Source organism: Thermocrispum municipale DSM 44069 (assembly GCF_000427825.1).
GTDB classification, from domain to species: Bacteria; Actinomycetota; Actinomycetes; order Mycobacteriales; family Pseudonocardiaceae; genus Thermocrispum; species Thermocrispum municipale.
In genome coordinates this window covers 1-114534 of sequence record NZ_ATYT01000012.1, presented here as the reverse complement: position 1 = coordinate 114534, position 114534 = coordinate 1, and the positions used below count along the sequence as shown (strand labels likewise).

Here is a 114534-nt window from a genome sequence, read left to right as displayed (position 1 = left end):
TACGCGGCGTACGCGAACATCATCAAGCAGTACATCCAGGTCGCCATTCGCATCGCGGCCGGCCGGGGATTCGGCGCATCGGACAAACCACTTTCCCCGGAAGAGGGTTTGCCGATGCTGGCCGAGCTGGACGCGGAGCGCAATTCCCGCTGGGAAGCCGTGCTCCTTTTGGGCGACCCGGACACGATTGCCGCCGCCCGTCGGTGGCACGAATGCGTCTGGAAGCTGGAGTGGTTCGCCAACGGCAGCCTGAACAGCCGCGCGATGTGGGACGAGATGTGGCAGCAGGCCGCCCGCGACCGGGCGCGGTTCTACGAATGCGCGCGGCGCAGCCTGGGCATCGGCGGCGGTGACGCCATGCCGGAATCGGGCTGGCAGCGCAAGTCGGTGGTGTGGCAGCAGCTTCGCGAGCGCGACCGCGCCGCACTGGCCGACGAGAAGGCGGAAGAGGGCGAAGGCCCGGCCGTCCCGGAGCCGCAGTCCCGGCCGTCGCCGGAGCCGTCACGGCCGACCAAGTAGGCACAGGAGATGTTCGGGCTCGACCACGACGCGAGCCCGAATCTCGTCCTGAACTTGCCGCGGCGGCCGCACGGCGCCGCGCCTCGATCCCTCGCCGAACCGCCCGTGCACCTCACTCGGCACACCTCCGCGACCACCGGCCGCCGACCACCTGACCGTTTGTAACGGTTTGTCGGATTCCGGCGATCTCGGTGTGGATCGAGGAGGACGCCGTGACCAGTCCGTATCAGCACCCCTACCCGTATCCGCCGCAGCAGATCGTCCACGCCAAGGCACCGAGCGGTACGCCGGGGATCGTGGCGCTGTGTCTCGGGGTGCCGTCGCTGCTGGCAGCCCTGTTCATCCCCATCCTGTTCTGGTGGGTGCCGCTCCTCCCGTCGGCCGTCGCCGTCATCATCGGGGTCATCGGTCGCGGTCGGCAGTACGTCAACCGCACGATGTCGCTGTGGGGTGCGATCTGCGGGACCGTCGCGCTGCTCTGCTGCTTCTACGGCGCCTATGCGCTCGATCAGGCGGTCGACGAGTTCAACCGCGAGATGGAGCAGATCGAGCGGGAACTGGCGACGTATTGATCGTCAGCACAGCGGCTCGTCACTGACACCTTCCGGCAACCAGGCACGCTCCGACGGGGTGAACTCGCGGCCCCCGAGGACACCGCACAACGTGCTGCGCCACTTGGCGGGATCCATCGGAACAGGGTCCACCGTCGAGCCGTGTTTCACCGCCAGCATGTGTCCGTCGCCGGAGACGTCCACCACTTGGTTCGGTTCGGTGCCCACAATGGGCAGCGCATCCTGTGCGGATTCAACTGGTCGTCGCAACACCTCGAACTCGGAGGTATCAGATGGGTCGTGAGAGGAAGCAGTTGCCGCCGGCTCCGGCGGGAGCTCGGCGGCAGTGGGCGGCGGACCGTGCGCTTCGGCCGCCGATGCGTTCCCCCGGGCGACCGGAGCCGTCGCGGGCGGTGCAGCGTGAGTTCTGGCGCCTGATCGCTACGGGGATCACGACGGTCGAGGCCTCGCAGGCCGTGGGCGTGTCGTCGCCCGTCGGGATCCGCTGGTTCCGCCACGCTGGCGGGATGCCGCCACTGAGTCTGGACGAGCCCTCGGGCCGATACCTGTCGTTCCTCGAGCGGGAGGAGATCGCCCTGCTCCGCGCCCAGGACATCGGGGTTCGGGAGATCGCCCGCAGGCTCGGACGCGACCCGGGGACGATCTCGCGGGAGTTGCGCCGCAACGCCGCGACCAGGAGCGGGAAGCAGGAGTACCGGGCGCTGGTGGCGCAGTGGAAGGCGCAGCAGGCGGCCAAGCGCCCGAAGACCGCCAAGCTCGTGGACAACGACCGATTGCGCCAGTACGTGCAGGAGCGGCTCGCCGGCCACGTCCGCGGCCCCGACGGCACGATCGTCGCCGGACCGCAGACACCGGCGTGGAAGGGTTTGAACAAGCCGCACCGGGCCGACCGGCGCTGGTCACTGGCATGGAGTCCGGAGCAGATCTCTGCCCGGCTGAAGATCGACTTCCCTGATGATGAGTCCATGCGCATCAGCCACGAGGCGATCTACCAGTCGCTGTTTATCGAGGGCCGGGGCGCATTGAAGCGGGAGCTGGTCGCATGCCTACGCACCGGGCGGGCGCTGCGCGAGCCTCGGCAGCGGTCGCGGAACAAACCGCNAGGGCATGTCACCGCTGACGTCGTGCTCAGCCAGCGGCCCGCCGAGGCCGCTGACCGCGCTGTTCCCGGGCACTGGGAGGGCGACCTGATCATCGGTACCGGCCGGTCGGCGATCGGCACCCTCATCGAGCGCTCCAGCCGCTCCACGCTGTTGGTGCACCTGCCCCGGCTGGAAGGCTGGGGCGAACAGCCTGCGGTGAAGAACGGCCCGGCCCTGGGCGGTTACGGCGCTGTCGCGATGAACGCCGCGTTGACCGCCTCGCTCACGACACTGCCCGAGCAGTTGCGCAAGACCCTCACCTGGGACCGCGGCAAGGAACTCTCCGGACATGCGCAACTCACGGTCGACACCGGGACGAGGGTGTTCTTCGCTGACCCACACTCACCCTGGCAGCGACCCTCGAACGAGAACACCAACGGGCTGCTGCGGCAGTACTTCCCCAAGGGCACCGACCTGTCCCGCTGGTCGCCCGAGGACCTCGAGGCCGTCGCTGTGGCGGTCAACAACCGGCCCCGCAAAGTCCTCGGGTGGAAGACACCAGCCGAGGTGTTCGCCGAGCAGCTACAGTCGCTCCAATAGCCCGGTGTTGCATGGACCGGTTGAACCCGCCCAGGTGCCCGTGAGCACAGGGCGGGCAGTGTGTCCGGAGTGCGGGGCCACATTGCCGGACTCGGGCGACTGCTGGACGCGCGTCCATCAACTACTTGAGATCGAGACGCGCGTGCTCCCCGGCCTGGACTCCGAACACGGCATGCGCGCGCACTTCTTCGCGATCGCGTCCTATCAGCTTCAGCACCCGTTTCGCGTCGGGGCGGACACTCTGCCGGTCCTCCGCGACTCGGTCCGCCGTGCGCTGGGACCGTCCGCTCCCCCGATCGCGCACATTCGTCACGAGATGGGCCGTCACATGACGTCGGGAGCCAAGGCAGGACGCATGGCTGCGCCGGGCGACCGGAGCCATGTCGACCCCGCGTGGCCACGCGAGTGGACCGTGACCGCCGAGGACGTTCTCGCAGGCTCGGAACAGGACTATCCGCAAGCCGTTCGTAGCTGGGCGGCCTCCACTGTGGACGACCTCGACCGGGCGCTCGGCTGAGCCGCGCGTTCGTGGACGGTTTGCGGAGGTATCGGCCGACTCGGTCCGAACACAAGAAAACCCCCAGGCCTCTGACCTGGGGTTTTGCTCCCCCGGTTGGACTCGAACCAACAACCTGCCGGTTAACAGCCGGCTGCTCTGCCAATTGAGCTACGAGGGAAAGTGTCCCGTCACCTCCGCGGCGCGGCACCACCAAACTGTATCCCACCCCCTTTGCGGACTGATCGCCGGGGTGCCTTGAAAACCCGCATGAGTGGCGCCGCGCCGAAGCGGGAATCCGAACCACACCGGATCACAAGGAGGAGCCCATGATGCGCTTACTTCTCGGCGCGGCCATTGGATACGTGCTGGGCGCGCGAGCTGGCCGCAGCCGCTACGAGCAGCTGATGCGCAACTATCGCAAGCTGGCCGACCATCCCGCCGTGCAGAGCGCAGCCGGTGTCGCCCGGGCGAAGGTCACGGAGAAGATGCCGTTCGGCGGCAACTCCGCGAAGTCGAAGCCGGCTTCAGCCGCCACGGCCGCCCCCGCGGAGAAACGTCCCAGCGGGACACAGGGCTAACCGACCCGGGCGACGAAGAAGACCCGGCGAAACGGAAACCACGTGGTGCCGTCTTCCCGCATCGGGTAGGCGTCCCGCAGCCGCGCGCCGAGCTGCTCGCGGAACTCCGCCCACCGTTGCTCGTTCAACGCGGCACGGATCGGGCGGAGGGTCGTGCCCTCGAGCCATTCGAGCACGGCGTCCCGCCCTGTGAGTCGCTGCAGATAGGTCGTCTCCCAGGCATCGACCGTGCAGCCGGCGTCCTCGAGCAGCTCGGCGTAGCCCACCGGGTCGAGCACATCCCTGACCTGGTCGATACCGCCCAACCCCCACTGCGGATCGCCGATGAACTCCCCGATCAGTTGGTGCGACGGCGACTTCTGGTGGCCGGGAACCTGCACGGCCAGCCACCCACCGGACGGCATCGCCTCGGCCCACCGCGGCAGCAACTTCTCGTGCCCAGGTACCCACTGCAGTACGGCGTTGCACACCACCACGTCGGCATCGGCGGGCGGCAGCCACTCCCGAACGTCCTGCACCCGGGCATCGACGCCGAGCTTCCGCGCCGCGGCGACCATGTCCGGTGAACTGTCCAGCGCTTCGACCTCGGCGTCCGGCCATCGTTCGCGCAGCCGCGCGGTGAGGTGACCTGGCCCGCAGCCGACGTCGACGACGCGCCGAGGATTCTCCGCGTCGACCCGGTTCAGCAACTCCGCGAACGGGCGCGCACGCTCATCCGCATAACGCAGGTACTGGCTGGGATCCCACATCAGCGACTCAACTTGTCCGCGGCTTCCCGCGCGATGTCGGCGACCAATTCCACATCAGTGCCCTTGTCCGGCCGGGCTTGCAACACCGGCCCTCCCGGTGTCTTGCGCTGCACGAACCATGCTCCGCCACCGTCCGGCAGCTCCTTGCGGTATCGCGACGTGATCGAGCCGTCGATCCGCTTGCGCACCACTACGGGCAACTTGCCGGGTCGCTCCAGCTCGAACGTGCGCGGCGGCAGGTCCGCGATCACCACCGCTTTGCCCGCTGCCTGGACCTGCTGTGCCCACACCACGGTGAGCTTGCCCTCGCCCCACGTCGCCTTCGTGAAGAAGTGCCACGCGATGCGCACGTCGCCGTCCTCTTCCGGCAACCACAGGCCACGGTTGGTCGCCACGACGCCGTTCGCCTGGGCCAGCACGTGCTCGTCCGGGTCGAGCGAGCCGGTGAAGCCTTCCGGAAGGTCGTCACCGAGCAGTCGGCGCAGCCACTTCATCAGTCCAGGCCTCCGACCGCGCGTTCCAGCAGCGCCTTGCGGTACTGCTCCAAGGCCACCAGGTCCCCGAACAACGCGTGGTACTCCTCCTGCTGGTCAACCGGCGACAAGCGCTGCAACTTCGACTTCACGTCCGCGATCTGCCGCCCGACCAGGGCTTGCTGCACCGCGGCGAGCACGGTGGCCACGTAGTGGGCGTCGACTTCGCCGTTCTTGGTCCGGAGCGGCTCGACAGCCAGCTCCGACAGCACCATCCGGGCGGTGTCGTCGGTGCAGTTCTTACCGGCCGCCTCCAGCAGCTCCGGCCCTTCCAAACCCGACGCCGCTCCCCCGGCAGCCAGCACGGCTTTGTGGATCGCGACGTACACCGGGTGCGTGAACGCGTCCTCCGGCAGCGCGTCGTAGGCCGGGCCGGCCAACGCCGGCTCCTGCAACGCGGCCTTGAGCGCCTCCCGCTCGGACTGGAGCTTCGGATCACGAGGATCGGGACGCGGCAAGCCACCCTGCGCGTTGCGCTGCGAACCGTTTCGCGACGCGCGACGCCGGACGACCACCTCGGCTCCGGCGGTCTCGCGCACCCGACGGACCACCATCGCCTCGTCCTGCCAGCCGACCCAGAACGCCAGCTTCACCGCGTAGCCGTCGCGCTTGGCCTCGTCCTTGATGCGAGCCACCAGCGGCACGGTCTTCTGCAGCGCGGCGACCTGGCCGTCCACCGAGTCCAGGTCGTAGTCGCGCAGCATCGACTTGATCGCGAACTCGAACAGCGGGATCCGCCTGGCCACCAGATCCCGCACGGCCGCATCCCCCTTGGCCAAGCGCAGCTCGCACGGATCCATGCCGTCCGGCGCGACGGCGATGTAGGTCTGGCCGGCGAACGTCTGGTCACCTTCGAACGCCTTCAACGCGGCCTTCTGACCCGCTTCGTCACCGTCGAAGGTGAAGATCACCTCGCCGCGGAACGCGTCGTCGTCCATCATCAGCCGGCGCAGCACGGTCATGTGATCCGCCCCGAACGCCGTGCCCGACGTGGCCACTGCCGTCGGCACGCCCGCCGCGTGCATGGCCATCACGTCGGTGTAGCCCTCGACGACCACGACCTGATGGCGCTTGGCGATCTCCCGCTTGGCCAGGTCGAGCCCGAACAACACCTGGGACTTGCGGTAGATCGGGCTCTCGCTGGTGTTGAGGTACTTCGCCTCGATCTTGTCGTCGGCGAACAGCCTGCGCGCCCCGAACCCGACCACGTCCCCGGCCAGGTCCCGGATCGGCCACAACAGCCTGCGATGAAACCGGTCCAGCGGCTTGCCGCGCGAGCCTTCCTTGGCCAGCTGCGCCTTGTACAGCTCCTGCACCTCGAAGCCCAGCGACAACAAGTGCCGCGTCAGCTGATCCCATCCGCTCGGGGCGTATCCGCAGCCGAACCGCTTGATGTCGGCGGCGTCGAAACCCCGCTCGGTGAGGAAGTCGCGCGCCAGCCGGGCTTCCGGGCTGTTCAGCTGCTCGGCGTAGAACTGCTGCGCCGCCCGGTGCGCCTCGATCAGTCGAGCCCGCGTGCCGCGGTCGCGCTGCACGCTCGGGCCGCCGCCGGTGTAGGTCAGCGTGTAACCGACCCGGTCCGCCAGCCGCTGCACCGCCTCGACGAAGCCGAGGTGCTCGATCTGCATGACGAACTTGATGACGTCGCCACCCTCGCCGCAGCCGAAGCAGTGGAAGGTACCGTGCGACGGCCGCACGTTGAACGACGGAGTCTTCTCGTCGTGGAACGGGCACAGCCCCTTGAGGGCGCCGCCGCCCGCGCGGCGGAGTGCGACGTAGTCGGACACGACCTCGTCGATCCGGTTGCGGTCGCGGACTTCCGCGATGTCGCTCTCCCGGATCAGGCGTGGCACGCCATTAGTCTAGGACCTCGACCCCGACCGTGAGCGGCTACCGTGCACGATGGAGCCGACACCCGCAGTTCCCGAGAAGGAGACCACCACATGCGCATCAGCGTCGACAACGATCAGTGCGCCGGTATCGGGCAGTGCCACGAGGTGGACCCGGACCTGTTCCCCCTCGACGACGACGGTTACAGCGCGGTGGGCACCGACCGTGAGGTCCCCGACGACAAGCAGGAGAAGGCGCGCATCGGCGTCGACAGTTGCCCGATGGCCGCGCTGTTCATCCAGGAGTAGCGAGTACCCGGCGGCATGACCTCCCTCGACGCCCTGGCGGAACAGTTCACCGCGCTACGCGGGCGGTTGCTGGCACTCGCCTATCGGCTGACCGGCACCCGAACGGACGCCGAGGACGCGGTGCAGGAGGCGTGGCTGCGGCTGCAGGCGCTGGAGCCTGCCGAACGCGACGGCATCCGCGAGCTCGCCGCATGGTCGACGACCGTGGTCAGCCGGATCTGCCTGGACCGGCTGCGTTCGGCCACCGCTCGCCGCGAGTCCTACGTGGGGCCATGGCTGCCGGAACCGATCGCGACGCCGCTGGACGGACCGCGCCAGGACGATCCTCTCCAGCTCGCCGTGCAGGGCGAGGACGTCCGGCTGGCGGCGATGGTCGTGCTGGACCGGCTCACGCCGGAGCAACGCGTGGCGTTCGTGCTGCACGACGCGTTCGGCGTGCCGTTCGCCGAGATCGCCGGTGTGCTGGGCTGCAGCGAGGCGACCGCGCGGCAGCACGCCAGCCGAGGGCGACGCCTCCTCGAGCAGGCGGATCCGCCACCGCCTGCCGAGCTGGCCGAGCAGCGTCAGGTGATCGAGCAGTTCATGGCCGCCCTGTTCGCAGGCGACGTGGACAAGATGACCGCGCTGCTGCACCCGGACGCGATGCTCGTCGGCGACTCCAACGGCAAGGCACGTACCGCGCTGCGGGTCATGCAGGGCGCGGACAAGATCATCCGGTTCTACCGGGGGCTGCTGCGCCTGTACGCACCGGAAGCCTTCACGACCGCGCAACCCATCCTGGTCAACGGCGATCTCGGCGTCTTCCTGCCACCGCACCCGGGCAGGGACGAGTACCGCCCGTTGGATCCGCGGCTGACGGTTGCGGTCGTGCGCGACGGCAAGATCGGCGCGATCTACGACCTGTGCAACCCGGACAAGCTGCGCTCCACTGGTGTGCTCTGAATCACGCTCCCCGCTGTCACACGCGCACTCGCCATCTCGTCAGGGCGGTGACAGCGCAGTGCTTCAGCGAAGGGAGTGCGGCATGCCGCGCATCGAACCCGTGGACATGGAGAATTCGGGCCTGACGAACAAGATGATGGTCCGGTTCGCCAAGAAGAGGTACGGCGACGCGCTCGACCCGATCGCCGTCACCGCCCACCACAAGGGCCTGCTCCGCGCCACCGTGGTGCACGAACTCATGGTGGAACGCGCCAGCTCCGTCCTTCCCGACGCCGTGCGAGAGCTGGCGGTGTACCGGACCGCGGTGCGGCTCGGTTGCTCCTGGTGCGTCGACTTCGGCACCATGCTGCAGATCCACCACGGCCTGGACATCGACCGGCTCAAGCACATCGACGACTACCCGACGTCCGATCTGTTCAGCCGGCAGGAGAAGCTGGCGCTGGCCTACGCCGACGCCATGACGGCGACGCCGGTGGAAGTGACCGACGCCCAAGTGGCCGAACTCGTCGAGGAGTTCGGCCACGAGGGCGTGGTGGAGCTGACCTACCACATCGCGCTGGAGAACATGCGGGCTCGCACCAACAGCGCGCTGGGCATCCCCGCGCAGGGTTTCGCGGAGAATTGCCAGCTGCCCGCGCAGAACTGAGTCACGCGACCCGCAGCTCGACGTCGATGTTGCCCCGGGTGGCCTTGGAGTACGGGCACACCTGGTGCGCGGCCTCCACCAACCCGCGGGCGACATCGGCGTCGACGCCGGGGAGGTCGACGGTCAGGGCGACGGCCAGGCCGAAGCTCTCGCCGTCCGGGCCGATACCCACCTCGGCGGTCACCGAGGACCCCTCGATCTGCACCTTCTGCTTGCGCGCGACCAGCTGCAGGGCGCTGTGGAAGCACGCCGAGTACCCGGCCGCGAACAGCTGCTCCGGGTTGGTGCCCGCTCCCCCGTCACCGCCCAGCTCCTTCGGGATGCTGAGGTCGACCTTCAGCCTGTCGTCGGACGAGCTGACTTCGCCGCCTCGACCGGAGCCGGTCGCCGTGGCCTGTGCGGTGTACACCGTTTCCATTGACTGATCTCCTCCATCGGTGGCTTCGCCACGAAGTCGAGGCGAAGAGGTGGCTGCTCGCCCGGTTCGAGCGCGCAGTGTCCCGGCCGGCTGACTCGGGTCAGCCGGAAGCGGTTCGGTTGTGTCGGAAAGGCGCCGAGGTCAGTCCTTCGTCGCCTTGGTGTGACTGTCGGCCAGGGACGCGGCCAGGTCGGTCAGCATGCTCCGAAGCGAGATGATGTCGTCGACCTGCATCTGGGTGGCGCAGCCGATCTTGTGCGGTATGTCCGTGGCGCGCTCCCGCAGCGCACGCCCTTCGGGCGTCAACGCGATCTCCACGGACCGTTCATCGGTTACCCGACGGGCGCTGGTGACCAAACCCGCCGCCTTGAGCCGCTTGATCAGCGGCGAGAGGGTGCCGGAATCCAGCTCCAGCGCGGCCCCCAGCTCCTTGAGCGTGACCGAGCCGCGCTCCCACAGCACCAGCATCACCAGGTACTGCGGATACGTCAGCCCCAGCTCCTCCAGCATCGGACGGTAGACCTGCTGGATCATCCGCGACGCGCGGTAGAGCGCGAAGCAGAGCTGGTTCTCCAGGTGCAGATCGCTGTCACTCACGTCGCCTATGGTTGCACACAATTAAGTTGTGCGCAATTAAATTGCCCACAATGGTGGCAGCAGGTGTCAGGTTCGCGAGTGACTGTGCAGATCAGCGTGGGTCGACGATCCGCGCGGCGAAGTACACCGCGCCGGAGCTGGTGTGCCGCACCAGCAGCAGGAAGGGCCGATCGAAGCTCACCGCGACCGGCTCCTCCACGACGATCGACGTCATCCGGATCATCATGGCGGTCGCGGCGGCGCCTTCCAGACCCTTCTCGTCGACGCGCAGCACCGATTCGTGCAGCGCATCCGACACCTTCAGCCGCGGGTCGGTCGACAGTCCCCCGAGGTCGGCCTCCGGGGTGAACAGCCGGCGCACCCCGAGCTCGGCCAGCACGTCCGTCAGCCGCACGTTGGACGCGATCTTCAGGCGCGGGAAGGACAGTGCGACGCGCCGTGGCCGGACTTGGTTCAACACCGCGGCGAGTGCTGCCGCATCCGTGTGCTCCTCGGCTTCGGCAAGCTCGCCGTCCGGCAGCAGGCCGACGGCTTGCACGCCTCCGACCGCGGGCAACGCCACCGCGGTCCATCCCGCGGCTTGTGCGTAGCCGAGCCGCTCGGTCTGCCGCATCATCGGCACCCGGACTTGTCCCGAAGGTGTGGCGAAGGGTTCCTCGGTCGTCTCGTGCTCGGCGAACGGTTGGCGCCAGCCGACCTTGAGGTAGAGCGCGTTGACCAGGCTGGCCACGGTGGAGGAATCCACCGCGCCCTCCGGCACGAGATCGGTGATCAGGTCCCTGGTGGCCTCCGCGACGTCGGCGTTGATCGCTTGGCGGGCCGCCTCGGGATCGGTCACGAACGGCGCGGTCGCGACCTTGGCCCCCGGCCACCCGGACAGTTCGACGGTGAACGAGTCGTTCAGCGGCAGCTGGTCCCAGGCCCACAGCGTGTTGGAGACCTCGAGAACCGGCTCGTCACTCCCCCGCTCGGCAGACAGGACGGCGGCTTCGCGTAGCAACTCCACCTGCTTGCCGATGTCGGACGACTCCGGGTCCAGCAGGTGCTGCAGTTCCGCGGCCGTGGAGCCACGCGCAGCCTGATAGACCATGCCGAGCGCACTCTCCACCGAGTACGGCGAGAAGCACACGGTGCCGCCGTCGGCGCCGATGATGCGATGCAAATCCAGCGTGAACTGCAGGTGCCTGCGCTCGGCGGGTGCGTCAGCCATGGCGCCCAGTGTGCCAGGCGTGCCACGCCACGGCCTGCGCATCGGTCAACGTCGCCACCTGGTCGATCACCACCCGCAGGCGGGCCGCATCATCCCGGGCGGCCCGCCACGCGGGGACGAACAGGGCGTCGAGGGAATCCGGTGCGCGCTCGGCGACCACGGCGGTCAGTTCCATGAGCAGTTCCCGTTGACCTTCTTGTACCGCCAGCCGGCGGCGATCGCTCATCACATAGCGCAGCGCGAGGGACTTGAGCAGCGCCACTTCCGCCGCGACCTGGTCGGGCACCTCGAGGGTGGCGGCGTAGCGGCAGAGAGGATGGGCGCCGTGGGCTCGTCGTGTCGGCGCGACGACCGCCGTGGCGAAGCGGCCGACGAGTTCCGACGTCATCCGTTTCAACGCCACCAGGGCGCCCGGCGAGAAGTCGCAGCCCGACCGGGCCAGCTCGGCGACCGCGGGCAACTCGAGGAGGCCGGCAGCCGCGGCTTCCAGCGTGGCGACGTCCAAATGGGAGAAGTGCTTGGCCGCCAACTCGGCGATGGCCGCTCGTTCCCCAGGGCTTGTCAGCACCCGCAGCGAGATACGCCCGGCGAGGACGCCGTCCTCCACGTCGTGCACCGAGTAGGCCACGTCGTCCGCCCAGTCCATGATCTGCGCTTCCAGACAGCGAACGCCGTCGGGCGCCCCCTCGCGAATCCATTGGAAGACGTCGATGTCGTCCGGGTAGACGCCGAACTTGCGCTCGCCCGACTTGCGCGGCCACGGGTATTTGGTGGTCGCGTCGAGGCTGGCTCTGGTGAGGTTGAGCCCGACCGGGATGTCGTCCTCGAGGTGTTTCGGCTCGAGTCGGCTGAGGATGCGCAACGTCTGTGCGTTGCTCTCGTAGCCGCCGATGCCGGCCGCGACCTCGTTCAGGGCCGCCTCGCCGTTGTGTCCGAAGGGCGGGTGGCCGATGTCGTGCGCCAAGCCGGCCAGGTCCACCAGGTCGGGGTCGCAGCCCAAGTCGCCGGCGATGCCGCGGCCGATCTGGGCGACCTCGAGCGAATGGGTCAGCCGGGTGCGGGGCACGCCGGAGACTTCCGCGCCCTCCCCCGGGCCGACGACCTGTGTCTTGCCGGCCAGTCGGCGTAGCGCGGCGCTGTGCAGCACGCGGGCCCGGTCGCGGGCGAAGGGTTCCCGGGTGTCGTGGGCTCCCTCGACGGACGCGCGCTTAGGCGGCTCGGGGTACCGGCGGGCCCGATCGTGCTCGGTGTACATGGGACAAGATTAGGAGCGCACGGAGTGATCGGTCCAAACGCGCCGCGCCGTGGCGGGGCTTCCCGTCGGCGACACGAGTCGGCGTCGGCGATCCCGTCGGTACGAGGTGGGCAATCCGCCGGGCCTGCGCCGCGGGCGGCGCTGCGCCCGCTATCCGCCTGAGCCCCGCGCCTGTCGGCTTGGTCCCGTCGAGCGCTAGTCCAGGCTTCCGCTGCTGACGACTTCAGTCGGTGAGGTCACGAACCGGTAGAACAACAGCGCACGTGTTTCCCGCCAGATGTAGCGCATTTCGGTCTTCCGGGTCTGCACGATCGGCCCGCTGCGGGTGGGCGAGGTCCACGCGTCGATACCGAGATCGCGCACCATCGTGCGGGCTCGCAGCGAATGCCACGGGTCGCTGACGATCACCGCGGACTTGATGCCCTGCTTGCGCGCCGCAGCAGCGAACGACTGCACACTGCCCAGCGTGTCCGCGCCTTCGCCGAGCGCCGATACCGCTCGCTGGGGCACCCCTTCGTCCACCAGCCAACTGGCGCCCGCCTCGGCTTCGGTGGTCGCGTCCCCGACCTGACCTCCGCCGAGCGTGATGATGCGATCAGCCACGCCCTCGTCGTACAGCTCTTTGGCGTGCTCCAGCCGCGCGGCGAAGATCGGCGACGGACGACCGTTGTACTGCGCCGCCCCCAGGACCACGATGGCATCGGCCGGGGTTCGATCGTCGATGCGGGCGACTTGCCACACTCGGAACGCAGTTCCGGCCAGCACCAGCAGGCCGACGAGGACCGCGCCGACGACGCCCCGGATCACCCAGCGTCGCGCCCCCACCACGGGCTAGCAGCCGACGAGGCGCGCGGCCAGGTAGGACTCGAGCTGGTCGATGGCGATCCGCTCCTGCGCCAGGGTGTCGCGGTCCCGCACCGTGACCGCCTGGTCCTCCAGGGTGTCGAAGTCCACCGTCACACAGAACGGCGTGCCGATCTCGTCCTGGCGGCGGTACCGCTTGCCGATCGACGCAGCGTCGTCGAACTGGACGTTCCAGTGCTTACGCAGCGCCGCGGCCAGATCGCGAGCCTTCGGCGTCAGGTCGGCGTTACGGGACAGCGGCAGTACCGCGACCTTGACCGGCGCGAGCCGACGGTCGAGCTTGAGCACCACACGCTTGTCCACGCCGCCCTTGGCGTTGGGGGCCTCGTCCTCGGTGTAGGCGTCCAGCAGGAACGCCACCATCGAGCGGTTCACACCCGCTGCCGGCTCGACCACGAACGGCCGGTAACGCTCACCGGAGGACTGGTCGAAGAACGACAGGTCCACGCCGGAGTGGTTGGAGTGCGTGGTCAGGTCGAAGTCCGTGCGGTTGGCGATGCCCTCGAGCTCGCCCCACTCCTGGCCGCTGGAGAACTGGAAGCGGTACTCGATGTCGACGGTGCGCTTGGAGTAGTGCGACAGCTTCTCCTTCGGGTGCTCGTACAACCGCAGGTTGTCCTTGCTGATCCCGAGGTCGGTGTACCAGCGCATCCGCTCGTCGATCCAGTACTGGTGCCACTTCTCGTCCTCGCCCGGCTCGACGAAGTACTCCATCTCCATCTGCTCGAACTCGCGCGTACGGAAGATGAAGTTGCCTGGCGTGATCTCGTTGCGGAACGACTTGCCGATCTGGCCGATGCCGAACGGCGGCTTCGTCCTGGCCGTGGTCAGCACGTTGGAGAAGTTGATGAAGATGCCCTGGGCGGTTTCCGGCCGCAGGTAGTGCAGGCCCTCTTCACTTTCGACCGGGCCGAGCGTGGTGCGCAGCAGGCCGTTGAACTCGCGCGGCTCGGTGTACTGACCCCGAGTGCCGCAGTTCGGGCACGGGACGTCGGAAACGTCGTTGTCGGCGATCTCCTTGCCGGTGCGCTCGGCGTACTCCTCCGCCAGCTGGTCGGCCCGCCACCGCCGGTGGCAGGACAGGCACTCGATGAGCGGGTCGACGAACGCCTGCACGTGGCCGGACGCCTCCCACACCTGACGCGGCAGGATGACGGAGGAATCCAGGCCGACGACGTCGTCGCGGCCCTGCACCATGGCCTTCCACCACTGGCGCTTGATGTTCTCCTTCAGCTCCACGCCCAGCGGTCCGTAGTCCCACGCCGACCGGGTACCGCCGTAGATCTCCCCGCAGGGGAAGACGAAGCCGCGGCGCTTACACAGGCTGACGATGGTCTCGAGGCGATCGGTGGCCACTGAATCTCCGCATGAAGTCGAACTGGTGGTGGAGTACAGCCCAGGGTAGCCATTCCACGTTCGGATGAAGACAGCCGGGCCTGGTCACGACGCTACGCGATCGCGGAAGAAGACAGAGCTTCGAGCGGCACTGAGGGACCCACCCGTGCGACGGGTGGCCCCGGTTATTGGCGACACGAGCTCCCCTGAGGGACCCACCGGTGCGACCGGGACTGCGAGTAATCGGCGACGCGACTGATCGACCCTGACGCACCAATCGGTGCGACCGAACGCCGCAAGTAGTCGGCGATGCGACACGACCTCCCCCGAGGGACCCACCGGTGCGACCGGACGCCGCGAGCAACCGGCACCCGGTCGGTCAGCTTCAGCCCGGCCGTCGTTGCGCGCGTGCCGGGACGTCCGAGTCACTGGTGCGGTCCGCCGGATCCGGCGCAGCAGCCGCGTCAGCTTCCCGCAGGCCTCGGACGGCCCTATGAGCCGATGCGGCCTGCTGGATCCGACACCGCGTGGAGGTACCGCCCGCATCGATCCGACACCCGCAGTAATCGCCTCGGCGTTTCACCTCTCGACCTCGCGACGGGCGCCCAGCAGCCAGGGTCGACGTGGTTGCACGCCGTCTACCATGGGGTCATGCAAACACTCACCCACGCGGCCGACCGCTCGGCGCCCGCGGAGTCGCTGCCTGCGGACAGCCTGGCCGCGGCTGGTGAGTTGCTGCGCGCGCTCGCCGCGCCCGTGCGGATTGCTATCGTCATGCAACTTCGGGCGGGCGAACGGTGCGTGCACGAACTCGTCGACGCGCTCGGTGTCGCTCAACCGTTGATCAGCCAGCACCTCCGCGTCCTCAAGGCGGCGCGGGTGATGAAAGGCGAGCGGCGCGGGCGCGAGGTGCTCTACCGGCTGGCCGATGACCACCTCGCCCACATCGTCGTGGACGCCGTGGCGCACGTGCAGGAGGAGGGCCGATGACCAAAGCGACCCCGGTTCCCGGGCGGCGCTCGACACGACAGCGTGCTGCCGTGGTGGAGCTGCTGGACGACATCGACGACTTCCGCTCCGCGCAGGAGCTGTACGACGAGCTGCGCAGGCGCGGCGATGCCATCGGCCTGACCACCGTGTACCGGACCCTGCAGTCGCTGTCCGACGCCGGATTGGTGGACACCATGCGCACCGAGTCCGGCGAGGTCATCTACCGACGGTGCTCCGACCACCATCACCACCACTTGGTCTGCCGGGAGTGCGGTTACACCGTCGAGGTCGAAGGTCCGGCCGTGGAGCGCTGGGCGGAGTCGATCGCCGCGAGCAACGGCTTCGTGAACCTTCGGCACACCGTGGAGATCGTCGGCACGTGCGCCGACTGCAACGCCGCCCGTTCCTGACCCTTCAGTACTCATAGGGATCCTCCGGCTCCGGTACGCGACGGAGGAGGTCAACGGCAATCTCCGGCGCGCGGGCCCGCGTCGCGTCACGAGGCGGCCGGTACCGACCGACCACTTGGATCCACTCGTCGTCCCGCAACGTGCGCAACATCGGCGCGTCCCCCACGAGCCGAACGGGCACGGGGTAGCCGTCTGCCGCGCAGCAGCCGATCACCACCCGCGCTACATACGTTCGCTCGCCCTGCCGCACGACGAACCCGGTCAGCCGTACTTGCCGACCGACCAGCGTTCTGCCCTTGTCCCACGTCGCGCGCGCGTGGAACTGCGAGATCGGCATCGGAGTGACCTCGCCCGCAGGCAACGGCGGATAGGCCTCGATCTCCGCCGGATCAACCTGACGGGTGCCGGCGTCCAAGGATCTGGCGACCGAGTCGGCCCCCAAGGCGGGAGGAGCGACGATGAGCCCGGCAAGCGCGGGAACGAGCAGCAGCCATGCGCTTCGCCCTGTCCCGTGAGAATGACCGCCGTCCGTCCCGACAGAAGCGCCCCGCATGTCGCGCCAGATCGCCACCCCCGCCAGCATCACCACGATCAGCCCGGCGCCGATGAGCCACCAGCGATGCTGTGGCTTGACGTAGCGGAGGTAGTCGCCGGTCCAGACGAGCTTCAGCAGACAGCCGCCGAGCAGCAGCAACAGCACATTGGCCGTCTCCCGCCTCATCGACCGCCTCCGAGAAACACAGCCCACGCGGCGACCGCACAGGCGATCGCCACCACGAACGTCAGTGGTGCGAACCGCAAGGCGAAAGGCCGACCGAAGGTGCCCGCTTGCAGGCTGAGCAGCTTGACGTCAACAGCCGGACCGACCACCAGGAAGACCAGCTTCGGCAGCAGCGGCAAGCCCGGCAGCGAAGCAACGACGAAAGCATCGGCCTCGCTGCACAAGGCCAGCACCACCGCAAGTACCGCCATCACGACGACGCCGACCACCAGCTCGTCACCGAGGGAGGAAAACCACTGGGGTGGGATCAGCACATTCATCGTCGCCGCGACGGCCGCGCCCAGCACGAGGAAGCCGCCGGCTTCGATCAGATCCGCTCGCGCCGTCTCGGTGAACACGCGCCAGCGCTCACCGGAAGCCACGTCAGAGGCGCGCCGCCGAGCGCGCTCGACGATCCACTCCACCTTGCCGAACCGGACCCACAGCAGTCCCGTCACCACCGCTGTGCCCAGCGATGCGACGAATCGTGCCAGCACCATCAGTGGCTCGCCGGGAAAAGCCACTGCTGTGGCCGCCAGCACCACCGGATTCACCGCCGGGGCGGCGAGAAGGAACGTCAACGCCGCCGCGGGCGCCACACCGCGCGACATCAACTGCCGTGCCACTGGCACCGCCGCACACTCGCACGTCGGTAACGCGACGCCGGCAACTCCCGCCACCCCGACCGACGCGGCACGGTTGCGCGGCATCAACCGCTCGAGTACGCGCGCGGGAACGAACGCTGCGATCGCCCCGGACAGCAGAACCCCGACGACAAGGAACGGCAGCGCCTGCACACAGATCGCAACGAACACCGTCACGCCGGTACGCAGCTGCGGTGCGCTTTTGAACCATTCGGACAGCGTCGGGCTCAACAGCAACGCAGCCAGCAGCACGACACAGAGAACGTCGGTCGAGGTGATCCGCCTGCCGGGCCGCCAAGACTGCCCGACATGATGCCGCCGCGCAGACCCTTTCGAGGCGCTCGGCGAAGTCTCCGGCTCGGCTACCGGCGTGCCGTCCCCCGACGCGGCCGAGCCGCCACCGCCGGAAGCAGCCGGCGGACTGTGCGTGTGATCAACGTTCACGCTCGAGATCGTGCCAGCGAAGCATGACGAAATCGACAATCAATGTCACCAATGGTGCCAATCGTCCCCCGTCGGGCGTTGAACGGGCACCACTGGCGCCACTCGTGCGCCAACGGCTTGCCGGCACCGGCCTACTCCGCTACCGATGGCGGGGTTCGAGATCCGGGCAGCGCGAGCGAGCTGACGAGCTGCCGCTGCGGCGTCGATAGCGCGAGCTGACAAGCGCGCGGCGGCGTCGGTAGCGCGAGCTGACTAGCACCGCTGCGGGGTCGGTAGCGCGAGCTGACGCGCGGTCGCCGCCAAGGCACCCAGCGCGAGCTGACGCGCGGCCGCTGCGGCGTCGATAGCACGAGCTGACACGCGGCCCCCGGCCGCCGCGGCGGCGCCCAGCGGGCTCGGCAACTGCGGTGAAGGCGTGGCAGCAGCCTGCTCAGCGCTCTTCCAACATCGCCAGCAGATCGGTCCGCAACCGCGATGCGGTCGACACCACCAGCATCAGCAGCGTCCCCAGTGGCGTCGGATCCATTCCCTCGGCCGGGAAGGCGTACCGCAACGTGACGTCCAGACCGGTTTCGGTGTGCACCACACCCAGCGTGCCGAACAATCCTTGCCCGGCCCGTTCAGCCGCGGCCACGGCCAGCGCCGGATCATCCGGCAGGTCCCACGCCACCACGCAGGTCAGGCTCAACACCGTCAAGCCTTCGGCCAACCGCACCGCCTGCACCGCACACGGCACATCGGAATGCCGGAAGGTCAGCGCGCCGTCGTCGTCGACGTTGACCTCGAGGTAGCGCTCGAGCGCCGTCTTGGCATTGGTCAGCAGCTCCGCGGTGTCAACGGCCTCGGTGCTCATGGTTCTCCGGTCTGTCGGGCTGGTTGCGCAACGGCATCCCGCGCTGCCCCGAACCGCCGATCACGCCGGGCATACTCCAGGCACGCCTGCCACAAGTGGGTGCGGTCGAAATCAGGGAACAGGGTGTCTTGGAACACCATCTCGGCATAGACGGACTGCCACGGCAGGAAGTTCGACGTGCGTTGCTCGCCGGACGGGCGGAGGAACAAATCCACGTCTGGCATCTCCGGCTGGTAGAGGTACTTCGCCACGGTCCGCTCGTTCACCTTCGCCGGGTCGATCTTCCCGGCGGCGGCCAGTTCCGCGATGCGGCGGGCCGCATCACCGATCTCCGCACGTCCACCGTAGTTGACGCACATGGTCATGTTCATGGTGGTGTTGAAGCGGGTCTTCTCCTCGGCGATGCGCAGCTCCTTGATGACGCTGCGCCACAGCCGCGGGGTACGGCCCGCCCACCGGATACGTACCCCGATCGAGCCGAGGTAATCGACCTGGCGGCGAATCGTGTCCCGGTTGAACCCCATCAGGAAACGCACCTCGTCCGGGCTGCGTTTCCAGTTCTCGGTGGAGAACGCGTACACCGACAGCCACTTGATGCCCAGTTCCACCGCGCCGCTGGCCACGTCGATCATCACGGCCTCGCCGCGCTTGTGCCCTTCGATGCGGGGCAGTCCCCGCTGATTGGCCCAGCGGCCGTTGCCGTCCATCACGAGCGCGACATGCCGGGGAATCAGCTCCGGCGGGATCTTCGGCGGCCGGGCGCCGGACGGATGCGGATCCGGCGCGCGAGTCGCGCGAATGGGCTCCACCCGTGGCTTACGCCGCACGTTGTCAGCCTCCCGCTTTGCGTTCTACCAGCGGGAGCGAGCGTAGCTGACGCTCGAGGTGCCATTGCAGGTGTGCGGCGACCAGGCCACTTGCGTCACGTCGGGTGGATGGCTGCGTCCGCTCGGCGACCTCCCACTCGCCGTGCAGCAGAGCATCGAGCAAGGTGATCACCTCGGGCGACGGCGACACCGCGCCGGCAGGCTTGCATCGCGGGCAGACCACGCCGCCTGCCGGAACGCTGAAGGCCCGATGCGGCCCGGGGTCGCCACACCGCGCGCACTCGGTGATCGCCGGCGCCCACCCGGCGAACGCCATCGCGCGCAGCAGAAAGGCGTCGAGTACCAGCGACGGATCTCGCTGTCCGTCCGACAGTGCCCGCAACGCGCCGGCCACCAGCAGGTACAGCCGCATGGCCGGTTCGCCTTCCTCCGCGGCCAACCGGTCGGCTGTCTCCGCGACCGCGGACGCCGCCGTGTAGCGCGCATAGTCCGACACGATGCCCGGCGCGAACGCGTCCACCGTCTGCACCTGCGTGATGATGTCGAGTGAGCGCCCCGGGTAGAACTGCACGTCGACGTGGCAGAACGGCTCCAACCGCGCGCCGAACCGCGACGTCGTGCGGCGCACTCCGCGGGCGACCGCCCGGACCTTGCCGTGCTTGCGGGTCAGCAGCGTGATGATCCGGTCGGCCTCCCCCAGCTTGTGCACGCGCAGCACCACGCCGGTGTCACGGTAGAGGTTGGCCACCCCGCCATCATCCCACCGCGGGCCGACAACGGTGCCGGCCGACGCGCGGCCGGTGATCCGTCAGAAACCGAGCCTGCGCAGCTGCTTCGGGTCGCGCTGCCAGTCCTTGGCCACTTTCACGTGCAGGTCGAGGTAGATCTTGCTGCCCAGCAGGCGTTCGATCTGCTTGCGCGCGTTCGCACCGACGTCCCGCAGGCGCTGACCGCCGCGCCCGAGAATGATCCCCTTCTGGCTCGGCCGCTCGACGTAGAGCTCCGCGTAGACGTCGATCAAGTCGTCCCGGCCTTCGCGCGGATGCATCTCCTCGACCACCACCGCGATCGAGTGCGGCAGCTCGTCCCGCACGCCCTCCAAGGCCGCTTCCCGGATCAGCTCGGCGACCAACGTCTGCTCCGGCTCGTCGGTCAGGTCGCCGTCCGGGTACAGCTGCGGACCCTCCGGCAACCGCGCGACCAACAGGTCGGCCAGCAGATCGACCTGGAAACCCTCGGTGGCCGACACCGGGATCTGCTCGGCGAAATCCATCAGATCCGACATCGCCACCAGCTGCTTGGCGACCTGATCCCGCTTCACCAGGTCCGTCTTGGTCACGATCCCGATCACCGGCGTGCGGCGGGCGACCTTGCGCAGCTCACCGGCGATGAAGCGGTCGCCGGGGCCGATCTTCTCGTTCGCCGGGACACAGAACCCGACGACGTCCACCTCCGACCAGGTCTCCCGCACCACGTCGTTGAGCCGCTGCCCGAGCAGCGTGCGCGGCCGGTGCAGCCCCGGCGTGTCCACCACCACCAGTTGGGCGTCCGGGCGGTGCACGATGCCGCGAATGGCGTGCCGGGTGGTCTGCGGCTTGGTGGAGGTGATCGCCACCTTCTCGCCGACCAAAGCGTTGGTCAGCGTCGACTTACCGGCGTTCGGCCTGCCGACGAAGCAGGCGAACCCGGACCGGTGTGGCTCGCTCACGGCAGCCTTTCCACCACGGTGCCCGCAGGATCGACCACGTAGATCGGCGCGTCCGCGCTCAGATCACGCACCGCCGAGGACGACGCCGTCTCGACCCCGGGGAACTCGCCGACGATCACCGCGGCCTCGATGCCTTCGGCACCACTGGACACCGCGGAGATGACCGCGGCCTGCATCGCGGTGACCGACAGCGACGGCAACTCCACCGTCGCAGCGGCATACGTGCGACCGTCGGTGTCCCGCACCGCCGCGCCCTCCTTCGCGTCGATGCGCGCTCGCGCCGCGCGGGCTAGCGTCGCCAGCTTCGCGTCCTCCGGGTCCAGGTCGTCGATGGTGGTCATGCACGCTCCGTTTCCGCCTGGGCTGGTGCGGCCGTGGACTCGCGCGCCGCGGGCCGGACCACGACGGTGCTGATCCGCATCCTGCCGCGGTGGTCCTTGCCGCCCTCGGCGTGCAGCCGCAGCCCGGCGACCTCCGCTTCCGCGCCGGGCAACGGAACCCTACCCAGCCGCTCCGCGAGCAGCCCGACCACGGTGTCGACATCGTGATCGGCGAGGTCGATGCCGTACAGCTCACCGAGGTCGTCCACACCCAGTCTGGCCGACACCCGCACGGCGCCGTCCGGCAGGTGCTCCACCGGCGGACGCTCGTCGGTGTCGGACTCGTCGGTGATCTCGCCGACGATCTCCTCCACGATGTCCTCGAGCGTGACCAGGCCTGCGGTGCCGCCGTACTCGTCGACCGCGATGGCCACGTGGTTGCGGGACACCTGCATTTCCCGCAGCAGCGCATCCAGCTGCTTGGAGTCGGGGATGAACACCGCCGGGTTCATCACGTCGGCCACCGGGCGCGCGTTGCCTCCGTCGGACATGCTGGCCCGCACCAGGTCCTTGATGTTGACCACGCCGACCACGTCGTCGATGTTCTCCCCGATCACCGGGATGCGGCTGTAGCCGGTGCGCAGCGACAACGCCAGCGCCTGACGCACCGTCTTGGTCCGTTCGATCCACACGATCTCGGTGCGCGGGACCATCACCTCGCGGGCCTGGGTGTCGCCCAGTTCGAACACCGAGTGGATCATCGCGCGTTCGGCGTCCTCGACCACGCCCCGCTCCTGCGCGAGATCGACGACCTCGCGGACCTCGATCTCGCTGGTGAACGGCCCTTCCCGGAACCCGCCACCGGGGATGATCAAGTTGCCCAGTCGGATCAGCAACCTGCTCAGCGGACCGAGCAGGAGGCCGAGCAGCCGCACGACTCCGGCCAACGCGGCGCCGACCCGGTACGGGTGCTGGCGACCGATCGTGCGCGGTCCGACGCCGACCAGCACGTAGCTGATCAGCAGCATGACCGCGGCGGCGACCACGACGGCCAGCCACTCCGAGGAGATCCACCGCAGCATCACCACGGTGACCAGCACGGTTGCGGTCAGCTCGCAGCCGAGCCGCAGCAACAGCAGCAGGTTGATGTGCCGGATGCGGTCCTCGACCACGGCGGCCAGCTGCCGCGCACCACCGCGCCCGGCTCGGACCATGCCGGCGACCCTGGCCTTGGACACCACGCTGATGGCCGAATCGGCCGCGGCGAACACTCCGGCGAGCAGGATCAGCGCGCCTGCTACGACGAGCATCGCCGCTGACGAAGCCATCAGCGCTCCTGATCGCCCGATTCGTCGTCCAGCCCGACGACGCCGAGAAGCCGTTCGTCGGCGTCCCGCTGCACGCTGCGCCGCCGGGCGTCGGCGACCGCACGCCGGTAGTCGGCCAGAATTTTGTTCTGCAGGCCGAACATCTCGCGTTCCTCGTCCGGCTCCGCGTGGTCGTAGCCCAGCAGGTGCAGCACGCCGTGCACGGTGAGCAGGTGCAGCTCGTCAGCCAGCGAGTGCCCGGCCTTACGAGCCTGCTCCTTGGCGAACGCCGGGCACAGCACGACGTCACCCAACAGCGCGGGCGCACCCGGCCCGGACGACTCCGGCGCGTCCGGGCGACGGGTGTCCAGCTCGTCCATCGGGAAGGCCATCACGTCGGTCGGACCCGGCAGGTCCATCCACCGCACGTGCAGGTCCTCCATCACTTCGAGGGTCACCAGCTGCACGGACAGCTCGGCCAGCGGGCTGACGTGCATGCGGTCCAGCGTGTAGCGGGCGACGGAGACGATCGACTCCTCGTCCACCGCCATCCCTGACTCGTTGGCCAGTTCGATGCTCATCGGGGTCTCGTCCGCGACTCTTACTTGCGCCTACGCGGCTGCGACTGTTGCGACCGCTGATCCCGGCCGACCTGCCACTTCTCGTAAGCGTCCACGATCCGGCCGACCAGCTGGTGACGCACCACGTCGTCGCTGGTCAACGTGGAGAAGTGCACGTCGTCGACGTCTTCCAGGATCTCCCGTACCACCCGCAGGCCGGACTCCTGACCACCCGGCAGGTCGACCTGCGTCACGTCGCCGGTGACCACGATCTTCGAGCCGAAGCCCAGCCGGGTCAGGAACATCTTCATCTGCTCCGGCGTGGTGTTCTGCGCCTCGTCCAGGATGATGAACGCGTCGTTGAGCGTGCGGCCGCGCATGTAGGCCAGCGGAGCGATCTCGATCGTGCCCGCCTGGATCAGACCGGGGATCGACTCCGGGTCCACCATGTCGTGCAGCGCGTCGTACAGCGGCCGCAGGTACGGGTCGATCTTCTCGTAGAGCGTGCCGGGCAGGAACCCGAGCCGCTCCCCCGCTTCCACCGCAGGCCTGGTCAGGATGATGCGGTTGACGTCCTTGGCCTGCAGCGCCTGCACCGCCTTGGCCATCGCCAGGTACGTCTTGCCGGTACCCGCCGGGCCGATGCCGAAGACGACGGTGTGCGCGTCGATCGCGTCGACGTAGCGCTTCTGGTTCAGCGTCTTCGGGCGGATCGTCCTGCCCCGCCGGGACAGGATGTTCATGCTCAGCACTTCGGCCGGCGATTCGTCGGCGGAAGCGCCGTTGGCCAGCATGCCCACCGTGCGGCGAACGACGTCCGGCCCGAGCTGCTGCCCCTTACCGGCCAGCGCCAGCAGCTCGCTGAACACCCGCTCGGCGAACGCCACGTCCGCCGCGCTGCCGGTGAGCGTCACCTCGTTGCCACGGACATGCACGTCCGCGGCCAGGTGCTCCTCCATGGCGATGAGGTTCTCGTCGGCGGAACCAAGCAGGTTGAGCGCGATCGCTGCGGGAATGGGGAACCGGGACTGCGCTGGGGACGATGGGGCGGGAACGCCTTGTGCGGTTTCGGCCACGTGGCCTCTGGCCTGCCTTCTTCTGCTGCTCGACGAATTGGACTGGTGGCACCGATGCTAACGAATTCTTCGTGCGCCGCGCAGCTCAGTTACCGGTCGGGCGGCCGAACAGCCCCAGCTGCTCGCCCCCCAGGACGTGCGCATGCACGTGGAACACGGTCTGGCCGGCGTCGTCTCCGGTGTTGAACACAACTCGGTAACCGGAGTCGGCGATGCCCTCCAGCTCGGCCACCTTGCGGGCGGTGGACAGCACGTCGGCCAGCAGCTGCGGCTCCTCGGCCAGCTCGGCGACGTTGCGGAAGCGCTTCTTCGGCACCACCAGCACATGCACCTTGGCCTGCGGGTTGATGTCGCGGAACGCCAGCGTGGTGTCGGTTTCGTGCACGATGTCCGCCGGGATCTCCCTGGCGATGATTCGCTCGAAAAGCGTCTCGCTCATGGTGATCAGACTACGAGCCGCTCGATCAGTCCTCACCGGCGACCGCGCGCAACTCGACCGGTTGCGGCCGCACCAACGCCTCCACCGCTGCTCTGGTCTGCTCGTCGGCCGGCACGTGGCTGATCAGGCGTTGATCGGACAGGTCGGTGACGGCCAGCTCGACCTGCTCCAGCCGGAGCGGACCTACCCGCGGGTGCAGCCACCTGGTGATACCCGGGCGATGCGGCATGGCCGGCGCGGCCAGCCGGTCGACGACGTCGGGGCCGCCGCGCCGGCGCAAGTCGACCAGGAAATGGCGCGTGGCAGCGTCCGGCCGCATCGACTCGACCTTCAACCGCTCCGCCCACTCGTCGGCCACGCACGCCCAGTCGCCGAACGCCTCGCGCGCCCGCGGATGGGTGAACACGAAGCGGGGCAGGTTCGCGTGACCGGGGTCGAACAGGCCGAGGGGCTCGGCGAGCGCGCGGAATCCGCTGGTGGCCGACAACACGTCGCCGAGGCGGTTCACCACGAGCGCGGGCATCGGCTCCAGCTGGTCCAGCACCGCTTGCACACCGGGAGTCACTACGTGGGTGAGTGAGGCACCCAAGCAGCGGTTGTCGTAGGCGGCGCTCGCCACCTTCTGCAGGTGCCGTCGCTCTTCCTGGGTCATCCGCAACGCGTCCGCCAGCGCGTTGAGCACCTGGGCCGACGGTCGCTTGTCCCGGCCCTGCTCGATGCGGGTCAGGTACTCCACGCTGATCCCGGCCAGCATCGCCACCTCCGCGCGCCGTAATCCCGGCGTGCGGCGCCGCGAGCCCACCGGGAGCCCGACCTCGCTCGGCGACACGGCCTCCCGCCGCGCCCGCAGGAATGCTCCGAGATCGCTGTCCGCCATGTCGCCAGCGTACGGCCGATTCCGCTGCTCCGGTCGGCTCAAGGTGGCCCTCTCATGGCCAGTCTCGGCACGGACTCCCTCGGCCCGCCACCGGCCACCAGCCTCGAGAGCGAGTCGAACCTGGGAGGAGACCACATGAGTTCAGCAACGGTTGCCGTCGTCGGCGGTGGGTACGGCGGCATCATCGCCGCCAAGGCGCTCGAGGAGTTCGCCGACGTGGTGCTGATCGAACCGCGCGACACGTTCGTGCACCACAACGCGACCCCGCGCGCCCTGATCGACCCGCAGTGGGCCGAGCAACTGTTCCTGCCCTACTCCGGCATCCTGCGGCACGGCCGCGTCGTGCGGGCGCGAGCGGAGAAGGTGGAGGAACAGAGCATCTCGCTCGACACCGGCGAGCAGATCACCGCGGATTTCATCGTGCTGGCGACCGGCGCGTCGTATCCGTACCCGGCGAAGTTCGACATCACCGACCGCGAGACCGCGTTGGCCCGGCTGGCCGAGACGCACTCGGAGCTGCGTGCGGCCCCGTCGGTGCTCGTCCTCGGCGCCGGCACCGTCGGCCTGGAGGTGGTCGGGGAGATCGTCTCCGCCTGGCCGGACAAGGCCGTCACCGTGGTCGAACCCGGTGACGACGTCGTCGGCGGCCGCTACCCCGCGCCGTTCCGCGCGGAGATCCGCAGACAGTTGCGTGACCTCGGGGTCGACCTGCGCCTAGGCACGCGACTGGTGGAGACTCCGCCCACCACACCCGGCACGCTCGCGCCGTTCTCGGTGCGAACCAGCGCAGGTGACACCATTGCGGCGGACATCTGGTTCCGCTGCTTCGGGGTTGCGCCGCACTCCGACTATCTCGCCGGTGACTTGGCCGACGCCCGGGACGACCGAGGGCGCCTGCGGGTGACCGAACACCTGCGGTTGCGCGGGCACGACACGGTGTTCGCCATCGGGGACGTGACCGACGTCGACGAGCCCAAGATGGCGGCTTACGCGACCGCGCAGGCCGACGTCGTCGTCGCCAACATCCGCGCGCTTGCGCAGGGCGACGAACTCACCGCGTATCAGCCGGCGGACGAGCACGGCGTCATCCTGCCGCTCGGACCGACAGCGGGCGCGAGCTGGGTTCCCGGAACGGGCCTGCTCGGTCCGGCGCAGACATCCGAGTACAAGGGCAAGGACATGATGCTCGGCGCGGTCGTCGACAGGCTGAGCCGTCCGGTCGGGACGGCCAGCTGAGGGAGAACGACAACACTGGAAAAGGAGAGGCCGCGGGGCGGTGGAACCTGGGGGGCGCTCCACCGCCTCCGCGGCGCCGCCGGACCGAGGGGGGAGGTGTCCGGCGGAGTCTTCCAGGTAGGAATCAACGCATCCTGCGACAACTCCTACGGCCTATATTCTAACCGGCATTAGCAGGCGTTCGCTATAGCTAACAGGCGATTTGTGGCATAACTCCCGTTGCTGAGTGAGGCCGGTCACGCCCAGCGCCGGGTGACGAGCGCGGCCGCGGCGACCGCCACCGCCCCCGCCGTCGAAGTCCGCAACACATAGGGACCAAGCCGCGCATCGACGGCACCGGCGGACAGCAAGGCCTCGTGCTCCTGCGGGGTGATGCCGCCCTCCGGGCCGACCACGAACAGCACCTCACCCTCGTCGGGCCACGGCAGGTCGGGGAAAGCACGATCGGCGTCGCCGTCCAGCACGACCGTCAAGCTCGCCGACGCCGCTCGGCGCAGCAACTCGTCAGTGGAGACCGGCTCGGTGACCTCCAGCAATCGCGGCCGCCTGGCCTGTTTGGTGGCCGCCCGCGCCGCTGCCCGCCACCGGCCGAGGGCCTTCGCCCCGCGCGGTCCGTCGTCCCAGCGCGCGACGCAACGCGCCGCTCGCCACGGGATCACGGCATCCGCGCCGACCTCGGTGGCCTGCTCCACGGCGAGCTCGCCGCGGTCGCCTTTCGCCAGCGCTTGCACCACGGTCAGCCGCAGCGATGGCTCGTCCTCGACCCATCGGCGCTGCACGTCGACGACGACGGTGGCATCGCGACCACTGCGTACCGACGTCACGCTGCCCTGCGCCACGGTGCCGGAGCCGTCGCCGAGAAGGACCTGCTCCCCCGGCTTGAGCCGCAGCACCGAGGCGCCGTGGTGGGCTTCGTCGCCGGTCAGTGTCAGTTCGTCGGCCGACTCGGGGATGTCGTCGATCAAGAACAGGGGCGGTGTGCCCATGTCACCGCTTGGACCGCAGGCGGGAGAACAGCCCACCCGACTGTTTGGAGCCGTTGGTGGTCAGCTCCGGAGTCTCCTCGCCGCGCAGCTGAGCCAGCTGCTGCAGAAGCTGACGCTGCTGCTCGTCCAGTTTCGTGGGCACCTCGACGTCGATGTGGACGTGCAGGTCGCCACGCCCGTCCGACTGCCCGGACGACCGCAACTTCGGCATGCCGAGGCCGGGCACGACCAGCTCGGTATCCGGCTGCGTGCCGGGCTCCAGCGGCAGCTCGTGCACCCCGTCGATCAGTGTCTCCAGCGGCACGGTGGCACCGAGCGCCGCCGTCGTCATCGGGATCCGCACGTGACAGTGCAGGTCACTGCCCTGCCGGAGAAAGACCTCGTGCGGGGCCTCGTCGATCTCGACGTACAGATCACCGGCCGGGCCGCCGCCGGGGCCGACCTCACCCTGGCCGGCCAGCCGGATGCGCATACCGTCGCCGACGCCGCCGGGGATCTTCGCGGTGACCGTGCGACGCGCACGCACCCGGCCGTCTCCGCCGCACTTGGTGCACGGATCGGAGATGATCTCGCCGTAGCCCTGGCACACCGGGCAAGGCCTGCTGGTCATGACCTGGCCGAGGAACGACCGCTGCACCGTCTGGATCTCGCCGCGCCCGTCGCAGGTGTCACACGTGACCGTCTTCGAGCCGGACTGGCTGCCCGAACCGCGGCACACGTCGCACAGCACCGCGGTGTCGACCGCGATCTCCTTGGTGACCCCGGTGGCGCACTCCTCGAGTGTGAGGCTGATGCGGATGAGCGCGTCCGAGCCCGGCTGCACGCGGCTGCGCGGACCCCGCCCGGTGGCCGCACCGGTGCCACCGAAGAAGGCGTCCATGATGTCGCTGAGGCCGCCGAACCCGGCGAACGGGTCGCGCGCGCCTGCCCGCGCACCGGCGCCGTTGTCCAGCGGATCGCCACCCAGGTCGACGATCTTGCGCTTCTGCGGGTCGGACAGCACCTCGTAGGCCTGCGTGACCTCGGCGAAGCGATGCTGGGCGTCCTCCGACGGGTTGACGTCCGGGTGCAGTTCACGGGCCAGCTTGCGGTAGGCCCGCTTGATCTCCTGCTCCGTCGCGTTCTTGGCGACCCCGAGGATGCCGTAGTAGTCCTTCGCCACCGTGCTCCCTAACGCGTCTACTCAGTGCCGCTGCTCAGCTCGCACCGCTGCTCTCACCGGCCGGACAGGATCTGGCCCACGTAGTTGGCCACAGCACGCACCGCGGCGATCGTGTTCGGGTAGTCCATCCTGGTCGGGCCGACTACCCCCAAGCCGCCGAACAACGTGTCGTCGGTGCCGTAGCCGATCGACACCACCGACGTGCTGCGCATCTGCTCGTCCTCATTTTCCTCGCCGATGCGCACGTTCAGCACACCGGGTCCGCGGACCGCGGCCAGCAACTTGAGGATCACCACCTGTTCCTCGAGCGCTTCCAGCACCTGGCGCAGCGAACCGGGGAAATCGGCCACGTTGCGGGTCAGGTTCGCGGTGCCGCCCAGCACCAGCCGCTCCTCCGGGTGCTCGACCAGCGACTCGATCAACACCGTGGCCACCCGGGTCATGGCTTCCCGCAGCTCCGGGCGCACCCGGTCGGGCAGGCCGGACACCGTGGACGCCGCGTCGGTCAGCTTCTGGCCGACCAGCGAGGAGTTCAGCTCGTTGCGCATGACGGCGATGTCGTCGTCGTCGATGACGTCGCCCAGCTCCACCGTGCGCTGATCGACCCGGCCGACGCTGGTGATCAGCACCAGCATCAACCGCGCGGGGGTGAGCGGAACGACCTCGACGTGACGCACCGACGAGCTGGTCAGCACGGGGTACTGGATCACCGCGACCTGCCTGGTCAGCTGCGCGAGCAGCCGCACGGACCGGCGCATCACGTCCTCGAGGTCGATCGCCCCGTCCAGGAACTGCTTGATCGCCCGCCGCTCGGCCGCGCTCAGCGGCTTGACCTCGGACAACCGGTCGACGAACACCCGGTAGCCCTTGTCCGTGGGGATCCGGCCCGCGCTGGTGTGCGGCTGGGTGATGTAGCCCTCTTCCTCCAGCGCGGCCATGTCGTTGCGCACCGTCGCGCTCGACACACCGAGATTGTGCCGGTCGACCAGGGCTTTGGATCCCACCGGCTCATGATGGGACACGTAGTCGGCGACGATTGCCCGCAACACCTCGAACCGACGATCCTCGGCGTGGCCCACGGACACCTCCTGCGGCTCGAAACCACCCAGCGACGAGACATCTTCAGTTTACGGCCAATCTGGCGCTCGAACGTTGCAAGTGCTAACGCCGGGCGCCCACCCGCGGGTCGTGCGAGCGATCGGGACTCCGACCGGGCAGACTCAGCGCGTGTCGTCAGCCGTCATCCCCATCAACGTAACGCTTGTTCTCGTTCTGGTGATCCTGGTCGCCGTCGCCGCAGTGGTGACCGCGGCCGGTGGCCTGGGCCCCGCGCACAGCCCGCTGCTGGCCGCCGTGCGCGCCGCGGTCCAGCTGGCCGTGGTGTCCGGGATCATCACGTTCCTGCTGGAGACCGGCTGGTGGGCGGTGTTCGTGGTGGTCATGGTCGCAGCGGCCGTGGTGACGGCGTCGCGCCGGGTGACCGGGACGTTCCGGGGGTACTGGCTGGCGGCTCCGATCGTGTGCGGCTTGGTGCCGGTGCTGGCGTTGGTGCTGTTCAGCGGCTTGGTTCCGCTCGAGGGCATCGCGGTCATCCCGATCGCCGGAATTCTCATCGGCAACGCGATGACCGCGACCACCCTGGCCGGGCGGCGCGCGCTGGACGAGCTCAGCTCCCGGCACGGGGAGTACGAAGCGGCACTCGCGCTCGGCTTCCTGCCGCGGGGCGCCGCGCTGGAAGTGGCCAGGGAGCCTGCGGCCGAAGCACTGATCCCGTCCCTCGACCAGACCCGGACGGTGGGCTTGGTCACGCTGCCCGGCGCCTATGTCGGCGTGCTGCTCGGCGGGGCGAGCCCGTTACAAGCCGGCGCGGCCCAGCTGCTGGTGCTGATCGGTGTGCTTGCCGTGCAAGCGATCGCGGTCCTGATCACGGTCGAGTTGATCGCTCGCGAGCTCATCACGCGTCCGTGACCGTGACCGCACGACGTCACCCCGCGAACCGCGGACTCGTGCCACACTCCTGCGAATGAAGAAGGGGGTGCTGATCGGCGCCGGGGTGCTGGCCGCCGCGGTCGTCGTCGCGGTGCTGGTCGTTCCGCGCTCCGAGCCGGTGAACGCGACCTGCGACAACGGGGTGTCGCTCTACTTCGCCCACGACGCGGGGATGCGCGCGGCCGCGAAGCGGTTGCGCGAGGACGACCGCGTGGACGACGTCCGCACCGAGACGCGCGAGCAGACCCTGCGCAGGCTGGTGCGCGCCAACCCGGACCTGGCCGACGGCATGCAGGGCGGGACGAGCGGCGAACCGGCCGTTGCCGCCGCGGTGCACGTCGCCGCCGTGGCCGAGCCGAAAGGCGAACTGGCCGGCGTGCTCGCTGAGGAGTACGGCAAGGCGCTGGCCGTCGAGCCGGTGAAGTGCCCGGGGAACAGGGACGAGTTCGATGCCGCCCTCGTGGCGCTGTCACGATCGCTGAACTGCAGAAACTCGGTGTCGCTTTCCTTCGTTACGGACGAAGCGATGTTCGCCGCCGCGCAGACCTTGCGGGACGACCGTCGGGTCGCCGAGGTGCACGAAACCACCAAGGAACAGGCGTGGCGGACCGCGCAGGAAGTGCTCGGCGAGGACGGCGTGGCGCTCGGCCCGGATGACGTGCCCGCTTCACTCGAGGTCATCGCCGAGCCATCCGTCGACCCAGGTCAGTTGGCCGACGAGCTGCAGTCGACGCTTCCGGATGTCGACGACGCGCAGCCAGGCGTCTGCGTGGCACTGCTGCACCCGGTGGCCGGGCCGTAGCTAGCCGAGCAGTCGCCGAACCACCCCGTCAGCCAGCAGACGACCACGCAAGGTCAGCACGGCTCGCCCGGCAGCCCACTCCCCCGGCTCGAGCAGGCCGTCGGACACCGCCTCCTCGCCGGCCTTGCGGCCGGTCTCGTCAAGTGCGTCGAGCGGCAGGCCGCGGGAAAGCCGCAGCTCGAGCATGACGCGCTCGACGTGCCGGTCCTGCTCGGTGAGTACCTCGCGGCCCGCGGCCGGCGAGACACCGGCGCTCAGACGCTCGGCGTAGCGGGCGGGATGCTTGACGTTCCACCAGCGGACGCCGCCGACATGGCTGTGCGCTCCCGGGCCTGCGCCCCACCAGTCGCCGTTGAGCCAGTAGCCCAGGTTGTGCCTGCACTGTGCCTCGGGGGAACTGGCCCAGTTGGACACCTCGTACCAGGTGAGCCCGAGCCCGCTCAAGTAGTCGTCGACGACTTCGTAGTCGGTCGCGAGCACGTCGTCGTCCGGCGACGGGATCTGCCCCGATCGGACTTTGCGGGCCATCGCCGTGCCGTCTTCCACGATCAGCGCGTACGCCGAGATGTGATCGACGCCGTCGGCGATCGCCTCACCCACGGCATCCAGCGACGCGCGGAGATCGTCCGGCCCTTCCCCCGGCGTTCCGTAGATCAGGTCGAGGTTGACGTGCGCGAAACCGGCCGCCAGCGCCTCCCGCGCCGCCGCGATCGGTCTGCCCGGTGTGTGCACGCGGTCGAGCACGCGCAGGACGTGGGGAACGGCCGACTGCATGCCCAGCGACACGCGCGTGAAGCCCGCCTCGAGCAGTCCGGCGAAGAACTCCGGCGACGTCGACTCGGGATTCGACTCGGTCGTGACTTCCGCACCGGGGGCCAGACCGAAGGCGTCGCGCACCGCCTGGAGCACGTCGGCCAACCCTTGGGCGCCCAGCAAGGAGGGCGTGCCGCCACCGACGAAGACCGTCTCGGCCTCCGGCGCGTCGCCCAGCACCTTCGCGGCGAGGTCGAGCTCACGTCGAAGACCCTCGAGCCACGATTGCGGAGACGCCGATGAGCCCAGCTCGCCGGGCGTGTAGGTGTTGAAGTCGCAGTAGCCGCACCGCGTCGCGCAGAACGGCACGTGCACGTACACGCCGAACGGCCGCTCACCCAGCGACTCCAGGGCGGCGGCCGGCAAGGCGCCGTCACGCGGAGCGGGTTCACCTTCGGGTAGAGCGGGCACGTCACCAGTGTCCTCGCCCGGCAGCCGCGTCCCACCGCGGGCTTGCATCGGGCGCAGATGCGAAAGATTTAGCCGAGAGTTCATCTCACGATCTGAACGGAATAGATCAGCAGGTGGGCCGGTGGCAGTCTGACCAGCATGACGTCAGCCGCGGTTCTTCTGGTCAGCAGGCGGCACGTCGACCTTCTCCGGGTGGCCAGCGCGCTGTGCCGTCCGGCCAGCTGACGCGTTCACCGTCGATCGCCCCGACTGGGCGCTGACCCCTGCGCACCTACCCGCGACCCGGAGGAAACCCTTGTCCACACCAGCCAAGACCCGCCCGCGCAAGGGGCGCGGAGAAGGGCAATGGGCGCTCGGATACCGCGAGCCGCTGAACAAGAACGAGCAAGGCAAGAAGGACGACAACCCGCTCAACGTCCGTGCGCGGATCGAGAACATCTACGCGCACGTCGGGTTCGACCGGATCGACCCGGGCGACCTGCGGGCGCGGTTCCGCTGGTACGGGCTCTACACCCAGCGCAAGCCGGGCATCGACGGCGGCCGCACGGCCACGTTGGAGCCGGAGGAACTGGACGACAAGTACTTCATGATGCGGGTGCGCGTGGACGGCGGTGCGCTCACCACCGAGCAGCTGCGCGTCATCGGCGAGGTGTCGCACACCTACGCCAGGGACACCGCCGACATCACTGACCGGCAGAACATCCAGTACCACTGGGTCCGCATCGAGGACGTGCCGACGATCTGGGAGAAGCTGGAGTCGGTGGGACTGACCACCACGGAAGCCTGTGGTGACTGTCCGCGCGTGATTCTCGGATCGCCCGTGGCCGGCATCGCCGCGGACGAGGTGATCGACCCCACGCCGGCGATCCAGGACATCCGGCAGCGCTACATCGGCGACCCGGAGTTCGCCAACCTGCCGCGCAAGTTCAAGTCGGCCATCTCCGGCCTGCCCGATGTCGCGCACGAGATCCACGACGTGGCCTTCATCGGTGTCGTGCACCCCGAGCACGGACCGGGCTTCGACCTGTGGGTCGGCGGCGGGTTGTCCACCAATCCGATGCTGGCCCAGCGGCTCGGCGTCTGGGTCCCGCGCGCCGAAGTCGGCGAGGTGTGGGCGGGTGTCACGAGCGTGTTCCGCGACTACGGCTACCGCAGGCTGCGGCACCGGGCCCGGTTGAAGTTCCTGGTCAAGGACTGGGGGCCGGAACGATTCCGCGAGGTGCTGGAGAACGAGTACCTGCACCGCAGGCTGGTCGACGGGCCCGCTCCCCCGGTACCGGACAAGCAGGTCGACCACGTGGGGGTGCACGCCCAGAAGGACGGCAAGTTCTACGTCGGCGCCTCGCCGATCGCCGGCCGGGTCTCCGGCACCACGCTGATCGGCGTCGCCAAGGCCGCCGAGCGAGCCGGGTCGCACCGCGTGCGGCTCACTCCGTTGCAGAAGCTGCTCGTGCTCGACGTCGCCGAGTCCGAGGTCGCCGGGCTGCAGCGGGAACTGACCGACCTGGGCCTGGAGACCGAGCCGACCCCGTGGCGACGCGGCGTGATGGCCTGCACCGGCATCGAATACTGCAAGCTGGCCATCGTCGAGACCAAGGCCAGGGCCAAGGACCTGGTCGCCGAGCTGGAGAAGCGGCTGGCCGACCTCACCGACGGCATCACCACCCCGTTGTCGATCCACCTCAACGGCTGTCCGAACTCGTGCGCCCGGATCCAGACCGCCGACATCGGCCTGAAGGGCCAGATCGTCACCGACGAGTCGGGCAACCAGGTCGAGGGCTTCCAGGTGCACCTGGGTGGCGGCCTCGGGCTGGACGCCGGGTTCGGCCGCAAGCTGCGCGCACACAAGGTCACCAGCGCCGAGCTGGGCGACTACATCGAGCGGGTGGTGCGCAGATTCATCGACCAACGTCACGACGGCGAGCGGTTCGCCCAGTGGGTGGCGCGCGCCGAGGAGGCCGACCTGCGATGAGCGAACGAGCAACTCCCTTCTACTGCCCGTACTGCGCCGACGAGGACCTGCGGCCGCACGTGGACGACGCCACCGGGTCCCATGCCGCGTGGCTGTGCACCGGCTGTCGGCGGGTCTTCCGGGTCAAGATGCTCGGCCTGAATTTCGCCGACACCCGCGAGGTGGTGCGGTCATGACCGCCTCGACGGCTCAGAAGTACCGCGCGCTGGCCGAGCGCGCCGAGGTGGAGCTGGCCGACGCGACCGCCATCGAGGCGCTGACCTGGGCGGTCGAGCAGTTCGGCGACCGGCTGATCGTGGCCTCGAACATGCAGGACGCGGTGCTGATCGACCTGGCGACCACGGTGAAGCCGGACATCGACGTGCTGTTCTTGGAGACCGGCTACCACTTCCCCGAGACGATCGGCACCCGCGACGCGGTGGCCACCGTCTACCCGCAGGTGCGCATCGTCAACGCCGAGGCGGAGCAGTCGGTGGCCGAGCAGGAAGCCGAGTTCGGGCAGCTGTTCGCGACCGACCCGAACCGCTGCTGCCACCTGCGCAAGGTCGTGCCGCTGCGCCGCACGCTGGCCAACTACGACGCGTGGGTCACCGGCGTCCGTCGCGTCGACGCCCCGACCAGGGCGAACACCCCCATCGTGCAGTGGGACGAGCGCAACGGCCTGGTCAAGATCAACCCGATCGCGCCGTGGTCGGACGAGGAATTCAACGACTACCTGACCACCAACGGCATCCTGCAGAACCCGCTGGTGTCCGCGGGTTATCTGTCCATCGGCTGCGCGCCGTGCACGGCGAAGGTCGCTCCCGGCGCCGACCCGCGCAGCGGCCGCTGGGCGGGCCGGAACAAGACCGAGTGCGGCTTGCACGGATAGGGAGAGCCATGACCGCAGTCATTTCCCGAGCTCAGGCAGGCGACACGGGCGCTCCGGCGGCGCGTGACCACTTGGCCGCGCTGGAGTCGGAGGCCATCCACATCATGCGCGAGGTGGCGGGCGAGTTCGACCGTCCGGTGATCCTGTTCTCCGGTGGCAAGGACTCCACGCTGCTGCTGCATCTCGCGGTCAAGGCGTTCTGGCCGGCGCCGGTGCCGTTCCCGCTGCTGCACGTCGACACCGGGCACAACTTCCCCGAGGTGCTGGAGTTCCGGGACAAGATGGTCGCCAAGCACAACTTGCGGCTGATCGTGGCCGAGGTGCAGAAGTGGATCGACGAAGGCAAGGTGCACGAGCGGCCGGACGGCACCCGTAACCCGCTGCAGACCGTCCCGCTGCTGGACACCATCGCCGAGCACCGCTTCGACGCCGTCTTCGGTGGCGGCCGCCGGGACGAGGAGCGAGCTCGCGCCAAGGAGCGCATTTTCAGCCTGCGCAACGCGTTCGGCCAGTGGGAGCCGCGCAGGCAGCGGCCCGAGCTGTGGAACCTCTACAACGGCAGGCACAAGCCCGGCGAGCACGTGCGGGTGTTCCCGCTGTCGAACTGGACCGAGGCCGATGTGTGGCACTACATCGCCAGGGAGGACATCGAGCTGCCGTCCATCTATTACGCGCACGAGCGCGAGGTGTTTCGCCGCGACGGCATGTGGCTGACCGCGGGTCCGTGGGGCGGGCCGCGGGACGGCGAGGAGGTCGTCCGCAAGATGGTGCGCTACCGCACGGTCGGCGACGGCTCGTGCACCGGCGCCGTGGAATCCCGTGCCACCACCGTCGAGGACGTCATCGCGGAGGTGTCCGCGTCCCGCCTGACCGAGCGTGGGGCGACCAGGGCCGACGACCGACTGTCCGAAGCCGCGATGGAGGACCGCAAGCGCGAGGGGTATTTCTGATCGTGACTTCTTTGCTACGGCTGGCGACCGCCGGCTCGGTCGACGACGGCAAGTCGACGCTGGTCGGACGCTTGCTCTACGACACCAAGTCGGTGCTGGCCGACCAGCTGGACGCGGTCACCCGTGCGTCGGTCGACCGAGGGTTGTCCACACCGGATTTGTCCCTGCTGGTCGACGGACTGCGCAGCGAGCGTGAGCAGGGCATCACCATCGACGTGGCGTACCGCTATTTCGCCACCCCGAAGCGAACGTTCGTGCTGGCCGACACTCCCGGCCACGTGCAGTACACCCGCAACACGGTGACCGGCGCGTCGACGGCGCAGCTGGCCATCCTGCTGGTCGACGCGCGCAATGGCGTCATCGAGCAGACCCGCCGCCACGCCGCCGTGCTGGCGTTGCTCGGCGTCCGGCGGCTGGTGCTCGCGGTGAACAAGATCGACCTGGTCGACTTCGACGAGGCGACGTTCACCACGATCGCTGACGAGTTCACCGCGCACGCCACGGCACTCGGCTATGCGCCGGACGAGGTCCAGGCGATTCCCGTCTCGGCCCTGCACGGCGACAACGTGGTCGAGCGTTCCGAGCGGACCCCGTGGTACCGCGGTCCCGCGCTGCTCGAACACCTGGAGACGGTGCCGGTGGCGGATGACCCGCACGACGAGCCGCTGCGCTTCCCGGTCCAGTACGTCATCCGTCCCCGTACGCCGGAACATCCGGACTACCGCGGCTACGCAGGCCAGGTCGCCTCGGGCACCGTGCGACCCGGTGACGAGGTGGTCGTGCAGCCCAGCGGCCTGCGCTCGCGGGTGGAACGGATCGACACCGCCGACGGCCCGCTGCCCGAGGCAGGAGCCGGACTGTCGGTGACCCTGGTGCTGGCCGACGACCTGGACATCGCGCGGGGTGACCTGATCACCGCGGTGGACGACCAGCCCCGCGTGACCGACGAGTTCTCCGCCACGCTGTGCTGGCTGGCCGAGAAGCCTTTGACCGCGGGAGCGCGGGTGCTCGTCAAACACGGGACGAAGACCGTGCAGGCGTTCGTGGAGCGGCTGGCCACCCGATTCGACGAGCAGCGGTTGGCCACGGTCGAGGCACCGGACACGCTGCGGCTCAACGACATCGGCCAGGTGGAGATCCGCACCGCCGAGCCGCTGCCGGTCGACGACTACGCCACGACGCACCGCAACGGCGCGTTCTTGGTGATCGATCCACCGTCGGGCGACACGCTCGCGGCCGGCTTGATCGGGGCGCCACTGCCGTCGCTCGAGGTCTCGGTGTGAGCCCGCCGCTGCTCCTGGTTGCGCACGGCAGCCGAGATCCACGGTCGGCCGCCACCGTGCGGCAGCTGGCCGCCGCGGTGCGCGAGCAGGCCGGTGACGTGGTCGTGGAGACGGCGTTCCTGGACCTCAGCGAGCCGTCGGTTCCGGACGCTCTCGCGAACCTCCACGCGCGAGGACACTCCACGGTCGTGGTGGTCCCGCTGTTGCTCGGTGCGGCGTTCCACGCGCGCGTGGACCTGCCTGCGTTGATCACCCAGGCCACCGAGCGGAATCCGGGGTTGGCCGTCAGCGTGACCGACGTGCTCGGCCCCGATCCGCTGTTGCAGCGACTGGCCGCGATGCGCGTCGCCGAGCTCGGCACCGGGCAGGTCGGCGTGGTCCTGGCCGGGGTCGGCTCCAGTCACGCGAAAGCTAATGCAGCCGTGGCCCGGATCGCCGACAGCTGGCGGGCACGCGGCCTGTTTCCGCAGGTCGCGCACGCTTTTGCGACCTGCGATCCGTCAGTGCAGTCGGCCGTCGCTCGGCTGCGCGCAGATGGGGCCGCCGGTGTGGTGATCGCGCCGTGGTTCCTGGCCCCCGGGCTCCTGCTCGACCGGGTCGCGAAGCAGGCCAGGCAAACCGCGGACGGCGTCGCGATCGCCGAGCCGCTCGGCGCGCACCCCTGGGTCGCACACGTCGTTCTGGCGCGCTACGCAGCATCCGTTCCGGTGACCGTCGCCGCGTGACCCATCCGCTCGCTGCCCGCCCGCCGAGCACGTCGACCAGGGCGTTCGGCTCACCTGAGCGTTCCCGATATGCCCATACCGGCCAAACGGACGAAGGGAACTGCTACTTTCGTTGCGTGTTCTCCGAGGCCGTCGTCCAGCGTCAAGCGCGCGTGTATCGGGCACTTCCGGAATACCGGCGGCGCCTGCACCTGCTCGGCAAGGAGCCGGCCGAATCCGTGGCCGAGCTGGACCTGACCAGTTACGAGTACCAGGTCTTCTCCCAGAACGGGGAGGACGGAGTGCTGGCGGAAATTTTCCGTCGGATCGGCGTCGCCGACGGCTCGTTCGTCGAGTTCGGGGTGGAGACCGGCTCGGAAGGCAACTGCGTGGCGCTGGCCGACGTGGCCGGCTGGCGGGGCGTGTTCCTCGAAGCCAACCCGGACTGCTACCACCACCTGCACCACAAGTACCGGTGGGCCGACCGCGTCACCACGATGCATGCCGCGGTGACACCGGAAAACGTGCAGGATCTGTTCGCGCAGGCCGGCGTACCCCAGCGCCCGGACGTGCTGTCGATCGACATCGACGGCAACGACTACTGGGTCTGGCAAGCCATCGAGGCCTACACGCCGCGCGTGGTGGTGATCGAGTACAACTCCGGACTCAACCCGGACGAACGGCTGGTCCAACCCCCGGACACCCCGGGCTGGGACGGCACCGACTTCTTCGGCGCATCACTGGGTGCGCTGGTCGAGCTGGCCGGACGGAAGGGGTACCGACTGGTTCACTGTGAGCTGGCAGGGGTCAATGCGTTCTTCGTCCACGCCGGCGAGGCCGGCGAGTTCCTCCCGCCGGAGGACGTCCGGCGACGCGGCCCGAACTACTACCTCGGCGCGTTCGGTCACCCACCGGGTGATCCGGGGCGCCGCTACCAGTCGGTCTAGGTCAGCGGCGGTGCGGAACGCAGAGGCCCCCACCGAGAAGTTCGCCGCGGTCACCGCGGCGGAGAAGTCCCGCATTGCCTTCATCGACATCGGCCGCACGGTGGCCGCGCTGGTGGTGTTCTACACCCACATCGCCAACCAGTTCATCGAGGCCCGGCACGGCGGCTCGGCCGTCACCGACGGCTTCACCGCACTGTTCGAGACCCCGCTCAAGCTCTCCTCGGAGGGCATCGGGCAGATCTCCATCTACTTCTTCTTCCTGGTCAGCGGCTTCGTCGTGACCCCGATCGCGCTCAAACTGGGCGCCCGGCGGTTCGGCGTGAACCGGTTCTTCCGGATCTACCCGATGAACGTGCTCGCGGTGCTGCTGGCCGCGGGCGGGATCGCGCTCGGGCTGTCCGTGCTCAGCGCGGGCCACAAGCAGGACATCACCCCTGGCACCCTGCTGGCGAACCTGACGCTGGCGAACTTCTCCCTCAAGCCGTTCTGGGCGATGGTCGGCGTGGCGTGGACGCTGGCCGTCGAGGTGCTGTTCTACCTGCTGCTGGTCGCGGTGCTGCCGCTGTTGCGCCGCTGGGTGTGGGCGGCCATCTTCGTCGAGCTGGACGTCGTACTGATCCTGGTGCTGCTGCGCACCCCGCTCGGCCCGGACTTCGGCGGCTTCGCCTCGCAGTCGGCGTACCTGCTGCTGCCCATCATGGGCCAGATCATCTGGGCGGGCTGGCACGGCAAGATCCACCGCCTGCTGGCCGGCGGCTATCTGCTGGCCGCGTGGGGCCTGTTCGTGTTGGCCGCCAACCTCAAGCTGGACACCGACTACCTGTTGCGGGCCGGACCGATCGTGTTCGCCGTGCTGGTGTTCTACGTCGGCCTGGGCACCGAGGACCGGTTGAAGCAGCGCACGTTCTGGACCGCGATGTCCGAGCGCAGCTACTCGCTGTACCTGATGCACGGGCTCATCGCGCTGCCACTGATGCACGCGATCAGCGACTCGTTGCCGGTCTGGTTGAGCGTGATCGTCGGGGTGGCGGCCACGTTCGTGGTGGTTGAGCTGGCGTACCGGCTGGTGGAGCTGCCCAGCCACAACCTCGGTCGGCGGCTGTCCAAACGCACGGAGGTGACCACGCCGACGCCGGGTGTGGGGTTCTTCGAACGCTTGCTCGGCACGTTCCGGCGCCGCAGCGAGGACGACTCGTCGGGCGACGAGGACGCAGATGATGAGCCGCGGCCGGCCCGGCGCAAGCCGGACCCCACGCACGTGGCGCCGGACGCCCGGACCGTGCGGCGCCGCAGGCCACCGGCAGAAGAGATTCGTGAGCGGCATGCGGGCCATCTGGAAGTCCCCCGCGAACGCCCCGCCACCAACGGGCGCCGGACCCGGCCCGATGGTCCGCGCGAGCGGGCTGCCCAGTGGACGAGCGAGCGGTCGGAACGGCTGAACGGCCGACCGCGGCGCGAGCCCACCGAACAGCGCAGACAACCGGCTCCACAGCGCAGGCCAAGGCCGGAGCCACCGACGACGGAGGCCCCGCCCGCACAGCCGCGCCGTACACCGGCTCGCCGCAATGGCCGGCCGCCGGTGAACGGCCGCCGACCCAGCCGTGAGCCCGAATGGCCGAGCGCCGGCGACGAGCGCAGCCAGCCCCGCCCGGCCACCAACCACAACGGCAGGCCCCGCCGCCCGCAAGGACAGGTCAACGGGGAGCGCAACGGCCGCCGCACGCCGCCGCGACCGGTCGACCGTCGTGAGTCGGGACCGCCGAGCAGGGGCAGGCACTCCAGGCACTGAACACCGTCAAGGGCGCCCAGCGGACCGCACACCCCAAGCGCGGAACACCGGCGGCGACCACCGAGCAGGGCACACACTCCCAGCAGCGAACCCGTGTGCCAGAGTGATCGTCATGGCTGAAGAACTCGTGCACTACCGGGCCGACCGAGGGGTCGCGACCGTCACGCTGGACTCCCCGCACAACCGCAACGCGCTGAGCGCCCAGTTGCGCCGCGAATTCGCCGAAGCCCTGACCACGGCCCTGGGCGACGACGCAGTTCGCGTCATCGTGCTGGACCACACCGGTCCGGTGTTCTGCTCCGGCATGGACCTCAAGGAAGCCCGCGGCGCGGGGTCGTCCGAGCAGGGCGTCAACGAGTTCCCGCAGCTGCTCAGCCGCATCATGACCAGCCCGAAGCCGGTCGTGGCCAAGCTCGCCGGCCCCGCACGCGCCGGCGGCGTCGGCCTGGTGGCCGCGGCGGACATCGCGATCGCGGTCGAGGAGGCCACGTTCGCGTTCAGTGAGGTCCGTATCGGTGTCGTGCCTGCGGTGATCTCCGTCCCCGTGCTGCCCCGCCTGCTGCCCAGGGCCGCGCACGAGCTGTTCCTCACCGGTGAGCCGTTCGACGCCAAGCGGGCCGCGGAGATCGGGTTGATCAACGCAGCCGTGCCGCGCGACGAGCTGGACGCGACCGTCGACCGCTATGTGAAGTCGCTGACTGCGGGAGGGCCTCAGGCGCTGGCGGCCACCAAGGAGCTGCTGCGTGGCGGCTCGAACGCGACCGACGAGGACGCGCTGGCCGCGGCGTTCTCCGACATGCTTGCGCTGTCCGCGCGCTTCTTCGCCTCCGAAGAAGGGCAGGAAGGCATCCGCGCGTTCGCCGAGAAGCGCAAGCCGAACTGGGTGCCGGACGCCTAGCAGTCGACCAGCTCGACGGTCAGTTGCCTGCCGTCGGCACGGTCCCCCGCCGGGCCGAGCGCGCGCTGCGCATCGGACAGCACCGAACGGATGGCCAGGTAGCCGCGGGGGTCGTTGTCACCCAGTGTCGACGAGTTCACCCAGATCAACACGTGCTCGCCGGCAGGCAACCAGGACAGATCGGTCAGGCAGTCGTACAGCGCATCCAGATTGCGACCGAACGTCTCCGGGAAATCCATCGCATCGGCGATGGCATCCAGCACTGCGAGCTTGTCCCGCAGACCGGGGCCACTGACGGTGTGGACGTATGCACCGCGGGCGGCAGCTTCGTCCGCCACGACGGCGTGCGAGCGCACTGCGGGCTCCTCGACCACGCTCACTCCCCTAACGGTTCGGGTCGACGACAACGAATGATCGGTAATGATCTGGTGTGTAGTACAGCTCATCGGACTGGCCGGTGACCAGTCGCCTCGGGCCGCGATCGGGCGAATCCGGTGTCGGCACCGTGTACTCGCGGTAGTAGCCCGGCTCGTGGTCGGGCAGCAAGCCCTCCCGGTTGCCGAACACGGTGCCGTCCTGCCGTTCCGGGAACGGCCCGCCCGCTTTGATCAGCTCCCACGTCTGCCGCGCTTGGTCCGGCAGTTCGGACAACGCCTTGACCGGCAGCCCCGATTCCGAGCCGGGGAGCTGATCGGTCGCGGACTCGCCCCACTGGTTCTGCACCAGCCAGCCGGCGCCCACCAGCAGGAGCAAGCCGACCAACGCAGCAGTGATCCTGCGGCGGTTGCGCCGCGGTGCGTCCCGCATAGCGCCCGATCCTAGGCACGCGGGGTCGGCCGCCGCCTACGCACCCGGCGCAGCCAGGCGGAAAGGTGGTCGACGCCACGATCCACCGCCCAGGCCACGGCCAGGCACACCGGGACCACGACGGCCATGACCACGAGGAACTGCAGCGGGAACCACAGCTCGACAACCCACAGTTCGACGGCGTCCCACCACTCATCGAGCTTGTCGAGCATGTGGCGAACCCTACCCCCACGGGGCTCGCACGGCCGATACGGTGTGAGACATGTTCGCCGTATACGCCACAGAACCCAATCCCGACGACCCGTTGGCCGGGCTGGCAACCGGCGAACGGCCCGAGCCCGAGGCGCCGGAGGGTTGGGTCACCGTCGACGTCAAAGCCGCCAGCTTGAACATGCACGACGTGTGGACCCTGCGCGGGGTCGGGATCAAGAAGGAACAGTTCCCGATGATCCTGGGCTGCGACGGGGCAGGCACGCTGCCGGACGGCACCGAGGTGGTGCTGCACTCGGTGATCGGTGATCCGGCGTGGCGTGGCGACGAGACGCTGGACCCCAAGCGCACGCTGCTGACCGAGAAGCACCAGGGCACGTTCGCCGAGCGCGTCATCGTGCCCGCAGCCAACGCGATCCCCAAGCCCAAGGGACTGAGCTGGGCGGAAGCGTCCGTGATGGGCACGGCGTGGCTGACCGCGTACCGGATGCTGTTCGTCAAGTCCGGGCTCCGGCCCGGCCAGTCGATGCTGGTGCAGGGCGCGTCCGGCGGGGTGGCCACCGCGCTGATCCAGCTCGGTCGCGCCGCGGGCATGCGGGTGTACGCAACCGGGCGGACCGACGCCAAGCGGGCGCTGGCCGAGAAGCTGGGCGCGCACGAGACGTTCGAGCCCGGTGCGCGGTTGCCGCAGCGGGTCGACGCGGTGTTCGAGACCGTGGGCAAGGCGACGTGGTCGCACTCGCTGAAGTCGCTCAAGCCGGGTGGCGTGGTAGTCGTCTCCGGGTCGACGAGCGGACCGGACGCGAACGCGGAGCTGCAGCGGGTGTTCTTCCTGCAGTTGCGCGTGGTCGGATCGACCATGGGCACGCGCGACGAGCTTGCCTCGCTGCTGGAGTTCGTGCAGCTCGCCGGGATCCGGCCGGCGATCGGCGCGGAGCTGCCGATGACCGAGGCGCCGGAGGCGTTCCGGAAGATGCTGGACGGCGAGACCGCGGGCAAGATCGTCCTGACGCGCTGACGCCCTCCGGAACGGGGCGACTCATGCGGGTCGCCTGCGAGGCATGCCGACCTCCCTTGGCGGCCCCATGACCTGGTCGGCGTGTCCGCGTGGCGCCACGGGGCGTCCGCAGCGGGCTCGGCTGCAGGCGCTGCACCCGACAGCGCTAGGCCGTTCGGGCTACGCCGGTCGGCCCGAGCTCTCTCCGCCGTGGCGGCGTGAGCTGCACGAATCGGACCGATGCCGGTTTGTGATCGTCGTGACGGCAGTGTTTGTGGTGAGTCCTTGACTACCCTTCCGTTATGACGACCGCACCGGAGCGGACCGGATCGCCGATCCGTACGACGTACCGCAGGTACGCGCGTGTCCGCACGCGGGTGCTGACGGTCGAGCGGCCGGAAGGAAGCCGATCCGGTGTCCGGTTCGTCATGTTTCACGGCTACTGCGACAGTGCCGACACCTGGCGGCGACTGCTGCTGCAGTTCGCCGAAGCGGGCGAGCACGCCGTCGCGGTCGACCTGCCCGGATTCGGGCAAGCCGATGCGCTGCGGCCCGGGCCGATCCTGCCGCAGCTCGACACGTTCGTCCGAGCCGTGGTGCGTGAGCAGGCCAAACTCGGTGAGGTCGTGCTGATCGGGAACTCGCTCGGCGGCACGGTCAGTCTGCGCGCGGCACAGCGAACGTCGCCCCGGTTGGCGGGCGTGGTGTCGATCGCGGCGCCGGGACTGTCCGACACCTGGCTGGTGAACACGGTGAAGCGCTATCCGCTGCCGCTTCGGCTGTACGGCTCGCTGCCGCTGCCGATCCCCAGCGTGGTTGTCCGCGGCGTGGTCGACGCGGTCGTTCCTCGCTTGCTGTACGCCACCCCGCGCAGCCGCGACGACGAGGACGCGCGACGGTTCATCCAACTGTTCCGGTCCAACCGATCCGTTCGGGAGCGTCTCGCCCAGGCCAGGCAGCTGACCAGCGAGTTCGACGAGCGGCTGTACGAGCCGGAGCGCATCACGTCACCGTTGCTGATCCTGGCGTGCGGGCGAGACAGGTTGGTCCGGGCCGACAGCGGCCGGATGCTGCACAGTCTCGTGCCGCACAGTCGTCTGGTGGTGCACGACGACTGGGGGCACTGTCCGCAACTGGACCACGCTGCAGAGGTCCATGAGCTGGTCCGGTATTTCGTCGACAGCTCTCGGCGAGCTGCCGCGCGGGAGGCTCGGCGCCGGGCCGCGACCAGGCAACGTTCCGACGCGTCACGGCCGAAGGCCACCGCGAGCTGACTTTTCGCCGTTTGCGACGGATCACTCTCGGCAACTCCGAGCTCGGGAGGGTTCGTCATCATGGCTGACAATCGCGCCGAGGAGCACATCAGCAGGAAAGCGTGGGATTGGCTGAGCAAGGCGGAGGACGTCTACAAGCGCTCCGAGTCCGGGTCGGAGCAACAGTTGCAGGCGATCCAGGCGATGTCGCTGGCCGCCATCGCCGGAATGCTGGCGCAACACCGGCTGGATCGAGAATAGGTACGGCGGGACACCCCGCTGCACGTCGCCGCGTCAGGGCTTCGCCCGGGCGCGAGCGTCGTTTCCCGCGCGCACGCGGCAGGATCACCGCGCCGACGGTGTCTGCCGCTTACTTCTTGCCCTTCGGCTCGTCGGTGGACAGCGCCGCGACGAAGGCCTCCTGAGGGACGTCGACCCGGCCGACGGTCTTCATCCGCTTCTTGCCTTCCTTCTGCTTCTCCAGCAGTTTGCGCTTACGCGAGATGTCCCCGCCGTAGCACTTCGCCAGCACGTCCTTACGCATCGCGCGGATGGTCTCGCGGGCGATGATGCGGGAACCGATCGCGGCCTGGATCGGCACCTCGAACTGCTGGCGTGGAATCAGCTCACGGAGCCTGCCGGTCATCTTCGTGCCGTACGCGTAGGCGTGGTCGCGGTGCACGATGGCGCTGAAGGCGTCCACCGGCTCGCCCTGCAGCAGGATGTCGACCTTCACCAGGTCGGCGACCTGCTCCCCTGCCTCCTCGTAGTCCAGCGAGGCGTAGCCGCGGGTACGGGACTTCAGTGAGTCGAAGAAGTCGAAGATGATCTCGGCCAGCGGGAGCTGGTAGCGCAGCTCCACGCGTTCCTCGGACAAGTAGTCCATGCCGGACAGCTGGCCGCGTTTGCTCTGGCAGAGCTCCATGATCGCGCCGACGAACTCGCTCGGCGCGATGATCGTCACCTTGCACACCGGCTCGTGCACTTCGGCGATCTTCAACCCGCTCGGCCAGTCCGACGGATTGGTGACCACGTGCTCGGTTCCGTCCTCGAGGAGGACGCGGTAGACCACGTTGGGCGCGGTGGAGATCAGGTCGAGCCCGAACTCCCGCTCGAGCCGGTCGCGGGTGATCTCCAGGTGCAACAAGCCGAGGAAGCCGCAGCGGAAACCGAACCCGAGCGCCACCGAAGTCTCCGGCTCGAAGGTCAGCGCGGCGTCGTTGAGCTGCAGCTTCTCCAACGCCTCCCGCAGCACCGGGTAGTCCGAGCCGTCGACCGGGTACAGACCCGAGTAGACCATCGGCTTCGGGTCGCGGTACCCGGCCAGCGGCTCCTTGGCCGGCCGGCGTTCGGCGGTGACGGTGTCACCGACCCTGGACTGCCGGACGTCCTTCACCCCGGTGATGAGATAGCCGACCTCGCCGACGCCCAGGCCGTCTGCCGCCTTGGGTTCCGGCGAGATGATGCCGACCTCGAGCAGCTCGTGGGTGGCGCCGGTGGACATCATGCGGATCTTTTCCCGCGGGGTGATCTTGCCGTCCACCACCCGGATGTAGGTGACGACGCCGCGGTAGGTGTCGTACACCGAGTCGAAGATCATCGCGCGCGGCGGCGCGTCGGCGTCACCGGTCGGCGCAGGGACCGTGCGTACCAGGTGATCGAGCAGCTCCTGCACACCCTCGCCGGTCTTGGCCGAGACACGCAGCACCTCGGACGGGTCGACGCCGAGGATGTGCGACAGTTCCGCGGCGTACCGGTCGGGGTCGGCGGCCGGCAGGTCGATCTTGTTCAGAACCGGGATGATTTCCAGGTCGCGGTCCATCGCCAGATACAGGTTCGCCAGCGTCTGGGCCTCGATGCCCTGCGCGGCGTCCACCAGCAGGATCGCGCCCTCACATGCGGCGAGCGCACGCGAGACCTCGTAGGTGAAGTCGACGTGCCCCGGGGTGTCGATCAGGTGCAGTACGTAGTCCTCGTCGTCGACACGCCACGGCAGCCGAACGTTCTGCGCCTTGATGGTGATGCCGCGCTCGCGCTCGATGTCCATCCGGTCGAGGTACTGCGCCCGCATGAGGCGCTCCTCGATGACACCGGTGAGCTGCAGCATCCGGTCGGCCAGGGTCGACTTGCCATGGTCGATGTGCGCGATGATGCAGAAGTTGCGTATCCGCTCCGGCGGCGTGAAGGTCTTGTCGGCGAAGGTCACTCACGTTCCTCGGTTCTGGGCGATCGCCTCTATGTTCCCATGTCGCTTCACGTGCGTCTCCCCTGCCGTGGTGCAACCGGGTGTGAAGGGCAGTCAGTTGCTCCTGACGTGGCGCAAGCGGCGGCGGCACGCACGCGGCCCCGCCGTCGAGTCTCCCGTCAGCGGACTCTCCCTGTAGGAGCCGGACAGCCTGGAAGCGCTTCGGTCCCGACTGTCTGCCCAGCGCGGATCCGCCGCAGAAAGGCTCCGGTGGTTCGGCGTCGACTCCCAGGGCGAAATCCGGGGAATCCCCGATGCCGACGCGACCGGAAGCGTGGTGTCGTCGAAGTATGGAAGATGTTTTGGACCGCGCCTTCGGACGTCCCCGCGGGGTGCTGGGCCGCATCGGCGCAGCACTCATGGCCCGCGGCAATGCGGCCGTGGAACAGCAGGTCGTGGACATTGCCGGCGTGCGCGACGACGAGACCGTTCTGGTGCTCGGGCCCGGGCCAGGAGTCGGCCTGCGGGCCGCAGGTGAACGCGCAGCAGCTGCGATCGGCGTGGATCCGTCCGAGGACATGCTGCGCATCAGCGCGCGGCGGTGCGCCGACCTGGTGCGAGCCGGCACGGTCCGGATTCGCAAAGCGACGGCCGAGCAGACCGGGCTCGAGGACGAGTCCGTGGACGTGGCGCTGACGGTGAACAACGTGCACATCTGGAGCGACCGAGCAGCGGGGTTCGCCGAGATCGCACGAGTGCTACGCCCGGGCGGGCGGATCGTGTTGTCCGTCCACCAGAAGTTCTTGCCGGTCACGCGACACCAGCTGGCCTCGGAGGTGGAAACCGCCGGATTCACCGACGTGCAGTCGTGGACGTGGGATCCACCGGGTGTCCTGGCGACGCGTGCGGTCCAACTGCGGGCGGTGAAGAAGGCGGTGAACGCCTAGCCCCGTAGGCTGCGTGCCACCCCTTGCGAGCTACGTGCCGACCGCTTGGACAGGGCTCCCGCACACCGGCGCCTGGCGTCGCCTTGCCCACGGGCGATGGCATCCGTGGCGGAGTCAGCGTGGGTCGGATCGCAGCGGGTGGTCTTCGGGAACCTCGACCAACACGATGCGGACGCCGTCGGGGTCGGCAATCCACGCCTCGTGGAGTCCCCACGGCTCCTGCTGCGGGCCACGGAGAATCGGCACCCCGGCGAGCGCAAGCTGCGCCACGGCGTCCGACAGGTTCCGAACCTGCAGCCACAGCGCGACGCCGGGCCGCTCCCCGGCGTCGGACTGCCCGGACACTTCCAGCAGGCTGTTGCCGAGGAAATACACCGTGCCGCCGGGGAACTGTCGGTAGACCGCCAGCCCCAGCGTTTCGCCGTAGAACTCGTGCGTCCGGTCGGGGTCCGACGGGCGTAGCAATATTCGGCTGCTGAGAACCTCCATGGTTAGTGGATACCTGCGAACGAGCGGCTGCGCAGCCCTTGTTAGCCTGATGTGTCGCTTCCGCGTGGCATTCCGCCAGGGAGGAAACCCGCGACCAGCCGTCATGCTCGTCGCGGGGCCACTGAAACGCGCAGCGACATCCACCGACGATCGAAGGAGCAGCTTCCGTGGCCAATATCAAGTCCCAGATCAAGCGCATCAAGACCAACGAGAAGCGCCGTCTGCGCAACCAGGCGGTCAAGTCGTCGGTGAAGACCGCGATCCGCAAGTTCCGCGAGGCGGCCGAGGCCGGTGACAAGGAGAAGGCCATCGAGCTGCAGCGTGTCGCGGCGCGCAAGCTGGACAAGGCGGCCAGCAAGGGTGTCATCCACAAGAACCAGGCCGCGAACAAGAAGTCCGCGATGGCCAAGCGCGTCAACGCGCTCTGAAACTTTCTCGACACTGGCCGGCAGCCTCAGCGCTGCCGGCCAGTTCGTGTTTCGGGGCACGTTGGCCAGCGCTGCCGGCCGGCTCGTGTTGCGCTGCCGGCCGGCTCATGTTGCAGGGTGCGGTGGCCCCCGGGTTGCTCAGTAGTCAGCGGCTGGACCGCGCGTCGGCGATCTCGAGCGCGGCCCGCTCGAGCGCGTACGCGGGATCGGCGGCCGCGCCCTTCACATCGGCGTTGAGCCGAGCCACGATCGCCATGGACTCGGCCAGGCCTTCCCGGCTCCATCCTCGGGCCTGGCTCTGAGCACGCCGGATCTTCCACGGCGGCATGCCCAACTCCCCCGCCATGGAGTAGGGGTTCCCGCGCCCGGCCGCCGAGACCCGCGCGATCGTGCGGACGGCATCGGCGATCGCGTCGGCGATGAGCACATGCGGTACGCCAATCTGGAACGCCCACCGCAGGGATTCCAGCGCGGCGGCCCGGTCGCCGGACACGACCTTCTCGGCCACGGCGAACCCGTTGACCTCGGCCTTGCCCCGGTGGTACCGCCGCACCGCCTCCTCGGTGACGGTGCCCCCGGTGTCGGCAACCAGCTGCGAGGAAGCCATGGCCAGCTCGCGCAGGTCGGAACCGACCGCATCGATCAGTGCGGTCACGGCAGCCCCATCGATCTTGCCCCCGGCGCGGCGTACCTCGGCTTTGACGAAAGCCTCCCGCTCCGCGGGCTTGGTGATCTTCGCGCATTCGGTGACATCCGCACCCGCCTTGCGCAGCGCGGCAGGCAGCGCCTTGCCCGCCTTGGTGCCACCGCTGTTGGTGTGTTGCACCACCAGGACGACGCCGTCGGAGGGCGCCTTCGCGTAATCGAGGATCGCCTTGGCGATGTCCTCGCTCACGCTCTGCGCTGCTTCCAGCACCACCACTCGGCCTTCGCTGAACAGCGTCGGGCTGATCAATTCCAGCAGGTACGGCGCGGTGGCCTCGGAGGCTTTCAGCCGCGTGAGGTCCACGGCGGGATCGGCCCGTCGGGCGGCGGCAAGGCTCGCTTGCACCGCGCGCTCCACCAGCAGCTCTTCGTCTCCGAGGATCAGGTGCACGGCGGAACGATCGGAGGCGGCAGGACTCACACCGTCGATCCTGCCACGCCGCGCCGACAGCCACGGCGCGAGCCCGCGTCAGTTGCGAGCGCACCGCCCACCGTCGAGCAGGCCGCCCCAAGGCGGACGGCACGCCTCCGGACACTCGTCAATAAGCCCGCGCCACACATCGGGCGTAAGGGCGCCTGCGACCCATGACAGCCAGTGACGCTTGTCTCCAAGATCTGAGACGAAGTGGCAAGGCGTCTCGGTCGTGCCGTAACGTGTGCGGCGGATGCCAGCGGCGTCCACACAACTGAAGACAGCTCATCAAGAGGGGCAGAGGGACCGGCCCGACGAAGCCCCGGCAACCGGCGTCAGCCAGTCATCTCGGATTCGCGAGGTAGCTGACGAACACGGTGCCAATTCCGGCCCATTCCGTGGGAGAGATGAGGAGAGGACCTCGCGATGACCGCAACTTTCGGCGCCCCGTCCACCCTGCGCTCCGGCGACTCGATCGATCTTGGCCCCGCCGTCGAGCTGATTTCCAAGGAAGAGGGGCACCGGCAGCCGCTGGCACCGGAATTCGTCTCCACCGAGGACTTCTCCCCCCTCGAGGTCGCCTACGACTTCGGCCGCATCACTCGCGAGCAGATCGAGGCAGGTCCGCGCAACATTTGGCGCTACAAGAGCCTGCTGCCCGTGCCCTCGAACGTGGAGGAGTACCCCAACACCGAGCCGGGCTGTACCAAGCTGATCCGCGCCGACCGGCTCGCCAAGGAACTCGGCGTCCGCAGGCTGTGGGTCAAGGACGACACCGGCAACCCCACCCACTCATTCAAGGACCGCGTGGTCGCGGTGGCGCTCGCCGCCGCCCGCGAATTCGGCTTCAACGTGCTGGCCTGCCCGTCGACCGGCAACCTGGCCAACGCCGTTGCCGCCGCGGCCGCCCGCGCCGGTTGGGACTCCGTGGTACTGATCCCCTCCTCCCTCGAGCGCGCCAAGATTCTCACTACCGCTGTCTACGACGGCTCGCTGATCGCCGTGGACGGCAACTACGACGACGTCAACCGCCTGGCGACCGAGCTGGCCGCCGAGCACGAGACGTGGGCGTTCGTCAACGTGAACGTGCGGCCGTACTACTCCGAGGGCTCGAAGACCCTCGCGTTCGAGGTCGCCGAGCAGCTCGGGTGGCGGATCCCGTCGCAGATCGTCGTCCCGGTCGCGTCGGGCTCGCAGCTCACCAAGGTGGACAAAGGCTTCCGCGAGCTCGGCGAAGTCGGACTCGTCGAGCAGACGCCGTACAAGGTCTTCGGTGCCCAGGCCACCGGCTGTGCACCCGTCGCCAACGCGTTCAAGAAGGGCTATGACGTGGTGCAGCCCGTCAAACCGGACACCATCGCCCGCTCGCTCGCGATCGGCAACCCGGCGGACGGTCCGTACGTGCTCGACGTGGTGAATCGGACCGGCGGCGCCGTCGAGGACGTGACGGACGAAGAGGTCGTCGAGGGTATCCGACTGCTGGCCCGCACCGAAGGCATCTTCGCGGAGACCGCAGGCGGTGTCACCGTCGCGACCGCCAAGAAGCTCATCGAGACCGGCAAGATCGACCCGGACGAGGAAACCGTCCTGCTGATCACCGGCGACGGACTGAAGACCCTGGACGCGGTGCAGGACCACATCGGCCCGAAGGCGACGGTTGAGCCGTCGGTCGACGCAGTGCGCGCCGCCCTCGCCGATTAGGTGCTTCGAGCGTCGGACCGCGGTCGTCTCGCTCATGCGGGGAGGTGGCCGAGCCCGCTCTCCATACACCGTGATGCCGTTCGGTCCACGACTTATCGCCGTGTCGCCGCTGACATCGGTGCGCACGACAAGCACCCCAGCCGCACGCAGCGACCTGACCAGCATGGGGCTGGGGTGTCCGTACCGGTTGTCTGCGCCGACACTGATCACAGCCACCCGCGGTGACACGGCGGTGAGGAATTGCGGCAGCGTGTATCGCGAGCCGTGATGCGGAACCTTCAGCACATCGGCACGTAGGTCCGCGCCGGAGGCGATCAGGTCGGCCTGCGCCGCTTGCTCGATGTCACCGGTCAGCAGCACCCTTCCTGCGGGCGTGCTCGCTCGCAACACGACAGACGAGTTGTTGATCACCGTCCCTTCGTCGGCGTTGGGGGTGACGTAGCGCGGCCCGAGGACGTCGAGCGTGAGCTGCGGCCATTGCAGCTGCTGTCCCACCTGCAGGTGCAGCAAAGGCAAGCCGCGAGCGTCGACGATGCGTGCCACTTCGCGCCACGCCCATTGCGGAGACCGACCGTCGCCCACTGCGACGCCTCCGACTGAACGTCCGTCGACCAGCGCTTGCAGACCTCCGATGTGGTCGGCGTGGAGGTGACTGAGCAGCACCAGCGGAATCTTGTCGATGCCCAGCTGCTCGAGGCAGCCGTCGATGTCGCCGAGCTCGGTGCCGGCATCGACCACGACCCCTTCGCCCGGCCGACCGGTGGCCAGAACGAGGCCGTCCCCCTGGCCGACATCGCACGCAACCATGAACCAAGCAGGTGGCGGCCAACCGGGGCTCCGCACCCGCACCGGTACGACAACCACGACGGCCGCGAGCACCAACGCGACCACGATCACCCGCCACCGCCGGTGACGCATCAGTAGGACTGCGATGCCGCACACGGCCGCGGCCAGCAAGCCGCCCCACCAACCCTCCGGCCACGCGACGACGGCCCCGGGGATGGCCGCAGCCTGGCGCGCAACGACAATCAGCCACGTCACCTCTGGGCCCGCCGCGTGAACGAAGAGCTCGGCCAACCACGGCCACAGCGGCGCGGCCACGGTTGCCAGGAAGCCGAACACCGTCGCCACCGCCACGACCGGTGCCGCCAGCACGTTTGCCGCGACGGTCATCAGCCCTATCTCGCCGGTGACGCCCGCGAGGATCGGCACCGTGACGACGAATGCTGCCAGCGGCACCACGACCCCTTCTGCGATCGGCCGCGGGACACCACGCCGCCGAAGCGCCTCTGCCCAACCGGGAGCAAGCAGAACGAGTGCGGCGGTAGCCACCACGGACAGTGCGAAGCCCACGTTGACGGCCATTGCCGGATCCAGGAGGACGAGCACGATGACCGCGACGCACAACGCGGGCACGGCTGACCTCTCCCGCCCCAGATACAGAGCCAGCAAACCGACACCCGCCATGACTCCGGCCCGCAGCACGCTCGGCTCGTACCCGACCAGCACGACGAACCCGACCAGCACCGCAGCAGCCGACAGCGCCGACGCCCGCGGTCCGAGCCGAGTCAGGCGGGCGACCATCAACACTGCTCCGCACACGATCACGAGGTTCGAACCCGAGACCGCAGTCAGGTGCGACATCCCGGCATCGCGGAACTCGGCCTCGACTCGGGGTGACATGCGCGTCGTGTCGCCGACAACCAGGCCTGGCAGCAAACCGGCTTCTTCGGGGTCGAGGACCCCAGCCGCACGACGCAATGCCTCGCGCATGAACGCAGCAGCCCGCTGCCACCACGGAGCCGCGGTGACCGCACTCGGAGGTCTGCGCACGTGCAGGACAGCCACGGTCATCTCGCCAGGGCGAGCCGCAGACAACCTCCCTTCTGCAGTGAGAACTTGACCAGGCACGAGACCAGACCATCCAGCCTCGAGCGCGATCACCAGGATCCGGCCGGTGCTCTCCACCGGGTGTCGGTCCACGACGACCCGCTGCGCTTCGGTCAGGACTTTCACGGCTGAGCCACCGCGATCGTTGGCATATCCCACGCCGCGAATCGGCCGCGCCCGCTCGGAGACAACCAGCCGCATCTGCGCTGTGTCACCGCGCTCGGCAACGGCTCGCAATGGGTCGGTACTGACGCTGTGGAGGACGTCCGACAGTGGCCAGGCGACGAGCAAGCCGCAGACCAGCAGAACACCAGCTGAGCCAACCGACCGCCGCCCCCTGAGCAACCCCGCCGCTACGACCACCGCGGCGCTGCCACCGATCAGCGCACACCACCAGCCGATCAGCAATCCGGTGAGACCGGACAGCCACACCAGCAAAGCGGCTGGGACCAGTCGCAGATCAGGGCCGGCGACCGACCGTCGACTGCCCAGAGCAGCTACCGACGGTGTCACACGACGACCCGATCCCGCAGTTGCGCCAATCTGCGCTCGCCGATGCCGTCCACCTCGCGCAACTGCTCGACCGCCGTGAACGGTCCGTTGCGCTCTCGCCAGGCGAGGATGTTGGCCGCGGTGACCTCACCGACGCCGGGCAGCTGTTCCAGCTGTTCCGCTGTTGCCGAGTTGATGTTGATCTTGCCGGCGGGATCGCCCGCCCCGGCACCGCCCGCTCCCGTGCCGGCGGGGGTACCGGCGGCACCAGGCGAGGGAACGAAGATCTGCTCGCCGTCGGTCACCTTGCGGGCAAGGTTCACCGTCCTGAGATCGGCTTTCGGTTTGACGCCACCGGCCGCGCGCAACGCGTCGTCAACGCGAGCGCCCGGTGGCAAGCGCACCAGCCCTGGCTTTCGGACCTCCCCCACGACGCTGACAACCATCGACTCGGTGCGCGGCGCCGACGAGATACTTGGCGATCCGCGCTGGGCGACGGGCAGGGGCGGCGCGCCCACCGGCTCCGGTTCCGACCGCGTCAGGACAGCGACCAGCACGAGGGCAATCACCACAACGATGACGCCGGTAGCGATCAACACACGGTGCGGTAGAGAAGCAGCCTGCCGGACGACGTCGCGCGCCCCGTCAAGGCGGTGTTTCCCGCTCCCGGGCTCCCACCACCGGACGCGCGCCCCGCACTCGGGCTCCTCCACCACCTCCACGGCCTCTGGCGACTGCGTTGTTCGCCTCCGCGCTTGGCGCGCTGATCCAACACGACGGTCGGCCGAGAAGCCGGCTTTGTCGTCGGTGGCCTCCGGCGAGGCGTCACCGGAAGCGATCCGGGACAGCCGGTGTACGGAACGATCTGGGATTCCGCGCTCGAACATGTGGTCGACGCTAGATGGGGTGCAGGCCTCCAGGTAGTTGGTTGCGGGGCGGTTGTGGACAACCGCGGGTTGTGGACAACTCCTGCCAGCGGGTGGGCAGGCATTCCGTCAGCCTGCGCGTCTTCGATCAGTCCTTCGGCGGCAGTTGCACGACGACGCCGAAGACCCCGGGACCGGTGTGCGCGCCGATCACGGCACCGAGCTCGGACACGACACAGCCGCTGGCCTGCGGAATCGCATCGGACAGTTCGTCAGCCAACAACACGGCCCGGTCCGGCGACCCCAGGTGCTGAACCGCGAGTTCGACCGGCTCCTCCCCTGCCTGCGCGGCCGCCAACTCGACCAGCCTGCTCAGGGCCTTGCTCATGGTGCGCACCTTCTCCAACGGCCTGATGCGCCCGTCTTCGATATGCAGTAACGGCTTCATCGCCAGGGCCGTCCCCAACAGCGCACTGGCTGACGAGATGCGCCCACCCCGCCGCAGGTACTCCAACGTCGACACCACGAACACCGTTCGTGAGCGAGCCGCCGCTCGCACCGCAACAGCCTCGACGTCCGCCGCAGACGCTCCAGCGGCGGCAGCCTCTGCCGCGTGCAGCACCGCGAACCCGAGCGCCATGCACGTCGTGCGCGAATCGACGACGCGAACCTTTCCCGGGCCACGCTCAGCGCAGACCTCGTCCGCGGCGGTCACTGCGGCCGACCACGTTCCGGACAGTTCACGCGACAAGTGGATCGACACCACGGCCTCGGCCCCGGCGTCCAGCACCTGCCGGTAGGCCGCGGCGAGCTCGCTGGGATTGGGCATCGACGTCGTCACCCGGCGGCGTGCGGTCAGCGCGGCGATCAGCTCCGACGGCCCGACATCGACGCCGTCACGACCGCACTCGCCGTCCACCAGCACGTTCAGCGGCACGACGGTGATGTCGTGCCGCTTGGCGAAACCCTCGGGAAGGTAAGCCGTGGAGTCGGTGACGACGGCAACGGGCACGGCGTCCAGAGTAGTCAGCCTGCGCCGCTGACATCGGACCGTGGAACTGGGGATTTGTCACACCCGGACGGGAGCAGCGGCGACAGCGTCGCGGCCATGGCCTCCCCTACCAAGCGATGCCCCTCCCAGCCCCAGTGCATGCCGTCCGGGTTGCCCCGCCCGCTGAACACGTGCTCACCCACGATGGCGGGCAGATCCACCAGCGGAACGTTCACCTGCTTCGCCCAGCGCGCAATGGCCTCGGCAGCCGGGTCTCGCACCGTGTGCACGTACCCGTACGACTCGGCCCGGTGGATCGACGGCAGGATCCCGACGATCGGCAGCTCCGGCCGCAGCGTTCGGAGCGCTCCGACCGCGGTGTCCAGGTAGCGCACGGTCAACCGCACGGGCAATGCCGCCGGGCGCCCCCGCAACAACACCGCCAGTCGAGGCTGCGCGGCCAGGTACCCCTTGCGGACCATTCGGCGCAGCCCGTCCGGGCGCAAGTAGCGCAAGCCCGTGCGCAGATATGTCGGCAGCGGGGACGGGAGCGTGTCCATGCTGCCCACGGCCAGCACGACCGCATCGACCCGCCGCAAGTCCGCCCACACCCGCGGGTCCTCGATCATCGCCCACCACGCGTCTCGGGCGGTCCAGCCCGCCCTGGCGACCAGGTCGGCCGCACCGCCGAGCTTCGCTGCTGCCACGTTCGGCCAGAGCCGTTCGTCGTCCGCCGCTCGCGGGCCGTCCGGCCCGTGGAAGCTCAGCGAGTCCCCGAACACCAGCAGCCGTGGACTCACCCGGTCATCCCCACGTTGTAACCGTGCAGACGCCACTTGTCGGCCGGGCGGTTCAGCTCGACCCAGTGACAGTTGCCGATACCACCCAGCAACGTCCAGTGGCTCAGCGGTAGCTCGAGCAGGGCCGCGGTGAGCGCAACGATCAACCCTCCGTGCGCGGCAAGCAACACCACCTCGTCCGACCCGCGCTCGAGATCCGCGACGACCTGCAGGGCACGTTCGGCGACCTCCACGCGACTCTCCCCACCGGGTGGGGCCCAGGTGGCGTCCGCGCGCCACTTGTCCCGTTCACCGGGCCAGCCGGCGTCCACCTCGGCGCCGGTGAGACCCTGCCATTCGCCGAGGTGTGTCTCGCGCAAGCGCTTGTCGATGCGCAGCGGAACTCCGATGCCCTCGGTCAGCACCATCGCCGTGTCGGTGGCGCGGCGAAGGTCGGACGACACCACCAGATCCGGTTCGAACCTGGCCAGTGCGGGCACCGCGAACCGCGCCTGATTCCATCCGACCGCCGTCAGTTCGGTGTCGAGATGGCCTTGCATGCGGCCGGACGCGTTGTAGGTCGTCTCGCCGTGGCGCCACAGCACCAACCGCCTGACCCTGCCCGGCGGCTGCGTCACGTCTGCGACCCGCCGGCGTCCTCGAGCCCGGGCACCTCCAACACCGGGCAGTCCTTCCACAAGCGCTCCAGGCCGTAGAACGAGCGCTCCTCGGTGTGCTGCACGTGGACCACCACGTCGACGTAGTCCAGCAGCACCCAGCGGCCTTCCCTGGCGCCTTCCCGCCGCGCGGGCTTGTGCCCGATCGCCAGCAGCTTCTCCTCGATGTTGTCCACGATCGCGCCGACCTGGCGCTCGTTGGGCGCCGACGCGATCACGAACACGTCGGTGATCACCAGGCGCTCGGACACATCGAGCAGCACGATGTCGGACGCCTTCTTGTCGGCGGCCGCATGCGCTGCCGCCTCCGCTACCGTGCGTGCCTCGGCCGTGGCTGCCACTTACCGCTCTCCTGTCGTCGATGTCAGCTGGTTGAGCCTACCTGGTGGGTACGACTGCATTATCCGGCGTCGCCGGGCTCGGGACCGCTCAGGCCGTCATGCCGCCTGCTGGTCGTCCAGGTAGAGGCGGTGTTTGTGGATGTAGCGGACCACTCCGTCGGGAGTGAGGTACCAGATCGGTGCGCCCTCGCGAACCCGCTCGCGACAGTTGGTGGACGAGATGGTCATCGCCGGGACGTCCACGAGGGAGACCTTGCCCTCCGGCAAGTGGTGATCGTCGAGCTGGTAGCCGGGTCTGGTGACGCCGACGAAGTGCGCCAGGTCGAACAAGTCGTCGGCGTTGCGCCAGGTGAGGATCTGCTCGAGAGCGTCCGCGCCGGTGATGAAGAACAGCTCGGCGTCCGGCATTTCCTCCCGCAGTTGTCGCAGCGTGTCGACGGTGTAGGTGCGCCCGGGCCGATCGATCTCGATCCGGCTGACCCGGAAGACCGGGTTGGACGCCGTCGCGATGACCGTCATCAAGTAGCGGTCCTCGGCCGGGCTGACGTCCAGGTGCGCCTTCTGCCACGGCTGTCCGGTCGGCACGAACACCACTTCGTCCAGCCCGAATCGCCACTGGACCTCGCTCGCGGACACCAGGTGGCCGTTGTGAATCGGGTCGAACGTGCCCCCCATGACGCCGACCCGTCGACGCTCTGCCATGAGCCGAAAGCTTACGACAGTGCCGCGAGTGGACCGTTCAGTGCGCGTTCTCGGCGGATCACGTGCGTTGCGTGGGTGGCATGGGGTAGGCCTGAAGCGTGGACATCGACACGTTGCGGACCCGAGCCGAAGATCTCCTGCGGGCCATCGCCGGGGAGAGCGCTCGACTGCGCCCTGATCAGTGGCAGGCCATCGAGGCGCTTGTGGCGGATCGCCGGCGTGCTCTGGTGGTGCAACGCACCGGCTGGGGTAAGTCGGCCGTCTACTTCATCGCGGCAGCCCTGCTGCGGGAGCAGGGCGCGGGTCCCGGCGTGATCGTCTCGCCGTTGCTCGCATTGATGCGCAACCAGATCGCGGCCGCGACCAGCGCCGGCATCACGGCGGTCACCATCAACTCGACGAACCAGCACGAGTGGGCCGAAGTCGAGGAGGCGATCGCCGACGGCCGGGTCGACGTGCTGCTGGTCAGTCCGGAGCGGCTCAACAACCCGCAGTTCCGGGACCTGGTGCTGCCGAAGCTCACCGCGTCGGCGGGCCTGCTCGTGGTGGACGAGGCGCACTGCATCTCCGACTGGGGGCACGATTTCCGCCCGGATTACCGACGCCTGCGAACCTTGATCGCCGACCTGCCAGTTGGCGTGCCGGTACTGGCGACGACCGCTACGGCCAATGACCGCGTCGTCGCCGACGTCAGCGAGCAGCTCCTGCACAACGCAGGCGAGCCGCTGGTGCTGCGCGGCCCGTTGGACCGGCCGAGCCTCCGCCTGGCGGTCGTCGACCTGACCACGGCGGAAGCGCGACTGGCGTGGCTCGGCCAACGGCTGGCCGAGCTGCCCGGATCGGGGATCATCTACACGCTCACGGTGGCCGCGGCGGAGGACACGGCCACCTACCTGCGTGAACTCGGCTACGACGTGGCCGCCTACACCGGCAAGACCGAGCCGGCCGAGCGTGAGCGAGCCGAGCAAGACCTGCTCGACAACAACGTCAAGGCGCTCGTGGCCACCTCGGCGCTGGGCATGGGGTTCGACAAGCCGGATCTTGGCTTCGTCGTTCACCTCGGCGTCCCGGCCTCACCGATCGCCTACTACCAGCAGGTGGGCCGAGCCGGGCGCGGCGTGGAGCGAGCCGAGGTCATCGCCTTGCCCGGCAGGGACGACAAGGCGATCTGGTCCTATTTCGCCTCGCTGACCTTCCCCGAACGGCAGGTGGTCGAGCAGGTTCTGGACGCGCTCGCCAGTCACGGCAAGCTCTCCACGGCGGCGCTCGAACCGCTGGTCGAGTTGTCTCGCTCGCGGCTCGAGCTGGTGCTGAAAGTCCTGGATGTCGACGGAGCGGTGCGACGGGTGCGCGGGGGGTGGGAGCCGACCGGTCGCCCGTGGAGCTACGACGCCGAACGCTACGCCAGGGTCGCAGCGGCGCGAGAGGCCGAGCAGGCGGCGATGCTGGAATATCTGGCCACGTCGGATTGCCGCATGGAATTCCTGCTCAAACAATTGGACGACCCGCACGCCGCGCCTTGTGGGCGGTGTGACAACTGCACCGGCAAGCACTGGCCCGCTGAGGTCGACGAGCAGGCCATGGCGAAGACGGCGGATCGGCTTCGCCGGCCGGGTGTCGAGGTCGGCCCGCGGCGCATGTGGCCGAGTGGACTGCGCTCGATCGGAGTCGAGCTGTCCGGGAAGATTCCGTCCGACGAACTCGCCGAGCCAGGACGAGCGTTGGGGAGGCTGACCGACATCGGCTGGGGTGGACAGCTGAGGGCGCTCGTCGGCCCTGGTGCCGAGGACGGCCCGCTGCCGCAGTCGGTGTTCGCGGCATGCATACGCGTGCTGGCCGACTGGAACTGGGCAGAGCGACCTGTCGGCGTGGTGGGCATCGACTCGAGCTCCCGACCGCAGCTCGTGCGAAGTTTCGTCGAGCGCATCACCACCACGGGCAGGTTGCCGTTACTCGGCTTCTTGACCGCGAACGGTCCGCCGGGTTCCCGCAGCAACAGCGCACAGCGTGTTGCACACCTGCAGTCGCGGCTTCAGCTTCCGCCCGATGTCGCCGAGAACATCCGGACGGCTCCTGGCCCGATCCTGCTCGTGGACGACTACACCGACACGGGGTGGACGTTGGCGATGGCGGCGCGGCAGCTGCGACGGGCGGGCGCTCGGGCCGTGCTGCCGTTCGTCCTCGCGTCGACGACGTGATCGAGCGGGCGCAAGAAGTTCCCGTCGGCGGGTACGTCTCAGCGCGCGAGTGGCACGAGATCGTCGGCGTGCACGACCTCGCGGCGCTGCTCCTCCGGCAGCTCGTGGGTCGACCGGCCGATCATGCCGGGCAGTTCCCCGGCGTCGTAGGCCACGACGCCGCGGGCGACCACGCGCTCCTGCGGGTCGACCAGGTCGACGACGTCGCCGGCCACGAAGTCACCGTCGACGCCGGTGATCCCGGCGGCCAGCAGCGAGCGCCGACGCTTCACCACGGCAGCGACCGCACCGTCGTCCAGGTGCAGGCGGCCCGCCGAGCCGGCCGCGTAGCCGAGCCAGAAGCGGCGAGCAGGGAGGCGGGATTTCTTGGCGGCGAAAGCAGTGCCGACGTCTGCGGAGCTCAGCGCCCGGGTCGCGTCCGCGGCGGCGGCGAGCAGCACCGGGATCCCGCCCGCCGTTGCCGTCTGCGCGGCTGCGATCTTGGAGATCATGCCGCCGGTACCCAGGCCGGAGCTGGACATGCCCACGTCCAGGCCTTCCAGGTCGTCGGCCGAGCGCACTTCGGTGATCGCGCGTGTGGCTCCCCGCCGCGGATCACCGTCGTAGAGCGCGTCCACGTCGGACAGCAGCACCAACGCGTCTGCGCGCACCAGGTGAGCAACCAGGGCCGCGAGCCGGTCGTTGTCGCCGAACCGGATCTCCTCGGTCGCCACCGTGTCGTTCTCGTTCACCACGGGGACGGCGCCGAGCGCAAGCAGCTTGTTCAGCGTGCGCTGGGCGTTGCGGTAGTGGGCTCGCCGGACCACGTCGTCGGCGGTCAGCAGAACTTGGCCGACGGTCAGTCCGAAGCGGCCGAACGACTCGGCGTAGGCGTGCGCCAAGGCGAGCTGCCCCACGCTCGCCGCAGCCTGCTGGGTGGCCAGGTCCCGGGGCCGGGCCGCCAGCGACAAGGGCGAGATGCCCGCGCCGATGGCGCCGGAGGACACCAGCACCACCTTCGTGCCCGCCTTGATCCTGCTCACCACCGCGTCGACCAGCGCGTCGAGCCGGGTCCGGTCCAGGCCGTCCCTGGCGGTGGTGAGTGCGGACGAACCCACCTTCACAACCAACGTCCGCGCCGAAACCACAGCGGCACGGGTTGACGTTCGTGTCACTTGCCGGCTCCACCGTCATGGACTGAGTTGTCAGCCTCGACGACCGCGTCTGCCGCGTCGTCAGCCTCTGCTGCTTCGTCCTCTGCCGGCGCGCCCTCCCGCCGGATGCGCCGCGCCTCCTTGCGCTCGGCGGCGCTGACCCGACCGGACCGCTCGAGTCTGACGTCCGTCCCGCGCCCGGAAAGCTGGTGCGCAACGCCTGCGGGTGTCGACGGTTCCCAGTCGAACGTGACCGAACCGATGGTCACCGCACTGCCGGGGACGGCGCCGGCCTTGGCCAACGCTTCTTCCACACCGAGCCGCGCAAGCCGATCGGCCAGGTACCCGATGGCCTCGTCGTTGTTGAAATCGGTCTGCCGCACCCAACGCTCGGGCCGTTCCCCACGCACGATGAACGCGTCCGGGTCATCGGGGTCGCGGGTGACGGTGAAACCCGAGTCGTCCACGGGCTTCGGGCGCAGCACGATCCGCTTGGGCTGAGGCGCCGGAGCGTTGGCGCGGTGCTCCTCGACCACCTTGGCCAGCGCGAAGCTCAGCTCGCGTAGCCCCTTCCTGGTCGCCGTGGACACCGCGAAGACGTCGAGCCCGCGCGCTTCGATGTCCGGCCGGACCAGTTCGGCGAGTTCGGCGGCGTCGGGCACGTCGATCTTGTTCAGCACCACGATCCGTGGCCGCTCGGCGAGGTCGCCGCCCAGCCGAGGCGTGTAGCGGGCCAGCTCTTCCTCGAGCGCGTCGATGTCGGAGAGCGGATCCCGGTTCGGCTCGAGGGTGGCGCAGTCGACCACGTGCACCAACACCGCGCACCGCTCGATGTGCCGCAGGAAGTCCAAACCCAGGCCCTTGCCCTGGCTCGCCCCGGGGATCAGCCCGGGCACGTCCGCCATTGTGAAGTCCGTGTCCCCCGCAGTGACCACACCGAGGTTCGGCACCAGCGTGGTGAACGGATAGTCGGCGATCTTGGGCCGTGCCGCGGACAGTGCGGCGATGAGCGACGACTTGCCTGCTGATGGGAACCCCACCAGGCCGACGTCCGCCACCGATCGCAGCTCGAGCACCAAGTTGCGGGACTCGCCTTCTTCGCCGAGCAACGCGAAGCCTGGAGCTTTCCGCGCTTTCGAGGCCAATGCCGCGTTCCCGAGGCCGCCCCGGCCGCCGCGAGCCGCGACGTACCTGGTGCCCGGGCCGACGAGGTCCGCGAGCACTTCACCGTCCTCCGACAGCACCACCGTGCCGTCCGGGACCTTCAGCTCGAGCGACTCGCCCGCGGCTCCCGCACGGTTCGAACCCTGGCCCGGCTTGCCGTTGCCGGCCCGCGCGTGCGGCCGGAAATGGAAGTCGAGCAGCGTGTGCACGCCGGGATCGACCACCAACACGACGTCGCCACCGTTGCCACCGTTGCCACCGTCCGGGCCGCCCAGCGGCTTGAACTTCTCCCGATGGATCGACGCGCAGCCGTTCCCGCCGTTACCCGCGGTGACATGGATCACCGCGCGATCGACGAATCGGGACATCGCAGACTCCAGTATGTGACATCGAAAAGGGGCGGGCTCCGGAAGCTCATCCGGTTCCCGCCCCTATTCGGGTGGCTGTGCGGTGAGCGGTCAGCTCTCCGCCGGAACGACGCTGACCGTCTTGCGGCCGCGCTTCTCGCCGAACTGCACGGAGCCGGCGGCAAGCGCGAACAGCGTGTCGTCACCACCGCGGCCGACGTTGAGACCGGGGTGGAATTTGGTCCCGCGCTGCCGGACAAGGATCTCGCCGGCGTTCACGACCTGGCCGCCGAAGCGCTTGACCCCAAGACGCTTGGCGTTGGAGTCACGACCGTTGCGGGAGCTGGATGCGCCCTTCTTGTGTGCCATGGCTGGTGAACTCCCTTACGCCTTGATGCCGGTGACCTCGACCCGGGTCAGCCGCTGACGGTGACCCTGCCGCTTGTGGTACCGAGTCTTGTTCTTGAACTTGTGGATGCGGATCTTGGGGCCTTTGATCTGCTCGACCACCTTGCCGGTGACGGAAACCTTGGCGAGCTTGTCGGCATCCGTGGTGACCTTGTCTCCGTCGACGTAGAGCACCGCGGGAAAGCTCAACTCACTGCCCGGCTCGCCCTCGAGCTTCTCAACCTCGACCACGTCACCCACGGCGACCTTGTACTGCTTGCCGCCGGTCTTGACGATCGCGTACGCCGACACGGATGCTCCTGGCTGCTCGATGGTGAATGGGGCTTGCGTGCTCAACCGCGCAGTGCGCGGCCGTCATCGCAGGCAACCCGCACTAGCTGCGGGCCGATGTATAGGTTACGTTGTCCTGCTCGACGGCCGCGCACCGGGGTCAGCTGATCTCTTCCTGTGGTGGGCCTGCCGGGCGAGACGCCGCTCGCCGAGCACGCCGTGGTGCGGGCCTGGCCACCGGGGTGACCACTTCGGACCCACCCGGCGACCCTGCCGGCGCGGTGTGCACCGGCATGACCACGGGCGGCGTCTTCGGCACCGGCGGACCCGCCGGCCGGGACACCGGGAGCTTCTTGGTCGTCTGCCGCACAGCGGAAGTCCGCAGCGTCGTCGCGCCGGTCTGGCTCGACTGTCCCTCGGTCGACTGCTGTCGGGCATCGGAGGCCGGCTGACCGCCCGAACTCGCGGCGAGCGCACCCTCGCGCTCAGCACCTGCCGCAGGTGTGGCTTGCCGACCGGCCGCCGGCTCGTCACTCGTGCGCGCAGTGGCCGCGGACTCGTCGCCTTCCGCCGACCGGTCGGGACCCGGGCTCGCAGGCCGAGCGGGTTCCTCGCGGTGCTTCCGGCCCGCCGGGGCCGCATCCTTTGTCTCGGTGGACGTTTCGGGTGCGGTCGCCGCTGCCGTGGGCGAGCTTTCCTCGGCGGTCTCGGTCGCCGGTGCGGTGTCCGCCTCGGGCGCCTTCTCAGCCGCCGCAGTCTTCGCCGCCGGTGCACTCTCTGCCGCCGCGGTCCTTTCCGGGGGTGCGGACTTCTCCGCCGCCGCGGCCTTTTCCGCGGGTGCGGACTTCTCCACCGCCGCGGCCTTCTCCGTGGGTGCGGTCTTCTCCGCAGGGGTCTTCTTCTCCGCGGACGCGGTCCCCGCCGCCGGGGCGGACTCCGCCAACCCGGCATCGGCCTGCGGGCTCGCGACCTTCTCACCGGCCGTCCTGTCGCTCAGCGCTTCCTTCACCGCGGTACCCGTGCCGCCTTCCGAGCCCGACTGCTTCGGCTTGGCCGCGGCCGACGCGATCGCGGCAACCGCGCTGGCCACGCTCTCCCGCTGCTGCGGGGTCGGCTCCGGCGCCACGGGCGCCGATTCCTGTTTGCCACGCTTGCGGCCTTGCTTGCCGCCGCCACCACCGTCGGAGCCCGACGGCGCCAACCGCGGCTCGGTGGACACGATCACACCGCGGCCCTTGCAGTGCTCACACGGCGTCGAATAGGCCTCGAGCAGCCCGGTGCCGACTCGCTTACGGGTCATCTGCACCAAGCCGAGCGAGGTGACCTCGGCGACCTGATGCCGCGTGCGGTCACGCGCCAGACATTCGGTCAGCCTGCGCAGCACCAGCTCGCGGTTGGACTCCAGCACCATGTCGATGAAGTCGATGACGATGATGCCGCCGATGTCCCGCAACCGCAGCTGCCGCACGATCTCCTCGGCGGACTCCAGGTTGTTGCGGGTGACCGTCTCCTCCAGGTTGCCGCCGGAGCCGGTGAACTTGCCGGTGTTGACGTCGATGACGGTCATCGCCTCGGTGCGGTCGATGACCAGGTAGCCACCCGACGGCAGCCACACTTTGCGGTCCAGCGCCTTGGTGATCTGCTCGTCGATGCGGTAGTCGTGGAAGACGTCGCCGGTGCCGGTGTAGCGCTCCAGGCGATCCGCCAGGTCAGGCGCCACGTTCTGCACGTACGACTCGATGGTCTCCCACGCGACCGAGCCCTGGACGACCAGCTTGCTGAAGTCTTCGGTGAACAGGTCGCGCACGACCTTCACCAGCAGGTCCGGCTCCTCGTACAGCAGCGCCGGGGCCTTCTTGCCCTTCTTGCCGCCGTTGCCGACCTTGCCCGCCTTCTCGCAGATGGTCTCCCACTGCGCCTTGAGCCGGTTGATGTCGCGGGCCAGCTCTTCCTCGCTGATCCCTTCCGACGCGGTGCGGATGATCACGCCGGCGTCGTCCGGCACGATGCGCTTGAGGATCTCCTTGAGCCTGCGCCGCTCGTTCTCCGGCAGCTTGCGGCTGATCCCCGTGGCGCCACCGCCGGGCACGTACACCAGGTACCGACCCGGCAGTGAGATCTGGGTGGTCAGCCGTGCTCCCTTGTGACCGACCGGGTCCTTGGTGACCTGCACCAGCACCTGGTCACCGGTGGACAGCGCCTGCTCGATCTTGCGCGACTTGCCTTCCAGGCCCGCCGCGTCCCAGTCGACCTCACCGGCATACAGCACCGCGTTGCGGCCCCGCCCGATGTCGACGAACGCAGCCTCCATCGACGGCAGCACGTTCTGCACCCGGCCGAGGTAGACGTTGCCCACGATGGAGCCCTGCCCGGACGAGGTGACGAAGTGCTCGACGAGCACACCGTCCTCCAGCACACCGATCTGCGTGGTGCGCTCACCTTTGCCTGCCTGCTCGCGCACCACCATGGTGCGTTCCACCGATTCGCGGCGAGCCAGGAACTCGGCTTCGGACAGGATCGGCGCGCGGCGGCGGCCTGCCTCCCGGCCGTCCCGACGGCGCTGCCGCTTGGCCTCCAGCCGCGTGGACCCGCGCACGCTGCGCACCTGGTCCTCGGCCGACTTGGACGAACTCGACTCGTCGTCCGCGCCTTCCGAAATTGCGTCGTCACCGGAGCTCCGCCGACGGCGGCGCCTGCGACGGCGCCGGGTCGAACCCTCGGACTCGTCACCGTTGGAGTCTGCGCTGCCCTCGTCCGACGACGCGTTCTCGCTGCCTGCGGACCCTTCGCCGCCGGCGGTGTCGGCGCTGCTGTCGTCGGCCTTCTTGTCGGCGCTGCTGTCGTCCTTCTTGTCGGCTTTCTTGTCAGCCTTCTTGTCGTCGTCCTTGGCGCTGCCGGAAGCGTCCTCGGCGCCCTTCTGATCGGGCTTGGCACCCTCCTGCGCCTCGGACTCGCCGGGCTCGGCCGAGCCGGACGACTGATCGGACGCCTGGTCGGACGATTCGCCCTTCCCACGGCCGCGGCCACGGCGTCCGCGCCGCCGCCTACGCCGGGTGCCCTGCTCCTCGCCGCCGCGGCTTTCGCCGTCCTGGGGCACGTCTTCCTCGGTCGACGACTCCTCGTCGGCCTCAGTGCTCGCCGGGATGGGTTCAACCTCCTCCGGCTGCACGAACACCGGCGCAGGCGGCGCGAAGACGGGCGCCGGAGCGGGTGGCTGCCCGCTGAACGGCGGGCTGGTCGGTGGCTCGGCCTGCGGCGGTTGCGGGGCCGAGAACAGCTGCTCCGGTGCCTGCGGTACGCCTGGTTTGCGCGGCTGGTCCGCCGCGGCCGGCTGCGTCCCGGATCCGGCGGATGGCCCTGGTCCCGTCGCCGGTGCGGCAGACGCCCCCGGTCGCGTTGCCGGCTCGGCCGGAGTCCCCGACCCGGTTGCCTGTGCGGTCGGGGCCTCGGCCGCCGGCGCCTTGGGTCCGCCGGCAGGCGCAGCCCCGGATGTGGCTTGAGGAGCCGACTCCGCATCCGTGGCGCCGGCCGCAGTTTCCTGGACAGCCTCATCTGCGGCGCCGCTGTCCGTCACGCCGTAGCTTTCCGCCAACCGCAACGCAACTCCGCGCGTGACGCTGGACTGCGGGCTGCGCGCGTCCAGGCCCTCCGCGGCCAGTTTGTCCAGCAGCTCCCTGCTGGTCTTGCCCAGCAGTTTCGCCAACGCATGCACGCGAATCCGCGGGGGGATCGACGACAGCGGAGCTGTTGCGGATGTGGCGGTGTTCCCGCCGGTTGATTCGGCGGGTGTTTCCGCGTTCGACATAAATCTCCTCCGCCCCCGGGCGCGTCGCGACATGCACTCCATGTCCCAACGCGGCCGCGCAGGGGCCCTTTCTGTTGTCAGCCGCCACGGCTCGCGCCCTGGCGGGAATCCTGTGTTACACCATCAACCACGTCGATAAGCCCCGGCGCGCTGCTGATGGCGGGTCGTTCTTCTCCTGCGGTCTGCCCGAGCACCCTCGCCCGACCATGCACTTTCAGGGCCTGACCTGGGCCTTTGTCGGGCCGCTTGCCGCGGCGCGAGCCGGCCTGGGCGCGGCGCTCGTCCGACGGACCGCCTGACCTCGGCGTCGACACCCGCACGTCGGGCGCCCGACACCAGGGCCATGGCCAGTATCCCACACCACGGGGGTCCTGCCCCGCAAGGGCGAACTTGCCCGCGCCATTCAGCTGCCCACCAGGCGAACTCGCTCGGCGGGTACCCAGGCCCCGTACGACAAATGCGCCCGCCCCACGTCGCGGGCTTCCGAGACGGAACACTCGCTGTCGTACGGGGATCCCTTGGCCGGCGTGTGGGCAACGCGTTGCGGGTCCCTCAGAGCCCCGCCGCCGAACTCCGCGCGGACCGTTCACGCCGACACCACGCCCACACAGCGACCTCTCGCGGCGTCCGTCGCCCACCACTGTCCTGCGGCCCCAGCCGAACGAACTTGCCCGCCCGGCGCCGTGGCCTCTTGTCGCGGCTGCGCACACTGGCTACCGTGCGCAGCTATGCCCCTGTTGCGGCCCCGTTTGCCTGCGTGGCGTTGGCTCGCGGTCGGCGCGGCAGCGCTGCTGTTGACAATGGTCACAACGGAGCCTCTCGCCACGGCGTCGGAAAAGCCCGAGAGCACGGACAGCACCGACGGTGAACGCTGCGCGGACTCCGGTGAGTCCCTGCGCTACCTGGTGCTCTTCGACGAGGACACCACGCGCGGTCAGGCACGCCGGGAAGTCAAGCGAGCCTGCGGCAAGCTGAGCGTGTACTACGCACCGATCGCGGTGGGAATCGCCACATCGACAGACCCGCAGTTCGTCGACAAGATCGGCCCCAGCCGGGCGTTCAGTGCCCAGGCCCACCGGGCGAGCGAATCCGGCCTCGGTTCGGCGAAGCGGCGCATCGCCGACCAGCAACCACCCGCGGACCTCAGCACCGAGGACAGGTCCGCCGAGCAATGGGGTCTGGACGTGATCAACGCGCGCGCGGCGCGTGCCACCTCCCGCACGAACGAGAAGGTCGTCGTCGGTGTGCTGGACTCCGGTATCGACGATCAGCACCCCGAACTGGCGGGTGTGGTCGACGCCAAGCGGTCGGCAAGCTGCCTCGACGGCAAGCCCGACCGCTCACGGAAGGCGTGGCGACCGTCGACCTCGGTCCACGGCACACACGTGGCCGGCACGATCGCAGCGGCGGACGACCACGCGGGCGTCGTCGGCGTGGCGCCGGGAGTGCGCCTTGCGTCCATCAAGGTGATCGACGACAACGGGCGCGTGGACCCCGAAGCAGCGGTGTGCGGCCTGATGTGGGCCACCAAGAACCACATCCGCGTGACCAACTCCAGCTTCTTCGTCGACACCGGACCGTCGTCCTGCATCACCGACGACGAGTTCGGTGTGGTGCGCGAGGCGATCACTCGCGCCGCGGACTACGCCACCGAGTCCGGGACGCTGAACATCGCGGCAGCCACCAACGAAGCCGTGAATCTCTCCCCCGCCACCAGCGACGGCGACGGGTGTGTGGCCCTGCCCGCCAGCGTGCCGTCGGTGATGACCGTCTCGGCGATCGACCGTGAAGGACTCAAGTCCGGCTACAGCTCGTACGGGCTCGGGGTCATCTCGCTGGCGGCCCCTGGCGGCGACGACGGCGAGTGCGTGCTGTCCACCGTTCCGGGCGGCTACTCGGACACCTGCGGCACGTCGATGGCCGCCCCTCATGTGGCCGGAGTTGCCGCCCTGCTGGCGGCGCAGAGGCCGGACGTGGGCCCTGCGGAGCTGCGCAAGACCTTGCAGTCGACCGCCAAGCAGACCGACTGTCCCGCGGACTACGACCGCACCGGCGACGGCCACCAGGACGCGTTCTGCACCGGCTACCGCGGCTACAACAGCTTCTACGGCCACGGCGTGGTGGACGCTCTCGCCGCGATCAAGGCGCTCGGCGCGCCGCCGGAGACCGCCGAGGACAACGCCTCGACGATCACCGCGTCGACGACGGGATCAGCGCAGCAGCATCGCCCCGATCCGGCGCGAAGTGGCGATGACACCGACCGCGGCAAGCCCGACGAGGACCGCCACGTGACCGAACATCGCCCAGTCGAAGACACCGTGCGCACACTGACGAAGCAGCTCGATGCCGTGATACAGGGGCGATAGTTGCACTGCCCACTGCAGCTCGGCCGGGTAGACCGACAGCGGGTAGAACGTCGTGGAGAACAGAAACAGCGGGATGGCCACCAACGAGATGTAGTCGAACTGCGTCGGTGACTGGATGTAGGTGGCCAGGGCCATGCCGACCGACGCGAAGGCGAACGCGATCAGTGCGGCCACCGGCACCATGAGCAGGGCCCACGTCGAGGGCAGCACGCCCATCGCGGCCATGACCGCCACGAACCCGAGCGAGTAGAACGAACCCCGCACGGTGGCCCAGCCGATCTCACCGATCGCCACGTCGTACGGGCCGAGTGGGGTGGCCAGCATCGCGTCGTAGAGCTTGTTGAACCGCAGCTTGAAGTAGATCGGGTACGTCGTCTCGAAGATCGCGCCGTTCATGGCCGCCGCGCCAAGCAGTGCGGGCGCGACGAACTGCTCGTACGGGATCGGTTCGCCCGCCGGCCCGATCACCGTGCCGACCAGCACACCGAAACCGACCTGGATCGCCAGCAGGTAGAACACCGGCTCGAGCAGGCCGGACAGCACGATCACCCAATGCCTGCGGGTCACCAACGCGGAGCGCTCGATCACCTTGTTCGCCTGGCCGGCGTACAGGCCTGGAGGCAGGACCCGCATCGTCAACGTAGGGGCAGCGCTTGCCGCCATGTCAGTTCACCAGCCTTCGCGCGAAGCCGCGCGTGGCCAGCGCGCCCCCGGTCAGCAGCAGAGCGAGCAGGTAGGCGAGGTGGCCGAGGAACGGCAACACGTCGAGTCCGCCGAGCGTGACGCCGCGAGCCAGCTCCGTGCCGTGCCACAACGGGGAGATCCAGGTCAGCCAGCGCACCCCGAGCGGAATCGAATCGACCGGGAAGAACGTGCCGGCGAACAACGTCATCGGAATGACCACCAGGCGCATGATCAACGTGAATCGGTTGCCCTCGTCGTAAGTGACCGACGCCAGCGCCATGACCGGCGTGGCGCAAGCCAGCCCGGTCAGCACCCCGACGAACATCACGAAGATCGCGCCCGCGTTGAGCCACGCGCCGAAGAACGTCGCGATCACCGTGTAGACCGCGCCTGCCAGCAGCAACCGCAGCGACATCCACTGCACCAGGCCCAGCACGATGCAGCCCGGGCGCATCGGCGTGGCGATCATCGCGATGTAGTGCTGCTGCCACTTGAAGCCGGACAACACCGGATAACTCGACTCGCTCACCGCGGTGAACACCACGCCGAGCAGCAACAGCGAGGGCGCGACGAAATTCAGGTAATCGACGCCCCCGGTGGCCGCGCTCGGCCGGACCTGCGAGCCGAAGCCGAGCCCCATCGCGGCCAGGAACAACAGCGGGTGCAGGCCACTGGAGAACAGGTTGGAATGCCAGTGCCTGCGGTACCACATCCAGTGCGCCTCGACGACCAGCCATGCGGTCCGCCACAAGCCGAGCACCCGCCCGGTGGACCGTTGTTGCACCACGGTGCTCATCAGTCGACCAAGGTCCTTCCGGTCAACCGTAGGAACACGTCCTCCAACGTGCTGCGCCGCACCAGCGACGACACCGGCCGCACGCCGCGAGCCGTCACCTGCTCCAGCGCCGCCTCACCGTTGGCGGTGTACAGCAGCAGCCTGTCCGGCAGCACCTCGACGCGCTCGGCCAGCCCCTCGACCTTCGCCTCGTGCCCGGCCTGCTCACCGGGCGCGAACCTCAGCTCCAGCACCTCACGGCTGGAGTACCGGCTGATCAGGGCCGACGGCGAGCCCTCCGCCACGATGCGGCCACCGTCCATCACCACCAGGCGGTCGCACAACTGCTCTGCCTCATCCATGTAGTGCGTGGTGATGATCAGCGTGACACCACGCTGCTTGAGCCGGAACAACCTGTCCCACAACAGGTGGCGCGCCTGCGGGTCCAGCCCCGTGGTCGGCTCGTCGAGCAGCAGCAGCTCCGGATCGTTCACCAACGACCGCGCAATGGTCAGCCGCCGCTTCATCCCGCCGGACAGCGACTCCACCTCGGCGTTCGCGCGGTCGGACAGCTGCGCGAACTCCATCAGCTCGACGGCCTTCTCGCGCACCTGCGCCCGGGACAGCCCGAAGAACCGCCCGTAGACCTGCAGGTTCTCCCGCACGGTCAGCTCGGTGTCCAAGTTGTCCTGCTGCGGGCACACGCCGATGCGCGCCCGGATACGCGGGCCGTCGATATCCGGATCCATCCCCAGCACGCGCAAATCACCGTCGCTGCGCGGTGACACGCACGCGATCATGCGCATGGTGGACGACTTGCCCGCTCCGTTCGGCCCGAGAAAGCCGAACGCTTCACCCTGATTGACCTCGATGTCGATGCCACGCACCGCTTCGAAGTCACCGAACCGCTTGACCAGCGCCTTGCCGGACACCAACGGCTGGGAGACCCCGCCTTCTGTCATGGCTCCAACACTAAGGCGGGCCACCGACAGTCTGCGAACAATTTTGGCCACCGGCCAAACGGGGCGCGAGGGACGAACATGGCACGGCGGCCGATCACGGGAGCGCGGGGCCAAACGAGGAGCGGCGGCCGAACACGGGGACATGGCTTCCGCAACGAGGCGCGGCGGCCGAACCAGGCGTACCGGCATAGACGCACGCGGCAGCCGAACCAGGGCGCGGCTTCCGCAACGAGGCGCGGCGGACCACGGGCCGCACCGGCCGAGACAGCGCAGGCCACGACCCGAACAGGGCGCGCGGCAAAAATGACGCGGCGCGGCCGGCAACCGTCCGACCGCGCCGCGCCGTCAGCTTCGCGTCGCGCAGCGTCAACCCGGTGCGCGTCCCCGGACTGCGCCGGTCAGCCCAGGTTGGGGAACCAGAGCTTGATCTCGCGTGCGGCCGACTCCGGCGAGTCCGAGCCGTGCACGATGTTGTTCTGCACCGCCAAGGCGAAGTCGCCCCGGATGCTGCCGGTGTCGGCCTTGACCGGGTCGGTCGCGCCCGCCAGCTGCCGGAACGCCTCGATCGCGCGGTCGCCCTCCACCACCGCGGCCACCACCGGGCCGGAGGTGATGAACGACAGCAGCTCGCCGAAGAACGGCTTGTCCTTGTGCTCGGCGTAGTGCTCCTCGGCCAGCTCGGTCGGCACGGTGCGCAGCTCGAGCGCGGCCAGCTTCAGGCCCTTGCGCTCGATGCGGCTGATGACCTCGCCGACCAGGCCACGGCTCACGCCGTCCGGCTTGACCAGCACTAGCGTCCGCTCAGTCACTTGAGAAGTCCCTTTCCTGCCAGCCGTTGTGACGAGCGCAGCTTACGAGCAGCTGAGCGGCACATGCCGGGCAGGGGGTCACCCGGACTGCTGGCTGGGCAGCGTCCCCTCGGCCATCCGCTTGGCGACCTTGGCACGGATCGAGAACAACCACCACCATGCCGCCAGGAAGATCAGGCCGATGATGCCGACCGGCGGCTCGGTCACGAAGAACGCGACGAGCACCACCTGCAGCGCCAGGATGACCGGGGTGATGTGCCGCCACCGCACGAACGCGCAGAGCACCAGCAGCACCACCGCGAGCCCGCCGACCAGCCACCCGGTCAGGCTGGCCAGTCCGTCGCCCAGGCGATCGATCACCGGCAGCGCCAGGCCGAGCGTGATGGCCTCCATCACCAACGTCCCGGACATCACGCCGCGGAAACCCTTCATCGGGTCCTTCGGCCGCTGCGGGGCGCCTGGTTCGTCACTCATGCCGGCTCCAGTCCCAGTAGCGTGCGCGCGTCGCCCGCGGTGACCACCGATCCCGTGACGAGCACTCCGCCGCCGGACAGCTCCTCCTCGGCGCCGGCGTCCTGCTCCACCAGCGCGACGGCCGTCTCGATGGCGGTCGACAGGTCGGCCTCCACGACGACGCGCTCCTCGCCGAACACGTCACGGGCCAGGTCGCCGAGCTGTTGAACGTCCATGGCACGCGGCGACGAGTTGCGCGTCACCACCACGTCGTGCACCACGGGCTCGAGTGCATCGAGGATTCCGCGCGCGTCCTTGTCCTGCATGATCGACACCACCAGCGCCAGCCGCCGGAACGCGAACTCGGCGTCCAGCGCGGTGGCCAACGCATCCGCGCCTGCCGGATTGTGTGCGGCGTCCAGCAACACCGTCGGCGCCGACCGGGCTCGTTCCATCCGTGCGGGAAGCTCGACGGCCGCGAACGCGTCGCGAACCATGTCGATCTGCAGCTGTCGGTCCTTGCCCGCGCCGAAGAACGCCTCGACCGTGGCCAGCGCCAGCGCGGCGTTGTGCGCCTGGTGCTCGCCGTGCACGGGCAGCAGAATCTCGTCGTACACGCCGCCGAGGCCCTGCAACTTCAGCATCTGGCCGCCGACGGCGATCTCGCGCTCCACCACACCGAACTCCTGCCCGGCGCGGGCGACCGTGGCATCCACCTCGACGGCCCGTTCCAGCAACACACGCATGACGTCCGGGTGCTGTTCGCCGATGATCGCCACCGACCCAGGCTTGATCACCCCGGCCTTCTCCGCGGCGATCGCCTTGAGGTCCTCCCCGAGGTAGTCGGTGTGGTCCAGGCTGATCGGGGTGATCGCGGCGACCTGGGCGTCGGCCACCGACGTGGCGTCCCAACTGCCACCCATGCCGACCTCGACCACGGCGACCTCCACCGGGGCGTCCGCGAACGCCGCGTACGCCATGCCGGTGAGCACCTCGAACTTGGTCATCCGCTGACCGCCCTCGCCCGCGGCCCGGTCGACCATGCCCACGAACGGCGCCAGGTCCTCGTACACCTCGACGTAGCGGCCCGGCCGGATCGGCTCGCCGTCCACCGCGATCCGCTCGGTGACCACCTGCAGATGCGGGCTGGTGTAGCGACCGACCCGCAGGCCCATCGTGCTCAACAGGGCGTCGATCATCCGCACCGTCGAGCCCTTGCCGTTGGTGCCCGCCACCTGCAGCACCGGGTACGACTTGTGCGGCTCGCCAAGCAGGTTCAGCAGCGCGGCGATGCGGTCCAGCGACGGCGCGATCTTCGTTTCCGGCCAGCGCGTGTTCAGCTCGGCCTCGACGGCCTGAAGCCGCTGCCGGTCCTGCTCCAGCTGGGCGGGGTCCTCCACCACCGGCTCGTCGGAGTCGTCGTCCCGGTCTCCCTCGTCCGGCAACGGGCCCGCCACCAGGTTGTCGCCCGCGAGCAGTTCGTCGGGATAGGTCTCGTCCTCGGCCACCAGCCGAGTCTACGAGCCGCTGCCGCACGGCCGAGCGACGGGAACGTCACGCCCGAATGCACCCGATCCCTCGGCTGCCCGGAGCACGGCCGCATCGTCGGGCGGACCAACCAGCCGTGACCCGGTGCGTCGCGGTAATTGCCACGGCCCCCGGCCCGACGATCCGAGCAGGGGTCCGCAACAACGAGGAGGCCGTCATGGCCGTCGACGAAAGCACATTGAACGAGCTGCTCGGCCGTTTCGTCACCGATCTCGGCGGAAGTTTCCACGCGGTCAACGCGGTGATCGGTGATCGTCTGGGGCTCTACCGGGCGCTCCTGGCCGTCATGCCCGCGACCCCGGCCGAGGTCGCCGAGCAAGCCGGAGTCAGCGAGCGATACACCGCGGAATGGCTGAAAGGGCAGGCCGCGGGCGGCTACGTCAGCTACGACCCGGCGACCGAGCGGTTCATGCTGACCGAGGAGCAGGCGTTCGCCCTGGCCGCCCCGGACGGCATGCAGGTCGCGGCCGCGTTCCACCTCCCGATCGCGGTCAGCAAGAACGTCGATCGCATCACCGAGGCCATCCGCACCGGCTCCGGTTTCGGCTGGCACGAGCACGACCAGGCATTGTTCGAGGGGACCGAGCGCTTCTTCCGCCCGGGCTACGTCGCCAACCTGGTGCCGGAGTGGATTCCCGCGCTGGACGGCGTCGAGCAGAAACTGCATGCCGGGGCGCGCATCGCCGACGTGGGCTGCGGGCACGGCGCGTCCACGCTGCTGTTCGCGGAAACCTTCCCGAGCTCGCAGGTCGTCGGGTACGACTACCACGCGGCGTCCATCGACCAGGCGCGCAAGCGGGCCGCCGAGGCCGGGCTGACGTCGGCCGCGACGTTCGAGGTCGGCTCCGCGGCCGACTTCCCGGGCCACGACTACGACCTGGTCACCGTGTTCGACGCGCTGCACGACATGCCGGATCCACTCGGCGCCGCCAAGCACATCCGGCAGTCACTCCGTCCCGACGGCACGTTCCTGCTGGTCGAGCCGTACGCCAACGACAAGGTCGAGGACAACCTGAACCCGGTCGGCAGGCTCTACTACGGAGCCTCCACGGTCGTCTGCGTCGCTCACTCGATGACCGAGGAACCTCGTGCGGCTCTGGGTGCCCAGGCCGGCCTGGCTCGCCTCACCGAACTGCTCACCGAGGCAGGCTTCTCGCGCGTGCGCAAAGCCGCCGAGACGCCGTTCAACCTGGTCATCGAGGCCCGGCCGTAGGGTCACCGCACGCGCGGGATGATCTCGTCCCCGTACGCCGCCAAGGTCTTCTCCTTGTCGTCGTGCATCAGGTACAGCGCGAACTGGTCGACGCCGAGCTCCCGCAGTTCCGCCAGCCGCTCGACATGGGCGGTGGCCGGACCGAGCAGGCAGAACCGGTCGACGATGGAGTCCGGGACGAAGTCGGTCGACGGGCTGCCCGCCCGGCCGTGGTGGCGGTAGTCGTAGCCCTCCCGGCCCTTGATGTAGTCGGTCAGCTCGTGCGGCACCGGACCCGATTCGCCGTAGCGGGCGACCAGATCGGCCACATGGTTGCCGACCATGCCGCCGAACCATCGCAACTGGTCGCGCTGGTGTTCCAGGTTGTCGCCGACGTACGCGGGCGCGGCCACGCACATGGTGATGGAGTCGGGGTCGCGGCCCGCCTCGGCCGCCGCCTGACGCACGGAGTTGATGGTCCACCGCGCGATCGCCGGGTCGGCCGTCTGCAGGATGAATCCGTCGGCCTCCTCGCCACAGAGCTTGAGCGCCTTCGGGCCGTAGCCGGCCATCCAGATCTCGAGCTTGCCGTCGCGCACCCACGGCATCCGCACCTGGGCGTCGTTGTGCACGACCGCTTCCCGGCCTTCCGCGAGATCCCGGATCGCCCGCATCGCCTCGCGCAGCCGGGCCAGGGTCGCCGGCTTCATGCCGACGACCCGGTGCGCCGAGTCGCCGCGGCCGATGCCGCACACCGTGCGGTTGCCGAACATGTCGTTGAGCGTGGCGAACACCGATGCCGTGACCGACCAGTCCCGGGTTCCCGGGTTGGTCGCCATCGGGCCGACGATCATGCGTTCGGTCGCCGCCAGCACCTGCGACAGGATCACGTACGGCTCCTGCCACAACACCGTGGAGTCGAACACCCAGCCGTAGCCGAACCCACGCTGCTCGGCCTCGATCATCAGCCGGACGACCTCACGCGCGGGCGGGTCGCACTGCAGCACCACTCCGAAGTCCATCGCGCACCCCTACAGCAGGTACTGCGACAGCTCGCGGGAAAGGAACGTGCCGTGCCCTTCCCTGCCGTGGAAAGCGCCGTCGGCGATGACCTTCGACCCGCGCGAGAACACCGTGTCGACCTTGCCGGTGATCCGCATGCCCTCGTAGGCGGAGTAGTCGACGTTCATGTGATGTGTCTCGGCCGAGATGGTCTGCGTGGCGTTCGGGTCGTAGACCACGACGTCGGCGTCCGCGCCCGGCGCGATGACGCCCTTGCGCGGGTACAGCCCGAACATGCGGGCGGGCGTGGTGGACGCGATCTCCACCCAGCGGGCCAGCGAGATCTCGCCCGCCACGACGCCCTGGTGCAGCAGGTCCATCCGGTGCTCCACACCCGGCATGCCGTTCGGGATCTTGGAGAAGTCGCTCTTGCCCAGCTCCTTCTGGTCTTTGAAGCAGAACGGGCAGTGGTCGGTCGACACCACCGACAGGTCGTTGGTCCGCAGGCCACGCCACAGGTCCGGCTGGTGATCCTGGGGGCATAGCGGCGGCGAAGCCACGTACTTGGCCCCCTCGAACCCGGGCTTGGCCAAATCCTCCAGCGACAGGTACAGGTACTGCGGGCAGGTCTCGGCGAAGACGTTCTGCCCGGTGTCGCGGGCCTCGGCCACCGCCTCCAGCGCATGCCGCGCCGACAGGTGGACGATGTACAGCGGCGCGCCGGTGACCCGGGCCAGCTGGATCGCCCGCGACGTCGCCTCGCCCTCCAGCTCGGGCGGCCGCGTGAGACCGTGCTGGACCGGGTCGGTGTGGCCCGCGGCGAGCGCCTGGGCCACCAGCTCGTCGATCGCGATGCCGTTCTCCGCGTGCATCATGATCAGCGCGCCGGTCTCGGTGGCTCGCTGCATGGCCCGCAGGATCTCGCCGTCGGTGGCGTAGAAGACCCCCAGGTAGGCCATGAACATCTTGAAGCTGTTCACGCCCTGGTCGATGCACGACTGCATCTCCTTCAACGACTGGTCGTTGACGTCGGAGATGATCATGTGGAAGCCGTAGTCGATCGCGCAGTGACCGTCGGCCTTCTCGTGCCAGGCGTCCATCGTCGCCAGCAGCGACGTGCCCTTCTTCTGCACCGCGAAGTCGATGATCGTGGTCGTGCCACCCCACGCGGCCGCCGTCGTGCCGGTGGCGAACGTGTCCGACGAGAACGTCCCGCCGAACGGCATCTCCATGTGCGTGTGCGCGTCGATGCCACCGGGCAGCACGTACTTGCCCGTGGCGTCGATCTCCTCGTCGGCGACCGTGATCAGCCCGGGCGCGGTGACCGCACCGATCGTCTCGTCGGTGATCAACACGTCGGCCACCACCGGCCCGGTCGCGTTGACCACCGTCCCGCCTCGAATCAGCGTGCGCATGGCGCTCCCCCTTTACGCTTCGGTCAACGGGCCATACGTGTCCGGCCTGCGATCGCGATAGAACTGCCACAGGTTGCGGACCTCGGCCAGCTCGGCCATGTCCAGATCCCGCACGACCACTTCGTCCTCGGAGTCCGAGGCCGCGTCACCGACCAGCTCCCCACGCGGGTCGACGAAGTAGGACTGGCCGTAGAAGTCGTTGTCGCCCAGCGGCTCCACCCCGACCCGGTTGATGGCGCCGACGAAGTACTCGTTGGCCACCGCGGCCGCGGGCTGCTCCAGCCGCCACAAGTACTGCGACAAGCCACGACTGGTCGCCGACGGGTTGAACACGATCCGCGCGCCACCCAGCCCGAGAGCACGCCACCCCTCCGGGAAGTGCCGCTCGTAGCAGATGTACACACCGATCTTGCCGACCGCGGTGTCGAACACCGGATAACCGAGGTTGCCTGGCCGGAAGTAGAACTTCTCCCAGAAGCCTTTGACCTGCGGGATGTGGTTCTTCCGGTGTTTGCCCAGGTAGCTGCCGTCGGCGTCGATCACCGCCGCGGTGTTGTAGTAGACCCCGGGCTGCTCCTCCTCGTACATCGGGACGACGAGCACTACCCCATGGCGCTCGGCGACCTCCTGCATCAGCTTGGTGGTCGGGCCGTCCGGGATCTGCTCGGTGTAGGAGTAGAACTCGGCGTCCTGGACCTGGCAGAAGTAGGGCCCGTAGAACAGCTCCTGCAGGCACACCACCTGCGCACCCTGGGACGCCGCTTGGCCGATGTAGTCGACCGCGTTGGCGATCATCGACTCCTTGTCGCCGGTCCAGCGTTGTTGCACCAGGGCAGCTTTCACCACGTCAGGCACGCGCTTCTCCTTCCGCCGGGGCGGCCTCGGCGATCCGCATCGTGTTACGCCCCGCGGTCAGCAGGACGTAGACGATCGAGGCGGCCACCAGGCCGACCACCCAGCTGTAGTCGTAGAACCCTTTCAAGAACGGAATCAGGCCGTCTTCCGGGAACGGGCCTTCCTTGCCCGGTGCGGTGTAGGCGCCACCGACGGCCAGCACACCGCCGATCACCGTGGCGACGACCGCCTGCCAGTTCCAGCCACCGGAGAACCAGTAGCGGCCCTTCTCCCGGTACAACTCGGCCAGCTGCAGTTCGGTGCGGGCACGCAGCCAGTAGCCGCTGATCAGCACGCCGGCCACGGCACCGAGCACGCCGCCGTAGAACACCAGCCAGCCGTTGATGTAGACGTCGGCGTTGGCCAGCAGCCGCCACGGCTGCACCACGATGCCCAGCACACCGGTGATCAGCCCGCCGACGGCGAAACTGATCTTGCGGGGGAAGGCGTTCGAGAAGTCGTAGGACGGGCTGACCACGTTCGCCGCGATGTTCGCCGAAATGGTGGCGAGCACCAGCGCGACGAGCGAGATGATCACCACGACCGGCTCGTCGAACCGCGCGGCGAGCAGGGCCGGGTCCCAGATCTCCTCGCCGTAGAGCACCGCACCGCCCGATGTGGTCAGCACGGCCACGATCGCGATGAACGTCATCGTGGTGGGCAGGCCGAGGATCTGCCCGCGCATCTGCTTGCGCTGACTGCCGCCGAAGCGGGTGAAGTCCGGCATGTTCAGCGACAACGTCGCCCAGAAGGCGATCATCGCCATCAGCGACGGGGCGAACACCGCCCAGAACTCCAGCCCCCAGCCCAGCTGCGACGGACGCTCCAGGATCGGCCCGAGGCCGCCCGCCTTGACCAGGACGTAGGTCATCATGATCAAGAACGCGACGCTGACCAGCGGCGCGGTCCAGTTCTCGAAACGGCGCACGGCGTCCATGCCACGCCAGATGATCAGCAGCTGCAGCAGCCAGAACACCCCGAACGAGATCCACAACGTGACCGGCTGCCCGCCGACCACCGCGGCGTTCGTCCAGCCGTCGCCGGCCAGCGTGCCGACGATGACCCACATCGCGTGGCCGCCGACCCAGGTCTGGATGCCGAACCAGCCGCACGCGATGAAGGCACGCAGCAACGCCGCCAGGTTCGCGCCGCGGACTCCGTAGAACGCGCGCGCGAACACCGGGAACGGGATGCCGTACTTGGTGCCCGCGTGGCTGTTGAGCAGCATCGGGATGGGCACGATGAGGTTGCCCAACGTGATCGTCAGCAGGGCCTGGACCCAGTCCATGCCCAGCACGATCAGCCCGGATGCGAGCAGATAACTGGGATGTTGTGCGCCATCCCCATCCACAACGCGAAGTAGTTGTACGTCGTCCACGACCGCTTGGCCACCGGGACCGGCGCCAGATCGTCGTTGGAGAAGCGGCTCGCGCGCACGCCGGCGACCACGGCTTCGTGCAGGTCCACCCTCCCGTCGGGATGTCTGACCTGCTGCGCGGCGCCGCCGACACCTTCGGTAGATTCGAGGTTGTCGCCCCCGGCGGATGTCAACGCCATTGGGGCATAGTGTTGCGGGTCACACTGGACAGGCAGTGGCAGACTGTTCACGGTTCGCCTGCACGGTGAACAGTCTGCCCGTTGACTGCCTTGTCCGGTGTTGTCGGTTGATCAACTGATGTCCAAATCGATGCAGTTGTAGAACGCGTTCGGCGTGTCGGCGATGTTCCACACGGCCAGCAGTTTCTGGTGCCCGCTGTACCCGCTGACGTCGATGGTGTGCGTCAGGCCGTCGGGCGGCTGCTGTCCGCCACCGTCGAAGTCCGCCACCTTCTCGTCGCCGATGTAGTACTCGAAGTTCGACGTGCGGTGCGGCGCGGTGAACTTCCACGTGAACGTCACCGAACCGGACACCGGCGTCGGCACCCAGCCCTTGCCGTCGTCGTCCAGCTCGGCGAACCGGGCGTTGCCGCCACTACAGCTCTTCAGCCCCTTGGGGCCTTCCACACTGTGCGGCTCCCACTTGATGTCACCGCACTCCACCACGCCTTGCGCGCACTGCGCCTGCCTGCTCGGCGGATCGGTGATGTAGCCGTGCGCGCCGGCCGTTGCGCTGGGGAGCGCGACCATGACCAGCGGGGTTATCGCGAGCGCACCGAGAAACGTGGTGCTGCGCTTGGCCATCGTTTCCTCCTCGATGTAGCAGGGGATTTTCGAGGGAATGTGGTCCAGACCACTTGCCAGCATGACCGTCACGCGGAGCGACCGAAACCTCACAACAAGCACCCTGCCCGTTCATGCCATCGGTGCGTGCCCGCCCCGGGCAGGTCGGCTAGGGTGCGCTCTGGTGCGGACCTTGGAGTTACCGATCAAGACCGACCGGCTGGTGCTGCGCCCGCATCGCGAGGAGGACGCCCCGGATCTCCTCCGGTTCTCCTCCCGCCCGGACGTGGCGCGTTATCTGCTCGTAGGGCCGTGGACGGCGGAGGACGCCGCTCGCGAAGTTGCCAAGAGGATCCCGCGAACCGGGCTGGAGACCGACGCCAGAGGGCTCGCGCTCGTGCTGGAGCACGACGGCGTGGTCATCGGCGACATCGCGCTGTGGCACCCCGACGACGACACGCGCCTGGCAGAGATCGGGTGGACGCTCGATCCGGACTACGGCGGGCGCGGCTTTGCCTCCGAGGCGGCGCAGGCAGTCCTCTCCGCCGCGTTCGACGTGTACGGCTTGCATCGCGTCGCGGCTCAGATGGATGCGCGCAACTCCGCGTCGGCACGGCTGGCCGAACGGGTGGGCATGCGACGGGAAGCGCACCTGCGTAGCAACTGGTGGTGCAAGGGCGAGTGGACCGACACGCTGATCTACGCTCGCCTCGCCGATGACCCGCCACCTCGGTAGATCAGCCGGACTCGCGGATGTCGCGCGCGAGCAGTGCGACGTAGAGCGAGAGGACGGATTCCGGATCGTCCAGCGAGACGCCCAGGATTTGCTCGATGCGAGCCAGCTGCTGGTAGTACGCCGTGCGCGACACGTGTGCCGCAGCGGCCGCCGCCGATTTGTTGCCGCCGTGCACGCAGTAGTGCCGCAGTGTGTCCAACAGCCGGGTGCCGCGTTGGTGGTCGCGCGCCAGCAGCGGCCCGAGCTCACGCTCGGCGAAAGCGCGCACCCGCTCGTCGTCGGCCAGCAGGTGGAGCAGACCGCGTAGCCGCACGTCGTGCAGCCGATGAAAGCCCCGCTCCTCGACGGCGCCGTTGCGCTGCACCGGGACCGCCCTGGCCACCTGTCCGGCTTCGAGCAGGCTGCGGCGTGCCTGCGAGATCTCCTCCACCGCGGTGCCCACGCCGACCACGACAGGCATCGGTTGCGCGGCGGCGGCCGACGCGCGGTGGATGTGCGACGACAGCCTGGCGAGCACGCCGTCGACGTCCGTTTGCCGCGGCAGCGACAGCAACACCGTGACGTCGGTGTCGTCGACCACGCCGACCAGCGCGTCCACGTGTGCCCGCCGGGCGGCCAGCACGGTCGCTTCGGCCAAATCACGCAGGACTTCCTGGGTCGCCATCGCCGTGGCCGGGCGCCGCCCCAACGGTGTCGCCGTACGCGGCCTGACCGACATCCCGACCAGCTGTCGATGTTGCAGCGGCACCCCCAGTGCGGTGGACCGCGCAGCCAGATCCGTCGGCGTCACCGGTGAGGACACCAGCTCGGCCAGCAGCGTCCGATGGGCGTGCCGCTCGAGGCTCTCCCGCTCCCGCGCCGCCAACCGGTGGACGGCCAGCGCCGAAGCGGCTCGCTCGATGAGCACGATCAACCGGTGGTTCGGCTCCTCCGGGCACAGCAACACCAGGCGGCCCCAGTCGTTGCGCCGAGCACCGACCACGGTGACCAGCCAGCCCGCCTCGCGGTCCCACCCGGTGCGCTCGTCCATCGTGACCGCACGGGATCGTTCCGCCCAGTCCGCCAGCAGCTCGTTGGCCGACCCGCCCGCGGTGTCGTAGGCCAGGACGTCGTGACCCAGCGTCTCCAGCACCACCGGGCGGCCGCACGCGGCCACCACCTCGCGCAGCACCTCGGCGGGCTCGGCGCCCGCCACGGTCAGGGCGGTGAACGTCTCGTGGATCTGCTCCGCGGCGCGCAGCTCGGCGACCTGTGCCTCGGAGATCATCGCTGCGATCGCCTCGGTCACCGCCACGTAGCGCGTCTCCTCCGCCAGTGTGATCAGCGGCAGGTTGTTCCGTTCCGCCGCGGCGACCACGGCCTGCGGCAACCGGTCGGTCCACCGGCGCACCAGCTCGATCACCAGCCCGGCGATCCCGATCGTGGCGAGCTGGTCGATGTAGGCCACCAGCGCGTCGTCCTCCTCGGGCAGCGCGACCCCGGTGGTCAACACCAGCTCACCACCGTTGAGCAGTTGTGCGACGTCGGCCACCTCGACCACGTGCACCCAGCGGACCCGGTTCTCCAACCCGCTCGCGCCGGCCACCACACTCGGCCGTCCCTGGCGAATCACCGGGAGCCGCAGGATCTCCGAGATCGTCGGATACATCACCCCTCCCCCACGCCGGACCGTCACCGGCGTGCACGCACCCCGGCGCAACACAATGTACGGCGATTGACGGGCGGGCGATACAGGTTGTGCATGGTGCGCATCACGTGCGGCGGCGACACTCGAACCATGGAGCTCATCGACCGGCACCGCGCCGTGCTACCCAGCTGGCTGGCGCTGTACTACGACGAACCGATTGAGATCGTGCATGGCAGTGGGCGGCGGGTGACCGACGCGAAAGGTCGCAGCTATCTGGACTTCTTCGCGGGCATCCTGACCAACGCCCTGGGGTACGGGGTCACCGAAGTCAACGACGCGGTACGCAAGCAACTCGACAGCGGCGTACTGCACACCTCCACGCTGTACTTGATCCGCAGCCAGGTCGAGCTCGCCGAGCGGATCGCGGAACTGTCCGGCATCCCGGACGCCAAGGTCTTCTTCACCAACTCGGGGACCGAGGCCAACGAGACCGCGTTGATGCTGGCCACCCAGTACCGCCGCAGTGACCAGGTGCTGGCCATCCGCAACAGCTATCACGGTCGCGCGTTCGCCACCATCGGCGTCACCGGCAACCGGGGCTGGTCGGCCAGCTCGCTGTCGCCGGTGCGGGTGTCCTACGTGCACGGCGGATACCGGTATCGCAGCCCGTTCAAGAACTACTCCGACTCCGACTACATCAAGGCATGCGTCGACGATCTGCGCGATGTGCTGCAGACGGCGACCTCGGGCGACGTGGCGTGCATGATCGCCGAGCCGATCCAGGGTGTCGGCGGATTCACCGTTCCGCCGGACGGCCTGTACGCGGCGTTCAAGGAAGTTCTCGACGAGTACGGCATCTTGTTCATCTCCGACGAGGTGCAGACCGGCTGGGGCCGCACCGGTGAGCACTACTGGGGCATCCAGGCGCACGGCGTGACGCCGGACCTGATGACGTTCGCCAAGGGTCTGGGCAACGGCCTGGCGATCGGTGGTGTGGTCGGCCGCGGCGAGATCATGGACTGTCTGAGCGCCAACTCGATCTCCACGTTCGGTGGCAACCCGGTGGCCACCGCGGGCGCTCTCGCGGTGCTCGACTACGTGGAATCCCACGAATTGCAGCGCAACGCGGCGGTGCAGGGCACCAGGTTGATCGCGGGTCTGCGGGCGATCGCCGACGATCACCCGATCATCGGAGACGTGCGAGGAAAGGGACTGATGGTCGGTCTCGAATTCGTCGAGCCAGGTGGCCAGGACCCGAGCCCGGCGCTGGCCACGGCGGTGTTGGAGGAAACCCGCGCTCGTGGTGTGCTAGTGGGTAAGGGTGGACTGCACGGCAACGTCATCCGGCTCGCCCCACCGATGACGATCACGTCCGAGGAAGTCGACGAAGGTTTGGCAGCCATTCGCGATGCCGTGGCGGCGGCACAGGAGGTTACGCGATGACCGCACGCATCACGCATTGGATCAACGGCAAGGACTGGGACGGCGTCGCCGAGCGGACCGGTGAGGTCTACGACCCGGCCACCGGTGAAGTGCGTGCGCACGTCGACTTCGCCGGCCCGAGCGAGATCGAGGCGGCGGTCGCGAGCGCCAAGGAGGCGTTCGCCAAGTGGCGCGACACGTCACTGACGGCGCGGCAGCGGGTGCTGTTCGCGTTCCGCAGGCTGCTCGACGAGCGCAAGCAGGAGCTGGCCGAGATCATCACCAGCGAGCACGGCAAGGTCATCGGCGACGCGCTCGGCGAGATCGCCCGCGGGATCGAGTCGGTCGACTTCGCCTGTGGCATCCCGGCGATGCTCAAGGGCGGCTTCAGCGAGAACGTCTCGACCAACGTCGACGTGTACTCGTTGCGGCAGCCGCTGGGCGTCGTCGGCGTCATCTCGCCGTTCAACTTCCCGGCGATGGTGCCGCTGTGGTTCATCCCGGGCGCGCTGGCCTGCGGCAACGCCGTGGTGCTCAAGCCGAGCGAGAAGGACCCGTCCGCGGCGAACTTCGTCGCCCGACTGTGGCGGGAGGCCGGCCTGCCGGACGGGCTGCTCACCGTGCTGCACGGCGACAAGGTCGCGGTCGACGGTCTGCTGACGCACGACGACGTCAAGGCGATCTCGTTCGTCGGCTCCACTCCGGTGGCCCGCTACATCTACTCGACCGGGACGGCGAACGGGAAGCGGGTGCAGGCGCTCGGCGGGGCCAAGAACCACATGGTCGTCCTGCCCGACGCCAACCTCGACCAGGCGGCGGACGCGGCCGTGTCGGCAGGTTTCGGCTCCGCGGGCGAACGGTGCATGGCGGTGTCCGTGGTGGTCGCGGTCGACCCGGTCGGCGACGAGCTGGTGGACAAGATCGTCGAACGGGCCAAGAAGCTGCGCGTCGGCGACGGCCGCCGTGCGGGCTGCGAGATGGGTCCGCTGGTGACCAAGCAGCATCGGGACAAGGTGGCCTCGTACATCGACGCCGGTGTACAGGCCGGTGCCACGCTGGCGCTGGACGGCCGCGGGCACGACATCGACGGTGAGCCGGGCGGGTTCTGGCTCGGCCCGACGGTGTTCGACCACGTCGAGCCGGACATGTCGATCTACACCGACGAGATCTTCGGCCCGGTGCTGTCGGTGGTGCGCGCGCACTCCTACCCGGAGGCCGTGTCGCTGATCAACGCCAACGACTACGGCAACGGCACCGCGATCTTCACCAACGACGGCGGTGCCGCGCGTCGGTTCCAGCACGAGGTGGAGGTCGGCATGGTCGGTGTGAACGTGCCGATCCCGGTGCCGGTCGGCTACTACTCGTTCGGCGGCTGGAAGAACTCGCTGTTCGGCGACACGCACGCCTACGGTCCCGACGCGATGCACTTCTTCACCCGGACCAAGGTGGTCACCAGCCGGTGGCTCGACCCGTCGCACGGCGGGGTCGACCTCGGCTTCCCGAAGAACGACTGATTGCCGGAGGTGGCTCCCGCAGCGCAGGCGCGGCGGGAGCCACCTCATCGTCGGGGGTCGGCGTGCGGCTCGCATCGTCCGGGGTCCGGCGCGGGGCCGCAAATGTCGAGGTTGGGCGCGGAGCCCGCACCGTCCGGCGTCCGGCGCGACCCCTCGGCCGCCCCACGCCCCCCCGGCGACCTCACACGTCGGCCGCCACCCGGAACCCGGTATTGCCCATCGACGAATCCGGTGTCAGCCCCTGCCGTGCGCTCACGCGATAGCGGCGGCAGTACGACTCGTGACACAGGTACGAACCGCCACGGGCTGCCCGCAGCATTCCGCCTGCGGGCCCACGTGGATTGTCCGACACCCGGCGCAGGTAGTACGTCGGGTCGAACCAGTCGTGGCACCACTCCCACACATTGCCGGTGGTGTTGTACAAGCCGAATCCGTTCGGCTCGTACTCCCGCACCGGGCAGGTGCCCAGCCATCCGTCGTCCATCGTGTTGTGCCGCGGGAACGTTCCCTGCCACACGTTCATCCGATGTTTGCCGCCGGGCTCGAGCTCGTCGCCCCACGGGAACGCGCAGCCGGTGAGCCCGCCGCGGGCGGCGTACTCCCACTCGGCTTCGGTCGGCAGCCGGAGCCCGGCCCACGCGCAATAGGCGGCCGCGTCGTGCCATGACACGTGTACGACCGGATGGTCCTCCAGACCGTCGAGATCGGACTGCGGGCCGTACGGATGGCGCCAGTCAGCGCCTTCGACCTGTCGCCACCACGGCGCGGCGGCCACCCCGCGGGTCGGCGGGAAGTCATCCGGTAGCAGGCCACCGAACACGAACGACCAGCCGAACCGCTCGGCGTCCGTGCGGTAGCCGGTCGCCTCGACGAACTCCGCGAACTCCGCGTTGCTGACGGCGGTGGGGCTGATCAGGAACGGGTCCACCCGGACGCGGTGGACCGGGCCTTCGCCGTCCTCCGGGTACGCGCGTGGGTCGTCGCTGCCCATCAGGAACTCGCCACCGGCCAGCCGGAGCATGCCGTCGGTCCTGGGTGGAGCCGTCGATTCCACGGCCGCCGGCCGGTGGCTGCTCCGCTCGGCGGACACCGCGCAACACGAGTGTCCGGCGTCAGGCGTGGGCGGCACGGTAACGCTCCCTCGCCTGCTCGCTGGCCACATCGCTGCACTGGTCGTCGGCCAGGTCGAACCGCACCGTGTGCAGCGTGCCGGTGAACGCGTTGTCCACGACCGGATAGTCGTCGGTCACCGGCGTCGCGCGGTCGCAGCCGACGTCGAAGGTCTCGTCGAACGCGAAGTAGTACGGAATGGTCGCCTCGATCTGGCCTTGGGCGACCTTCTCGCCGTCGACGAGCAGGCGACCGGTGCCGCCGCGCCCGACGCCTCCGCCCTGGTACCTGAAGTCGAACACCACCTCGTGCCTGCCGGGAGGCAGCGGCTGCGGCGCGGTGATCTTCTGGACGCTCAGGCCGAAGTAGTTGTAGGCGTAGCTCGGCTTGCCGTCCGTCACGTAGAACGACCACCCGCCGAAGCGACCGCCCTGGGCGACGATCACGCCGTTCGCGCCGCCTTCGGGCACCTCCACCTCGGCGGTGATGGTGAACGACCGGTTCTTGACGTTCGGCGCGGTCTCCTCGGTCAGCCGCAGGCCGGGACCGTGGAACGTGATCGAATCGCGGTCGCCGTGCAGGTCGAGCCTGCCCGCCTCCTTCGGGTTCTCCCGTTCGGTCATCCGGTCGTCCAGTGGGAAGACGTTGTACTTCGCCGCTTCGATCATGAACAGCTGCTGGAGCTCGCGCAGCTTCTCCGGGTACTCGCCGGCGAGGTCGTGTGCCTGCGCGAAGTCCTCGTCGACGTGGTAGAGCTCCCACACGTCGTCGTCGTAGCACTTGCGCCCGGACTGCACCATCTCCCACGGCGTGCCGTGCCTGGTGACGGCCATCCAGCCGTCGTGGTAGATGCCGCGATTGCCCACCATCTCGAAGTACTGCACGCGCCGCCGGTCCGATGCCTCGGCGTCGTCGAACGTGTAGCGCATGCTCAGCCCTTCGATCGGCTGCTGCGCCACCCCGTCGACCGAGGAAGGCTGTGGGATGCCCGCGACGTCCAGGATCGTCGGCATGATGTCGATGACGTGGTGGAACTGGTGCCGGATGCCACCGCGATCGGTGATCCCCTTCGGCCAATGCATGATCATCCCGTCCCGGGTGCCGCCGAAGTGCGACGCCACCTGCTTGGTCCACTGGAACGGCGTGTTCATCGCCAACGCCCAGCCGACCGGGCCGTGCGCGTGCGTGGTCGCATCCCCCAGCACGTCGTCATGGGCATTGATGAACTCGGCCGAGTCGACCAGCCCGCTGGCGATGCGGTGCTCGTTCAGCGTCCCGCCGATGCCGCCCTCGCCGGAGGCGCCGTTGTCGCCCAGGATGTAGACGATCAGCGTGTCGTCCAGCACGCCGAGCCGCTCGAGCGCGTCCACCAGCCTGCCGACCTGGGCGTCGGTGTGCTCGGCGAACCCGGCGTACAACTCCATCAGCGAAGCGGCCGCACGCTTCTCGGTCTCGGACAGCTCGTCCCAGTGCGGGACGTCGTCCGGCCACGGCGCGAGCTCGGTCTCCGGCGGCACGACACCCAGCTCCTTCTGCCGCTGCAGCGTGATCTCGCGTTGGCGGTCCCAGCCGTGGTCGAACTTGCCGCGGTAGGCCTCCCGGTATTCCTTCGGCACGTGGTACGGCGCGTGCGTGGCGCCGAAGGGCAGGTAGACGAAGAACGGGACGTCCGGCTTCAGCGTGTGCTGGTCGGTGATCCAGGCGATGGCCTGATCCACCAGGTCCTCGGACAGGTGGTAGCCGTCCTCCGGCCGTTTGTCCGGCTCGATCGGCGTCGTCCCGTCGAACAGCAGGGGGTACCAGTGGTTCATCTCGGCCGCGAGGAAGCCGTAGAACTTCTCGAACCCCTCCCCCGTCGGCCACCGGTCGAACGGGCCCGCCGGGCTGACGTCCCGCACCGGAGTCTGGTGCCACTTGCCGAACGCCGCGGTGTTGTAGCCGTTGCCCGCCAGCACCTGGGCCAGCGTGGCTGCGCTCCGCGGCCGGATGCCGTTGTAGCCGGGCGCGGCGCTGCACATTTCGGTGGTCACGCCCATGCCGACCGAGTGGTGGTTACGGCCGGTCAGCAACGCCTGACGGGTCGGCGAGCACAGCGCCGTGACATGGAACCGCGTGTAGCGCAATCCGTTCTCGGCCAGCCGTTCCGCGGTCGGCATGTGGCACGGCCCGCCGTACGCGCTCGGAGCGCCGTAGCCCATGTCGTCGATCAGCACCACGACGACGTTCGGCGCTCCCTTGGGCGGCCGCAGCGGCTGCGGTGGCGAGAACTGCGGGCTCTGGTCGCGTACATCCACCGCTGTCGCTGACGGGCGGGGGTCGTCCGGGATCGGCAAGTGGTGCCTGCCGGCCTGCGGTTCGGACATCGCGATCCTCCTTCGTGCTCTCCTGCCCGGCCTGCGCCGGAGAAGCTCGTCAACCGGCGTACGGCTCGGGCAGGGACTGCCCGGGTCAGGGCACGAAGGCGCGCGAGCACGCGAACGCCGGGTCGACCATTGGCAATAGTCGCTCATTACGCAACTAATTGGACTATATGCAACTTCCACGGTGCAGGCTGCTCGGCGGGCGTGTCAAGCCTGCTTCCGGGCGCTATCGCCGTGCGTAGCCGAGACGCGCGGACAAGTCCTGCGCGGCGATCCGCAGCTCGGCGACCATGTCCCGCATCTGTGTGCGCTTCATCCGGTAGGACGGGCCGGACGCACTGATCGCGGCGATCACGTCATCGCCCTTGCCGCGCACGGGTACGGCCACGCCGTGCAAGCCCGGCTCGAATTCCTCGATCGCCACCGCGTAGCCGTCCTTGCGAACCCGTTCCAGTTCCTCGCGCAGGCGGTGCGGGTCGGTGATCGTGCGTGGCGCGCAAGCCTCCAAACCTCGGCTGAGCACCAGTTCCTGCCGTTCCCGCGGCGCGGCGGCCAGCAGCACCTTGCCGCTGGACGAGGTGTGCGGCGGGGTGGGCCTGCCGGTCCACTCCTGGGTGGAGATCGCCGAAGGGCCGCGAGCTTCGCACACGTTGATCACGTCGGTGCCGTCCAGGACCGCGATGTGCACCGACTCCCCGAGCTTCTCCGCCAGCGCCTCACACAGCGGGGTGCCGACGCGGACGATCTCCGACTGGTTCGACGCCGCACCGGTGAACCGGAGAACGCCCAGCCCGAGGGTGAACCGGCCGCGCTCACCGTGCTGTTCGACCAGTTCACGCTTCTGCAGCGTGTAGACCAGCCGTGAGGCGGTCGACTTGTGCACGCCGAGGTGTGCGGCGATCTCGGTGATGCCGGACTCGCCGGTGCGCGCGAGCAGCTCCAGGATTTCGATGGCGCGATCCACCGACTGCACCACGCCCGACCCACCGTCGCTCCCCGAGTTGCTCATACCGCAACAATAACCAGGCCGGTCCGTCTCCACCTCGAGCCACGCGGAAGTCGGAGAAGCAATCAACCCCCGACCGCGGGATGGCGGCCGAGGGTTGATCGGCGTCGTTGGTGCTACGCAGGTCGCCGACCCCGCGGGCCGGTGATCAGGCGGTCGGCAGCGACTCCAGCCGCGCGGTGATCCGCTCGATGTCGGCTTCCGCGGCCGCCTTGCGGGCTCGGATCTTCTCCACCACCGCGGCCGGCGCCTTCTCCAAGAAGCTCGGGTTGGCCAGCTTCTTCTCCGTCTGCTCGAGCTCCTTGCGCGCTGCCGCCAGGTCCTTCTCCGCCCGCTTGCGCTCCGCGGCCACGTCGACCGCGCCGGACAGGTCCAGCTCGACGGCCACCACACCCGAGGTCAGGTTCACGTCGACCGACACCGTGGTGCTGAAGCCCTCCTCCGGGGCGTTCAACCGCGCCAGCGAGCGAACCGCCTGCTCGTGCGCGGCCAGCTCCTGCAGGCCGTCGCCGGACAAGCGAGCCGCCACCCGCTGCCCCGGCTTGAGGCCCTGGTCGGAGCGGAAGCGCCGGATCTCGGTGACCAGCCGCTGCACGTCGGCGATGCGGGTCGCCGCGGCCTCGTCGGCAGGCGCCTTCGTCGCCTTCGGCCACTCGGCGATGACCAGCGACTCGCCACCGGTGAGCGACGTCCACAGCACCTCGGTGACGAACGGGATCACCGGGTGCAGCAGCCGCAGCAGCGTGTCCAGCACCCGGCCGAGGACCACCCGCGTGGTCTCCGCCCGGTCGCCGCCCTCGGCCAGCTGCACCTTGGCCAGCTCGACGTACCAGTCACAGAACTCGTCCCACGTGAAGTGGTAGAGCGCGTCGCACAACTTGGCGAACTCGAACTGCTCGAACCGCTCGTCCACGTCGACGACCAACGCGTCGAGCTTGTCGAGGATCCACCGGTCGGCGTCGGTCAACTCGGATCGCTCCGGCAGCTCGGCCACCTTCGCGCCGTTCATCAGCGCGAAGCGGCTGGCGTTCCACAGCTTGGTGCAGAAGTTCCGGGAGCCCGCGGCCCACTCCGCGGCGATGGCCATGTCGCTGCCCGGGTTCGCACCCCGGGCCAGCGTGAACCGGGTGGCGTCCGCGCCGAACTCGTTCAGCCAGTCCAGCGGGTCGATGACGTTGCCGCGCGACTTGGACATCTTCTTGCCCGTCGCGTCGCGGATCAGGCCGTGCAGGAACACGTGGTCGAACGGCTGCTTGCCGTCCATCGCGTACGTGCCCAGCATCATCATCCTGGCCACCCAGAAGAACAGGATGTCGTAGCCGGTGACCAGCACGGATGTCGGGTAGAACGTGCGCAGGTCGGCGGTGTCGTCCGGCCAGCCCAGCGTGGAGAACGGCCACAGGCCCGAGGAGAACCAGGTGTCCAGGACGTCGCTGTCCTGCTCCCACTCCCCCGGCGGCAGCTCGTCGTCCGGGCCGAGGCAGATCTCTTTGCCTTCCGGGCCGTAGTAGACCGGGATGCGGTGGCCCCACCACAGCTGGCGCGAGATGCACCAGTCGTGCATGTCGTCGACCCAGTCGAAGTAGCGCTTGGCCAGCTCCGGCGGGTGGATGGTCGTGCGCCCGTCGCGGACCGCGTCGCCTGCCGCCTTCGCCAGCGGCGCCACGCGGACCCACCACTGCATGGACAGCCGCGGTTCGACGACCGTGTCGCACCGGGAGCAATGCCCGACCGCGTGCACGTACGGCCGCTTCTCGGCGACGATCCGGCCCTGTTCCCGCAGCGCGGCGACGACCGCGGGCCGTGCCTCGAACCGGTCCAGGCCCTGGAACGGGCCGGGGGCGGTGACCACGGCCTGCTCGTCCATGATCGTCAGCATCGGCAGGTCGTGCCGCTTGCCGATCTCGAAGTCGTTCGGGTCGTGCGCCGGGGTGACCTTGACCGCGCCGGTGCCGAACTCCGGGTCGACGTGCTCGTCGGCCACGATCGGGATCATCCGGCCGGTCAGCGGCAGCTCCACCTCCGTGCCGACCAGGTGCTTGTACCGGTCGTCGTCGGGGTGCACCGCCACCGCGGTGTCACCGAGCATGGTCTCGGCCCGCGTGGTCGCGACCACGATGGAGTTCTCGCCGTCGCCGTAGCGGATGGACACCAGCTCGCCGTCGACGTCGGCGTGCTCCACCTCGATGTCCGACAGCGCGGTGTGGCAGCGCGGGCACCAGTTGATGATGCGCTCGGCGCGGTAGATCAGGCCGTCCTCGTACAGCTTCTTGAAGATCGTCAGCACCGCGCGGGACAGCTGGCTGTCCATCGTGAAGCGCTCGCGCGTCCAGTCCACGCCGTCGCCCAGGCGGCGCATCTGGTCGAGGATCTTGCCGCCGTAGGTCTCCTTCCACTCCCACACGCGCTCGACGAACTTCTCCCTGCCGAGGTCGTGCCGGGACAGACCCTCGTTGGCCAGCTCGCGCTCCACCACGTTCTGGGTCGCGATGCCCGCGTGGTCCATGCCGGGCAGCCAGAGCACGTTGTAGCCCTGCATGCGGCGCCTGCGGGTGAGCGCGTCCATCAGCGTGTGGTCGAGCGCGTGCCCCATGTGCATCGCGCCGGTGACGTTCGGCGGCGGGAGCACGATGGTGTACGGCGGCTTCTCCGAGCCCGCCTCCGCCGTGAAGTAGCCCGCGTCTACCCACCGCTGGTACAGCTCGGCCTCGTGGTCGGCCGGGTTCCACGCGGTGGGCAGATTCGTGCTGGGGCGAGAAGCGTTGTCGGTCACGCCCAGAAGTCTACGAACCGGCTGTTGGCCGCCTCACTCGGATTACCCCTTGGCGGCCGAACCGAGGTCCCCGCGCCGCACCAGTCGCCACCAGCGCCAATGCCGGTAGCGGAACAGAGCCCGAGCGAACGCCGTCACGACCGGCGTGAACAGGCCGGCGTCGATCAGCACCGTGTCGGTGTAGCGACAACGCCCGGGTTCGAGCGGTTCCGCGTGCAGCGTGTGCTGCCAGCTACGAACTACGCCGCCGTGTTCTCGGGTCCGCACGGTCCGGTTCATCGGGTCGACGTCTGCGACGGTGATCGTGTATCTGCCCAGCGGGATGACGTACAGCAGGAACATCCACCCGGTCAGCGAGGCCCCCTCCCGAGCGAGGTCGCTGCGTCCGTTCACCGCGGGCAGCCAGATCCACGGCCTGAGCACGTAGCGCACCGTGTCCGGCCGTTGCATGACCGACCACACATCGTCCGCGTCGGCTTCGAGGACGGATTCGACGCGCACTGTGCTCACGGGCTCAACCCTTGTCGTTCAGCAGATCCACCAGGACTGCGGCGTGCGAATGCTCGATGTCGCGCGTTGCGGTCAACAGTGTGACCGGGCCACGCTCGGCCAGGGCCCGTAGCCGCTCGAGACCCTCCTGCGCCGTCTCGGACTCGAGTTCCTCCCGGTAGCGACGCGTGAACTCGGCGAACCGCTCCGGGTCGTGGCCGAACCACTTCCGCAGCTCGGTCGACGGCGCGACGTCGCGGACCCACTCCGCATCCAGCTGGTCCTTGCTGACCCCGCGTGGCCAGACACGGTCGACCAGCACGCGGGTGCCGTCGTCCGGGGACGGCTCGTCGTAAACCCTGCGCAGCCGCATACGTTCAGCGTAACGATGGATGACCTGGCCCTTTTGGCTCTCGGGTTCTGCTTGCCGAAGGTGCATCATGGGGACGTGGCACGCAAAGCACCTCAGGCAGACATCGACGAAGCACAACTGGAAGTCGGCAAGCCGAAGGATTGGGCGGCAGGCATCCCAGGCGTGGCCGTCTCGATGAAGCGGACCATCGAGCAGGTCGGCCCGGTGCGCACCGTGCGCGCGCTGCGGTTGATCAACCAGCGGGAAGGGTTCGACTGCCCGGGCTGCGCCTGGCCGGAGCCGCAGGAAGCGGCGGGCGAGAAGCGCAAGCACATCGAGTTCTGCGAGAACGGCGCGAAAGCCGTCGCGGAGGAGGCCACCAAGCGCCGGGTGACGCGGGAGTTCTTCGCCGAGCACTCGATCGACGACCTGGCCGAACGCACCGACTACTGGCTGGGCCAGCAAGGCCGGTTGACCGAGCCGGTGGTGTTGCGGCCGGGCGCGACCCACTACGAGCCGATCGACTGGAATTCCGCGTTCGCGCTGATCGCCGAGAAGCTGAAGGGGCTGAGCAGCCCGGACGAAGCGATCTTCTACACGTCGGGCCGCACGTCCAACGAAGCCGCGTTCGCCTACCAGCTGCTGGTGCGCAGCTTCGGGACGAACAACCTGCCGGACTGCTCCAACATGTGCCACGAGTCGTCCGGTGCGGCGTTGACCGAGACGATCGGCGTCGGCAAGGGCTCGGTCAGTCTGGCCGACTTCACCATGGCCGACCTGATCGTGGTGGTCGGGCAGAACCCCGGCACCAATCACCCGCGCATGCTGTCCGCGCTCGAGCGGGCCAAGCAGAACGGCGCCAAGATCATCGCGATCAATCCGCTGCCGGAAGCGGGCCTGATGCGCTTCCGCAACCCGCAGAACGTACGCGGGTTGGTGGGCAAGGGCACGCCGCTGGCCGACGAGTTCGTTCCGGTGCGCATCGCCGGCGACCTCGCGTTGTTCACCGCGCTCGGCCGTCTGCTGGTGGAGAAGGACGCGGTGGACTCCGCGTTCGTCGACAAGTACACCGCGGGCTTCGAGGAGTACCGCAAGCACGTCGCCGAGGTGTCCTGGGACGACATCCTCGAGGCCACCGGCCTGTCGACCGAGCAGATCGAGAAGGTCGCCGACATGTTCGCGCGGTCCGAGCGCACCATCGTCTGCTGGGCGATGGGCCTGACCCAGCACCGCAAGGCCGTCCCGACCATCCGGGAGATCGTCAACGTGCTGTTGCTGCGCGGGATGATCGGCAAGCCGGGTGCGGGAGCGTGTCCGGTGCGCGGCCACTCCAACGTGCAGGGCGACCGCACGATGGGCATCTACGAGAAGATGCCGGAGCCGTTCCTGGCCGCGCTCGAGCACGAGTTCGACATCACCGTGCCGCGCAAGGTCGGCTACGACACCGTGGAGGCCATCAAGGCGATGGCCGCGGGCAAGGCGAAGGCGTTCATGTCGATGGGTGGCAACTTCGTCTCCGCCACCCCGGACACCGCGTTGACCGAACGAGCGCTGCGTTCGTGCGAGCTGACCGTGCAGGTGTCGACCAAGCTGAACCGCTCGCACGTGGTGCCGGGGCGGACCGCGCTGATCCTGCCCGCACTCGGCCGAACCGAAAGGGACGTGCAGGCTTCCGGCGAGCAGTTCGTGACGGTCGAGGACTCCATGTCGGTCGTGCACCGCTCACGCGGCACGCTCGCCCCCGCCAGCGGTCAGCTGCGCAGCGAGGTGTCCATCGTGTGCGGACTGGCCAAGGCACTGTTCGGGCCGGACCACCCGGTGCCGTGGGAGGCGTTCGAGAAGGACTACGACGTCATCCGGGAATCGATCGCCCGCGTGGTACCCGGCTGCGACGACTACAACGCCAAGGTGCGCCGGCCGGACGGCTTCGTGCTGCCGCACCCGCCGCGCGACAGCCGCACATTCCCCACCGCGACCGGGAAGGCGAACTTCACGGTCAACGAGCTCGAGGTGCTGCGGGTCCCGCCGGGGAGGCTGATCCTGCAGACGCTGCGCAGCCACGACCAGTACAACACCACGATCTACGGCCTGTCGGACCGCTACCGCGGCATCGAGAACGGTCGCCGGGTGGTGTTCGTCAACGCCGAGGACCTGGCCGAACGCGGGCTGAGCGACGGCCAGATGGTCGACGTGATCTCCGAGTTCGACGGTGTCGAGCGGCGGGCGGAGCGGTTCCGTCTCGTCGCGTACCCGACGCCGCGCGGGTGTGCGGCCGCGTACTTCCCCGAAGCCAACGCGCTGGTCCCGGTGCAGGCGGTCGCCGAGGTGTCCAACACCCCGGTGTCGAAATCGATCGTGGTACGGCTGGAGCCGCGCAACGACTGACGGTCAGGTATTCGTCGCGGTGATGACGGGGATCACGGCGACGGTCACCACCACCGCGGTCATCTCCTCGATGGCCCTGCGCGTGGCGTCGGACGCCCAGTTGCCTTCGGCGATGGCCTTGGCGCGCTGCTTGGCCGGCTTGCGGTCGGCTTTGTCGACCACTCGCGGCACCGTGCCGATGGCGTGCAGCAAGGAGATCAGCGCGGCCACCCGCGGCTGGGGTTCGACGCCGGCCACCAAGGCCTGTCGCAGATCCTCGCGCAGCTTCGCCTCGTGGCTGGAGTCCTGCGCGGGCCAGCGCGTGGTCGGGAACAAGCCGAGCACCTTGTTCCGCTCCTTGCTGAGAATGCCGCGCTCGGCCAGGTGGTCGAGCAGTTTGCCGTGCAGCTTGCTGCTCAGCTTGGCAACGACGTCCTTGGGCTTGCGGCCGTCGTGCTCGGCGATCTTGGCCTGCCATTCGTCGAGCACCGGGTGCCCGGTCGGCGCCGTCCGTTTCACCGCCAGCCGCGCCTTGCGGCCCGTGCCGTCCAACTCGACGTGGCCCAGTTCGGCCAGCTCGATCAGCACCGCGCCGACCAACGCGTAATCGAGGTTGGTCCCCCACTCCGGGCGGCCCGTATCGTCGTCATAAGCGAGCAACAGGAGTTCTTCGGCGAGCAGCATCCCGCCACGCTAGCTCGACGCGGGCGCACCCGCACTCCTGGCAAGGCCGTGTTGGAAAGAGGTGGCGTCGATGGGCCGGATCACCACTCGAACGAAGGTCCTCGCGATCGCCGGCGACGGTGCGCACACGCGCGAGGACGTCCTCGCCGCCGAGGAGCCGTTGGAGTTGCGCGTCAACGGCAAGGCCCTCGCGGTCACCATGCGAACCCCGGGCGACGACGTCGAGCTCGCACACGGATTTCTGCTCGGCGAAGGCGTCATCGGTTCGCGCGACGACGTGGACACCGCCCGCTATTGCGACAGTGTCGACGACCAGGGCCGCAACACCTACAACGTGCTGGACCTGACGCTCAGCCCCGGAGTCCCGTCCCCGGCCATCGGGGTGGAACGCAACTTCTACACCACCTCGTCGTGCGGCATCTGTGGCAAGGCAGCGCTGGACGCCGTGCGAACCAGGACCCGGTTCGATCCGGCTCCGGATCCCGTCCCGGTCGACCCCGCGGTCCTGGCAGGCCTGCCGGATGCGCTTCGGCAGCGGCAGCGCGTGTTCGAAGCGACCGGCGGCCTGCACGCCGCGGCCCTGTTCGATCACCAGGGGAAGCTGCACGTGGTCCGGGAGGACGTGGGACGGCACAACGCGGTCGACAAGGCGATCGGCTGGGCCGTGCTGCAAGGCCGGATACCGCTGTTCGGCGCCGGGCTGTTGGTGTCCGGGCGGGCGTCGTTCGAGCTGGTGCAGAAGGCGGCCATGGCGGGCATCCCGGTGCTCGCCGCCGTGTCCGCACCGTCGTCGCTGGCCGTGGAGCTGGCCGCGGAACAAGGCATGACGCTGGTGGGCTTTCTGCGCGGCGGCAGCATGAACGTCTACACCGGCCACCACCGGTTGACCGGTTCGATGCGTCAGCGCTGAGCGCAAAACAGCCGGGCACGCTCTGTGCGTCAGCCTGAGGCCGCGACCGCCGGCCATAAGCGACCGCGAGTCACCCCCGGAGCGCGCAGCCCAGCCGGCCACGACCGTGCGCCAGCCCTGAGGCCGCAACCGCCGGCCACATGCGACCGCGAGTCAGCCCGGAGCGCGCAATCTCAACCGGGTGCCAGCCCGGAGCGCGCAGCCCCGCCTGCCACGCTCCAACGTGTGCGTCAGTCCCGAGGCCGCAAACCCTCCAGCCACGCTCCGACCGTGTGTTCGGCGTGCTGGGCTCGTTCCTCGGTGGCGAGCACCAGGCAATGCATCGTGGCGCCGTCGATGAGCGCGAGCAGTTGCCCGGCCAGCTGAGCCGGATCCAGCTCGGAGTCGATCTCCCCCGCTGCTTGCAGAGTGGTCAGCTCGGAGGTGAACCACTCGCGCAGCTCGGCGTCCAGCTGAGCTGCCGTCTGCGTCAAGCTCGCCTCGGTCACCGCCGCGGCGGTGTATGCCAGCCAGACGCGGGCGCGCGACTCGCGCTCTGGATCCAGCGGCAGCCACTGCCACACGACGTCCCGAAGCCGCTCGAGCGAGGCAGGCTCGTCCAGCAAGGACCGCACTGTCGCGACGAACTCCGCGGCTGCGCGTTCGAAAGCCGCCGCGACCAGGTCCGCCTTGGTGCGGTAGTAGTACTGCACCTGCGCCACGGACACGTTCGCCCGCGCCGCGACCGTCCGCATGCTGACCGCGTGAAAACCTTTCTCGGCGACGATCTCCAGCACCGCGTCCAGCAGGTGCGCGCCACGCGGCCGGCTGGTCACAGCGGTTCGTCGCGATGACGGGTCGCGGGGTTGATCACCTTGACCGTGGTGACGACGAGCTCGACGACCCCGAGCACGGCCACCACGATGCCCACCTTGTCCAGCGAGACAACAGGCGTCTCGACGTCACCGGTGGTGAGCCACAGCGCCACGCCGATGGCGACCATGGCGATGCCGATGCCAAAAGACAGGATGTCGTTCTTGCGCACTGCTCCACTCCCCCGATTCGGTGCCTGTACGTTCGTACTGTACGAGTGTACAGGCCACGCAGGCCCGAGCCAATCTGCCGGCGGGTGACCCGTGATCGGGTGGCGTGGCGGATCGAGCAGGACCCGTCGCGCGGACTTTCACCGGCAAACGCTTCCGAACAAACGAAAACGGCCCACCGAAGTGGGCCGTTCTGTCCAGTCGAAGGTTGCCGTCAGGCGGACTTCTCGCTGCGCTCCTGCTGCGCCCGGCGCCGCGACGGCTGCCGGGACACGATGGTCGGGTTCACGTTCTCCCGGACCGTCTGCTCGGTGATGACGACCTTGGCCACGTCCTGGCGGGACGGGATGTCGTACATGACCTGCTGCAGGACCTCCTCCATGATGGCCCGCAGCCCGCGCGCGCCGGTGCCCCGCAGCAGCGACTGGTCGGCGATCGCCTCCAGCGCGCCCTGGGTGAACTCCAGCTCCACGCCGTCCAGCTCGAACAGCTTCTTGTACTGCTTGACCAGCGCGTTGCGCGGCTCGGTCAGGATGCGGACCAGCGACTCCTTGTCCAGGTTGGTCACGCTGGCCACCACCGGGAGCCTGCCGATGAACTCGGGGATGAGACCGAACTTGATCAGGTCCTCCGGCATCGTCTCGGCGAAGATGTCCGACGACTCGATCTCGGCCTTGGTACGGACTTCGGCGCCGAAGCCGAGGCCGCGCTTGCCGATCCGCTCGTTGATGATCTTCTCCAGCCCGGCGAACGCGCCGGCCACGATGAACAGCACGTTCGTCGTGTCGATCTGGATGAACTCCTGGTGCGGGTGCTTGCGGCCGCCCTGCGGCGGCACGGACGCCGTGGTGCCCTCGAGGATCTTCAACAGCGCCTGCTGCACGCCCTCACCCGAGACGTCGCGGGTGATGGACGGGTTCTCGCTCTTGCGCGCGATCTTGTCGACCTCGTCGATGTAGATGATGCCGGTCTCGGCCCGCTTCACGTCGTAGTCGGCGGCCTGGATGAGCTTCAGCAGGATGTTCTCGACGTCCTCGCCGACGTAGCCCGCCTCGGTCAGCGCGGTGGCGTCGGCGATGGCGAACGGGACGTTGAGCATCTTCGCCAGCGTCTGCGCCAGGTACGTCTTCCCGCAGCCCGTCGGACCGAGCATGAGAATGTTCGACTTGGCGATCTCGACCGGCTCTTCCTTGGGATCCTTCGGCCCGGACTTCGCCTCGTTCTGGATCCGCTTGTAGTGGTTGTAGACCGCGACCGACAGCGAGCGCTTGGCCTCCTCCTGCCCGATCACGTACTGCTCGAGGAAATCGTGGATCTCCGCGGGCTTGGGCAGGTCGTCGAACTTGACGTCGCGCGTCTCGGCGAGTTCTTCCTCGATGATCTCGTTGCAGAGGTCGATGCACTCGTCACAGATGTACACGCCGGGGCCGGCGATGAGTTTCTTGACCTGCTTCTGGCTCTTCCCGCAGAACGAGCACTTCAGCAGGTCGCCGCCGTCGCCGATTCGCGCCATGACCGTAGACCTCTGTCCCCTCCGGTGCTTCCAACCGATGCACCTGGTGCGTTCGTGTGGCCTCGCGGGTAACGCAGCCTCTTTCACCTACTGACGCTACCCCGTCACCCGCTCCCGGTGGGAGCCTCAATCGAGCGTGACGTGGACCGCTGTAGTCCGCACCCTAGCTGCTTCACCTCGAGCGTGCCTGCAATTGACACACCTCGCCAAGTACGACCAGGTCACGATTCTGTCGAAGTCGGCAAGGAAACCTCGGCGTGCTGCGAGGTGAAGCTGCTAGGGCTGACCCTTCAGCTTACGCCGCGCCCTTCCGGTATTGCAGGACTTCGTCGACGATGCCGTACTCCAGCGCCTGCTCCGCGGTGAGGATCTTGTCGCGCTCGATGTCGGCGCGGATCTCCTCCGCGGATTTGCGGGTGTGCTTGGCCAGCGTGTTCTCCAGCAGGGCACGCACCCGCTGGATCTCGTTGGCCTGGATCTCCAGGTCCGACACCTGACCGTAGGTGCCCTGGGTGGACGGCTGGTGGATCAGCACCCGCGAGTTGGGCAGCGCGAACCGCTTGCCCTCGGTGCCCGCGGCCAGCAGCACGGCGGCGGCCGACGCGGCCTGACCGAGGCAGTAGGTCTGGATGTCCGGCCGGACGAACTGCATCGTGTCGTAGATCGCCATCAGCGACGTGAACGAGCCGCCGGGCGAGTTGATGTACAGCACGATGTCGCGGTCCGGGTCCTCGTGCTCCAGGTGCAGCAGCTGGGCCATCACGTCATTGGCGGACGCGTCGTCCACCTGCACACCGAGGAAGATCACCCGCTCTTCGTAGAGCTTGTTGTACGGGTTGGACTCCTTGATGCCGTAGCTGGTGCGCTCGACGTAGCTCGGCAGGACGTACCGCGACTGGGGCAGGTGCAGCTGGTTCTGAGGGTTCATCACGATTTCCTCTCCGGTCAGCGGGCCGAGCCGTTGTTGGCCAGCATCTCGCGGGTGAGCACCGCGTCCACGAAGCCGTAGTCCTTGGCCTCTTCCGCGGTGAACCAGCGGTCCCGGTCACCGTCGGCGATGATCTGCTCGACGGTCTGGCCGGTCTGCTCCGCGGTGATCTTCGCCAGCTCCTGCTTCCACTTGCTGAAGACCTGGGCCTGGATGGCGATGTCGGACGCGGTACCGGTGACGCCCGCCGACGGCTGGTGCATCAGGATGCGCGCGTGCGGCAGTGCGTACCGCTTGCCCGGCGTGCCCGACGAGAGCAGGAACTGCCCCATCGACGCCGCCAGACCCATCGCGTACGTCGCCACGTCCGGCTCGATCAGTTGCATGGTGTCGTAGATCGCGAAGCCCGCCGTCACCGACCCGCCCGGCGAGTTGATGTAGAAGCGGATGTCCTTCTCCGGGTCTTCGGCGGCCAGCAGCAGCAACTGGGCGGTGATCCGGTTGGCGACCTCGTCGTTGACCTCGGATCCGAGCACCACGATGCGCTCCTGGAGCAGCCGCTCGTAGACCGAGTCGGTCAGGTTCAGGCCTTGAGTGGCCGTCCGCATGCTAGGCGTTGGTTGCTGCGTCACGTCTGCCTGCCTCACATCAGGTCCCAGCGGACCTTGGGTTGATCTTGGGGTTGCCGTCGGTGGGTGCCACCGATGTCGTCATCGACACTAACGAACGGAGGCGGCCGGACATGCCCGATCCGGCCGCCGTTCGCTCACAGCGTCACTCGTCAGTGGCCGACTCCTGCGCCTTGGCCTCGTCACCGGACCTGTCGCCGGCCTCGCCGTCGGACTGCTCGTCGCCGCCGAACAGGTCGGAAAGGTCGACTTCGTTGCCGCTGGCGTCGGTCACGGTGACCTTGCGCACCACGCCGGCCAGTGCCTTGCCGCGCCGCACGTCGGCGTAGATCGCGCCGAGCTGGCCGGACTGCTGGGCCCGCTGCACGTACTCGTCCGGCGACACACCGAACCGCTGCGCCTGGTAGACGATGCGCTCGGTGAGCTCGCTGTCGTCGACCGTGACGTCCTCGGCGTCGGCGATCGAGTCCAGCAGCAGCTGGGTCCGCACCGTCTTCTCCGCCTCGGTGCGCAGCTCCTCGTTGAACTCCTTCGGGTCCTTGCCCGAGGCCTCCAGCGCTCGGTTGAGCAGTTCCTCGTCGTCGTGCGTGTCGGCCAGCTGGTGCATCGCCTCGTGCTTGCGGCTGTCCACCTCGGCCTGCACGACGCCCTCGGGCAGCGGCACGTCCGCGGCCTCCAGCAGGGCGTCCAGCACCTTGTCCCGGGCCTGCACACCCTGCTGCATGCGCTTCACCCGGCGCAGCCGCTCCCGCAGGTCTTCCTTCAGCTCCTCGATGGTGTCGAACTCCGACGCCATCTGGGCGAACTCGTCGTCGGCCTCCGGCAGCTCGCGCTGCTTGATCGACCGTGCGGTCACGGTGACCTGGGCTTCCTGTCCGGCGTACTTGCCGGCCAGCAGCTTGGTGGTGAACGTGGCGCTCTCGTCCTTGGACAGGCCGATCAGCGCGTCGTCGATGCCCTCGACCAGCTGGCCCGAGCCGATCTCGTACGACAGGCCCTCGGTGCTGGCGTCCTCCACCGGCTCGCCGTCCACCTCGGCGGACAGGTCGATCGAGACGAAGTCACCGGACTCGGCGGGGCGGTCGACCCCGACCAGCGTGCCGAACCGGGCGCGCAGCTCGTCCAGCTGCTCGTCGACCTCGTCCTCGCTCAGCTCGATGTCGTCGACGGTGATCGTCACGCCGGACAGGTCGGGGATCTCGATCTCCGGCCGCACGTCCACCTCGGCGGTGAACTCGAGTACTTCCCGGTCCTCGAGCTTGGTCACCTCGAAGTCCGGCTGCCCGAGCGTGCGGACCTCCTCGGCCTGCACCGCCTCGATGTACTTGGCGGGGATGACCTCGTTGACCACCTCTTCGAGCACTGGACCGCGACCGATGCGGCTCTCCAGCACGGGAGCGGGAACTTTGCCGGGGCGGAAGCCAGGAATCCGGACCTGCTGCGCGATCTTGCGGTAGGCGCGATCGAAGTTCGGCTTCAGTTCGTCGAACGGCACCTCGACATTGATCTTTACGCGCGTCGGGCTCAGCTGCTCGACGGTGCTCTTCAACGTGTGCTCCTCGGGGCTTGACAGATGTACGGCCCGTGTTCTCCGGGCGATTGCCCGAGTCTAGATGCTGCGCGAAAACGCCGTCCCAACACCTCTGACTTCGAGCATGCTCCTGCCACGAGTACCCCGACCGGCTCACCCGGTAGACATGGCCATGCCGCCGTCCACCGGAAGACACACCGCGTTGACGTAGGCCGCTTCGTCGGAGGCGAGGAACAGGCTCGCGTTCGCCACATCCCACGGCGTGCCCATCTTGCCGGTGGGGCTCAGCGCGTTACGGGCGGCGAGGAGTTCGTCGATCGAACCGGCCTGCGAAGCCAGCTGGCGCCGGACCAAGGGTGTGTCGATGAAGCCCGGCGCGACGGCGTTGGCGCGGATGCCGTGTTTGGCGTGCGTCAACGCCACCGACACCGTGAGCTGGTTGACCGCGGCCTTGGCCGCCATGTACGCGGGGTACGGGTAGCCGACGTGCCGGATGGAGGCAAGCGACGAGACGTTGACAATCGCCCCGCGTCCCTGCTCGATCATCAACGGCAGGACGTGCTTGCAGGCGAGGAAGGCGCCGTCGACGTTGAGCTGGAAGGCCTTCTGCCAGTGCTCGTAGCTGAGTTCCTCCGGTGTGCCGAGCACCGTCGCGCCGACGTTGTTGTGCAGCACGTCGACCGCCCCGAACGCTTCTTTCGTCGCGGCGACGGCTGCGGCGACCTGGGTGCTGTCGGTGACGTCCGCGGTCAGCGCGACAGCGGTGTTGCCTTCGTCGTTGATGGCGTCAGCGCTCCACCGGGCCGCTGCGGCGTCGATGTCCACCACCGCTACCGAGGCACCCGCACGGGCGTAGGTCATCGCTGCCGCTTGACCGTTGGTGACGCCGTCGGAGGAGCCACCGCCGCCGAACACCAGGGCCACCCGCCCAGCGAGCCGGTCATCCGTCATGAGCACCCTCCTCGAGGTAGAGCTCGAAGGTCACCGCCACCGGGTTCTGGCCGGGGATCACCACGCCGGAGTGCACGTCCCCGTTGCGGTCGACCGCGACCGCGGCGAGGCTGACGTCGCGGTCGCTCACCGTGCCGGCCAGCGAGGTGAACTCGGTGGCGGGCCAGTCGGCTTCGGTCACCCGTCCTTCACCGGTGCGCAGTCGAGCGCCCACCACGCTGCCGAGGCCGGCTCGCACCCGTGCCGTGGGAAAGCCCGCTCTGCCGGCGACTTCGACCACCGCATCGCACAGGTCGACCCCGGGACGGATCCGCGCGGACACCGCGTGCGGACGTTCGCATCCGCGCCTGGCCCGAGGGCTGAACGCCGGCATCATCGTTTCCGGGCAGGTGGAGCTGACCCAGGCCACGTCGTGCAGCAGGCGCACGGTCGCTTCGATCGGGATGTCACCGACCGTGCACTCGGGCAGCAGGTGTCCACCGCGCACCCGGCCGAGGCCGTCGATCCAGGTGGCGTGGATGTGCGTGAAGCCTTCGCCGTCGCGCGTGCCGACCGTTGCCGCGCCGCCCTGCACGAAGCACGGCCCTGGCGGTTCGATCGCCTCGCTGTAGAACGCGGGGCGGTCCTCGCCTACGGCCGGGTGGACGTAGCGCAACGCGCCGAAGCTGCCGTGCGCGAGCTCGACGTTGGCTCCCGCGCACCCCGCCGTGGACACCACATCGTGGAGGTACTCGGACAGTCTGCGACCGGGCGGGATCTCCACGCGCTGCACGGACACCCGGGTCGGGACCACGACGATCCGCTCCTCGGCGACCGGCCCAGGATGGCGCAGGGGAACTCCCGCCCGTCGCGTCATGCCTGCTCCCGGTCGAGCAGTCGTTCGCGGATGGTGCGCTTGACGACCTTGCCGTAGCCCGATTTCGGGATCGCGTCCCACCACTCGAAGCGCTTGGGAATCTTGTAGCGGGCGAGCGACCGACCGAGCCATTCCCGCAGGTCTTCCGTGGGCAACGGATCGTCGGACGGTACGCACACCGCGACGCCGATCTCGCCCCACTTCTCGTCCGGCACACCCACCACGGCGACTTCGGCGATGCCGGGGTGCAGGAGCAGGCGCTCCTCGATCTCCCGCGGGTAGATGTTCGACCCGCCGGAGATGAACATGTCCGACGCCCGGCCGGTGACGTACACATAGCCTTCGTCGTCGACCATGCCGAGGTCACCGGTGCGGAACCAGCCGTTGCGGAAGGCCGCCGCGTTCGCTTCGTCGTTGCGCAGATATCCGGCGAACACCGCGGGCCCGGCGACACAGATCTCGCCCTGCTCGCCGGGTGGCAGTTCTTGACCGTCGTCCGACTGAATGCTCACCCGCATTCCCGTGCGCGGATAGCCACACGTGCCGAACGGGACACCTTCGGGCGGGGTCCGGTCGTGCTCCTGCGGCGGCAGCACGGTGATGGCTCCGGTGACTTCACCCAGCCCGTAGTACTGCACCAGGACGTCACCGAGCACCGTGCGCGCGTGCTCCTGGTCGGCCCGGTACATCGGCGCACCCGCGTAGATCACGTAGCGCAGCGAGCTGTGGTCGTGTCGGTCGACCTCGGGGGCGCGGGTGAGCGTGGTCAGGATCGTCGGCACGGTGAACGCGTTGGTCACCCGCTCGGCTTCCACCAGCCGCCAGATCTCCGCGGGATCGAGCTTCTCCGACGTCGGCAGCACGGTCTTCGCGCCCCGGGCGACCTGCGGCAGCAGGTGAACCCCTGCGCCATGGGACAACGGCGCCACCACGATCTGCACGTCGTCGGCGGCCAGGCCGGGCATCAGGTCGCACAGGTGGTTGTTGATCACGAAGCCCATGTGGTCGTGCGTCAACACGGCGGCCTTCGGCCGACCGCTGGTACCCGAGGTGAAGAAGTACCACGCGGCGTCGCCGTTCCAGACCGGCTCGTCCGGCACCGGCTCCGTCGGCTCGACCAACGACGCGATCGCGCCCGGCGCGTCGGGCTGGGCCGCGATCCACAGCGGGTCGCCGCGGAGATCGGCAGCCTTCGCGACAGCGTCCGCGTGCTGCGAGTAGTCGACGTGGCACACCACGGCCGCGGGCTGCGTCAGGTCCGCCAGATCCGCGACCTCCGCGGGGGTGAGACGGAAGTTCGCCGGGGCAAGCACCCCGCCCGCACGCCAGATCCCGAACATCGTCGCGATCAGCTCGTGATGGTTGGGCGAGTGCACCAGCACGGCGTCGCCGCGCTTGATACCGCGAGCCCGCAGCTGCTCGGCGATCGCCGAGGCCCGGGCATCGAGCTGCCGCCACGACAGTCGCACCGCCCCGTGCACCACCGCGTCGCGCTCCGGGAGCCGTCGCGCGATCGTGGTGAGCAGGTTCGCGAGATTGACCGCGCGCCGCTGTTCGGTCACCGCCACCGCTCCAGCACCGAGAAGTAATTGGCGACCGCGACGCCACCCATGTTGAACACACCGGCCAGCGCGGCGTCCGGGATCTGCATCTGGCCCGCCTCACCGGTGAGTTGCAGCGCGGCCATCACGTGCTGCGAGATGCCCGTCGCGCCGATGGGATGCCCCTTGGCCTTCAACCCACCGGACGGGTTGACCGGCAGCTCGCCGCCGCGGTGTGTCCGTCCGTCCTCGATCGCGCTCGCTCCCTTGCCGACTTCGGTCAACCCGAACGCCTCGTACTGCAGCAACTCGGCGATGGTGAAGCAGTCGTGTGTCTCCAGCAGGTCGAGGTCGGTCAGCGACGCTCCCGCCTCGGTCATCGCCTGGGTGAAGGCCCGCCGCGCGCCACCGAACACCAGCACGTCTCCGCGGCGGGACAGCGGCAGGTGGTCGTTGGCGTGCGCGCGCCCCCGCCACGTCACCGCTCGCTGGGCTTTCACCGCGACGTCCCGGGAGGCCACCACGACGGCGGCGGCTCCGTCCGACACCAACGAGCAGTCGGTTCGCCGCAGCGGGTCGGCCACCACGGGGTTGCGGTCGGACACGATGTTGCAGAACTCGAAGCCCAGGTCCTTGCGCAGGTGCGCGTACGGATTGCCTGCCCCGTTGGCGTGGTTCTTCGCCGCGATCCGCGCCAGCGCTTCGCGGTGGTCGCCGTACCGGTCGAAGTACCGCCGAGCGAGATCGCCGAAGACCCCGGCGAAGCTGCCCGCCTGCTCTTCCTCGGCCCGATAGGAGGCGCTCAGCAGCACGTCGTTGAGGACGGCGGGTTCGGCGTGCGTCATCTTCTCCGCGCCGGCGACCAAGGCGATCCGTCCTCGACCGGACTGGACGAAATCGAGTGCGGTGTACAACGCGGCGGAGCCCGTCGCGCAGGCGTTCTCCACATGCACCGCGGGCACGGTCGCCAGCTCGGGCTGCGCGGCTCCCACCAACGCGCCTTCGAAGCCCTGACGCGACAGGCCGCTGTTGAACACCCCCACGAAGACGCCGTCGACCTCGTCTGCGCCGATGCCGGCATGGTCGAGCGCCTCCCCGGTCACCCGCGCCAGCAACGCTTCCACGGTCGGCTCGGCGGCCTTGCCGAACTGCGAATGACCCCAGCCGATGATGCACGGCGACGTTGTCATGCCTTCCTCCGATGCGCCTGCAGTGCCTGCAATGCCGAATGGACGTTGTGTGCTTCCCTCTGCAGCAACTCGACGAGCTCGTCGCGACGCGCACCGCGCAGGCGCTCGGCGATGCTGGCGATGCTCAGCGCCGCCACCGGGCGGTCGTCGGCGTCGGGCACCACCACACCGATCGCCCACGAGCCGGGGATGACCAGGCCGTCGTTGAGCGCGTAGCCGTTCTTCCGGGACCGGCGTACCAGGCGGCGCATCGTCTCGTCGTCGAAGCGCGGGTAACGTTGCCGGGCTGCCGCGGTCGCCGCGATCACCTGCTCGACCTCCTCGTCGGGCAGCGCGCTGAGGATCGCCAAGCTGCCCGCGCCGATGCCGAGCGGATGCCGGTCCCCCACGGCCAGCGCGAAGTTACGGATCGGCCCAGGCCCTTCCTGCCGCCGGGCGCAGACCGCGTAGCTGCCGTGCCGCACGGTGAGGAACGCCGTGTCGCCCGCCGCATCGGCCAGCCTGATCAAGCTGTCGGTACTGGCCTCACCCAGCCGGTCCGCCCCGTGACTGGCGAGCTCACCGAGCACCGCCGCCTGCACGCCGAGGCGGTAGCGCGCGGTCTTCGAATCCTGCTCGACGTAGCCGGCGTGCATGAGCGCGATCAACGCCCGCCGCACGCTCGCTTTCGGCCGCTCGCTGACCCTGGTGAGCTCGGCCAGCGACACGCCTTCCGGACGATCCCGCGCCAGCACGCCGACCAGGTTCAGCAACACGAGCGTGCGCTGCACGCTCTGCGACCCGGGCGGTTCGTCGCCCGTCTCGGCGGCGTGCGCGATGGTCCATGATGCGGACCGACGTGCACTGATGCCGGGATCAGACACTCGGGAGGCCGCCAACTCGGGACGCATGGACCTCATGATGAGCGCCGAAACACCGCTTGACAATCGGTCCACATCATGGACCACCAAGCCTCGCAAACTGTTGACAGCGTGGATAACGCTCTCCCACGATCGAATGGCCCTCGCTCGGGCGGACGAGGAGAGACGGACAATGAAGTCGAAATCGTGGCGTCGTGGCGTCGCCGTCCTCGCATGCCTCACCCTCGGTGGCTGCACCGCGGTGGACGCTGCCAGCGAGGAGACCTACTCGTGGACGATGACCGTCACGACCGGTGAGTCGTCGACGTGGTACAAGGCCGCGCAACGCTTCGCCGACACGCTCGAAGAGCGCTCCGGCGGCCGCATGAAGCTCGACGTGTTCACCAACGAGCAGCTCTCGGCGGGCGATCCGGCCGCGGGCGTCGAGCAGCTGATGCACGGCGACAAGGACTTCTCGTACAACTCCACGATCATCTACGCGGGTATCGATCCGCGGTTCGGGGCGATCAACGCGCCGTTCTTGTACCGGGACTACGAGGAAGCCGACCGGGTGATCGAACGCAGCGCGCGGGAGGCGTACGAGCGGCTGTGCGCCGAACACGGCGTGCAGATGCTCGGCTTCGGCGAGAGCGGTTTCCGGCAGGTCACCAACAACGTCCGGCCCATCCGCTCCCCCGGCGACCTGGCCGGTATCAAGATCCGCATCCCGGGCATCGGGCTGTTCACCGACTTCTTCCGTGACCTCAGCGCCAACCCACTGACGATGAACTTCTCCGAGGTCTTCACGTCTCTGCAGCAGGGCACCATCGAGGGTCAGGAGAACCCGATGGACGTCATCTCCTCGGCGGGGCTTGCCGAGGTCCAGCGGTACCTGACGATCTGGAACTACGTCTACGACCCGCTGGTGCTCGGGATGAACAAGGAGGAGTTCGACGCGCTCTCCGAACAGGACAAGCGCATCGTCACCGAGGCGGCCGAGGAAGCCAACGAGTACCAGATCTCGTCGAACCGCGACAACGAGCGGACCCAGGTCAGCGAGCAGGCCGAGCTGATGGAGGTCACCGAGCTCAGTGACGAGCAGCTGGCCGCATTCCGCGAGTCCGTGCGACCGCTGTACGCCGAGTACCAGCAGGTGTGGGGACCTGAGCTCACCCGCGCCGTGAGCCCGGAGGGCTGAGTCATGTGGGGACGCAGACTGGCCGTGGTGGAGAACCTGCTCGCCGCCATACCGTTCGCGGTGGTCGCCGTGGTGGCTTTCGTGAACGTGGTGAGCAGGTACTTCTTCAACCTCTCGCTGGCGTTCACCGGCGAACTCACCGTGAACCTGGCGATCTGGATGGTGATGATGGGCGCGGTCATCGGCCTGCGCGAGGGCGCCCACCTCGGGTTCGCCGTGCTGCACCAGAAGGTGCGCGGCGCGGTACGCACCGCGATGACGGCCCTGATCGCCGTGGCCGTCATCGTCTTCCTGGTCGTGCTGCTGTGGTACGGCTTCGACCTCGCCGTGCGGCAGATCGACAGCGGACGCGCGACGCCGTCGATGGAAGTACCGCAGTGGCTGTTCACGCTGGCGCTGCCGATCGGGGCGGTCTTCGGCATCTACCGGACGATCGAGGCGGCGCGCAGCGGCTTCACCACCACGACCGTGGAAACCAAGCCGAGCGAGGAGGCTGAGCAGTGATCGGCGCGGTGCTGTTCGGCAGCTTCCTGGTTCTGTTGCTCATCGGCGTCCCGGTCGCGTTCGCGCTCGGAATCGCCGCGGTCTGCTCCCTGGTCGCCATGGGCGGGCTGGACATGTTGTCCGTCGTGCCCAGCGTCTTCACCGCGTCCGTGTCGTCCGAGACGCTGCTGGCGATCCCGTTCTTCATCCTGGCCGGCGTGATCATGGAGTACGCGGGCATCTCCCGTCGCCTGGTGGACTTCGCGCACGCGTGTGTCGGCAGGCGTAAGCACGGGCTGGCGATCGTGGTCATCCTGGCGGCGTTCTTCTTCTCCGCCATCTCCGGCTCCGGCCCGGCGACCGTCGCCGCGATCGGGTCCATCCTCATCCCCGCGCTGGTGCGGCACGGCTACGAGAAGCGGCACGCCACCTCGTTGATGGCCACGGCGGGGTCGATGGGCATCATCGTGCCGCCGAGCATCGCGTTCATCGTCTTCGCCGTGGTGGTCAGCGACTACGCGGGCGTGTCGATCGTGCGCCTGTTCGTCGCCGGGATCATTCCCGGCATCCTGCTGGCGATCGCGCTGGTCATCGCCGCGCTCTTCCTCCCGCGCGAGCGTGCCGCCGCCCCTGCGGGCGACTCCCCCGGGGCCGCCACCGCGCCGAGCAAGGTGTCGGCGGACGCCGAAGGCCCGGGCGGCTTGCGTGGCCTGCTGGCCGCGTTCGCCAAGGCGATCCCCGGCCTGCTGGTTCCGGTGATCATCCTCGGGGGCATCTACGGCGGGGTCGTGACTCCGACCGAGTCCGCGGTGGTGGCAGCGGCCTACGCGCTGATTGTCGGCGTGTTCGGCTATCGGGAGATCAAGGCGGCGCACCTCTACCGGATTCTGGTCACCTCGGCCGCCCAGTCGGCGGTCGTGATGACCATCGTCGGCGCGGCATCGGTCTTCGCCTACGTCGTGACGGTCAACCGCATCGCGGAGAGCGTCGCGAACGCCCTGCTGGGGCTGGCGGGCAACCAGGCGCTGGTGCTGCTGCTCGTCGTGGTTCTGCTGTTGATCGTCGGTGCGTTCATCGATGCGGTGTCGGCGTTGTACCTGTTCGTGCCCATCGTGGCTCCGGTGCTGCTCGAAGCGGGCGTCGACGTGACGACCATCGGCGTGATGATGGTGGTCAACCTCGCGCTCGGCCTGGTGACTCCGCCGGTCGGGGTGAACCTGTTCGTGGCCGCAGGCATCGCGCGGGTCCCGCTGTTCGAGGTGGTGCGCGGCATCCGCCCGTTCTTCGTCGCCGGGCTGTCGGTGGTGCTGCTGGTCGCCTTCATCCCCGAGCTGTCCAACTGGTTGCCGGATCTGCTGGGCTTCTAGACGAAAGGGCCGATGGCGTGAACCCGTTCGACTTGTCCGGGCAGGTGGCTGCCTAATGTGTTTGTCAAGCAGCGGTAGCCGTGTTTCGCCGGTAGTCGGGTTGGTAGGGCTGGCGGG

At 68.9% G+C, this 114534-nt stretch carries 111 protein-coding genes, 1 tRNA gene, 3 pseudogenes and 1 riboswitch (1 of these 116 only partly in view); of the genes and pseudogenes, 40 read left to right on the top strand and 75 right to left on the bottom strand.

What is annotated here, in order from left to right; translation table 11 throughout:
- Together YWM_RS23350 and YWM_RS0112205 are read left to right on the top strand one after the other, a co-directional pair.
- Positions 1-519, top strand: partial view of a hypothetical protein gene (locus YWM_RS23350; protein WP_052344825.1) — the 3' portion only. Its footprint begins 141 nt before the window's first position; only the last 519 of its 660 coding nucleotides appear in the window; the start codon falls outside the window, past its left edge; it ends in the stop codon at positions 517-519.
- A gap of 212 nt (positions 520-731) precedes the next feature.
- A complete protein-coding gene (locus tag YWM_RS0112205; protein WP_156914756.1) occupies positions 732-1091 on the top strand; it encodes a hypothetical protein in 360 nt (119 codons plus the stop codon).
- Positions 1092-1094: 3 nt separating this feature from the next.
- Here the strand turns inward: YWM_RS0112205 and YWM_RS0112200 are convergent, their stop codons facing one another.
- On the bottom strand, positions 1095-1298 hold the full coding sequence (locus YWM_RS0112200; protein WP_028850975.1) for a hypothetical protein: 204 nt from the start codon (positions 1296-1298) through the stop codon (positions 1095-1097).
- 149 nt (positions 1299-1447) lie between these two features.
- On the opposite strand from YWM_RS0112200, the gene YWM_RS0112195 reads away from it, so the two are divergent.
- Positions 1448-2773, top strand: coding sequence for an IS30 family transposase (locus YWM_RS0112195; RefSeq protein ID WP_425426546.1), 1326 nt, complete (start codon positions 1448-1450; stop codon positions 2771-2773).
- Between the two features lie 40 nt (positions 2774-2813).
- Positions 2814-3290, top strand: a complete 477-nt coding sequence (locus tag YWM_RS0112190; protein ID WP_156914754.1) for a DUF5946 family protein — start codon at positions 2814-2816, stop codon at positions 3288-3290.
- 87 nt (positions 3291-3377) lie between these two features.
- On the opposite strand, the gene YWM_RS0112185 is transcribed toward YWM_RS0112190, so the two are convergent.
- Positions 3378-3450, bottom strand: a tRNA-Asn gene (locus tag YWM_RS0112185).
- A 148-nt stretch (positions 3451-3598) separates the two neighbouring features.
- Here YWM_RS0112185 and YWM_RS0112180 point away from each other — a divergent pair.
- A complete protein-coding gene (locus tag YWM_RS0112180) occupies positions 3599-3850 on the top strand; it encodes a hypothetical protein (RefSeq protein ID WP_028850972.1) in 252 nt (83 codons plus the stop codon).
- Here the strand turns inward: YWM_RS0112180 and YWM_RS0112175 are convergent.
- Genes YWM_RS0112175 through dnaG form a run of 3 tightly spaced genes read right to left on the bottom strand, consistent with a single transcriptional unit; the run spans position 3847 to position 6985 of the window.
- Positions 3847-4599, bottom strand: coding sequence for a trans-aconitate 2-methyltransferase (locus YWM_RS0112175; protein WP_028850971.1), 753 nt, complete (start codon positions 4597-4599; stop codon positions 3847-3849). The two genes, YWM_RS0112180 and YWM_RS0112175, sit on opposite strands and share 4 nt — an antisense overlap.
- Positions 4599-5093 (bottom strand): hypothetical protein, encoded by a 495-nt coding sequence (locus YWM_RS0112170; protein ID WP_028850970.1) that lies wholly within the window; start codon positions 5091-5093, stop codon positions 4599-4601. Before YWM_RS0112170 ends, YWM_RS0112175 begins: the two co-directional genes overlap by 1 nt.
- A complete protein-coding gene (dnaG, locus tag YWM_RS0112165; RefSeq protein ID WP_043660831.1) occupies positions 5093-6985 on the bottom strand; it encodes a DNA primase in 1893 nt (630 codons plus the stop codon). The genes YWM_RS0112170 and dnaG overlap by 1 nt, the downstream gene beginning before the upstream one ends.
- A gap of 90 nt (positions 6986-7075) precedes the next feature.
- Here dnaG and YWM_RS0112160 point away from each other — a divergent pair, with 90 nt between their 5' ends.
- The 3 genes from YWM_RS0112160 (at position 7076) to YWM_RS0112150 (ending at position 8858) form a co-directional block, all read left to right on the top strand.
- A complete protein-coding gene (locus YWM_RS0112160) occupies positions 7076-7270 on the top strand; it encodes a ferredoxin (RefSeq protein ID WP_028850968.1) in 195 nt (64 codons plus the stop codon).
- A 15-nt stretch (positions 7271-7285) separates the two neighbouring features.
- The gene (locus tag YWM_RS0112155; RefSeq protein ID WP_028850967.1) at positions 7286-8212 is read left to right on the top strand and encodes a sigma-70 family RNA polymerase sigma factor; all 927 of its coding nucleotides are present in this window, start codon (positions 7286-7288) and stop codon (positions 8210-8212) included.
- Between the two features lie 82 nt (positions 8213-8294).
- Entirely contained in the window at positions 8295-8858 is a 564-nt protein-coding gene (locus tag YWM_RS0112150) for a carboxymuconolactone decarboxylase family protein (RefSeq protein ID WP_028850966.1), read from the top strand.
- A 1-nt stretch (position 8859) separates the two neighbouring features.
- Here the strand turns inward: YWM_RS0112150 and YWM_RS0112145 are convergent, their stop codons facing one another.
- From YWM_RS0112145 to YWM_RS0112120, 6 genes are all read right to left on the bottom strand, one after another.
- Positions 8860-9276: an organic hydroperoxide resistance protein gene (locus YWM_RS0112145; RefSeq protein ID WP_028850965.1), complete on the bottom strand. Its 417-nt coding sequence runs from the start codon at positions 9274-9276 to the stop codon at positions 8860-8862.
- 141 nt (positions 9277-9417) lie between these two features.
- On the bottom strand, positions 9418-9810 hold the full coding sequence (locus YWM_RS0112140; RefSeq protein WP_084612359.1) for a MarR family winged helix-turn-helix transcriptional regulator: 393 nt from the start codon (positions 9808-9810) through the stop codon (positions 9418-9420).
- 154 nt (positions 9811-9964) lie between these two features.
- A complete protein-coding gene (locus YWM_RS0112135) occupies positions 9965-11083 on the bottom strand; it encodes a serpin family protein (RefSeq protein WP_028850963.1) in 1119 nt (372 codons plus the stop codon).
- Positions 11076-12338, bottom strand: coding sequence for a deoxyguanosinetriphosphate triphosphohydrolase (locus tag YWM_RS0112130; protein ID WP_028850962.1), 1263 nt, complete (start codon positions 12336-12338; stop codon positions 11076-11078). The genes YWM_RS0112135 and YWM_RS0112130 overlap by 8 nt, the downstream gene beginning before the upstream one ends.
- 195 nt (positions 12339-12533) lie before the next feature.
- Entirely contained in the window at positions 12534-13163 is a 630-nt protein-coding gene (locus tag YWM_RS0112125; protein ID WP_028850961.1) for a YdcF family protein, read from the bottom strand.
- 6 nt (positions 13164-13169) lie between these two features.
- Positions 13170-14558 (bottom strand): glycine--tRNA ligase, encoded by a 1389-nt coding sequence (locus tag YWM_RS0112120; protein WP_028850960.1) that lies wholly within the window; start codon positions 14556-14558, stop codon positions 13170-13172.
- A 630-nt stretch (positions 14559-15188) separates the two neighbouring features.
- Between YWM_RS0112120 and YWM_RS0112115 the strand changes: the two genes are divergently transcribed.
- Both YWM_RS0112115 and YWM_RS0112110 read left to right on the top strand, forming a co-directional pair.
- A complete protein-coding gene (locus YWM_RS0112115) occupies positions 15189-15527 on the top strand; it encodes an ArsR/SmtB family transcription factor (RefSeq protein WP_028850959.1) in 339 nt (112 codons plus the stop codon).
- On the top strand, positions 15524-15937 hold the full coding sequence (locus YWM_RS0112110) for a Fur family transcriptional regulator (RefSeq protein WP_028850958.1): 414 nt from the start codon (positions 15524-15526) through the stop codon (positions 15935-15937). Before YWM_RS0112115 ends, YWM_RS0112110 begins: the two co-directional genes overlap by 4 nt.
- 4 nt (positions 15938-15941) lie before the next feature.
- On the opposite strand, the gene YWM_RS0112105 is transcribed toward YWM_RS0112110, so the two are convergent.
- From YWM_RS0112105 to YWM_RS0112050, 12 genes are all read right to left on the bottom strand, one after another.
- Entirely contained in the window at positions 15942-16658 is a 717-nt protein-coding gene (locus YWM_RS0112105; RefSeq protein ID WP_028850957.1) for a TIGR03943 family putative permease subunit, read from the bottom strand.
- Entirely contained in the window at positions 16655-17620 is a 966-nt protein-coding gene (locus tag YWM_RS23345; RefSeq protein WP_052344830.1) for a permease, read from the bottom strand. Before YWM_RS23345 ends, YWM_RS0112105 begins: the two co-directional genes overlap by 4 nt.
- 595 nt (positions 17621-18215) lie before the next feature.
- Positions 18216-18638: a hypothetical protein gene (locus tag YWM_RS0112095; protein ID WP_028850956.1), complete on the bottom strand. Its 423-nt coding sequence runs from the start codon at positions 18636-18638 to the stop codon at positions 18216-18218.
- Positions 18635-19465, bottom strand: coding sequence for an isoprenyl transferase (locus tag YWM_RS0112090; protein ID WP_028850955.1), 831 nt, complete (start codon positions 19463-19465; stop codon positions 18635-18637). Before YWM_RS0112090 ends, YWM_RS0112095 begins: the two co-directional genes overlap by 4 nt.
- Positions 19466-19469: 4 nt before the next feature.
- Positions 19470-20213: a DNA repair protein RecO gene (gene recO / locus YWM_RS0112085; protein ID WP_028850954.1), complete on the bottom strand. Its 744-nt coding sequence runs from the start codon at positions 20211-20213 to the stop codon at positions 19470-19472.
- A 60-nt stretch (positions 20214-20273) separates the two neighbouring features.
- Positions 20274-21173 (bottom strand): GTPase Era, encoded by a 900-nt coding sequence (era, locus tag YWM_RS0112080; RefSeq protein ID WP_028850953.1) that lies wholly within the window; start codon positions 21171-21173, stop codon positions 20274-20276.
- Positions 21170-21505: a cytidine deaminase gene (locus YWM_RS0112075; protein ID WP_028850952.1), complete on the bottom strand. Its 336-nt coding sequence runs from the start codon at positions 21503-21505 to the stop codon at positions 21170-21172. The genes era and YWM_RS0112075 overlap by 4 nt, the downstream gene beginning before the upstream one ends.
- A 5-nt stretch (positions 21506-21510) precedes the next feature.
- Positions 21511-22821: a hemolysin family protein gene (locus tag YWM_RS0112070; RefSeq protein ID WP_028850951.1), complete on the bottom strand. Its 1311-nt coding sequence runs from the start codon at positions 22819-22821 to the stop codon at positions 21511-21513.
- Positions 22821-23381, bottom strand: a complete 561-nt coding sequence (gene ybeY, locus YWM_RS0112065) for an rRNA maturation RNase YbeY (RefSeq protein WP_028850950.1) — start codon at positions 23379-23381, stop codon at positions 22821-22823. The genes YWM_RS0112070 and ybeY overlap by 1 nt, the downstream gene beginning before the upstream one ends.
- A 20-nt stretch (positions 23382-23401) precedes the next feature.
- Positions 23402-24436 (bottom strand): PhoH family protein, encoded by a 1035-nt coding sequence (locus YWM_RS23340; protein ID WP_052344824.1) that lies wholly within the window; start codon positions 24434-24436, stop codon positions 23402-23404.
- A gap of 85 nt (positions 24437-24521) precedes the next feature.
- Entirely contained in the window at positions 24522-24875 is a 354-nt protein-coding gene (locus tag YWM_RS0112055; protein WP_043660826.1) for a histidine triad nucleotide-binding protein, read from the bottom strand.
- A gap of 25 nt (positions 24876-24900) precedes the next feature.
- Positions 24901-25752 carry a helix-turn-helix transcriptional regulator gene (locus tag YWM_RS0112050; RefSeq protein ID WP_028850948.1) on the bottom strand — a complete coding sequence of 284 codons (852 nt, stop codon included), beginning with the start codon at positions 25750-25752 and terminating at the stop codon, positions 24901-24903.
- A 135-nt stretch (positions 25753-25887) separates the two neighbouring features.
- Between YWM_RS0112050 and YWM_RS0112045 the strand changes: the two genes are divergently transcribed.
- A complete protein-coding gene (locus tag YWM_RS0112045) occupies positions 25888-26988 on the top strand; it encodes an NAD(P)/FAD-dependent oxidoreductase (protein WP_028850947.1) in 1101 nt (366 codons plus the stop codon).
- A 236-nt stretch (positions 26989-27224) separates the two neighbouring features.
- Here YWM_RS0112045 and YWM_RS0112040 read toward each other — a convergent pair whose 3' ends face one another.
- The 3 genes from YWM_RS0112040 to hrcA are packed head-to-tail and all read right to left on the bottom strand — an operon-like array spanning position 27225 to position 30215.
- Positions 27225-27974 (bottom strand): 16S rRNA (uracil(1498)-N(3))-methyltransferase, encoded by a 750-nt coding sequence (locus YWM_RS0112040; protein ID WP_028850946.1) that lies wholly within the window; start codon positions 27972-27974, stop codon positions 27225-27227.
- A 1-nt stretch (position 27975) separates the two neighbouring features.
- Positions 27976-29136, bottom strand: coding sequence for a molecular chaperone DnaJ (dnaJ, locus tag YWM_RS0112035; RefSeq protein ID WP_028850945.1), 1161 nt, complete (start codon positions 29134-29136; stop codon positions 27976-27978).
- A gap of 53 nt (positions 29137-29189) precedes the next feature.
- Positions 29190-30215: a heat-inducible transcriptional repressor HrcA gene (hrcA, locus tag YWM_RS0112030; RefSeq protein WP_028850944.1), complete on the bottom strand. Its 1026-nt coding sequence runs from the start codon at positions 30213-30215 to the stop codon at positions 29190-29192.
- A gap of 148 nt (positions 30216-30363) precedes the next feature.
- Here hrcA and YWM_RS0112025 point away from each other — a divergent pair, with 148 nt between their 5' ends.
- Together YWM_RS0112025 and YWM_RS0112020 are read left to right on the top strand one after the other, a co-directional pair.
- Positions 30364-31104, top strand: coding sequence for an ABC transporter permease (locus tag YWM_RS0112025; protein ID WP_156914753.1), 741 nt, complete (start codon positions 30364-30366; stop codon positions 31102-31104).
- A 55-nt stretch (positions 31105-31159) separates the two neighbouring features.
- A complete protein-coding gene (locus YWM_RS0112020; RefSeq protein ID WP_028850942.1) occupies positions 31160-31927 on the top strand; it encodes a permease-like cell division protein FtsX in 768 nt (255 codons plus the stop codon).
- Here the strand turns inward: YWM_RS0112020 and hemW are convergent, their stop codons facing one another.
- Positions 31928-33151, bottom strand: a complete 1224-nt coding sequence (gene hemW, locus YWM_RS0112015; RefSeq protein ID WP_028850941.1) for a radical SAM family heme chaperone HemW — start codon at positions 33149-33151, stop codon at positions 31928-31930.
- Between the two features lie 138 nt (positions 33152-33289).
- Between hemW and YWM_RS27185 the strand changes: the two genes are divergently transcribed.
- The 10 genes from YWM_RS27185 to YWM_RS0111970 all read left to right on the top strand — a co-directional run bounded on the left by YWM_RS27185 (position 33290) and on the right by YWM_RS0111970 (position 42565).
- On the top strand, positions 33290-33376 hold the full coding sequence (locus tag YWM_RS27185) for a putative leader peptide (RefSeq protein WP_425426548.1): 87 nt from the start codon (positions 33290-33292) through the stop codon (positions 33374-33376).
- Between the two features lie 70 nt (positions 33377-33446).
- On the top strand, positions 33447-35123 hold the full coding sequence (locus YWM_RS0112010; protein ID WP_028850940.1) for a nitrite/sulfite reductase: 1677 nt from the start codon (positions 33447-33449) through the stop codon (positions 35121-35123).
- Entirely contained in the window at positions 35120-35299 is a 180-nt protein-coding gene (locus YWM_RS0112005) for a hypothetical protein (RefSeq protein WP_028850939.1), read from the top strand. The genes YWM_RS0112010 and YWM_RS0112005 overlap by 4 nt, the downstream gene beginning before the upstream one ends.
- On the top strand, positions 35296-35994 hold the full coding sequence (locus YWM_RS0112000; RefSeq protein WP_028850938.1) for a phosphoadenylyl-sulfate reductase: 699 nt from the start codon (positions 35296-35298) through the stop codon (positions 35992-35994). The genes YWM_RS0112005 and YWM_RS0112000 overlap by 4 nt, the downstream gene beginning before the upstream one ends.
- Before the next feature lie 8 nt (positions 35995-36002).
- A complete protein-coding gene (gene cysD, locus YWM_RS0111995; RefSeq protein WP_043660823.1) occupies positions 36003-36944 on the top strand; it encodes a sulfate adenylyltransferase subunit CysD in 942 nt (313 codons plus the stop codon).
- Positions 36945-36946: 2 nt separating this feature from the next.
- On the top strand, positions 36947-38227 hold the full coding sequence (locus tag YWM_RS0111990) for a sulfate adenylyltransferase subunit 1 (RefSeq protein WP_028850936.1): 1281 nt from the start codon (positions 36947-36949) through the stop codon (positions 38225-38227).
- On the top strand, positions 38224-38952 hold the full coding sequence (locus tag YWM_RS0111985; RefSeq protein ID WP_028850935.1) for a sirohydrochlorin chelatase: 729 nt from the start codon (positions 38224-38226) through the stop codon (positions 38950-38952). The genes YWM_RS0111990 and YWM_RS0111985 overlap by 4 nt, the downstream gene beginning before the upstream one ends.
- Before the next feature lie 116 nt (positions 38953-39068).
- Entirely contained in the window at positions 39069-39878 is an 810-nt protein-coding gene (locus YWM_RS26440; protein WP_052344823.1) for a hypothetical protein, read from the top strand.
- A gap of 10 nt (positions 39879-39888) precedes the next feature.
- Positions 39889-41667, top strand: coding sequence for an acyltransferase family protein (locus YWM_RS25235; protein WP_052344822.1), 1779 nt, complete (start codon positions 39889-39891; stop codon positions 41665-41667).
- Positions 41668-41779: 112 nt separating this feature from the next.
- Complete coding sequence (locus YWM_RS0111970; protein ID WP_028850934.1) at positions 41780-42565, top strand: enoyl-CoA hydratase-related protein; 786 nt, start codon at positions 41780-41782, stop codon at positions 42563-42565.
- Here YWM_RS0111970 and YWM_RS0111965 read toward each other — a convergent pair.
- The 3 genes from YWM_RS0111965 to YWM_RS23325 are packed head-to-tail and all read right to left on the bottom strand — an operon-like array spanning position 42562 to position 43584.
- On the bottom strand, positions 42562-42945 hold the full coding sequence (locus tag YWM_RS0111965) for a barstar family protein (protein WP_245566011.1): 384 nt from the start codon (positions 42943-42945) through the stop codon (positions 42562-42564). The two genes, YWM_RS0111970 and YWM_RS0111965, sit on opposite strands and share 4 nt — an antisense overlap.
- 4 nt (positions 42946-42949) lie before the next feature.
- Positions 42950-43372, bottom strand: a complete 423-nt coding sequence (locus YWM_RS0111960; RefSeq protein WP_028850932.1) for a guanyl-specific ribonuclease — start codon at positions 43370-43372, stop codon at positions 42950-42952.
- 11 nt (positions 43373-43383) lie between these two features.
- Positions 43384-43584: a hypothetical protein gene (locus YWM_RS23325; RefSeq protein WP_043660821.1), complete on the bottom strand. Its 201-nt coding sequence runs from the start codon at positions 43582-43584 to the stop codon at positions 43384-43386.
- Positions 43585-43634: 50 nt separating this feature from the next.
- Here YWM_RS23325 and YWM_RS0111950 point away from each other — a divergent pair, with 50 nt between their 5' ends.
- From YWM_RS0111950 to YWM_RS0111940, 3 genes are all read left to right on the top strand, one after another.
- Entirely contained in the window at positions 43635-44600 is a 966-nt protein-coding gene (locus YWM_RS0111950; protein WP_028850931.1) for a zinc-binding dehydrogenase, read from the top strand.
- Positions 44601-44881: 281 nt separating this feature from the next.
- The gene (locus YWM_RS0111945) at positions 44882-45853 is read left to right on the top strand and encodes an alpha/beta fold hydrolase (protein ID WP_028850930.1); all 972 of its coding nucleotides are present in this window, start codon (positions 44882-44884) and stop codon (positions 45851-45853) included.
- 60 nt (positions 45854-45913) lie between these two features.
- Positions 45914-46093, top strand: a complete 180-nt coding sequence (locus tag YWM_RS0111940; RefSeq protein ID WP_028850929.1) for a hypothetical protein — start codon at positions 45914-45916, stop codon at positions 46091-46093.
- Positions 46094-46202: 109 nt separating this feature from the next.
- On the opposite strand, the gene lepA is transcribed toward YWM_RS0111940, so the two are convergent.
- Positions 46203-48038 carry a translation elongation factor 4 gene (gene lepA, locus YWM_RS0111935; RefSeq protein ID WP_028850928.1) on the bottom strand — a complete coding sequence of 612 codons (1836 nt, stop codon included), beginning with the start codon at positions 48036-48038 and terminating at the stop codon, positions 46203-46205.
- A gap of 329 nt (positions 48039-48367) precedes the next feature.
- Between lepA and YWM_RS0111930 the strand changes: the two genes are divergently transcribed.
- On the top strand, positions 48368-48964 hold the full coding sequence (locus YWM_RS0111930) for a class I SAM-dependent methyltransferase (RefSeq protein WP_028850927.1): 597 nt from the start codon (positions 48368-48370) through the stop codon (positions 48962-48964).
- A 114-nt stretch (positions 48965-49078) separates the two neighbouring features.
- On the opposite strand, the gene YWM_RS0111925 is transcribed toward YWM_RS0111930, so the two are convergent.
- Complete coding sequence (locus YWM_RS0111925; protein WP_028850926.1) at positions 49079-49453, bottom strand: VOC family protein; 375 nt, start codon at positions 49451-49453, stop codon at positions 49079-49081.
- A 167-nt stretch (positions 49454-49620) separates the two neighbouring features.
- Here YWM_RS0111925 and rpsT point away from each other — a divergent pair, with 167 nt between their 5' ends.
- A complete protein-coding gene (rpsT, locus tag YWM_RS0111920) occupies positions 49621-49881 on the top strand; it encodes a 30S ribosomal protein S20 (RefSeq protein WP_028850925.1) in 261 nt (86 codons plus the stop codon).
- A gap of 145 nt (positions 49882-50026) precedes the next feature.
- Here rpsT and holA read toward each other — a convergent pair whose 3' ends face one another.
- Positions 50027-51007, bottom strand: a complete 981-nt coding sequence (gene holA, locus YWM_RS0111915) for a DNA polymerase III subunit delta (protein ID WP_028850924.1) — start codon at positions 51005-51007, stop codon at positions 50027-50029.
- A gap of 273 nt (positions 51008-51280) precedes the next feature.
- Positions 51281-51412: riboswitch (SAM riboswitch) on the top strand.
- Positions 51413-51424: 12 nt separating this feature from the next.
- On the opposite strand from holA, the gene thrC reads away from it, so the two are divergent.
- On the top strand, positions 51425-52699 hold the full coding sequence (gene thrC, locus YWM_RS0111910) for a threonine synthase (protein ID WP_028850923.1): 1275 nt from the start codon (positions 51425-51427) through the stop codon (positions 52697-52699).
- A 165-nt stretch (positions 52700-52864) separates the two neighbouring features.
- Here the strand turns inward: thrC and YWM_RS25690 are convergent.
- The 7 genes and pseudogenes from YWM_RS25690 to nadD all read right to left on the bottom strand — a co-directional run.
- Positions 52865-54472 (bottom strand): annotated as a pseudogene (locus tag YWM_RS25690) (ComEC/Rec2 family competence protein); the annotation flags it as partial.
- A gap of 626 nt (positions 54473-55098) precedes the next feature.
- Positions 55099-55512 carry a ComEA family DNA-binding protein gene (locus tag YWM_RS26875; protein WP_245566010.1) on the bottom strand — a complete coding sequence of 138 codons (414 nt, stop codon included), beginning with the start codon at positions 55510-55512 and terminating at the stop codon, positions 55099-55101.
- 583 nt (positions 55513-56095) lie between these two features.
- The gene (locus YWM_RS0111895) at positions 56096-56959 is read right to left on the bottom strand and encodes a DegV family protein (protein WP_028850920.1); all 864 of its coding nucleotides are present in this window, start codon (positions 56957-56959) and stop codon (positions 56096-56098) included.
- Positions 56960-56973: 14 nt separating this feature from the next.
- Positions 56974-57738, bottom strand: a complete 765-nt coding sequence (octT, locus tag YWM_RS0111890) for a diglucosylglycerate octanoyltransferase (RefSeq protein ID WP_028850919.1) — start codon at positions 57736-57738, stop codon at positions 56974-56976.
- Positions 57735-58355: a histidine phosphatase family protein gene (locus YWM_RS0111885; protein ID WP_028850918.1), complete on the bottom strand. Its 621-nt coding sequence runs from the start codon at positions 58353-58355 to the stop codon at positions 57735-57737. Before YWM_RS0111885 ends, octT begins: the two co-directional genes overlap by 4 nt.
- On the bottom strand, positions 58352-58735 hold the full coding sequence (gene rsfS, locus YWM_RS0111880; RefSeq protein WP_028850917.1) for a ribosome silencing factor: 384 nt from the start codon (positions 58733-58735) through the stop codon (positions 58352-58354). Before rsfS ends, YWM_RS0111885 begins: the two co-directional genes overlap by 4 nt.
- Before the next feature lie 96 nt (positions 58736-58831).
- Positions 58832-59437, bottom strand: coding sequence for a nicotinate-nucleotide adenylyltransferase (nadD, locus tag YWM_RS0111875; RefSeq protein ID WP_043660815.1), 606 nt, complete (start codon positions 59435-59437; stop codon positions 58832-58834).
- Positions 59438-59535: 98 nt separating this feature from the next.
- On the opposite strand from nadD, the gene YWM_RS0111870 reads away from it, so the two are divergent.
- Complete coding sequence (locus tag YWM_RS0111870) at positions 59536-61635, top strand: RecQ family ATP-dependent DNA helicase (RefSeq protein ID WP_028850915.1); 2100 nt, start codon at positions 59536-59538, stop codon at positions 61633-61635.
- Between the two features lie 38 nt (positions 61636-61673).
- On the opposite strand, the gene proB is transcribed toward YWM_RS0111870, so the two are convergent.
- From proB to YWM_RS0111845, 5 genes are all read right to left on the bottom strand, one after another.
- Positions 61674-62789: a glutamate 5-kinase gene (gene proB / locus YWM_RS0111865; RefSeq protein WP_028850914.1), complete on the bottom strand. Its 1116-nt coding sequence runs from the start codon at positions 62787-62789 to the stop codon at positions 61674-61676.
- Positions 62786-64300, bottom strand: a complete 1515-nt coding sequence (obgE, locus tag YWM_RS23320; protein ID WP_052344820.1) for a GTPase ObgE — start codon at positions 64298-64300, stop codon at positions 62786-62788. The genes proB and obgE overlap by 4 nt, the downstream gene beginning before the upstream one ends.
- 90 nt (positions 64301-64390) lie before the next feature.
- Entirely contained in the window at positions 64391-64648 is a 258-nt protein-coding gene (gene rpmA, locus YWM_RS0111855) for a 50S ribosomal protein L27 (protein ID WP_028850913.1), read from the bottom strand.
- Between the two features lie 15 nt (positions 64649-64663).
- Positions 64664-64978 carry a 50S ribosomal protein L21 gene (gene rplU, locus YWM_RS0111850; protein WP_028850912.1) on the bottom strand — a complete coding sequence of 105 codons (315 nt, stop codon included), beginning with the start codon at positions 64976-64978 and terminating at the stop codon, positions 64664-64666.
- Between the two features lie 139 nt (positions 64979-65117).
- On the bottom strand, positions 65118-68762 hold the full coding sequence (locus tag YWM_RS0111845) for a translation initiation factor IF-2 N-terminal domain-containing protein (protein WP_028850911.1): 3645 nt from the start codon (positions 68760-68762) through the stop codon (positions 65118-65120).
- A gap of 728 nt (positions 68763-69490) precedes the next feature.
- On the opposite strand from YWM_RS0111845, the pseudogene YWM_RS23315 reads away from it, so the two are divergent.
- Positions 69491-70864: pseudogene (locus YWM_RS23315) on the top strand (S8 family peptidase); the annotation flags it as partial.
- Between the two features lie 108 nt (positions 70865-70972).
- Here the strand turns inward: YWM_RS23315 and YWM_RS0111835 are convergent.
- The 6 genes from YWM_RS0111835 to folC all read right to left on the bottom strand — a co-directional run bounded on the left by YWM_RS0111835 (position 70973) and on the right by folC (position 76322).
- Complete coding sequence (locus YWM_RS0111835) at positions 70973-71761, bottom strand: ABC transporter permease (protein WP_245566009.1); 789 nt, start codon at positions 71759-71761, stop codon at positions 70973-70975.
- Positions 71762-71792: 31 nt separating this feature from the next.
- Entirely contained in the window at positions 71793-72608 is an 816-nt protein-coding gene (locus YWM_RS0111830; RefSeq protein ID WP_028850909.1) for an ABC transporter permease, read from the bottom strand.
- Positions 72608-73549: an ABC transporter ATP-binding protein gene (locus YWM_RS0111825; protein ID WP_028850908.1), complete on the bottom strand. Its 942-nt coding sequence runs from the start codon at positions 73547-73549 to the stop codon at positions 72608-72610. Before YWM_RS0111825 ends, YWM_RS0111830 begins: the two co-directional genes overlap by 1 nt.
- Before the next feature lie 398 nt (positions 73550-73947).
- Positions 73948-74358 (bottom strand): nucleoside-diphosphate kinase, encoded by a 411-nt coding sequence (gene ndk, locus YWM_RS0111820; RefSeq protein WP_028850907.1) that lies wholly within the window; start codon positions 74356-74358, stop codon positions 73948-73950.
- A gap of 78 nt (positions 74359-74436) precedes the next feature.
- On the bottom strand, positions 74437-74832 hold the full coding sequence (locus YWM_RS0111815) for a DUF4233 domain-containing protein (protein ID WP_028850906.1): 396 nt from the start codon (positions 74830-74832) through the stop codon (positions 74437-74439).
- The gene (folC, locus tag YWM_RS0111810) at positions 74829-76322 is read right to left on the bottom strand and encodes a bifunctional tetrahydrofolate synthase/dihydrofolate synthase (protein ID WP_028850905.1); all 1494 of its coding nucleotides are present in this window, start codon (positions 76320-76322) and stop codon (positions 74829-74831) included. The genes YWM_RS0111815 and folC overlap by 4 nt, the downstream gene beginning before the upstream one ends.
- Positions 76323-76516: 194 nt before the next feature.
- Between folC and YWM_RS0111805 the strand changes: the two genes are divergently transcribed.
- Positions 76517-77572, top strand: coding sequence for a class I SAM-dependent methyltransferase (locus tag YWM_RS0111805; protein WP_028850904.1), 1056 nt, complete (start codon positions 76517-76519; stop codon positions 77570-77572).
- Positions 77573-77574: 2 nt separating this feature from the next.
- On the opposite strand, the gene YWM_RS0111800 is transcribed toward YWM_RS0111805, so the two are convergent.
- The 5 genes and pseudogenes from YWM_RS0111800 to YWM_RS0111780 form a co-directional block, all read right to left on the bottom strand.
- Entirely contained in the window at positions 77575-78573 is a 999-nt protein-coding gene (locus YWM_RS0111800) for a TIGR03842 family LLM class F420-dependent oxidoreductase (protein ID WP_028850903.1), read from the bottom strand.
- Positions 78574-78582: 9 nt separating this feature from the next.
- Complete coding sequence (gene hydA, locus YWM_RS0111795) at positions 78583-79968, bottom strand: dihydropyrimidinase (protein ID WP_028850902.1); 1386 nt, start codon at positions 79966-79968, stop codon at positions 78583-78585.
- A 12-nt stretch (positions 79969-79980) separates the two neighbouring features.
- Positions 79981-80823, bottom strand: a complete 843-nt coding sequence (locus tag YWM_RS0111790) for a nitrilase-related carbon-nitrogen hydrolase (RefSeq protein WP_028850901.1) — start codon at positions 80821-80823, stop codon at positions 79981-79983.
- Positions 80816-82419: pseudogene (locus tag YWM_RS23310) on the bottom strand (NCS1 family nucleobase:cation symporter-1). Before YWM_RS23310 ends, YWM_RS0111790 begins: the two are co-directional and overlap by 8 nt.
- Positions 82420-82530: 111 nt before the next feature.
- The gene (locus YWM_RS0111780; protein ID WP_028850900.1) at positions 82531-83043 is read right to left on the bottom strand and encodes a lytic polysaccharide monooxygenase auxiliary activity family 9 protein; all 513 of its coding nucleotides are present in this window, start codon (positions 83041-83043) and stop codon (positions 82531-82533) included.
- Positions 83044-83206: 163 nt separating this feature from the next.
- On the opposite strand from YWM_RS0111780, the gene YWM_RS23305 reads away from it, so the two are divergent.
- Positions 83207-83758, top strand: coding sequence for a GNAT family N-acetyltransferase (locus YWM_RS23305; protein ID WP_211232490.1), 552 nt, complete (start codon positions 83207-83209; stop codon positions 83756-83758).
- 1 nt (position 83759) lies between these two features.
- Here the strand turns inward: YWM_RS23305 and YWM_RS0111770 are convergent, their stop codons facing one another.
- Positions 83760-85406: a PucR family transcriptional regulator gene (locus tag YWM_RS0111770; protein ID WP_028850899.1), complete on the bottom strand. Its 1647-nt coding sequence runs from the start codon at positions 85404-85406 to the stop codon at positions 83760-83762.
- A 129-nt stretch (positions 85407-85535) separates the two neighbouring features.
- Between YWM_RS0111770 and YWM_RS0111765 the strand changes: the two genes are divergently transcribed.
- Positions 85536-86828, top strand: coding sequence for an aspartate aminotransferase family protein (locus YWM_RS0111765; protein ID WP_028850898.1), 1293 nt, complete (start codon positions 85536-85538; stop codon positions 86826-86828).
- Complete coding sequence (locus YWM_RS0111760) at positions 86825-88321, top strand: CoA-acylating methylmalonate-semialdehyde dehydrogenase (RefSeq protein ID WP_028850897.1); 1497 nt, start codon at positions 86825-86827, stop codon at positions 88319-88321. Before YWM_RS0111765 ends, YWM_RS0111760 begins: the two co-directional genes overlap by 4 nt.
- Positions 88322-88502: 181 nt before the next feature.
- Here the strand turns inward: YWM_RS0111760 and YWM_RS0111755 are convergent, their stop codons facing one another.
- From YWM_RS0111755 to YWM_RS0111730, 6 genes are all read right to left on the bottom strand, one after another.
- Entirely contained in the window at positions 88503-89342 is an 840-nt protein-coding gene (locus YWM_RS0111755) for a formylglycine-generating enzyme family protein (protein ID WP_052344818.1), read from the bottom strand.
- A gap of 91 nt (positions 89343-89433) precedes the next feature.
- Entirely contained in the window at positions 89434-91794 is a 2361-nt protein-coding gene (locus YWM_RS0111750; protein ID WP_028850895.1) for an arylsulfatase, read from the bottom strand.
- A 223-nt stretch (positions 91795-92017) separates the two neighbouring features.
- Positions 92018-92800 (bottom strand): IclR family transcriptional regulator, encoded by a 783-nt coding sequence (locus YWM_RS0111745; RefSeq protein WP_028850894.1) that lies wholly within the window; start codon positions 92798-92800, stop codon positions 92018-92020.
- Positions 92801-92945: 145 nt separating this feature from the next.
- Complete coding sequence (locus YWM_RS0111740; RefSeq protein ID WP_028850893.1) at positions 92946-95570, bottom strand: valine--tRNA ligase; 2625 nt, start codon at positions 95568-95570, stop codon at positions 92946-92948.
- Positions 95571-95612: 42 nt separating this feature from the next.
- On the bottom strand, positions 95613-96080 hold the full coding sequence (locus YWM_RS0111735; RefSeq protein WP_156914751.1) for an SRPBCC family protein: 468 nt from the start codon (positions 96078-96080) through the stop codon (positions 95613-95615).
- A gap of 4 nt (positions 96081-96084) precedes the next feature.
- Positions 96085-96432 carry a DUF488 domain-containing protein gene (locus YWM_RS0111730; protein WP_043660813.1) on the bottom strand — a complete coding sequence of 116 codons (348 nt, stop codon included), beginning with the start codon at positions 96430-96432 and terminating at the stop codon, positions 96085-96087.
- 75 nt (positions 96433-96507) lie between these two features.
- Here YWM_RS0111730 and YWM_RS0111725 point away from each other — a divergent pair, with 75 nt between their 5' ends.
- Positions 96508-98796: an FdhF/YdeP family oxidoreductase gene (locus tag YWM_RS0111725; protein ID WP_028850890.1), complete on the top strand. Its 2289-nt coding sequence runs from the start codon at positions 96508-96510 to the stop codon at positions 98794-98796.
- A 3-nt stretch (positions 98797-98799) separates the two neighbouring features.
- On the opposite strand, the gene YWM_RS0111720 is transcribed toward YWM_RS0111725, so the two are convergent.
- Positions 98800-99459 (bottom strand): GOLPH3/VPS74 family protein, encoded by a 660-nt coding sequence (locus tag YWM_RS0111720; protein ID WP_028850889.1) that lies wholly within the window; start codon positions 99457-99459, stop codon positions 98800-98802.
- 70 nt (positions 99460-99529) lie between these two features.
- Between YWM_RS0111720 and fdhD the strand changes: the two genes are divergently transcribed.
- A complete protein-coding gene (fdhD, locus tag YWM_RS0111715) occupies positions 99530-100369 on the top strand; it encodes a formate dehydrogenase accessory sulfurtransferase FdhD (protein WP_028850888.1) in 840 nt (279 codons plus the stop codon).
- Between the two features lie 230 nt (positions 100370-100599).
- Here fdhD and YWM_RS25230 read toward each other — a convergent pair whose 3' ends face one another.
- The 11 genes from YWM_RS25230 to YWM_RS23285 form a co-directional block, all read right to left on the bottom strand.
- Positions 100600-101184, bottom strand: coding sequence for a TetR/AcrR family transcriptional regulator (locus tag YWM_RS25230; protein ID WP_052344816.1), 585 nt, complete (start codon positions 101182-101184; stop codon positions 100600-100602).
- Positions 101181-101393, bottom strand: a complete 213-nt coding sequence (locus YWM_RS23295) for a DUF5708 family protein (RefSeq protein ID WP_043660807.1) — start codon at positions 101391-101393, stop codon at positions 101181-101183. The genes YWM_RS25230 and YWM_RS23295 overlap by 4 nt, the downstream gene beginning before the upstream one ends.
- Before the next feature lie 212 nt (positions 101394-101605).
- Positions 101606-102904: an ATP-dependent Clp protease ATP-binding subunit ClpX gene (gene clpX / locus YWM_RS0111695; RefSeq protein WP_028850886.1), complete on the bottom strand. Its 1299-nt coding sequence runs from the start codon at positions 102902-102904 to the stop codon at positions 101606-101608.
- Positions 102905-103199: 295 nt separating this feature from the next.
- Entirely contained in the window at positions 103200-103832 is a 633-nt protein-coding gene (locus YWM_RS0111690; RefSeq protein ID WP_043660805.1) for an ATP-dependent Clp protease proteolytic subunit, read from the bottom strand.
- A gap of 17 nt (positions 103833-103849) precedes the next feature.
- Positions 103850-104464 (bottom strand): ClpP family protease, encoded by a 615-nt coding sequence (locus YWM_RS0111685; protein ID WP_028850884.1) that lies wholly within the window; start codon positions 104462-104464, stop codon positions 103850-103852.
- A 142-nt stretch (positions 104465-104606) separates the two neighbouring features.
- Complete coding sequence (gene tig / locus YWM_RS23290) at positions 104607-106010, bottom strand: trigger factor (protein ID WP_043660800.1); 1404 nt, start codon at positions 106008-106010, stop codon at positions 104607-104609.
- 135 nt (positions 106011-106145) lie between these two features.
- Entirely contained in the window at positions 106146-106943 is a 798-nt protein-coding gene (locus tag YWM_RS0111675; protein WP_028850883.1) for an SDR family NAD(P)-dependent oxidoreductase, read from the bottom strand.
- Positions 106933-107799, bottom strand: coding sequence for a PCC domain-containing protein (locus YWM_RS0111665; RefSeq protein ID WP_028850882.1), 867 nt, complete (start codon positions 107797-107799; stop codon positions 106933-106935). The genes YWM_RS0111675 and YWM_RS0111665 overlap by 11 nt, the downstream gene beginning before the upstream one ends.
- Positions 107796-109361, bottom strand: a complete 1566-nt coding sequence (locus YWM_RS0111660) for an acyl-CoA synthetase (RefSeq protein ID WP_084612357.1) — start codon at positions 109359-109361, stop codon at positions 107796-107798. Before YWM_RS0111660 ends, YWM_RS0111665 begins: the two co-directional genes overlap by 4 nt.
- Positions 109358-110530: an acetyl-CoA acetyltransferase gene (locus tag YWM_RS0111655; RefSeq protein WP_028850880.1), complete on the bottom strand. Its 1173-nt coding sequence runs from the start codon at positions 110528-110530 to the stop codon at positions 109358-109360. Before YWM_RS0111655 ends, YWM_RS0111660 begins: the two co-directional genes overlap by 4 nt.
- Positions 110527-111420, bottom strand: coding sequence for an IclR family transcriptional regulator (locus YWM_RS23285; RefSeq protein ID WP_211232489.1), 894 nt, complete (start codon positions 111418-111420; stop codon positions 110527-110529). Before YWM_RS23285 ends, YWM_RS0111655 begins: the two co-directional genes overlap by 4 nt.
- Positions 111421-111562: 142 nt before the next feature.
- On the opposite strand from YWM_RS23285, the gene YWM_RS0111645 reads away from it, so the two are divergent.
- Genes YWM_RS0111645 through YWM_RS0111635 form a run of 3 tightly spaced genes read left to right on the top strand, consistent with a single transcriptional unit; the run spans position 111563 to position 114417 of the window.
- Entirely contained in the window at positions 111563-112567 is a 1005-nt protein-coding gene (locus tag YWM_RS0111645) for a DctP family TRAP transporter solute-binding subunit (RefSeq protein ID WP_028850879.1), read from the top strand.
- A 3-nt stretch (positions 112568-112570) separates the two neighbouring features.
- Positions 112571-113071: a TRAP transporter small permease gene (locus YWM_RS0111640; RefSeq protein WP_028850878.1), complete on the top strand. Its 501-nt coding sequence runs from the start codon at positions 112571-112573 to the stop codon at positions 113069-113071.
- A complete protein-coding gene (locus YWM_RS0111635; protein WP_028850877.1) occupies positions 113068-114417 on the top strand; it encodes a TRAP transporter large permease in 1350 nt (449 codons plus the stop codon). Before YWM_RS0111640 ends, YWM_RS0111635 begins: the two co-directional genes overlap by 4 nt.
- The last annotated feature ends 117 nt before the right edge of the window (positions 114418-114534 follow it).

Excerpts from the sequence above, each read along its gene's own strand:
- YWM_RS0112180 (WP_028850972.1), top strand. The coding sequence starts at position 3,599 with ATGATGCGCTTACTTCTCGGCGCGGCCATTGGATACGTGCTGGGCGCG.
- YWM_RS0112175 (WP_028850971.1), bottom strand. The coding sequence starts at position 4,599 with ATGTGGGATCCCAGCCAGTACCTGCGTTATGCGGATGAGCGTGCGCGC.
- YWM_RS0112170 (WP_028850970.1), bottom strand. The coding sequence starts at position 5,093 with ATGAAGTGGCTGCGCCGACTGCTCGGTGACGACCTTCCGGAAGGCTTC.
- YWM_RS0112160 (WP_028850968.1), top strand. The coding sequence starts at position 7,076 with ATGCGCATCAGCGTCGACAACGATCAGTGCGCCGGTATCGGGCAGTGC.
- YWM_RS0112155 (WP_028850967.1), top strand. The coding sequence starts at position 7,286 with ATGACCTCCCTCGACGCCCTGGCGGAACAGTTCACCGCGCTACGCGGG.
- YWM_RS0112150 (WP_028850966.1), top strand. The coding sequence starts at position 8,295 with ATGCCGCGCATCGAACCCGTGGACATGGAGAATTCGGGCCTGACGAAC.
- YWM_RS0112145 (WP_028850965.1), bottom strand. The coding sequence starts at position 9,276 with ATGGAAACGGTGTACACCGCACAGGCCACGGCGACCGGCTCCGGTCGA.
- YWM_RS0112140 (WP_084612359.1), bottom strand. The coding sequence starts at position 9,810 with ATGATCCAGCAGGTCTACCGTCCGATGCTGGAGGAGCTGGGGCTGACG.
- YWM_RS0112135 (WP_028850963.1), bottom strand. The coding sequence starts at position 11,083 with ATGGCTGACGCACCCGCCGAGCGCAGGCACCTGCAGTTCACGCTGGAT.
- YWM_RS0112130 (WP_028850962.1), bottom strand. The coding sequence starts at position 12,338 with ATGTACACCGAGCACGATCGGGCCCGCCGGTACCCCGAGCCGCCTAAG.
- YWM_RS0112115 (WP_028850959.1), top strand. The coding sequence starts at position 15,189 with ATGCAAACACTCACCCACGCGGCCGACCGCTCGGCGCCCGCGGAGTCG.
- YWM_RS0112110 (WP_028850958.1), top strand. The coding sequence starts at position 15,524 with ATGACCAAAGCGACCCCGGTTCCCGGGCGGCGCTCGACACGACAGCGT.
- YWM_RS0112105 (WP_028850957.1), bottom strand. The coding sequence starts at position 16,658 with ATGAGGCGGGAGACGGCCAATGTGCTGTTGCTGCTGCTCGGCGGCTGT.
- YWM_RS0112095 (WP_028850956.1), bottom strand. The coding sequence starts at position 18,638 with ATGAGCACCGAGGCCGTTGACACCGCGGAGCTGCTGACCAATGCCAAG.
- YWM_RS0112070 (WP_028850951.1), bottom strand. The coding sequence starts at position 22,821 with ATGGCTTCGTCAGCGGCGATGCTCGTCGTAGCAGGCGCGCTGATCCTG.
- ybeY (WP_028850950.1), bottom strand. The coding sequence starts at position 23,381 with ATGAGCATCGAACTGGCCAACGAGTCAGGGATGGCGGTGGACGAGGAG.
- YWM_RS0112055 (WP_043660826.1), bottom strand. The coding sequence starts at position 24,875 with ATGAGCGAGACGCTTTTCGAGCGAATCATCGCCAGGGAGATCCCGGCG.
- YWM_RS0112050 (WP_028850948.1), bottom strand. The coding sequence starts at position 25,752 with ATGGCGGACAGCGATCTCGGAGCATTCCTGCGGGCGCGGCGGGAGGCC.
- YWM_RS0112045 (WP_028850947.1), top strand. The coding sequence starts at position 25,888 with ATGAGTTCAGCAACGGTTGCCGTCGTCGGCGGTGGGTACGGCGGCATC.
- YWM_RS0112040 (WP_028850946.1), bottom strand. The coding sequence starts at position 27,974 with ATGGGCACACCGCCCCTGTTCTTGATCGACGACATCCCCGAGTCGGCC.
- YWM_RS0112020 (WP_028850942.1), top strand. The coding sequence starts at position 31,160 with ATGAAGAAGGGGGTGCTGATCGGCGCCGGGGTGCTGGCCGCCGCGGTC.
- YWM_RS27185 (WP_425426548.1), top strand. The coding sequence starts at position 33,290 with ATGACGTCAGCCGCGGTTCTTCTGGTCAGCAGGCGGCACGTCGACCTT.
- YWM_RS0112005 (WP_028850939.1), top strand. The coding sequence starts at position 35,120 with ATGAGCGAACGAGCAACTCCCTTCTACTGCCCGTACTGCGCCGACGAG.
- YWM_RS0112000 (WP_028850938.1), top strand. The coding sequence starts at position 35,296 with ATGACCGCCTCGACGGCTCAGAAGTACCGCGCGCTGGCCGAGCGCGCC.
- cysD (WP_043660823.1), top strand. The coding sequence starts at position 36,003 with ATGACCGCAGTCATTTCCCGAGCTCAGGCAGGCGACACGGGCGCTCCG.
- YWM_RS0111970 (WP_028850934.1), top strand. The coding sequence starts at position 41,780 with ATGGCTGAAGAACTCGTGCACTACCGGGCCGACCGAGGGGTCGCGACC.
- YWM_RS0111960 (WP_028850932.1), bottom strand. The coding sequence starts at position 43,372 with ATGCGGGACGCACCGCGGCGCAACCGCCGCAGGATCACTGCTGCGTTG.
- YWM_RS23325 (WP_043660821.1), bottom strand. The coding sequence starts at position 43,584 with ATGCTCGACAAGCTCGATGAGTGGTGGGACGCCGTCGAACTGTGGGTT.
- YWM_RS0111950 (WP_028850931.1), top strand. The coding sequence starts at position 43,635 with ATGTTCGCCGTATACGCCACAGAACCCAATCCCGACGACCCGTTGGCC.
- YWM_RS0111945 (WP_028850930.1), top strand. The coding sequence starts at position 44,882 with ATGACGACCGCACCGGAGCGGACCGGATCGCCGATCCGTACGACGTAC.
- YWM_RS0111940 (WP_028850929.1), top strand. The coding sequence starts at position 45,914 with ATGGCTGACAATCGCGCCGAGGAGCACATCAGCAGGAAAGCGTGGGAT.
- YWM_RS0111930 (WP_028850927.1), top strand. The coding sequence starts at position 48,368 with ATGGAAGATGTTTTGGACCGCGCCTTCGGACGTCCCCGCGGGGTGCTG.
- YWM_RS0111925 (WP_028850926.1), bottom strand. The coding sequence starts at position 49,453 with ATGGAGGTTCTCAGCAGCCGAATATTGCTACGCCCGTCGGACCCCGAC.
- thrC (WP_028850923.1), top strand. The coding sequence starts at position 51,425 with ATGACCGCAACTTTCGGCGCCCCGTCCACCCTGCGCTCCGGCGACTCG.
- nadD (WP_043660815.1), bottom strand. The coding sequence starts at position 59,437 with ATGGCAGAGCGTCGACGGGTCGGCGTCATGGGGGGCACGTTCGACCCG.
- obgE (WP_052344820.1), bottom strand. The coding sequence starts at position 64,300 with ATGTCCCGATTCGTCGATCGCGCGGTGATCCATGTCACCGCGGGTAAC.
- rpmA (WP_028850913.1), bottom strand. The coding sequence starts at position 64,648 with ATGGCACACAAGAAGGGCGCATCCAGCTCCCGCAACGGTCGTGACTCC.
- YWM_RS0111845 (WP_028850911.1), bottom strand. The coding sequence starts at position 68,762 with ATGTCGAACGCGGAAACACCCGCCGAATCAACCGGCGGGAACACCGCC.
- YWM_RS0111835 (WP_245566009.1), bottom strand. The coding sequence starts at position 71,761 with ATGCGGGTCCTGCCTCCAGGCCTGTACGCCGGCCAGGCGAACAAGGTG.
- YWM_RS0111830 (WP_028850909.1), bottom strand. The coding sequence starts at position 72,608 with ATGAGCACCGTGGTGCAACAACGGTCCACCGGGCGGGTGCTCGGCTTG.
- YWM_RS0111825 (WP_028850908.1), bottom strand. The coding sequence starts at position 73,549 with ATGACAGAAGGCGGGGTCTCCCAGCCGTTGGTGTCCGGCAAGGCGCTG.
- YWM_RS0111815 (WP_028850906.1), bottom strand. The coding sequence starts at position 74,832 with ATGAGTGACGAACCAGGCGCCCCGCAGCGGCCGAAGGACCCGATGAAG.
- YWM_RS0111805 (WP_028850904.1), top strand. The coding sequence starts at position 76,517 with ATGGCCGTCGACGAAAGCACATTGAACGAGCTGCTCGGCCGTTTCGTC.
- YWM_RS0111800 (WP_028850903.1), bottom strand. The coding sequence starts at position 78,573 with ATGGACTTCGGAGTGGTGCTGCAGTGCGACCCGCCCGCGCGTGAGGTC.
- hydA (WP_028850902.1), bottom strand. The coding sequence starts at position 79,968 with ATGCGCACGCTGATTCGAGGCGGGACGGTGGTCAACGCGACCGGGCCG.
- YWM_RS0111780 (WP_028850900.1), bottom strand. The coding sequence starts at position 83,043 with ATGGCCAAGCGCAGCACCACGTTTCTCGGTGCGCTCGCGATAACCCCG.
- YWM_RS0111770 (WP_028850899.1), bottom strand. The coding sequence starts at position 85,406 with ATGTATCCGACGATCTCGGAGATCCTGCGGCTCCCGGTGATTCGCCAG.
- YWM_RS0111765 (WP_028850898.1), top strand. The coding sequence starts at position 85,536 with ATGGAGCTCATCGACCGGCACCGCGCCGTGCTACCCAGCTGGCTGGCG.
- YWM_RS0111760 (WP_028850897.1), top strand. The coding sequence starts at position 86,825 with ATGACCGCACGCATCACGCATTGGATCAACGGCAAGGACTGGGACGGC.
- YWM_RS0111755 (WP_052344818.1), bottom strand. The coding sequence starts at position 89,342 with ATGCTCCGGCTGGCCGGTGGCGAGTTCCTGATGGGCAGCGACGACCCA.
- YWM_RS0111750 (WP_028850895.1), bottom strand. The coding sequence starts at position 91,794 with ATGTCCGAACCGCAGGCCGGCAGGCACCACTTGCCGATCCCGGACGAC.
- YWM_RS0111745 (WP_028850894.1), bottom strand. The coding sequence starts at position 92,800 with ATGAGCAACTCGGGGAGCGACGGTGGGTCGGGCGTGGTGCAGTCGGTG.
- YWM_RS0111730 (WP_043660813.1), bottom strand. The coding sequence starts at position 96,432 with ATGCGGCTGCGCAGGGTTTACGACGAGCCGTCCCCGGACGACGGCACC.
- YWM_RS0111720 (WP_028850889.1), bottom strand. The coding sequence starts at position 99,459 with ATGCTGCTCGCCGAAGAACTCCTGTTGCTCGCTTATGACGACGATACG.
- fdhD (WP_028850888.1), top strand. The coding sequence starts at position 99,530 with ATGGGCCGGATCACCACTCGAACGAAGGTCCTCGCGATCGCCGGCGAC.
- clpX (WP_028850886.1), bottom strand. The coding sequence starts at position 102,904 with ATGGCGCGAATCGGCGACGGCGGCGACCTGCTGAAGTGCTCGTTCTGC.
- YWM_RS0111690 (WP_043660805.1), bottom strand. The coding sequence starts at position 103,832 with ATGAACCCTCAGAACCAGCTGCACCTGCCCCAGTCGCGGTACGTCCTG.
- YWM_RS0111675 (WP_028850883.1), bottom strand. The coding sequence starts at position 106,943 with ATGACGGATGACCGGCTCGCTGGGCGGGTGGCCCTGGTGTTCGGCGGC.
- YWM_RS0111665 (WP_028850882.1), bottom strand. The coding sequence starts at position 107,799 with ATGACGCGACGGGCGGGAGTTCCCCTGCGCCATCCTGGGCCGGTCGCC.
- YWM_RS0111655 (WP_028850880.1), bottom strand. The coding sequence starts at position 110,530 with ATGACAACGTCGCCGTGCATCATCGGCTGGGGTCATTCGCAGTTCGGC.
- YWM_RS23285 (WP_211232489.1), bottom strand. The coding sequence starts at position 111,420 with ATGCGTCCCGAGTTGGCGGCCTCCCGAGTGTCTGATCCCGGCATCAGT.
- YWM_RS0111645 (WP_028850879.1), top strand. The coding sequence starts at position 111,563 with ATGAAGTCGAAATCGTGGCGTCGTGGCGTCGCCGTCCTCGCATGCCTC.
- YWM_RS0111640 (WP_028850878.1), top strand. The coding sequence starts at position 112,571 with ATGTGGGGACGCAGACTGGCCGTGGTGGAGAACCTGCTCGCCGCCATA.